The sequence below is a fragment of the Nocardia sp. NPDC127526 genome, from assembly GCF_042672265.1.
In the GTDB taxonomy this organism is placed as follows: domain Bacteria; phylum Actinomycetota; class Actinomycetes; order Mycobacteriales; family Mycobacteriaceae; genus Nocardia.
In genome coordinates, this window is sequence record NZ_JBHXVO010000006.1 from 91131 (window position 1) to 203075 (window position 111945).

Annotated in this window: 130 protein-coding genes and 2 tRNA genes (1 of these 132 cut by a window edge); 97 read left to right on the plus strand and 35 right to left on the minus strand. The window is 65.7% G+C overall.

What is annotated here, in order from left to right; genetic code table 11:
- Window positions 1-299: 299 nt before the first annotated feature.
- Both dut and ACFVIV_RS13420 read left to right on the plus strand, forming a co-directional pair.
- The gene (gene dut / locus ACFVIV_RS13415) at window positions 300-731 is read left to right on the plus strand and encodes a dUTP diphosphatase (RefSeq protein ID WP_379196358.1); all 432 of its coding nucleotides are present in this window, start codon (window positions 300-302) and stop codon (window positions 729-731) included.
- A 131-nt stretch (window positions 732-862) separates the two neighbouring features.
- Complete coding sequence (locus ACFVIV_RS13420; RefSeq protein ID WP_379195838.1) at window positions 863-2113, plus strand: MFS transporter; 1251 nt, start codon at window positions 863-865, stop codon at window positions 2111-2113.
- 28 nt (window positions 2114-2141) lie between these two features.
- On the opposite strand, the gene ACFVIV_RS13425 is transcribed toward ACFVIV_RS13420, so the two are convergent.
- Both ACFVIV_RS13425 and ACFVIV_RS13430 read right to left on the minus strand, forming a co-directional pair.
- Complete coding sequence (locus ACFVIV_RS13425; RefSeq protein WP_379195840.1) at window positions 2142-2582, minus strand: hypothetical protein; 441 nt, start codon at window positions 2580-2582, stop codon at window positions 2142-2144.
- 78 nt (window positions 2583-2660) lie between these two features.
- The gene (locus ACFVIV_RS13430; protein ID WP_379195842.1) at window positions 2661-3380 is read right to left on the minus strand and encodes a phytanoyl-CoA dioxygenase family protein; all 720 of its coding nucleotides are present in this window, start codon (window positions 3378-3380) and stop codon (window positions 2661-2663) included.
- Between the two features lie 376 nt (window positions 3381-3756).
- Between ACFVIV_RS13430 and ACFVIV_RS13435 the strand changes: the two genes are divergently transcribed.
- Window positions 3757-4731, plus strand: a complete 975-nt coding sequence (locus ACFVIV_RS13435) for a hypothetical protein (RefSeq protein ID WP_379195844.1) — start codon at window positions 3757-3759, stop codon at window positions 4729-4731.
- Window positions 4728-5303, plus strand: coding sequence for a cysteine hydrolase family protein (locus ACFVIV_RS13440; protein WP_379195846.1), 576 nt, complete (start codon window positions 4728-4730; stop codon window positions 5301-5303). The genes ACFVIV_RS13435 and ACFVIV_RS13440 overlap by 4 nt, the downstream gene beginning before the upstream one ends.
- Window positions 5304-5405: 102 nt before the next feature.
- Here the strand turns inward: ACFVIV_RS13440 and ACFVIV_RS13445 are convergent, their stop codons facing one another.
- Both ACFVIV_RS13445 and ACFVIV_RS13450 read right to left on the minus strand, forming a co-directional pair.
- Entirely contained in the window at window positions 5406-6155 is a 750-nt protein-coding gene (locus ACFVIV_RS13445; RefSeq protein ID WP_379195848.1) for an NUDIX domain-containing protein, read from the minus strand.
- Between the two features lie 11 nt (window positions 6156-6166).
- A complete protein-coding gene (locus ACFVIV_RS13450; RefSeq protein ID WP_379195850.1) occupies window positions 6167-6373 on the minus strand; it encodes a hypothetical protein in 207 nt (68 codons plus the stop codon).
- Window positions 6374-6821: 448 nt separating this feature from the next.
- Between ACFVIV_RS13450 and ACFVIV_RS13455 the strand changes: the two genes are divergently transcribed.
- Window positions 6822-7724: a helix-turn-helix domain-containing protein gene (locus ACFVIV_RS13455; RefSeq protein ID WP_379195852.1), complete on the plus strand. Its 903-nt coding sequence runs from the start codon at window positions 6822-6824 to the stop codon at window positions 7722-7724.
- Window positions 7714-7920, plus strand: coding sequence for a DUF397 domain-containing protein (locus ACFVIV_RS13460; RefSeq protein WP_379196360.1), 207 nt, complete (start codon window positions 7714-7716; stop codon window positions 7918-7920). The genes ACFVIV_RS13455 and ACFVIV_RS13460 overlap by 11 nt, the downstream gene beginning before the upstream one ends.
- A gap of 148 nt (window positions 7921-8068) precedes the next feature.
- Here the strand turns inward: ACFVIV_RS13460 and ACFVIV_RS13465 are convergent, their stop codons facing one another.
- A complete protein-coding gene (locus tag ACFVIV_RS13465) occupies window positions 8069-8608 on the minus strand; it encodes an XRE family transcriptional regulator (RefSeq protein WP_379195854.1) in 540 nt (179 codons plus the stop codon).
- A 968-nt stretch (window positions 8609-9576) separates the two neighbouring features.
- Window positions 9577-10041 carry a hypothetical protein gene (locus ACFVIV_RS13470; protein ID WP_379195856.1) on the minus strand — a complete coding sequence of 155 codons (465 nt, stop codon included), beginning with the start codon at window positions 10039-10041 and terminating at the stop codon, window positions 9577-9579.
- Here ACFVIV_RS13470 and ACFVIV_RS13475 point away from each other — a divergent pair.
- The 46 genes from ACFVIV_RS13475 (at window position 10002) to ACFVIV_RS13700 (ending at window position 47918) form a co-directional block, all read left to right on the plus strand.
- Window positions 10002-10478: an HNH endonuclease gene (locus ACFVIV_RS13475; protein WP_379195857.1), complete on the plus strand. Its 477-nt coding sequence runs from the start codon at window positions 10002-10004 to the stop codon at window positions 10476-10478. The two genes, ACFVIV_RS13470 and ACFVIV_RS13475, sit on opposite strands and share 40 nt — an antisense overlap.
- A gap of 44 nt (window positions 10479-10522) precedes the next feature.
- A tRNA-Trp gene (locus ACFVIV_RS13480) sits at window positions 10523-10596 on the plus strand.
- Window positions 10597-10760: 164 nt separating this feature from the next.
- A complete protein-coding gene (locus ACFVIV_RS13485) occupies window positions 10761-11231 on the plus strand; it encodes a hypothetical protein (RefSeq protein WP_379195859.1) in 471 nt (156 codons plus the stop codon).
- 6 nt (window positions 11232-11237) lie between these two features.
- Window positions 11238-12941 (plus strand): hypothetical protein, encoded by a 1704-nt coding sequence (locus ACFVIV_RS13490; RefSeq protein WP_379195861.1) that lies wholly within the window; start codon window positions 11238-11240, stop codon window positions 12939-12941.
- A 19-nt stretch (window positions 12942-12960) separates the two neighbouring features.
- Entirely contained in the window at window positions 12961-14484 is a 1524-nt protein-coding gene (locus ACFVIV_RS13495; RefSeq protein WP_379195863.1) for a hypothetical protein, read from the plus strand.
- Window positions 14484-15533, plus strand: coding sequence for a hypothetical protein (locus ACFVIV_RS13500; protein WP_379195865.1), 1050 nt, complete (start codon window positions 14484-14486; stop codon window positions 15531-15533). The genes ACFVIV_RS13495 and ACFVIV_RS13500 overlap by 1 nt, the downstream gene beginning before the upstream one ends.
- Window positions 15534-15634: 101 nt before the next feature.
- Entirely contained in the window at window positions 15635-16330 is a 696-nt protein-coding gene (locus ACFVIV_RS13505; protein ID WP_379195867.1) for a hypothetical protein, read from the plus strand.
- Between the two features lie 18 nt (window positions 16331-16348).
- Window positions 16349-16744, plus strand: coding sequence for a head decoration protein (locus ACFVIV_RS13510; protein WP_379195869.1), 396 nt, complete (start codon window positions 16349-16351; stop codon window positions 16742-16744).
- A 49-nt stretch (window positions 16745-16793) separates the two neighbouring features.
- Window positions 16794-17831 (plus strand): major capsid protein, encoded by a 1038-nt coding sequence (locus tag ACFVIV_RS13515; RefSeq protein WP_379195871.1) that lies wholly within the window; start codon window positions 16794-16796, stop codon window positions 17829-17831.
- 15 nt (window positions 17832-17846) lie between these two features.
- Entirely contained in the window at window positions 17847-18092 is a 246-nt protein-coding gene (locus ACFVIV_RS13520; RefSeq protein ID WP_379195873.1) for a hypothetical protein, read from the plus strand.
- A 5-nt stretch (window positions 18093-18097) separates the two neighbouring features.
- On the plus strand, window positions 18098-18481 hold the full coding sequence (locus ACFVIV_RS13525; RefSeq protein WP_379195874.1) for a Gp19/Gp15/Gp42 family protein: 384 nt from the start codon (window positions 18098-18100) through the stop codon (window positions 18479-18481).
- Window positions 18478-18828, plus strand: coding sequence for a hypothetical protein (locus tag ACFVIV_RS13530; protein ID WP_379195876.1), 351 nt, complete (start codon window positions 18478-18480; stop codon window positions 18826-18828). The genes ACFVIV_RS13525 and ACFVIV_RS13530 overlap by 4 nt, the downstream gene beginning before the upstream one ends.
- An 11-nt stretch (window positions 18829-18839) precedes the next feature.
- The gene (locus tag ACFVIV_RS13535; RefSeq protein ID WP_379195878.1) at window positions 18840-19292 is read left to right on the plus strand and encodes a hypothetical protein; all 453 of its coding nucleotides are present in this window, start codon (window positions 18840-18842) and stop codon (window positions 19290-19292) included.
- On the plus strand, window positions 19289-19678 hold the full coding sequence (locus ACFVIV_RS13540; protein ID WP_379195880.1) for a hypothetical protein: 390 nt from the start codon (window positions 19289-19291) through the stop codon (window positions 19676-19678). The genes ACFVIV_RS13535 and ACFVIV_RS13540 overlap by 4 nt, the downstream gene beginning before the upstream one ends.
- 3 nt (window positions 19679-19681) lie before the next feature.
- Window positions 19682-20053, plus strand: a complete 372-nt coding sequence (locus ACFVIV_RS13545) for an endonuclease VII domain-containing protein (protein ID WP_379195882.1) — start codon at window positions 19682-19684, stop codon at window positions 20051-20053.
- A gap of 47 nt (window positions 20054-20100) precedes the next feature.
- Entirely contained in the window at window positions 20101-20763 is a 663-nt protein-coding gene (locus ACFVIV_RS13550; protein ID WP_379195884.1) for a hypothetical protein, read from the plus strand.
- A 114-nt stretch (window positions 20764-20877) separates the two neighbouring features.
- The gene (locus ACFVIV_RS13555; RefSeq protein ID WP_379195886.1) at window positions 20878-21084 is read left to right on the plus strand and encodes a hypothetical protein; all 207 of its coding nucleotides are present in this window, start codon (window positions 20878-20880) and stop codon (window positions 21082-21084) included.
- A 56-nt stretch (window positions 21085-21140) separates the two neighbouring features.
- Window positions 21141-21533 carry a hypothetical protein gene (locus ACFVIV_RS13560; RefSeq protein WP_379195888.1) on the plus strand — a complete coding sequence of 131 codons (393 nt, stop codon included), beginning with the start codon at window positions 21141-21143 and terminating at the stop codon, window positions 21531-21533.
- A gap of 56 nt (window positions 21534-21589) precedes the next feature.
- Complete coding sequence (locus ACFVIV_RS13565) at window positions 21590-22006, plus strand: hypothetical protein (RefSeq protein ID WP_379195890.1); 417 nt, start codon at window positions 21590-21592, stop codon at window positions 22004-22006.
- Between the two features lie 33 nt (window positions 22007-22039).
- Entirely contained in the window at window positions 22040-30511 is an 8472-nt protein-coding gene (locus tag ACFVIV_RS13570) for a transglycosylase SLT domain-containing protein (RefSeq protein WP_379195892.1), read from the plus strand.
- A 51-nt stretch (window positions 30512-30562) separates the two neighbouring features.
- Window positions 30563-31453 carry a phage tail protein gene (locus ACFVIV_RS13575; RefSeq protein ID WP_379195894.1) on the plus strand — a complete coding sequence of 297 codons (891 nt, stop codon included), beginning with the start codon at window positions 30563-30565 and terminating at the stop codon, window positions 31451-31453.
- Window positions 31450-33093, plus strand: coding sequence for a phage tail protein (locus ACFVIV_RS13580; RefSeq protein WP_379195896.1), 1644 nt, complete (start codon window positions 31450-31452; stop codon window positions 33091-33093). The genes ACFVIV_RS13575 and ACFVIV_RS13580 overlap by 4 nt, the downstream gene beginning before the upstream one ends.
- 29 nt (window positions 33094-33122) lie before the next feature.
- A complete protein-coding gene (locus ACFVIV_RS13585) occupies window positions 33123-33563 on the plus strand; it encodes a DUF2744 domain-containing protein (protein ID WP_379195898.1) in 441 nt (146 codons plus the stop codon).
- 57 nt (window positions 33564-33620) lie between these two features.
- Complete coding sequence (locus tag ACFVIV_RS13590; protein WP_379195900.1) at window positions 33621-35036, plus strand: peptidoglycan DD-metalloendopeptidase family protein; 1416 nt, start codon at window positions 33621-33623, stop codon at window positions 35034-35036.
- A gap of 41 nt (window positions 35037-35077) precedes the next feature.
- A complete protein-coding gene (locus ACFVIV_RS13595; RefSeq protein WP_379195902.1) occupies window positions 35078-35287 on the plus strand; it encodes a holin in 210 nt (69 codons plus the stop codon).
- A gap of 4 nt (window positions 35288-35291) precedes the next feature.
- Window positions 35292-35702 carry a hypothetical protein gene (locus tag ACFVIV_RS13600; RefSeq protein WP_379195904.1) on the plus strand — a complete coding sequence of 137 codons (411 nt, stop codon included), beginning with the start codon at window positions 35292-35294 and terminating at the stop codon, window positions 35700-35702.
- Entirely contained in the window at window positions 35699-36541 is an 843-nt protein-coding gene (locus ACFVIV_RS13605; RefSeq protein ID WP_379195906.1) for a hypothetical protein, read from the plus strand. The genes ACFVIV_RS13600 and ACFVIV_RS13605 overlap by 4 nt, the downstream gene beginning before the upstream one ends.
- A 3-nt stretch (window positions 36542-36544) precedes the next feature.
- The gene (locus ACFVIV_RS13610; RefSeq protein ID WP_379195908.1) at window positions 36545-36925 is read left to right on the plus strand and encodes a hypothetical protein; all 381 of its coding nucleotides are present in this window, start codon (window positions 36545-36547) and stop codon (window positions 36923-36925) included.
- A complete protein-coding gene (locus ACFVIV_RS13615; protein WP_379195909.1) occupies window positions 36922-37239 on the plus strand; it encodes a hypothetical protein in 318 nt (105 codons plus the stop codon). The genes ACFVIV_RS13610 and ACFVIV_RS13615 overlap by 4 nt, the downstream gene beginning before the upstream one ends.
- A gap of 7 nt (window positions 37240-37246) precedes the next feature.
- Window positions 37247-39025 carry a hypothetical protein gene (locus ACFVIV_RS13620; RefSeq protein ID WP_379195911.1) on the plus strand — a complete coding sequence of 593 codons (1779 nt, stop codon included), beginning with the start codon at window positions 37247-37249 and terminating at the stop codon, window positions 39023-39025.
- 9 nt (window positions 39026-39034) lie between these two features.
- Window positions 39035-39547, plus strand: a complete 513-nt coding sequence (locus ACFVIV_RS13625) for a hypothetical protein (RefSeq protein WP_379195913.1) — start codon at window positions 39035-39037, stop codon at window positions 39545-39547.
- Between the two features lie 30 nt (window positions 39548-39577).
- Window positions 39578-40099 carry a hypothetical protein gene (locus ACFVIV_RS13630; RefSeq protein ID WP_379195915.1) on the plus strand — a complete coding sequence of 174 codons (522 nt, stop codon included), beginning with the start codon at window positions 39578-39580 and terminating at the stop codon, window positions 40097-40099.
- Between the two features lie 137 nt (window positions 40100-40236).
- Window positions 40237-40959, plus strand: coding sequence for an FAD-dependent thymidylate synthase (gene thyX / locus ACFVIV_RS13635; protein WP_379195917.1), 723 nt, complete (start codon window positions 40237-40239; stop codon window positions 40957-40959).
- 23 nt (window positions 40960-40982) lie between these two features.
- Entirely contained in the window at window positions 40983-41483 is a 501-nt protein-coding gene (locus tag ACFVIV_RS13640; protein WP_379195919.1) for a hypothetical protein, read from the plus strand.
- Complete coding sequence (locus ACFVIV_RS13645) at window positions 41483-41728, plus strand: hypothetical protein (RefSeq protein WP_379195920.1); 246 nt, start codon at window positions 41483-41485, stop codon at window positions 41726-41728. Before ACFVIV_RS13640 ends, ACFVIV_RS13645 begins: the two co-directional genes overlap by 1 nt.
- Window positions 41729-41763: 35 nt before the next feature.
- A complete protein-coding gene (locus ACFVIV_RS13650; RefSeq protein ID WP_379195922.1) occupies window positions 41764-42180 on the plus strand; it encodes a hypothetical protein in 417 nt (138 codons plus the stop codon).
- A 70-nt stretch (window positions 42181-42250) separates the two neighbouring features.
- Window positions 42251-43150: an SPFH domain-containing protein gene (locus tag ACFVIV_RS13655; protein WP_379195924.1), complete on the plus strand. Its 900-nt coding sequence runs from the start codon at window positions 42251-42253 to the stop codon at window positions 43148-43150.
- The gene (locus ACFVIV_RS13660) at window positions 43147-43302 is read left to right on the plus strand and encodes a hypothetical protein (protein WP_379195926.1); all 156 of its coding nucleotides are present in this window, start codon (window positions 43147-43149) and stop codon (window positions 43300-43302) included. The genes ACFVIV_RS13655 and ACFVIV_RS13660 overlap by 4 nt, the downstream gene beginning before the upstream one ends.
- Window positions 43302-43715, plus strand: coding sequence for a DUF6915 family protein (locus ACFVIV_RS13665; protein WP_379195928.1), 414 nt, complete (start codon window positions 43302-43304; stop codon window positions 43713-43715). Before ACFVIV_RS13660 ends, ACFVIV_RS13665 begins: the two co-directional genes overlap by 1 nt.
- Window positions 43712-44233 carry a hypothetical protein gene (locus tag ACFVIV_RS13670; RefSeq protein WP_379195930.1) on the plus strand — a complete coding sequence of 174 codons (522 nt, stop codon included), beginning with the start codon at window positions 43712-43714 and terminating at the stop codon, window positions 44231-44233. Before ACFVIV_RS13665 ends, ACFVIV_RS13670 begins: the two co-directional genes overlap by 4 nt.
- 11 nt (window positions 44234-44244) lie before the next feature.
- The gene (locus ACFVIV_RS13675) at window positions 44245-44784 is read left to right on the plus strand and encodes a hypothetical protein (RefSeq protein WP_379195932.1); all 540 of its coding nucleotides are present in this window, start codon (window positions 44245-44247) and stop codon (window positions 44782-44784) included.
- A gap of 3 nt (window positions 44785-44787) precedes the next feature.
- Window positions 44788-45468, plus strand: a complete 681-nt coding sequence (locus ACFVIV_RS13680) for a hypothetical protein (RefSeq protein WP_379195934.1) — start codon at window positions 44788-44790, stop codon at window positions 45466-45468.
- Window positions 45465-46157, plus strand: a complete 693-nt coding sequence (locus ACFVIV_RS13685) for a hypothetical protein (RefSeq protein ID WP_379195936.1) — start codon at window positions 45465-45467, stop codon at window positions 46155-46157. The genes ACFVIV_RS13680 and ACFVIV_RS13685 overlap by 4 nt, the downstream gene beginning before the upstream one ends.
- Window positions 46133-46822, plus strand: a complete 690-nt coding sequence (locus ACFVIV_RS13690) for a DNA polymerase beta superfamily protein (RefSeq protein ID WP_379195938.1) — start codon at window positions 46133-46135, stop codon at window positions 46820-46822. The genes ACFVIV_RS13685 and ACFVIV_RS13690 overlap by 25 nt, the downstream gene beginning before the upstream one ends.
- Window positions 46819-47394: a hypothetical protein gene (locus ACFVIV_RS13695; protein ID WP_379195940.1), complete on the plus strand. Its 576-nt coding sequence runs from the start codon at window positions 46819-46821 to the stop codon at window positions 47392-47394. Before ACFVIV_RS13690 ends, ACFVIV_RS13695 begins: the two co-directional genes overlap by 4 nt.
- Before the next feature lie 212 nt (window positions 47395-47606).
- Window positions 47607-47918: a hypothetical protein gene (locus ACFVIV_RS13700; RefSeq protein WP_379195942.1), complete on the plus strand. Its 312-nt coding sequence runs from the start codon at window positions 47607-47609 to the stop codon at window positions 47916-47918.
- A gap of 5 nt (window positions 47919-47923) precedes the next feature.
- Here ACFVIV_RS13700 and ACFVIV_RS13705 read toward each other — a convergent pair whose 3' ends face one another.
- The 4 genes from ACFVIV_RS13705 to xerC all read right to left on the minus strand — a co-directional run bounded on the left by ACFVIV_RS13705 (window position 47924) and on the right by xerC (window position 51136).
- Window positions 47924-48265, minus strand: a complete 342-nt coding sequence (locus ACFVIV_RS13705; protein ID WP_379195944.1) for an XRE family transcriptional regulator — start codon at window positions 48263-48265, stop codon at window positions 47924-47926.
- Window positions 48262-48762 (minus strand): hypothetical protein, encoded by a 501-nt coding sequence (locus ACFVIV_RS13710; RefSeq protein WP_379195946.1) that lies wholly within the window; start codon window positions 48760-48762, stop codon window positions 48262-48264. Before ACFVIV_RS13710 ends, ACFVIV_RS13705 begins: the two co-directional genes overlap by 4 nt.
- A gap of 313 nt (window positions 48763-49075) precedes the next feature.
- Window positions 49076-49615, minus strand: coding sequence for a DUF2637 domain-containing protein (locus ACFVIV_RS13715; protein WP_379195948.1), 540 nt, complete (start codon window positions 49613-49615; stop codon window positions 49076-49078).
- Between the two features lie 195 nt (window positions 49616-49810).
- Window positions 49811-51136, minus strand: a complete 1326-nt coding sequence (gene xerC, locus ACFVIV_RS13720; RefSeq protein ID WP_379195950.1) for a tyrosine recombinase XerC — start codon at window positions 51134-51136, stop codon at window positions 49811-49813.
- A gap of 645 nt (window positions 51137-51781) precedes the next feature.
- On the opposite strand from xerC, the gene ACFVIV_RS13725 reads away from it, so the two are divergent.
- Entirely contained in the window at window positions 51782-52138 is a 357-nt protein-coding gene (locus ACFVIV_RS13725; RefSeq protein ID WP_379195952.1) for a hypothetical protein, read from the plus strand.
- Between the two features lie 92 nt (window positions 52139-52230).
- Here ACFVIV_RS13725 and ACFVIV_RS13730 read toward each other — a convergent pair whose 3' ends face one another.
- Both ACFVIV_RS13730 and ACFVIV_RS13735 read right to left on the minus strand, forming a co-directional pair.
- Window positions 52231-52800 (minus strand): hypothetical protein, encoded by a 570-nt coding sequence (locus ACFVIV_RS13730; protein WP_379195954.1) that lies wholly within the window; start codon window positions 52798-52800, stop codon window positions 52231-52233.
- A 94-nt stretch (window positions 52801-52894) separates the two neighbouring features.
- Entirely contained in the window at window positions 52895-53350 is a 456-nt protein-coding gene (locus tag ACFVIV_RS13735) for a nitroreductase/quinone reductase family protein (RefSeq protein ID WP_379195956.1), read from the minus strand.
- A 250-nt stretch (window positions 53351-53600) separates the two neighbouring features.
- On the opposite strand from ACFVIV_RS13735, the gene ACFVIV_RS13740 reads away from it, so the two are divergent.
- Window positions 53601-54146, plus strand: a complete 546-nt coding sequence (locus ACFVIV_RS13740; RefSeq protein ID WP_379195958.1) for a hypothetical protein — start codon at window positions 53601-53603, stop codon at window positions 54144-54146.
- Window positions 54147-54157: 11 nt separating this feature from the next.
- Complete coding sequence (locus ACFVIV_RS13745) at window positions 54158-55213, plus strand: asparagine synthase-related protein (RefSeq protein ID WP_379195960.1); 1056 nt, start codon at window positions 54158-54160, stop codon at window positions 55211-55213.
- 12 nt (window positions 55214-55225) lie between these two features.
- Here the strand turns inward: ACFVIV_RS13745 and ACFVIV_RS13750 are convergent, their stop codons facing one another.
- Both ACFVIV_RS13750 and ACFVIV_RS13755 read right to left on the minus strand, forming a co-directional pair.
- Complete coding sequence (locus ACFVIV_RS13750; protein ID WP_379195962.1) at window positions 55226-55921, minus strand: nitroreductase family protein; 696 nt, start codon at window positions 55919-55921, stop codon at window positions 55226-55228.
- Between the two features lie 76 nt (window positions 55922-55997).
- The gene (locus ACFVIV_RS13755; RefSeq protein ID WP_379195964.1) at window positions 55998-56264 is read right to left on the minus strand and encodes a GlsB/YeaQ/YmgE family stress response membrane protein; all 267 of its coding nucleotides are present in this window, start codon (window positions 56262-56264) and stop codon (window positions 55998-56000) included.
- Between the two features lie 159 nt (window positions 56265-56423).
- Here ACFVIV_RS13755 and ACFVIV_RS13760 point away from each other — a divergent pair, with 159 nt between their 5' ends.
- A complete protein-coding gene (locus ACFVIV_RS13760) occupies window positions 56424-57377 on the plus strand; it encodes a cytochrome c oxidase assembly protein (RefSeq protein WP_379195966.1) in 954 nt (317 codons plus the stop codon).
- A 3-nt stretch (window positions 57378-57380) separates the two neighbouring features.
- Here the strand turns inward: ACFVIV_RS13760 and ACFVIV_RS13765 are convergent, their stop codons facing one another.
- On the minus strand, window positions 57381-58136 hold the full coding sequence (locus tag ACFVIV_RS13765; RefSeq protein WP_379195968.1) for a class I SAM-dependent methyltransferase: 756 nt from the start codon (window positions 58134-58136) through the stop codon (window positions 57381-57383).
- A gap of 399 nt (window positions 58137-58535) precedes the next feature.
- On the opposite strand from ACFVIV_RS13765, the gene ACFVIV_RS13770 reads away from it, so the two are divergent.
- The 7 genes from ACFVIV_RS13770 to ACFVIV_RS13800 all read left to right on the plus strand — a co-directional run bounded on the left by ACFVIV_RS13770 (window position 58536) and on the right by ACFVIV_RS13800 (window position 68712).
- Window positions 58536-60956, plus strand: a complete 2421-nt coding sequence (locus ACFVIV_RS13770; RefSeq protein WP_379195970.1) for an FAD-dependent oxidoreductase — start codon at window positions 58536-58538, stop codon at window positions 60954-60956.
- 44 nt (window positions 60957-61000) lie between these two features.
- A complete protein-coding gene (solA, locus tag ACFVIV_RS13775; RefSeq protein ID WP_379196362.1) occupies window positions 61001-62098 on the plus strand; it encodes an N-methyl-L-tryptophan oxidase in 1098 nt (365 codons plus the stop codon).
- On the plus strand, window positions 62089-63225 hold the full coding sequence (locus ACFVIV_RS13780; protein ID WP_379196364.1) for an aromatic ring-hydroxylating dioxygenase subunit alpha: 1137 nt from the start codon (window positions 62089-62091) through the stop codon (window positions 63223-63225). Before solA ends, ACFVIV_RS13780 begins: the two co-directional genes overlap by 10 nt.
- A complete protein-coding gene (locus ACFVIV_RS13785) occupies window positions 63219-64715 on the plus strand; it encodes an aldehyde dehydrogenase family protein (RefSeq protein ID WP_379195972.1) in 1497 nt (498 codons plus the stop codon). The genes ACFVIV_RS13780 and ACFVIV_RS13785 overlap by 7 nt, the downstream gene beginning before the upstream one ends.
- 76 nt (window positions 64716-64791) lie before the next feature.
- Window positions 64792-66339: an APC family permease gene (locus ACFVIV_RS13790; protein WP_379195974.1), complete on the plus strand. Its 1548-nt coding sequence runs from the start codon at window positions 64792-64794 to the stop codon at window positions 66337-66339.
- Window positions 66336-67892 (plus strand): GMC family oxidoreductase, encoded by a 1557-nt coding sequence (locus ACFVIV_RS13795; RefSeq protein ID WP_379195976.1) that lies wholly within the window; start codon window positions 66336-66338, stop codon window positions 67890-67892. Before ACFVIV_RS13790 ends, ACFVIV_RS13795 begins: the two co-directional genes overlap by 4 nt.
- A gap of 22 nt (window positions 67893-67914) precedes the next feature.
- Window positions 67915-68712, plus strand: a complete 798-nt coding sequence (locus ACFVIV_RS13800; RefSeq protein WP_379195978.1) for an IclR family transcriptional regulator — start codon at window positions 67915-67917, stop codon at window positions 68710-68712.
- 1 nt (window position 68713) lies between these two features.
- On the opposite strand, the gene ACFVIV_RS13805 is transcribed toward ACFVIV_RS13800, so the two are convergent.
- The 12 genes from ACFVIV_RS13805 to ACFVIV_RS13860 all read right to left on the minus strand — a co-directional run bounded on the left by ACFVIV_RS13805 (window position 68714) and on the right by ACFVIV_RS13860 (window position 77437).
- Entirely contained in the window at window positions 68714-68851 is a 138-nt protein-coding gene (locus ACFVIV_RS13805; protein ID WP_379195980.1) for a hypothetical protein, read from the minus strand.
- A gap of 149 nt (window positions 68852-69000) precedes the next feature.
- Window positions 69001-70227 (minus strand): cytochrome P450, encoded by a 1227-nt coding sequence (locus ACFVIV_RS13810; protein WP_379195981.1) that lies wholly within the window; start codon window positions 70225-70227, stop codon window positions 69001-69003.
- Window positions 70224-71483 carry a cytochrome P450 gene (locus ACFVIV_RS13815; RefSeq protein WP_379195983.1) on the minus strand — a complete coding sequence of 420 codons (1260 nt, stop codon included), beginning with the start codon at window positions 71481-71483 and terminating at the stop codon, window positions 70224-70226. The genes ACFVIV_RS13810 and ACFVIV_RS13815 overlap by 4 nt, the downstream gene beginning before the upstream one ends.
- Window positions 71480-72082: an ATP/GTP-binding protein gene (locus tag ACFVIV_RS13820; RefSeq protein WP_379195985.1), complete on the minus strand. Its 603-nt coding sequence runs from the start codon at window positions 72080-72082 to the stop codon at window positions 71480-71482. The genes ACFVIV_RS13815 and ACFVIV_RS13820 overlap by 4 nt, the downstream gene beginning before the upstream one ends.
- On the minus strand, window positions 72063-72416 hold the full coding sequence (locus ACFVIV_RS13825) for a DUF742 domain-containing protein (protein WP_379195987.1): 354 nt from the start codon (window positions 72414-72416) through the stop codon (window positions 72063-72065). The genes ACFVIV_RS13820 and ACFVIV_RS13825 overlap by 20 nt, the downstream gene beginning before the upstream one ends.
- Window positions 72413-72826 (minus strand): roadblock/LC7 domain-containing protein, encoded by a 414-nt coding sequence (locus ACFVIV_RS13830; RefSeq protein WP_379195989.1) that lies wholly within the window; start codon window positions 72824-72826, stop codon window positions 72413-72415. Before ACFVIV_RS13830 ends, ACFVIV_RS13825 begins: the two co-directional genes overlap by 4 nt.
- On the minus strand, window positions 72823-74709 hold the full coding sequence (locus ACFVIV_RS13835) for an ATP-binding protein (RefSeq protein WP_379195991.1): 1887 nt from the start codon (window positions 74707-74709) through the stop codon (window positions 72823-72825). Before ACFVIV_RS13835 ends, ACFVIV_RS13830 begins: the two co-directional genes overlap by 4 nt.
- Before the next feature lie 336 nt (window positions 74710-75045).
- Window positions 75046-75753 carry a hypothetical protein gene (locus ACFVIV_RS13840; RefSeq protein WP_379195993.1) on the minus strand — a complete coding sequence of 236 codons (708 nt, stop codon included), beginning with the start codon at window positions 75751-75753 and terminating at the stop codon, window positions 75046-75048.
- Window positions 75754-75802: 49 nt separating this feature from the next.
- Window positions 75803-76486 (minus strand): hypothetical protein, encoded by a 684-nt coding sequence (locus ACFVIV_RS13845; RefSeq protein WP_379195994.1) that lies wholly within the window; start codon window positions 76484-76486, stop codon window positions 75803-75805.
- Window positions 76483-76839 carry a hypothetical protein gene (locus ACFVIV_RS13850; RefSeq protein WP_379195996.1) on the minus strand — a complete coding sequence of 119 codons (357 nt, stop codon included), beginning with the start codon at window positions 76837-76839 and terminating at the stop codon, window positions 76483-76485. Before ACFVIV_RS13850 ends, ACFVIV_RS13845 begins: the two co-directional genes overlap by 4 nt.
- Window positions 76840-76940: 101 nt before the next feature.
- A complete protein-coding gene (locus ACFVIV_RS13855) occupies window positions 76941-77201 on the minus strand; it encodes a hypothetical protein (protein WP_379195998.1) in 261 nt (86 codons plus the stop codon).
- A 14-nt stretch (window positions 77202-77215) separates the two neighbouring features.
- Window positions 77216-77437 carry a hypothetical protein gene (locus tag ACFVIV_RS13860; protein WP_379196000.1) on the minus strand — a complete coding sequence of 74 codons (222 nt, stop codon included), beginning with the start codon at window positions 77435-77437 and terminating at the stop codon, window positions 77216-77218.
- Window positions 77438-77754: 317 nt separating this feature from the next.
- On the opposite strand from ACFVIV_RS13860, the gene ACFVIV_RS13865 reads away from it, so the two are divergent.
- The 9 genes from ACFVIV_RS13865 to ACFVIV_RS13905 all read left to right on the plus strand — a co-directional run bounded on the left by ACFVIV_RS13865 (window position 77755) and on the right by ACFVIV_RS13905 (window position 88488).
- A complete protein-coding gene (locus ACFVIV_RS13865; protein WP_379196002.1) occupies window positions 77755-78744 on the plus strand; it encodes a zinc-binding dehydrogenase in 990 nt (329 codons plus the stop codon).
- Between the two features lie 219 nt (window positions 78745-78963).
- On the plus strand, window positions 78964-79707 hold the full coding sequence (locus tag ACFVIV_RS13870; protein WP_379196004.1) for a hypothetical protein: 744 nt from the start codon (window positions 78964-78966) through the stop codon (window positions 79705-79707).
- Window positions 79708-79862: 155 nt separating this feature from the next.
- Complete coding sequence (locus ACFVIV_RS13875) at window positions 79863-81239, plus strand: MFS transporter (protein WP_379196006.1); 1377 nt, start codon at window positions 79863-79865, stop codon at window positions 81237-81239.
- On the plus strand, window positions 81229-81648 hold the full coding sequence (locus tag ACFVIV_RS13880) for a MarR family winged helix-turn-helix transcriptional regulator (protein ID WP_379196008.1): 420 nt from the start codon (window positions 81229-81231) through the stop codon (window positions 81646-81648). The genes ACFVIV_RS13875 and ACFVIV_RS13880 overlap by 11 nt, the downstream gene beginning before the upstream one ends.
- Before the next feature lie 49 nt (window positions 81649-81697).
- A complete protein-coding gene (locus tag ACFVIV_RS13885) occupies window positions 81698-82474 on the plus strand; it encodes an N-acetylmuramoyl-L-alanine amidase (protein WP_379196010.1) in 777 nt (258 codons plus the stop codon).
- Between the two features lie 229 nt (window positions 82475-82703).
- Window positions 82704-84566, plus strand: a complete 1863-nt coding sequence (locus ACFVIV_RS13890; RefSeq protein ID WP_379196366.1) for an amino acid transporter — start codon at window positions 82704-82706, stop codon at window positions 84564-84566.
- Window positions 84567-84688: 122 nt separating this feature from the next.
- Window positions 84689-85594, plus strand: coding sequence for a metal-dependent hydrolase (locus ACFVIV_RS13895; RefSeq protein WP_379196012.1), 906 nt, complete (start codon window positions 84689-84691; stop codon window positions 85592-85594).
- Complete coding sequence (locus ACFVIV_RS13900; protein WP_379196014.1) at window positions 85591-86700, plus strand: PDR/VanB family oxidoreductase; 1110 nt, start codon at window positions 85591-85593, stop codon at window positions 86698-86700. The genes ACFVIV_RS13895 and ACFVIV_RS13900 overlap by 4 nt, the downstream gene beginning before the upstream one ends.
- 18 nt (window positions 86701-86718) lie before the next feature.
- Window positions 86719-88488 carry an SDR family oxidoreductase gene (locus ACFVIV_RS13905; protein ID WP_379196368.1) on the plus strand — a complete coding sequence of 590 codons (1770 nt, stop codon included), beginning with the start codon at window positions 86719-86721 and terminating at the stop codon, window positions 88486-88488.
- A gap of 536 nt (window positions 88489-89024) precedes the next feature.
- Here the strand turns inward: ACFVIV_RS13905 and ACFVIV_RS13910 are convergent.
- From ACFVIV_RS13910 to ACFVIV_RS13920, 3 genes are all read right to left on the minus strand, one after another.
- Window positions 89025-89480: a hypothetical protein gene (locus ACFVIV_RS13910; RefSeq protein ID WP_379196016.1), complete on the minus strand. Its 456-nt coding sequence runs from the start codon at window positions 89478-89480 to the stop codon at window positions 89025-89027.
- A 90-nt stretch (window positions 89481-89570) separates the two neighbouring features.
- The gene (locus ACFVIV_RS13915; protein ID WP_379196018.1) at window positions 89571-90587 is read right to left on the minus strand and encodes a TerC/Alx family metal homeostasis membrane protein; all 1017 of its coding nucleotides are present in this window, start codon (window positions 90585-90587) and stop codon (window positions 89571-89573) included.
- A 180-nt stretch (window positions 90588-90767) separates the two neighbouring features.
- Window positions 90768-91196, minus strand: coding sequence for a nitroreductase/quinone reductase family protein (locus tag ACFVIV_RS13920; protein ID WP_379196370.1), 429 nt, complete (start codon window positions 91194-91196; stop codon window positions 90768-90770).
- 116 nt (window positions 91197-91312) lie between these two features.
- Between ACFVIV_RS13920 and ACFVIV_RS13925 the strand changes: the two genes are divergently transcribed.
- The 5 genes from ACFVIV_RS13925 to ACFVIV_RS13945 all read left to right on the plus strand — a co-directional run bounded on the left by ACFVIV_RS13925 (window position 91313) and on the right by ACFVIV_RS13945 (window position 93955).
- Window positions 91313-91386 (plus strand) — tRNA-Ile (locus ACFVIV_RS13925).
- Between the two features lie 98 nt (window positions 91387-91484).
- The gene (locus ACFVIV_RS13930; RefSeq protein ID WP_379196020.1) at window positions 91485-92420 is read left to right on the plus strand and encodes a tyrosine-type recombinase/integrase; all 936 of its coding nucleotides are present in this window, start codon (window positions 91485-91487) and stop codon (window positions 92418-92420) included.
- Window positions 92421-92437: 17 nt separating this feature from the next.
- The gene (locus ACFVIV_RS13935; RefSeq protein ID WP_379196372.1) at window positions 92438-93028 is read left to right on the plus strand and encodes an AAA family ATPase; all 591 of its coding nucleotides are present in this window, start codon (window positions 92438-92440) and stop codon (window positions 93026-93028) included.
- A 118-nt stretch (window positions 93029-93146) separates the two neighbouring features.
- Window positions 93147-93674 carry a hypothetical protein gene (locus ACFVIV_RS13940; protein WP_379196021.1) on the plus strand — a complete coding sequence of 176 codons (528 nt, stop codon included), beginning with the start codon at window positions 93147-93149 and terminating at the stop codon, window positions 93672-93674.
- Window positions 93675-93748: 74 nt separating this feature from the next.
- Window positions 93749-93955 (plus strand): hypothetical protein, encoded by a 207-nt coding sequence (locus tag ACFVIV_RS13945; protein WP_379196023.1) that lies wholly within the window; start codon window positions 93749-93751, stop codon window positions 93953-93955.
- An 87-nt stretch (window positions 93956-94042) separates the two neighbouring features.
- On the opposite strand, the gene ACFVIV_RS13950 is transcribed toward ACFVIV_RS13945, so the two are convergent.
- From ACFVIV_RS13950 to ACFVIV_RS13960, 3 genes are all read right to left on the minus strand, one after another.
- Entirely contained in the window at window positions 94043-94771 is a 729-nt protein-coding gene (locus ACFVIV_RS13950; RefSeq protein ID WP_379196025.1) for a DUF2971 domain-containing protein, read from the minus strand.
- Between the two features lie 531 nt (window positions 94772-95302).
- Window positions 95303-95971: a YdcF family protein gene (locus tag ACFVIV_RS13955; protein ID WP_379196027.1), complete on the minus strand. Its 669-nt coding sequence runs from the start codon at window positions 95969-95971 to the stop codon at window positions 95303-95305.
- A gap of 10 nt (window positions 95972-95981) precedes the next feature.
- On the minus strand, window positions 95982-96728 hold the full coding sequence (locus ACFVIV_RS13960; protein ID WP_379196029.1) for a GntR family transcriptional regulator: 747 nt from the start codon (window positions 96726-96728) through the stop codon (window positions 95982-95984).
- 248 nt (window positions 96729-96976) lie between these two features.
- On the opposite strand from ACFVIV_RS13960, the gene ACFVIV_RS13965 reads away from it, so the two are divergent.
- From ACFVIV_RS13965 to ACFVIV_RS14055, 19 genes are all read left to right on the plus strand, one after another.
- Window positions 96977-97207, plus strand: coding sequence for a helix-turn-helix domain-containing protein (locus tag ACFVIV_RS13965; protein WP_379196031.1), 231 nt, complete (start codon window positions 96977-96979; stop codon window positions 97205-97207).
- Between the two features lie 271 nt (window positions 97208-97478).
- Entirely contained in the window at window positions 97479-98132 is a 654-nt protein-coding gene (locus tag ACFVIV_RS13970; RefSeq protein WP_379196033.1) for a hypothetical protein, read from the plus strand.
- A 3-nt stretch (window positions 98133-98135) separates the two neighbouring features.
- Window positions 98136-98993 (plus strand): hypothetical protein, encoded by an 858-nt coding sequence (locus ACFVIV_RS13975; protein ID WP_379196035.1) that lies wholly within the window; start codon window positions 98136-98138, stop codon window positions 98991-98993.
- 26 nt (window positions 98994-99019) lie between these two features.
- On the plus strand, window positions 99020-99160 hold the full coding sequence (locus ACFVIV_RS13980) for a hypothetical protein (RefSeq protein WP_379196037.1): 141 nt from the start codon (window positions 99020-99022) through the stop codon (window positions 99158-99160).
- Window positions 99157-99396 (plus strand): hypothetical protein, encoded by a 240-nt coding sequence (locus tag ACFVIV_RS13985; protein ID WP_379196038.1) that lies wholly within the window; start codon window positions 99157-99159, stop codon window positions 99394-99396. Before ACFVIV_RS13980 ends, ACFVIV_RS13985 begins: the two co-directional genes overlap by 4 nt.
- A complete protein-coding gene (locus tag ACFVIV_RS13990; protein ID WP_379196040.1) occupies window positions 99393-100148 on the plus strand; it encodes a hypothetical protein in 756 nt (251 codons plus the stop codon). The genes ACFVIV_RS13985 and ACFVIV_RS13990 overlap by 4 nt, the downstream gene beginning before the upstream one ends.
- Window position 100149: 1 nt before the next feature.
- Window positions 100150-100389, plus strand: coding sequence for a hypothetical protein (locus ACFVIV_RS13995; protein ID WP_379196042.1), 240 nt, complete (start codon window positions 100150-100152; stop codon window positions 100387-100389).
- 17 nt (window positions 100390-100406) lie between these two features.
- The gene (locus ACFVIV_RS14000) at window positions 100407-102464 is read left to right on the plus strand and encodes a hypothetical protein (RefSeq protein WP_379196044.1); all 2058 of its coding nucleotides are present in this window, start codon (window positions 100407-100409) and stop codon (window positions 102462-102464) included.
- Between the two features lie 164 nt (window positions 102465-102628).
- Window positions 102629-103468, plus strand: a complete 840-nt coding sequence (locus ACFVIV_RS14005) for a hypothetical protein (protein ID WP_379196046.1) — start codon at window positions 102629-102631, stop codon at window positions 103466-103468.
- Window positions 103465-103911 carry a hypothetical protein gene (locus ACFVIV_RS14010; protein WP_379196048.1) on the plus strand — a complete coding sequence of 149 codons (447 nt, stop codon included), beginning with the start codon at window positions 103465-103467 and terminating at the stop codon, window positions 103909-103911. Before ACFVIV_RS14005 ends, ACFVIV_RS14010 begins: the two co-directional genes overlap by 4 nt.
- A gap of 16 nt (window positions 103912-103927) precedes the next feature.
- A complete protein-coding gene (locus ACFVIV_RS14015; protein WP_379196049.1) occupies window positions 103928-104776 on the plus strand; it encodes a hypothetical protein in 849 nt (282 codons plus the stop codon).
- A gap of 174 nt (window positions 104777-104950) precedes the next feature.
- Window positions 104951-105427 (plus strand): single-stranded DNA-binding protein, encoded by a 477-nt coding sequence (locus ACFVIV_RS14020; RefSeq protein WP_379196051.1) that lies wholly within the window; start codon window positions 104951-104953, stop codon window positions 105425-105427.
- A 3-nt stretch (window positions 105428-105430) separates the two neighbouring features.
- Window positions 105431-105670, plus strand: a complete 240-nt coding sequence (locus ACFVIV_RS14025) for a hypothetical protein (protein WP_379196053.1) — start codon at window positions 105431-105433, stop codon at window positions 105668-105670.
- A 2-nt stretch (window positions 105671-105672) separates the two neighbouring features.
- On the plus strand, window positions 105673-106230 hold the full coding sequence (locus tag ACFVIV_RS14030; RefSeq protein WP_379196056.1) for a hypothetical protein: 558 nt from the start codon (window positions 105673-105675) through the stop codon (window positions 106228-106230).
- Window positions 106227-106622, plus strand: a complete 396-nt coding sequence (locus ACFVIV_RS14035) for a hypothetical protein (RefSeq protein WP_379196058.1) — start codon at window positions 106227-106229, stop codon at window positions 106620-106622. The genes ACFVIV_RS14030 and ACFVIV_RS14035 overlap by 4 nt, the downstream gene beginning before the upstream one ends.
- The gene (locus tag ACFVIV_RS14040; RefSeq protein ID WP_379196060.1) at window positions 106622-106828 is read left to right on the plus strand and encodes a hypothetical protein; all 207 of its coding nucleotides are present in this window, start codon (window positions 106622-106624) and stop codon (window positions 106826-106828) included. Before ACFVIV_RS14035 ends, ACFVIV_RS14040 begins: the two co-directional genes overlap by 1 nt.
- A complete protein-coding gene (locus ACFVIV_RS14045) occupies window positions 106801-107019 on the plus strand; it encodes a hypothetical protein (RefSeq protein ID WP_379196062.1) in 219 nt (72 codons plus the stop codon). The genes ACFVIV_RS14040 and ACFVIV_RS14045 overlap by 28 nt, the downstream gene beginning before the upstream one ends.
- A complete protein-coding gene (locus tag ACFVIV_RS14050) occupies window positions 107016-107273 on the plus strand; it encodes a hypothetical protein (RefSeq protein WP_379196064.1) in 258 nt (85 codons plus the stop codon). The genes ACFVIV_RS14045 and ACFVIV_RS14050 overlap by 4 nt, the downstream gene beginning before the upstream one ends.
- Window positions 107260-107466, plus strand: coding sequence for a hypothetical protein (locus ACFVIV_RS14055; protein WP_379196066.1), 207 nt, complete (start codon window positions 107260-107262; stop codon window positions 107464-107466). Before ACFVIV_RS14050 ends, ACFVIV_RS14055 begins: the two co-directional genes overlap by 14 nt.
- A 194-nt stretch (window positions 107467-107660) precedes the next feature.
- Here the strand turns inward: ACFVIV_RS14055 and ACFVIV_RS14060 are convergent, their stop codons facing one another.
- Window positions 107661-109049 (minus strand): ATP-dependent endonuclease, encoded by a 1389-nt coding sequence (locus tag ACFVIV_RS14060; protein WP_379196068.1) that lies wholly within the window; start codon window positions 109047-109049, stop codon window positions 107661-107663.
- Between the two features lie 1814 nt (window positions 109050-110863).
- Between ACFVIV_RS14060 and ACFVIV_RS14065 the strand changes: the two genes are divergently transcribed.
- Entirely contained in the window at window positions 110864-111496 is a 633-nt protein-coding gene (locus tag ACFVIV_RS14065) for a hypothetical protein (protein ID WP_379196070.1), read from the plus strand.
- A 270-nt stretch (window positions 111497-111766) separates the two neighbouring features.
- Here ACFVIV_RS14065 and ACFVIV_RS14070 read toward each other — a convergent pair whose 3' ends face one another.
- Window positions 111767-111945, minus strand: partial view of a hypothetical protein gene (locus ACFVIV_RS14070; RefSeq protein ID WP_379196072.1) — the 3' end only. It continues 1180 nt past the right edge of the window; 179 of the gene's 1359 nt are visible here — the last part of the coding sequence; the start codon falls outside the window, past its right edge; it ends in the stop codon at window positions 111767-111769.

Here is a 111945-nt window from a genome sequence, read left to right on the forward strand (position 1 = left end):
CCGGGGACGGACGCCGGGGACGGACGCCGGGGACGGACGCCGGGGACGGACGCCGGGGACGGACGCCGGGGACGGACGCCGGGGACGGACGCCGGGGACGGACGCCGGGTGATCGCCTCAAGGCCCATCGTTGACACGTCCCCAGCCCCGGACCCCCCTCCCCCCGCATATGAATAGGACAGCGCACCTCTCGGGTGTTCGCCGTCTGTACGGGTTCCAAGGGGTGTAATTGCAGCCAACTGCACTGCCGGCGCTCGGTAATCTCGGTGCGCGTGACTGATCTCGGACCTATCCCATTCATGAACCTTGAGCCGAACTGGGCTTATCCGGCGCGGGCGCACGAGGGTGACGCCGGTGTGGACCTGTGCGCGACCAGCGACGAGGTCATCGAGCCGGGGGAGCGGGTCGTTGTTGGTACCGGCATTGCGGTGGCCCTACCCGTTGGAACCGTCGGCCTCATTCATCCGCGGTCTGGCTTGGCCGCCAAGGTGGGTCTGTCGATCGTGAACGCGCCCGGCACGATCGACGCCGGTTACCGAGGTGAGGTCAAGGTGTGCCTGATCAACCTCGATCCGCGGACTCCGATCGAGATTCGCCGCGGCGACCGTATCGCGCAGCTGATCGTTCAGCGCGTCGAGCTGGTTGACTTCGAATGTGTCGAGCAGCTGGAGGACACCGAGCGCGGAGCGGGCGGATTCGGCTCTAGCGGCGGACATGCGATCTTGTCCTGACCTGGACTGAAAACGTCACTGTGACGCCAGGGGAATGTGGGGGACTCGGTGCCACGTCGGGCAAGGCCGGGCTGCAACATGCCATCCCGACACGCTGAAGATCGGCTGGCCTTCGCCTATTGTCGTGCGCTGTGCCGTTGCTGCCGTCGACCTTGCTGCGCCGCCCTCGTGTCCTAGCTATCTGGATGGCACAGCTGCTATCGGTGACCGGTGACAGATTCTTCGCAATGGCGGTGATGTGGCTAGCGCTGGAACGGTCCGGGCCGGTGACCATGGGATTGGTCGCCATCGCCGAGTCGGTTCCGTACATCGCGGTCGGCGCGTTCGGGCATCGCCTCTTGAGTCGGTGCGTCTCATTCCGAGCGCTGGCCGGCGTCGATGCGGCCCGCGCGGTGCTGACCGCGGCGTTGCCGCTGGCTTGGTCAGCGGGTGGCACCCCGGCCATGTTGACCGTGGTCGCGGTGTTGGGGGTGCTCGGTGCGGTGTTCGATCCGTCGTTGGGTGCACTGGTGCCCGAACTGGTTTCGGAATCCGATCGGCCGGCGCTGATGGGTTTGATGGACCTCACGGGCCGGATCGCGCGGATAGCCGGGCCAGCATTGGCTGGCGTGGTGGTCGCGTTCGCCCCTTTCGGTGTGCTCTTCGCTGCCGATGCGGCTACCTTCGCGATCTCCACGGCCGCCTTGTTGCTGTTGGCGCGCGCTACGCGCCTGACCAGCTCGGTCTCGCGGGCCTGCGGATCGGAACCACGGCTCGCGCGGCGGCTGTTGCGCCAGGAGCCCGACTTGAGGACAGCATTCAGCGTCCAGGGAGTAGGTGTCTTCCTGAATGCGCTGCCCGGCATAGGGCTTCCGGTACTACTCGTTCACAGCTTCGGGGCAGGGCCAACTCTGTACGGGTCCGTGATGACCGCAAGTGGGATTGCCGCGCTGGTGGGGAATCGGACGATGGCGCGGGCGAGGCCGGGCCGTTTCCCTACCCGATTCTGTTTGGCGTGGGCGGCTTCGGGAATCCTGCTGATCGCGATTGGGGCTGCGGGCTCGCTGGCATGGGTGGTGGTCGTCGCGACGGCGATCGGCTTCGTCAACCCAATCATCAGCATCAGCCTGTCCGTTCACATCGCGGCATTCGAGCCCGCGGAACGTCTGCGCCTGTTGGCAGTGAACTACCTGGTCATGCGCAGCGCGGGAACGGCGGGTCTGGCTGTGATCCCGGCGGCTATCGCGTCGGCACCGACGCGCGGATTCATCTGTGGGGGCATAGTTCTCGCGCTCGCCGGCACAATAGGTGCACTGAAGGGCGCTTCGTCGAGGCGACGGCCGGTGGGGGTCCGCGTGGTGGAGTCCGTGGGCACGACTGTCTCCACCACGCGGTCCTCCTGATCTACCGGTCTTCCCGATCAGCTCGGGTTCAGGCGGCGGCCGGATCGACCAGGAAGTGTGTGACGGAGATTCCGTCGACGGGGATCCCGATCTTGCTGTAGATGTGCTGGTGCATGGCGCCGAACCATGCCTCGCGCCGGTCGTTGTAGAACGCGGCGTCGTACCAGGCGACTCCCAGGTGGATGGTGCCGCCGCCGGCCTGGTTGTCGCGATCGGCTTCCCAGTAGGTGTTCTGCCAGTCCCACAGCATCAGCTCTTCCGCGCGCTGGCGCAGCCGGTCATCGGAATCCTTCAGCGCCGCGAGGGCTTTCGCGGCGATGTCGGCGTTGGGGCAGTAGTAGGTGCATTGCGAGATCGCGACGAGGGTCTTGTCGCCCCGGCGCGGGGTTCCCGGGCCTTCGCCTTCCAGGGCGCGGACCCACACCACCGGATCGGCGGGGATGAAGTCGAGCGATACCTCGGAAGACACCGGGAGCAGAGAAAGGTTTGCAGCCGACATGATGGGCTTCCTTGCAATCGTGGTGAATATCGTTCCCCCGCAGCTGTTTCACAGCCGCGGAAGCTGAAGGGGCATCCAGCCCGGACGCGCGGTCGCAGAGCCGCGCAGGAACCCGTCTTCGCGGGCGTAACGAATGTTGAAACCGATGCGTACTCCGTCGGTCTTGTTGACTCCCGAGCGGTGCACCAGCCGCATGTCGAACAGCACCCCGCGGCCGGCCTCCATTGGCAGATCGGTGAATACGGTGTCGGCCAGCGTCTTTGGCACATCGGCAACCGTGACGGCGCGGCCAGCGCGGCGCAGCAGCGTCTCGTACTCGTGGCGAAGGTATCCGCGAGTGTGGGAGCCGGCGGCGATTTGCAGACAACCCGCGTCCGCGGGAGCGGGCGAGATTGCCAGCCAGACCGCCACCGACCGCGCCGGGTCGAGATCGAAAGTGGTGTCGGTTCCGTCCTGGTGCGGCGGGACCAAGAAGTCCACCTCGTCGGGCTCGGGGGGAAACTTGGCGATCATAAAGGTGTGCTCGACTGCGGCGTTGTCCCCGATCAGGGACCGAACATGCTGCACGATAACGGGATTGGTGGCCAGTCGTCGCGCCCACGGCTCGGTCAGGTGCGCGTTGCTGACGACCTCGGTGCGCTGCTCTCCGTAGATGGCCGCCAATCGCTGGGCGAGGTCCCGAGCGCGTGTGGGCGAGCACCACCGAACCGGAGCGCGATATCCACTGGCGCCGAAAATGCTGGTGAGGTCGGGGGTCGAGGTAGTCATCCGGTCCTCCTGAATAGCCCGATGTCTGCAACGAGAATGCGCCTCCCGCAATGCATTTGGCCCGACCAGGACTGGGGAGTTCGCCCGCGGCCCTTTCCCCGCCGTCACCAGCAGGAAGCCAGTCGGCAGCGGTGAAACTCCTCGAGATTGGGTACATGCAGTGCACCTCAGCGCCAAGGCGCAGTGAGTAAGGTGAGGTGCGAGGATCACGCATCGGGAGTGAGACCTGGTGAGGCATGAATCAGGCACGAAAGCAGCGCGGGAACGCCTTCGCCGTGCGATGCAGCGAGAAGCATTCTCCACCGCGCAAATCGCTGGGGAGTTGGCTGTTCAGTGCGGATTTCGTCCACGCCAAGCCTGGCGCCACGCCCATGGTATGACCCAGGACGAGGTTGCCGCCAGCTACAACGACTTGATCGGTGACCCGCAGGCGTCGATGAGCGGCAAGCGGATCTCCGACTTCGAGGCGTGGCCGATCGGCGGCGTCAAGCCGACCCTTCACACACTGTCCGTTCTCGCGAGGCTGTACGGCACCAAGCCGAACCTCCTGGTGGACTTCACCGATTACGAGGCGATGTCCCTCACCGAACGGGCCGCGCTGCGGGCATATGAATCCAATGCGGGACCGGAAGCTCCAGCGAATTCGCCGATGACCGTGGCCGGCATTGATGAATTCGCCGATGTCGCTAGTGGATGGTCTGCCTACCTGCGGTGCTGCCTGGCAATTGTCGAGCGCAGCACGTACTTCAGCGAGGAGGTCGACGAGCTGCTGGCGGTTTTGAACCGGGTCATCGCGACCCTCGTGTGTCGGGAAGCGGCTTGGCTGGACGTCGTCGTGCCCGTGCACTCGGTCTCGCCGGCCGCTGTCCCTCTGGTGGAGGGATTGGTCAGCGAGCTGGGATGGCTGCAAGTGTGGGCCAGCGGGGTGCGCCGAACGACACGACCGACTCTGATCCCTGTGCAGGTGAACGGCATCCCGTGGCGCGGAAGCGGCAATGCCTACCTGTCGCGGGGCATCGACTACGTTGGCTCGTTCCGCGGCCTGTACGCAGATCCCGAGTACGGATTGGCACCGGGTCTCTTGTCCAAAATCGAAGCCAGGTACCGGTATTGGCGGGATGAATGCTACTTTGGCGCCCTGCTCGCCGTGGCAATCCGAACCCCGGAACCCGGAGGGTCCGATGCCCTCGGTGTTCTCAATGTCAATTTCAGATGCGAAAACCCCATCGGCGAAAACGACACGATCGACCCCCAAAGATCAATCGCGGTAATGGACATCCTAGAACCCGCATTGCGGCTGATCGCAGTCGCAATTCAGAAGCATCACCTACCAAGGAGCGGCCAGTCATGAAAAAGAGTGCGTTGATCGTCGTCGACATGCAGGAGTTCTTCTTCGTGGAGAACCCCGATGTGGACCGCAAACAGCTGGGCGAGCGCTGCAACCAGATCGTCGACATCGCCCGCCAGGCCGACATCCCCGTAATCCACGTCGTCACCATCTACCGCGAGGACCGAGCCGACTGGCCCCGGGCCTGGAGCGAGGGTGAGAGCTGGTGCGCCAATCTCGTGCGGGATCGGGAACTGTCGCAGGTAGTGGAGCAATTGTCAATCAAGCCTGACGACTACTTCGTGGAAAAGAAGCGGTTCAGCGGCTTCTACAACACAAATCTCGATGATCTTTTGCGGCACCTCGGGCGCGACCACGTCTACATCATCGGATATTCCGCCGACGTGTGCCTGCGATTCACATCGGTCGATGCATACAACCGCGGTTACGGCGTCTCGCTGGTTTACGAAGGAATTGAATCTTTCCGCGAATCCAAAGATGCGTCCGTCACCTACCTTGGTTGGCTGATCGACGCCGAATGCGTCAAACTCGACCAATTCCGATCGCGCCTGCTCACCGAGGCGCCAGCGTCTTGACCCCTGGGGCGAAGGCTGGCCGGCCACTCCACGCCGCATATGCATGAAGGTGCCGAGCTGATCTCAGCGGCTTCGATCAGCTCGGCATCAGTTTTGCCAATGTCAGTGAGTCGCAACGGGTTGCGGCCAGTCCAGCAGCCCGAACGATTCACTGCGGAGCCACTGCCCGATCCCGACCCTGCTGTACGGCACGACATCGGCCGGCAGTTCGTCGACAGGGAACCATCCGACCTCGCTGCACTTGTGCGGCTCCGCGTTGCGCGGCTCTCCGACCCAGCGTGTCGCGAGGAAGAAGGTCCCGACCCGCGCTGGTCCATCTGGTGCGTGCTTATGAACAACGGTAGCCAGCCGCATCGCGGAGCGCTCCAACTCCAGCCCGACCTCTTCGTGCGCCTCACGCATGACCGCGGCGACGAGATCCTCGCCGTCCTCCAGCTTCCCGGAGGGCAGATTCCATTGCCCGTCCATGTACCCGGTGTTGATTCGGCGAGCTAGGAAGATGCGGTCGTCGCGTACGAGCAGCAGGTGGACGTCAACGTGGTTGAGCACCAAGGACCCCTTCAAAGTTTCGTTGGGCGAATCAGTTTCGTGGAGCGCGGCGATCTGTGATGCGGTGACGTTAGCCTGCGGGTGTGACAGTCCTTGAGGCAGTGACTTCATCGGGTCGTGGTCGATCACGAACAGCGGCTCGACGTCGATCACCTCGGTAACCAGCTCGGCCGCGATCAATCCGTCGACGTCGTCGGTCAGGCTGATCGGCTCACCGATGAATCCGTCGTTCCACACCGGCGCGACGCCAGCCGCGTCGTGATGCCATCCGATGCGACGCGTACTGACGACGATGTCGTACAAGGACTTACGGTTCATCCCATTCGTCCCGAGTCGCGTTTCAGCTTCTTGTTCCGCTCCAGCAGATCTCGGGCAGCCGCACGCGCAGGGCATTCATCGGTCAAGCAGTCCAGGTGCACCTGCATCGCGCGGTGCGCGTTCTCGATGCTCGAGCTTGCCCAGGCGGTGTTGTTGCAGTTCACCTGGTCCAGCAGGGCGAGCGACATTGCGTCCCAGCTCATTTGAAACCCACCTACCGTCGTGTTGACACACCCGGAGCCGGAGGAGACGGCACCCCGGCCCCGGGCAGATTGGGATTCCATTCACGAAGCGCCACCAAGTAGCGCTCGATTTCTTCGATCGGCACATCGCAGTGGACTCGCCGCTGCGGACCAACTAGCGCCTCTCGCTGTGGCAGTTCTCGGCTCGGCATCTGCCGACCTCCAGGAGGGTCGAACGTCAAGGTGTGCGCCGGCCCCGGTTCAGCCCACGCCGATCCGCCGGCTTGGGGGTGCGTGGGTCGGGTAGTCGCGGCCATGTGACAACGATGTGTCAGTTCCCGACGCGCCAGAGCGCCAGGCCGCAACTTCGCGAAAGTCGCGCAAAAGCCCAGCACGCGTGTTGAGTTGGCCCGTACGATCCTCCCAAAATGGCACAAACGGTTGGGCCGGAACGAAACAGGGGGCGCATGTGAAAGATGACGAGCCGGAAGACACGGGGAGCACGCTCCCGCGGCGGCAGCTCGGGCGGCTGCTGCGGGAGGCTCGCGAAGCGACCGGAATGAGTTTGGAGGAAGCCGCACGGTTGATGGAGTGGGGGAAGAGCACGCTGAGCCGACTCGAACGCGGTAAGTCGGAGCGTGTGCGGATCCGCGATGTGATCGGTCTGTGCGAGCTGTTCGGGACGGACGAGGAGAAGACGGCCGCTATCAGAGAACTAGCCGAACAAGCCCCTGTCCGATCATGGTGGCGAAGCTATGGCGACGTCATCGCCGCGCGATTCAACACGTATCTCGGCCTGGAGGCCGGCGCCAGCGAGCTGGCGATCTTCCAGCCTCTGATCGTTCCAGGCATCCTGCAAACCACCGACTATGCGAGAACCCTTGACCGGCAATACTTTTCGAGGGACACCGATGAGGAACTGGACCGACGAGTCGGAATTAGGATGCAGCGGCAACACATCATCACCCGCCAGCGCCAACCGGTCCAACTCTCCGTGGTGCTCCACGAGTCCGTGCTGCGAACAACGGTCGGGAGCCGACAGATCATGGCGGGTCAGCTGCGGCACATCGCGGACCTGAGCACACGCGACAATATCCAGGTTCGAATCCTGCCGTTCCGGGCAGGCTTCCCGGCGGGGATCGTGGTGTCGCAATTCATCATCATGTCCTTCCCCAAGGACAGCCGAGGCAAACCGGTCGAACCGACCGTAGTGTTCGCCGAGAGCTTCACCGGCGATGTCTATCTTGAAGAGACGGGCGATGTACGCCGATGTCGCGAGACATTCCGTACGCTTCAGCGGGCGACGCTGGACGATCGCCCCAGCCGTGACCTAATGAGAGAAATAGCAAGGGAGCATGACAGTGAACGTTGACCTGAGCGGCGCTCAGTGGTTCAAGTCCAGCCACAGTTCCGGGGGCAGCGAATGCGTCGAGGTCGCTTACCTGGATGGCGGGGCCGTCGGCGTGCGGGATAGCAAGAACCCGACCGGTCCGGCCTTGGTGTTCACCCCCGGCGAGTGGAGGGCGTTCGTCGCCGGCGCTCGCGATGGCGAGTTCGATCGCGCGTAGCCGCTGAGACGGGCGGTCCCGCTCCGACTTCCTTCGAGCGGGGCCGCGCTACCCCTCGCCAGGATTCGCCTTCGGAGCGGATCCCCTGAAACCTTTTCCGCCTCAACCTACTTGCGAAGGGTGAGGCCGACTCCGTGAACGCGCTTGGTCACGTCGATTGGTGCGCGCGATTGACCTCGATGTCCACGGTGAGCCCGAACTTCGGCGCATAGTCGATCAGCGAATCCAGTTTGAACCGCTCGATTCGCTGATTCTTCAGTTGGGAGATCGTAGGCCGCGGAAGCTGAGTCTCCTCTGCCAGCTCAGCCTGAGTGCGACCCGCGAGTGCAGCATCTATGCAGTCGGCGAGCGCCCCCGCCAGCGCGCGACTGAGCCTCCCGCTGTCGGAATAGTCGGCCGCCGCCGGGCGGGTGCCGGCGCGACGCTGGTACCTGGTGTCTTTGACCGCGCCCGGATCAAGCTGCCGCGCACCAACGATATGTATCTGCGGATTGAGTCCAAAGAGTCCAGAGAGGTTAACCAGCCGCTGGAGGGAGTACTCGCCGGGTTCTCGTCGCGCCAGGCGGCCAACCTCAGCGGGGTCCAGGCCGGTGGACTCTGCCCATGCCTGCTGCCGACCTCGCTCGGTCCCAACGACGTCCGCGATAGCCGAGACCAGCTTGTCGCGGAGTTCGTCAGCAGATGGCATGCGTCGAGTGTAGTCAGCGCGTCCTGATGGCCTCGTATCCGCAGGTCGAACGTTTCGCGTTCTACGTTCCATGAAACGCATGGTACGGTTGTGGGCGCGTCACTGTCCATGGCGCGCCCCTCTGCGCCCGTAGGGATCCAAACGGGTGGGACGCCTCACCAGCGTTGCGGAGCCGTTAAACGGGGACTCTGCATCTATTCGATCCAGTGGGGTCCACCCGGTAAAGGCAGACTCGAACGGGGACGGCGTGGTTGCCGTAGTTGACCTGCTGGAATGGTTCCCAGTCCTGGGGCTCCGAGTAATTCCCGGAGCCCGTTGCTTCAACCGAGACGACCGATCCGACCGACCGGGCGTGAGCGTGAGGCTCCCCGTATCCTCTGCGGTTACGGGGTTACTCTGCCCTCGCCTCCCTTCACGCTCCCTCCCGGGCGTAAGGCGGACGGGACTGGGTTTCGGGTCGGATTGGGCTGCCGACTAGCGTCCGAAGCGTTCCCCGTTCCAAAACCCAGGAATCGGAGAACGATAGGTTGGATCAATAAATCAAGGCAGCAGGGCAGCCGGTAGGAGGGGACGGTAGAACCCAGGTAGATGGGGAGGGGTGTAAAGCCCACGGGTGTGGCGGGCGGCGGACCGTAGAGTTGGTGGCGCGGCTGGAGCTTCGGCTCGGACGCTCTTCCCCGGGCGGGTTGCTGCTACGACCGGTCGGGGTGCTTCTCCTTCGGTGTTTGGGACGCAGAAAGGCCCCGGTGGTTCGGTGGATCCGTCGGGGCCTTGCTGTATCTGCGGCCGGGTTGCCTATGACGCTGATCTGCTGTTCTATAAGGGCGTGAATTGTCTTCCGCTTCAGCATCTTTCGGAGTGATTGCTGGGAAGCGGGAACGTTTCATCTGATTCGCTATGAGATGATTTATCCAGTTTCGACACGAGGGGCCTTCGCCGAGTTACGTGGGCGCCCATTTTCGTACCGGTCAGGCAGCACCCAGCCGGATGAAAGTCTGTAGCCCCGTGGCTCCGGCTTCGCTGGTGAGCTTCGAGACCGAGCAGCCCAGATTGCTCATCCCGCCCCAGTTCAAGCACCCGTAGCCGTTCATTGCGGTGTGAGATGCGATGAGCGCGTTGATCGCCTGCTCGGTGTCGGCGCGCTGCTTGTTCATGGGGAGCTGCTGGATGTCCGTGAGCATCGACCGAGCTTGGCCCGCCTGCCAGTTGTAGCACTGGACCCAGGGGTCTCCCTCCTTGCCTTTGCAGTCGGCGATGAGGAAGTCGTTGTATTTGGTCCTGAAGGTGTCCCAGGTGTACGCGACCGGCGCGCTCGTCGTCGTGGAGCTGGTGGCCGCGGTGGTTGTGCCGTCGTTGCTGCCGCAGCCGGAGGCGAGGCCGGCGATGGTTGCGCATGCGAGGACGGTGCCTGCGATGGCCGAGATGCGCTTCACGTTCTGCTTTCAGGTCGGTTCTTGATCTTGGAGATCAGATCCTAAACGGCGGAACTGCGGCAGGTCACATCATCTGGAATGCGCCTGAATTGCTGGGACAATCCCAATCAGATGATTCAGGCGGTGGTGTAGTGGCTTGGGGTTCCAGGGGCACCCGCGATGTGGGCGCGGAGTATCGGCGAAATCGGCCGGATGTATTGGAGCGAGACGAGTTTCAGTGTCAGCTCCGATTCAGCGTGTGCGTCGGACGGGCAACCGAGGTCGACCACATTCAGAACTTCGCCCGCCAAGGTTCGGACGCCATGACGAACCTCCAGGCCGTGTGCGGTCCATGTCACCGGGCCAAGACCGCCCGCGAATCCGCCGAGGCAAAGGCTGCATCGAAAGAAGCTGCACGGCATCCGGATTCGCTGCGAAAGCACCCCGGGTACCGCTGATCATCTTGCTTCCTTCCACGGCACCCATACCGTGGGTGGAGTAGTGGGGCGTAGCTCAATCCGGTAGAGCAGCGGTCTCCAAAGCCGCCCGTTGCAGGTTCAAATCCTGTCGCCCTGGCTCTTTCCCCTCATCACAGCTCGGCAGGGGTGCGTCTGCCAGCTCGCGTGTGTGAAGCGGGTGAAACCAACGCGCGAATCCGTACCGCCGAACCGCAGGTAGCGCCGCCATGGTGGCGCCTGCGGTGGGAGCGGTCTTCCCCCGACACGGGAGCACAACTCAATATGGCTGGACGCAGAAGCGGTCCACCGCCGAAAAACCCCGACGAGCGATTGCGGCGCAACGCCGACCCGTTCGTCACCGGTGACGGCTGGACCGAGATCGACCCGACCCCGCACGACGGCGATATCCCGGAGATCCCCGAGTGGATCACCGTGGGGCCGACCGGGCGTGCGATCTATGAGCACCTCGCGACGCTGCCGCAGGCGCGCCTATACGGGCCGGGTACCTGGTTCCAGCTGTGGGTGACGCTCCCGCTGATCGAACGCTATCTCTCGCGGCCCGGCAGCGAGAACTACAAGGCCGTGACATCGACTCTCGGTGCGGCACTGCGCCTTACCGAGGACGACCTCGCGCGGGCGCGGGTGCGGATCAAGCCGGTCCTGGACGAGGACGACGAGGACGCGCCGACCGCCGGGGCGCGGGTGGTCAGCTACGCCGAGGAGCGACGGGCGCGACTGCTGAAGGGCGCGTGAGCCCGGGTGCCGCACGATATCGTCACCCACCCCGACCACGACCGCGAACGTAGCCTCGGCTGGCTCGCGGTCGCCTGGCTCGAGCACTACGCCGTCCACGGCCCCGGCGACGTCGGCGGTGAATCCGTCGCGCCGATCGTCGACGAGTACGTGCGCTTCATCGTCGACACCTACGCCCTCGGTGTCGACGGCCGCCGCATCTACGACCACGTCTTCCTCAGCCGCCCGAAGGGGTGCGCGAAGTCCGAAGTCGCTGCGCTCATAGCGCTTTTCGAGGCCATTGGTCCATGCAGGTTCGATGGATGGGCGCGCGGCGGCGAAGTGTTCCGCGACGACTGGGGCGGCGATTTCGAGTACGTCTACCAGCCCGGCGAACCCATGGGCAAGCGGCTGAAGAACCCCTACATCCGTTGCGTCGCAACCGAAGAGGGGCAGGCCGGACTCGTCTACGACACCGTCCACCTGAACCTGACCGAGGGACCGCTGCGCCGCGCTCTGCCGCGCCGCGACGACGCCGGCCTGACCCGGATCCTGATTCCCGGCGGCGGGGAGATCATCCCGTCGACCAGCTCGGCCGCGTCCAAGGACGGCGGCAAGGACACGCTGACCCTCTTCGACGAAACGCACCTCTACAACAAGCCTGAGCTGCGCCAGACGTACAAAACGCTGACCCGAAACCTTCGGAAGCGCCGGCGGTCCGCACAGACCTTCGCGGTCGAGACGACCACGATGTACGCGCCCGGTGAGGACTCCATCGCCGAGCAGACCTACAAGCTGATCCAGGACACCCTCGCGGGGAAGCTGAAATCCCATCCGCGCCAGCTCTTCGATCACAGATACGGGGCGATCACGCCCGAGGAGTTGGACGACGAAGAGCTGGTGCGCAAGGCGCTGGTGGACTCCTACGGCGACTGCGCGGCCTGGAATGACGTCGACGGTCTGGTGGAAGCTATCGCCGATCCGCGCAACGACGTGATCAGCTCGTTCCGGTACTGGTTCAACAGCCCGACCTCCGCGGAGAACGCGTGGGTGGCCGCGTACGAATGGGACGCGGTCGGCCCGGAGAACATGCCGGTCGAGCCGCTCGTGCCCGGCGATGTGATCACCCTCGGATTCGACGGTTCCCGGCGCCGCCGCCGCGGTGTCACCGATGCCACCGCGCTGGTGGCCTGCCGCGTGCATGACGGGCTGGTTGTGCCGATCAAGATCTGGGAGCAGCCGCCCGGTGTGCACGTCGACGGGTGGGAGGTGCCCGAGCACGAGATCGAGGCCGCGCTGCTCGAGACGTTCAAGACCTACAAGGTCGTGGCGTTCTACGCCGACCCTGCCCGCTGGGAGGCGAATGTCGCTGCGTGGGAGGCGAAGTACGGGCCGCACCTGCTGGTGAAGTCCTCGGCCAGTCACCCCATCGAGTGGTGGATGACCGGCACTCGAGCGTTCAAAACGGTTGAGGCACTGCGGGAATTCGTGGAGGCGATCCTCGACCGCAAGCTGTGTCACGACGGCAACCTCACGCTGCGGGCGCATGTGCTCAATGCCCGTCGCGCAGAGACGCCCAAGGGCATTCAGATCCGCAAGGAAAACCCGGACTCGCCGAACAAGATCGACGGCGCGGTTGCCGCGGTGCTGGCGTGGCAGGCCCGCCTGGATGCGGTGGCCAAGGGGATCGGGAAGAAGAAGCGCCGCCGGGTCGCCGTGCGTGTGCGATGAGCGAAGGACCTAACTGAATATGGCCAAGCAGGAGCAGAAGACGCAGCCGCCGGAGTGGTGGTTCGAGTACCTCATGCAGCGGTTCGACGAGGACCTTGAATGGGAGCCGCGCGTCACCTCCAGCAACACGCCCAAGACTCGGCGCGACCGGCTTGACCTGCTGTGGAGCTACTACATCGGCGACCCGCCGCTGCCGTTCATCAACGAAAAGTACCGTGAGACCTTCCGGGAGCTGTTGCGCAAGTCGCGCCCGAACTACGCCATCATGGCCATCGACTCCATGTGCGACCGCAGCGTGCTCAAGGGCGTCTACACCGAGGCCGACAAGGACCTCGACGGCGACGATATCGCCCGCAAGGTCCAGGAGGTGTCGGGTTTCGCTGCGCTGCAACGCGATATGCAGACCTGGCTCTACACCCTGGGCGAGTCCTACGTCACCATCGTTCCGCCGGTGGCCGGCGCGCCGACGGGCAGCGTGCCGATGCTGCTGGCCGAGAGTCCGCGATTCTGTGTGGGCGAACCGGATCCGCTGAACCCGCGCAGGCTGATCGCGTTCGTGAAGGTTTACAAGGACCGAATCGCGAACTGCCAGAAGGCCCTTCTGTTCCTGCCCGGTCAGCGCATCGAGTTCATCCGCGAAGAGGGCCAGTTCGGCGACGACTTCAACATGGACCAGTGGACGGCCGGCGAGACCGCGCCGATGCCCGGCCTCGAAGAGTTCGGCGGGATTCCCGTGGTGAGGTTCGAGAACAAGATGGGGCTGGGGGAGTTCGAACCGCATCTGGACACCCTCGACCGCATCATGGACGGCATCCTGCACCGCAAGATCATCACCTGGTACCAAAGCTTCAAACAGAGGGCCATCAAGGGCGATTTGGACGGCGGCGCGGACTTCACCGACGACGAGAACTCGCTGATCCGCGACCTGGCCGACGCCAACCTCGAAGACATCTTCCAAGCCGACCCGGGCACCCTGTGGATCGTGCCCGAGGGCGTGGAGTTCTGGGAAAGCGGCGCAACCGATCTCACGCCGCTGCTGCTGGCCGAGCGCGACGACGTCAAAGAATTCGGCGTGTGCACGAGGATCCCCATGCACATGCTGGCCCCGGACGGCACCAACCAGACCGCCGAGGGTGCGTCGATGATGCGCGAGGGTCTGACCGACAAGATCCTCGACCGCCAGTCGCGCCAGACTCCGCAGTGGATGTTGCTGTGGCAGATGGTGTTTGCGCTCTCGGGGCAGGCCGCCCGCGCGGTGAACGTGCGCCTTCAGTGGGGCAGCACTGAACGCACCCCGCTGGCGTCGAAGGCCGACGCGGTGCAGAAGACCCGCGGCGTGCTGTCCCGTAAGCGGCAGGTCGTGGAGATCATGGAGCTGGATCCGCTGGTCGCCAAGCTCAACGAATCCGAGCTGATGGAGGAGTCCATGGCCATGGACACCACCTCCGGCATGGCGGCCTCCGCGAATCCGGCTGCCGCGCAATCGGCTCCGGCCGAGCCGGGCGCGAGTGCGGGTGACGACGAGCTGGCGGTGGCCGCGTAATGGTGACCGAGCTGCTGCTGCGGATTCTGCTGTCGCACTCGGCACGCCGGCGTCTGCTGCTGCTCGACGCCCAGGACCGGGTGCAGGCGCTGTGGCGGATGACCGATCCGTTCGACGGGGCCGCGGTGGAGGACTTCTCCCAGGCCGCCGCCGATGTCTCGATCGCCGCCCAGCGCAAGGCCGTGACGATGGTCGCCGCTGCCCAGCGCCGCTACCTCGCTGAAATCGACACCGACCTCGGTGATTTCGTGCCCGAGGTGCCCGACGAGGTGCGCATGTACTCGACCACGCGCCCGTACCGGTATGCGACACCGAAGACGGTGCGCACCCGGGCGGGGGTGTCGCAGCGGTTGCCGGCCGCGGAGCCGTGGAACCGTCCCGCGCGCCGGTATCGGCACGAAGTCGCTGGTGGACGCGATTCGGGTGAAGCTCTGGACGCTGCGGCGACACGTGTGAAAATGGAGCTAGCCACGAACGTCGCCCTCGCTGAGAGGGAGGCGGAGATGCAGGTCATCGGCCAAGCCGGTGTCGTGGATCTCGACGTGATCGGATATCGGCGAGTCATCCGGCCCGAGCGCTCCCGCACCGGTGTGTGCGGATTGTGCGTGGCGGCCAGTGACCGGATCTACAAGACCGACGAGCTGAAGCCCATGCACACGGGCTGCAACTGCACGGTGATGCCGGTCAAGGAAGGCGCGGATCCAGGACTGCGGCTCAACCGCGAAGACCTGAACCGACTGTATGACGATGCGGGCGGCACCGGCGCAAAGCTGTTGCACCGCACCAAGTACGGCGTCGACGAGCACGGCGAGCTTCAAGCGCTGCTGGTGCCGAAACGCCGCGGCGAGCCCGTGCCGCGTTTCCGGGATCCGGAAGTGCCGGCGGTGGTGGATCTGGATACGGACTTCACCGAAGTCGCACGCCGCCAGCTGCCACTGATGCGCAAGGAGCTGGCCAAGACCCGCGCCCTCGGTGTGCCGGACGACGATCCGCGGTTGCGCTGGCAGCAGTCGCAGGTGTGGGCGTTCGAGCAGATCCTCGCGCTCTAGACTTCCCGCCCCAACTGGGGTGGTTGAGAACCGGGCCGGGCTCCGACAAGGAGCCCCTGCCCACCACCAAATCATCTACCCGACAAGGGATCCAACTGAATATGAGCAAGCAGCGCGCCGACAACCCTGCCCCCTCCGCTCCCGACGACGTCACCCCCGACGACATCGAGACGGTCGAAACCGCCCCGGAGGTAGGCGAATCCGAAGGTGTCGGCGAGGAGCCGGCCGTGAACAAGCACGGCTACCCCGACAACACGCCGCTGGCGGAAATGACTGTGGAGCAGCAGGCCGCCTACTGGAAGGCCAAGGCCCGCATGCATGAGTCGCGGTCGCGTGCCAAGGCCGGCGGCCTGAGTGCCGAGGAAGCCGAAGAGCTACGCGCCGAGCTTGCGCAGCTGCGCGATGCCGCCTTGTCGGAAACCGAACGCGCCCAGCAGGATGCGCTCGAATCCGCCCGGGAAGCCGGCCGCAGCGAGGCCCGTGACCAGCTGATGCCGATGCTGCACGAGGCCCAGCTGCGCGGCTACGCGTCCACGGTCATCAAGGGTGCCAAGCTCGACGGCTTCGTCTCCACGGTCAACATCGCCGCGTTCAGCGCCGAGGACGGCTCGATCGACGGCGAGAAGGTCGTCGCGCACCTCAAGGCCATGTACGGCGAGGAACCGGCGGCCCCTACCACCGCTGCGAGCACCTACCCGAATTTCGGACAGGGCAGCCCGGGGGCGAGTTCCAAGAAGAGCACCCGCGCTGACGGCCTGGCCGAAGCGAAGCGGCGCGGATTCTCCCCGGCCGCCTAACCATCTCTGGAGCCATTCATGAGCAACATCGCTACACGCAAGACCGGTACGTTCCGGGGTGATTCGCGGGCGTTCGTCTACGCCGATATCTCCGCGCAGGCGGGCCGCGCCTCGGTCACTCTCGACATGAGCAAGTTCACCTCGGTGCAGATGCCGGAAGGCTATCTGCCCTCGGGCATCGTGCTGGGCAAGATCACCGCGACCGGCAAGTATGGCCCCTACGACAAGTCCGCCGCCGATGGTCGCGAGACCCCGGCCGGTTTCCTGTGGGACGCGTTCGCCCCGACCGGCCCGGATGAGGCTGCGCCGCTGTGGTTCGGCCCGGGTGCGATCAAGGAATCCAAGCTGCCTGCCGGCCACGGTCTGGACGCTCAGGCCAAGACCCTGCTGGCTGCCTGGTTCAAGTTCTTCTGAAACCTGGTCTCTCACAACTGAATACACAACTTAATACGGAGGCCATCCCATGGCTCTAGTCTTCGACGCGCCGGTCCATCCCGATTCGGCGACCGTCTTCGCGCGTGAAATTCCGCTCCCGTCCGACCACAAGCTGGCCGCGTATCTGCCCGACCAGCTGGTCCAGGAGCAGACGATCAAGCTGGTCAACACCACCCGAGTGAACCGCACTGCCCAGTTCCGCTCGTTCGACGGCAACATCCCGCAGCTCGAGCGGGACTACTTCGAGACCCGCGAAGTCGATCTGCTGCCGATCTCCGTGCAGGGCATGAAGGGCGAACTCGAGCGGCTCCAGCTCGAGCGCGCTCGGCAGAAGGGCGGCTCGCTCTCGGCGATCACCCAGGCCATCTACAACGACATCGAGCTGGCGGTCCGCGCGATCCGCAACCGCATCGAGGTCGCGCGTGGCGAGCTGCTGCACACCGGCAAGCTCGACCTGGCCGGCGAGAACGGCCTGTACCTGAAGGCGGACTTCGAGGTCCCGGGCGACCATTTCGTCACCGCGGCGAAGGTGTGGACCGATACCGCTGCGGCCCAGATCGTTTCGGATCTGGCGACCTGGACCGAGAAGTACATCGCCGACAACGGCTTCGCGCCGGGCGGCATGATCATCTCCCGCAAGACCGCGTCGCTGCTCCAGCGCAACGCCGAGTTCCGCACCTACGCGGCCTCGATCGCCGGTTCGCCGCAGATCGTGTCCCGCTCGGTGGTCAACACCGTGCTCGAGGACTTCAACCTGCCGCCGATCGCCGAGGTCTACGACACGGTGATCCGCGTCGACGGCGTCGACAAGCGCGTCATCCCCGAGAACAAGGTGATCTTCGTGCCGCCGGCCGGCCGCCTGGGCTCGGTGAAGTGGGGCGTCACCGCCACCGCGCTCGAGCTGGTCAACGCCGCGCAGTCGGACATGTCCTTCGAGGACGCGCCCGGCATCACCGGCGTCGTGGTCAAGTCCGGTCCGCCGTTCAAGGAGACCACCGTGGTCGACGCGCTGACTCTGCCGGTCCTCGAGGACCCGAAGTCGCTGTTCGTCGCGACGGTCTACTAAGGGCCGGGTGTTGTTGTGGCGAAGTTGATTTCGTGGGTGGTCGCCTACGACGAACACAGCGCAGCGCGCTGGTTCGGTCCGGCCGATGATGTGCCGGAGTGGGCGGCCCGCCAGATCACCAACCCCGCCGCCTGGGATTCCGCCCCGGCCCCCGCACCTGATGCGGGGGCCGGCGAGGCGGCCACCAGCGGCGAGACCGGACCTGAGGCCGAGCCGGTGGCGCCCAAGCGGCGCACCCGCAAGGCCGCCGAGGGGGCGTAAGCGCGATGGGTGTCTTTGCTAGCCGGACCGATCTGATCGCCTCCTACGAAGGGCAGCTGACCGAACGCCAGCTCGTCTTTGCGGAGACCAAGATCCTCGAGGCCGAAGCGATGCTGATGTCGCTGGTGCCGCGGCTGGCAAGCAACCCCGCCGCGCTGCCGGAACTGGTGCGCTACAACGCGCGCCGCGCCGTGTGCGCGGCCGTGCTGCGGGTGGTGCGCAACCCCGCCGGCGTCGCCTATCAGGCCGTCGGAGGGGCCACCACCCGCCTGCACGACAACGCGGCATCGGGCGAATTGCATTTCACCGCAGAGGAACTCAAACCGTTGCGCGCTCGAAAGAAGCGGTTCGGCGTTCTCGGTGTCGCGCCGGTGAGGTGGGCGCGATGATGCTGCCTCTTCTGCACGGCGACACCGTGATCGTGTGGCGCCGCCCGGCCCGCGACCGGTTCGGCGACACCTCCTACGTGGAGCACCACGAGATCGCCGAAACGGTGATCGAGTACGGCTCCCAGGACGAACCCAACACCAACGGCGCACCGACAGCCAGCCGCGAGCTGGCGCGCTACGACGTCACCGTCTACTGCCCGCTCGGTGCGGATGTGCTGGCCAATGACCTGCTCGAACTCCCCGACGGCGACCAATACCACGTCGTCGGCCGTCCCCAGCGCCCCAAGCATCCGGTTACGGGATGGACCCCGGGCCTGGTGGTGCGGCTACGCCGGATCGAAGGATAGGAAGACCGAAAGTGCCCCGCTACCGTGACTTCCACTGGTACGGCGAAGAGAAGAAGCCGCCCGTCAATCCCGCGGTCGAGGCGGTGATGACCGGGCCGGGCATGGCCGGTGTCTTCCTGAGGGTCGCTCGCGAAGGCCGAGCGATGTGGCGCGCTCGAACGCGTTGGCGCACAGGCCAGCTCGCGAACTCCACGACCATCTCGCTGGAGACGCGTAAGGACGCGGGCGGCAAACGGCCTCGACTAGGTGCCGAACTGACTGCGGACACCGACTATGCCGGTGCTGTCGAGTTCGGACGCTGGAACCTGGCACGCAAGTACCGGCGTCCGGCAGTGCGCGAACGCGTGAAGCCGGGCCAGTTCCCGCCGCGCTACAGCCGCTACGCCCGCCACACCATGGGCGGCGACAACCGGCGCCTGCGCTCCATCGTGGCTGACCTGGAACGCAAGTGGGGTCGCAAATGAGCGAACCTGTGGACTTCCCAGACGCCGAGCTGGTGACCATGGCTCTGCTCGACGATCTGGGCTGGACCTGCACCGCGCTCCCGGACCCTGACGAATGGGCGACGTTAGGCACCATCATCGCGGTCAACCGCGTCGGCGGTGGCTGCGAAGACGGCATCACCGACCGAGCGCTCATGTCGGTCGTCGTGGTCGCCGACACCCGCCCGAAAGCTTGGGCCGCGGCCGGCAAGGTTCGCCGCCGCGTACTGGGCGCATCCCAGTCCCTGGCAGGCGGCGTCCTGATCGACACCACCCGCGAGGACGTCGGTAACGCCCAGGAACCGGACCTGCACAGCGACAACAGATTCGTCGAGTCCAGCTACTGGATCAGCTTCCGAGCGCAGTAGGCCATGACCCCACAATTTCAAACCTGTTCCGGCTGCCTCGAAAACAAGCCGACCGGTCACTACCACCGCAATCCCAGCAAACGGGGCGGCATCGAACGCCAGTGCCGCGATTGTGCCGCCGACCGGAAACTGCGGGGCCGCTACGGCATCACCCGCGACAGGTACCTGCAATTGCTCGACGACCAGGGCGGGGTGTGCGCGATCTGCAACAGCGCTGACGCCGCACTGGTGGTCGACCACCAGCACGGCGGATCCGGACAGGTTCGGGGCCTGCTCTGCCACGGCTGCAACACCGGGCTGGGCCTGCTCAAAGACGACCCGGCGACGCTGTACCGCGCCGCCGAGTACCTCGAGTCGCGCGCCGCCGCGGCTTGAAAGTTCCACCTCCACAACTGAATACACAACTCAATAAGGAGCCCGCGATGGCGGATCTCAATGTCATGCGCGATCTGAAGCAGTCCCTGCTTCTGAAGCCGCTTTCGGGTGCGGTGTTCGTGGCCCCCATGTCCGTCGATGTCCCCGCATCGTTCACCACGGGCGCCACCGCGGACCTGCTGGACCTGAAGTCCGCGGGCTTCGTCTCGCTGGGTCACGTGAGCAAGGAAGGCGCGCCCACCTTTACGCCGGAGACCGAGACCTCCGAGGTCGAGGCGTGGGGCCTGCTTGAGTCCGCGCGCACCGACGTCACCAAGCGAACCACGAAGATTTCGTGGACCGGCCAGGAGACCCACCGGCACAACCTTCAGCTGTTCCACAACCGGGACCTGTCGAACGTGAAGTACAACCCGGTCACCGGTGAGACGGAATTCGCGGATCCGACCGCTCCGTCGATCACCTACCACCGCGGTGTGTTCATCGGCGTCGACGGTGCCGGCCCGACCACGACCTACGTGATCAAGGTCGTTCCGAAGATGACCATCACCGAAGTCACCGAGCAGTCCTGGAAGCAGGACGAGGTCATCAGCTATGGCTTCACCGCCTCGGCCAAGCTCGACGAGTCCACTGGCTACGCCATCAAGACCGTCCTGGCCGGCCCCGGCTGGAAGGCCCTCGCGGCGAAGGCCGGCTTCACCGCCGCCCCGTAAGCCCCTTCCGGCCCGCCCTGTTCGGCGCTGTCTGCACTCCGCTGCGGGCAGCGCCGGGCGGGGCGTTCGTAGATCACTACCAAATCTGTTACGCACGAAAGGCTTTCGCCTCCCATGAGCGCATTCACTCCTGTCGTCCTCGTCTCTCCCGAAGGCATCGAGGTGACCGCCTACACTCCGACCTCGGTCAATGATCTGGCGTGCGCCGGATATGTCGCCAAGATTGGTAACAGCGCAGTCGCACCGGCCCCCGATGTCGAGGCTGATTCCGGCGACCGCAAGCCCAAGCCCAACGCTGTCCGGCCCGCCGCCGGAAAGTAAACGGGCTCAACGCAATCCAACTGAATAACAACTAAATACTCAGGAGCCGCTCGAACATGGCTGCCACCAAGGCCCAGAAGAAGTCGTCCGCCCCCGCCGAGTCGAACTGGGCCAAGCTGGTCCGCGAGGCCACCAAGGACCGCACGGTCTTCGAACCGTACGTATTCGATGCCTACGACCCGCCGGTGCTGATCACCCCGCCGACCGGCCTCGAGCGCACCCTGATGCTCGCCCGACTGTCCGACGACCCTGATATCGCCTCTCCCGAGGACCTGCCCGACATGATCGCGGCCCTGGTCGGCGAGGACGCCTTCGCGAAGGTCTGGGCCGCGCTACGTGACCAGCCGCTGGAAGTCACCCTGGCGCTGATCCGCGACATCAATGCCCATTTCAACAAGGGCGCCGATGACGGCGCGGAGGAATTCCCGGGGGGCGAGTCGGCCTCGTAGCGCTACTCGAAAAGCACTACGAGGCCATCGAGTGGGACCTACACGCCTGCTGGGGCGTGGACCTGCTCAGCTTCTTTCGCGGTGAGCTGCCGTGGGCCAAACTCGCCCGGTTCCTGCGGCAGCTCCCCGACGGGAGCCGCTACCGCGCCTCCCAGGCCATGGACATGGACCTGGCCGAACACCTCGTCAAACTCGAGGAAGCCGAAGAGGCCCAACGCCTCACAGCCCCAGCCGAAGACGCCGATCCGATCATGCGGTCCTCGGCCGGCTACGACCTCAGCGCACATCTGCTGCTGACCATCTGCGACCGGTTGCAGATCCTCAACGCCACTCTCATCGCGGTCAATCTCCCGCCGGGCAAACACCCGCCACAGCCTGAGCCGATGCCACGTCCGGTGTCGGCCGCTGACGTTCTGCGTGCCCGCCATGAACGTGACCGGGCTCAGGACGCTATGTCCGCCTTCGGTTTCTGACCGCCAATCATCCACTGCCACAAAGGGTTCGCCATGTCTCTGATCGCTGGTCACGTAAAGATCGCTGTCGGCGCAGACATGACCGACTTCCTCAACGAGGTCCGTCGGAACCTACGTGGCGACAGCGCCGCCGATCGCGAGCGCGAGAACGACACCAAAAAGCGGTCCGCCAAAGAGGGCGACACCGCCGGCAAGTCTCGCGCCAAGGCCGAGAACGACCGGCTCAACGCAGAGCGTGACCGCAACTTCGCCTCGAACTTCGGTCGGCTGCAACGGATGTCGGAAGCCGAGGGCGATCTGCTCGCGCGCAGTTTCGCGCGCGCGTGGGCCAAAGGGTTCGAAGACGAGGTCCGCAAGACCACCGGCAAGGGCCTCGACATCAAGCGGCTGCTGGCCGATGACCTCAAGCTCAAAGAGGGCAAGGCTGCCAACAGCGCCAAGGTCGCCAAGAAGCGCGCCGCCGCCCGCCGCGACGTCCAGGACGACGAGTTCTTCGACAACGAAGCCCGTCGAGCACTCTCGCGTGAAGCCCGCACGCAGCACTTCAACCGCGAACGCCAGAAGCGCGACGCGGAAAAGCAGCAGAAACAGACCCAGGCGAAGGCCGACCGCGACCGCGACGCCAAGGACACCCGCGACCGCACCGCCGAGGCGAAGCGGCGCATTGTCGACTCGCTGAAACCTGCTGGGCGCCAAGCAGTTGCAGACCTTCGCGGGTATGCGGCGAAAGCGAAAGAGCAGATCGCCAGCGTCGGCAAGCTGACCGAAACCGCCGAAATCCGTGGTACCGCCTGGCAGAAGCTCGGGGCCGCGCACGAGAAGGCAGTCCGCGACACCCACAACGCCTACCGCTCGATGAAGCGGTCGGAACAGGCTGTCGATCGCGCCGCGACGGCGCTCGCTGCCGCGCAGGTGCAGGCATCCAAGCTCGGCGACGATTCCAAGGTCGCGCCCGCTGAAACGGCGCTGGAAAGCGCCAAGCAGACGCACAAAGCCAACCTGAAGCGGTATGCGCAGGCCCGCGCTCTCCAGGTGCAGAGCCGCCGGGACGCCGACACCGCACGCAAGGACTTCGTCAACGCCGTCAAACTGAGCAACCGCGACAAACAGCAGCTCGAGGACGCCAAGCGAGAGGTCCGTGACGCCGCCCGCGCCGCCATCGGCCTGACACCCATCGAGGGCGACCGCAACAAAGAACTGCTCAAGACCGAGGGCCGCGTCAAGAACCTGCGGACCAAGAACAACGGGCGCGAACGGCGACTCAGCCCCAACGACCACATCGTCATCCGCCAGACCACGCAGGCCGCGGCAGCGCTCGACGCCCTCCAGGTCGAAGCCAACGAAATCAAGGCCCGAGCAGAAGCCGCAGACGCTCGAATCGACAAAGCCTCGCAGACAATGGTCGACGTCGACGACGACGCGACCGCGTCCACAACGCGCCGCACCGCAGCCGAACGCGAACTGAAGTCCGCGATACTCGACCGCGACAAGATCGAAGTCGCCGCATCGCGCAACCGGACGCGACTTGCGGCTGCGAAGAACAACTACAACATCGCCAGCGGAGCCCTCACCCAGCGCGAGAACTCCAACCCGTTCATCCGGTTCACCGAACGCCTCGAAGGCGGCACGGGCAACTGGCTCGACAACGTCAACGACCGGCTGATCTACGCCGGCCGCTACCTGTCCTCGATCACCCAGATCGCCACCACCGCCGGCGCGGCGCTGGCGGCCATGGGCGCAGTGAACCTGCTACCCCTGATCTCGTCTGCCGCTCAGGCTGCCTCAGCGCTGGCCACGCTGCCCGCGATCATCACGGCCGCTGGTGCGGGTATTGCCGCCCTCGCAGTCGGTGGCAGCGGCATCATCGGCACGTTCAAGGCCGCCAAGGACGCCGGGGAATCGGCCGCCGACGTCGCCGAGCAGCAGGAAGACGCCGCCGAACGGGTCGCTGACGCCTACGACTCGATGAACGACGCCCGCGAGAACGCCGACCGGACCTCCGTGTCGGGCGCTCGTCAGATCGCCTCGGCCGAGAAGTCGGTGCAGTCCGCGCTCGAACGCACCAAGACCGCACAGGAGAACCTGAACAAGGCGCGCGAGAACGCCGCGGACAAGATCCGCGACCTCAACGACGCACTCAAGGACAACTCCCTCGACGAGCGCTCCGCGGCACTGGCAGCGATCAAGGCCGGCCAGAACGTCATCAAGACCGCTGCCGACCCGAACGCCAGCTGGATCGACATCGCTCAGGCGCAGATTGACGCCGAGCAGGCGCAGTTCGACCTCGAAGAAACGCAGAAGAACAACCAAAAGGAAGTCACCGCCGCCGCCAAGGCCAACGAGGCCGGCATCGAAGGCGACGAAGACGTCATCGCCGCGCGCAAGGCGCTCACCGACGCCAATGAGTCGCTGGCCGAGTCGCAGCAGCGGCTCACCGAGGTCGCCGAATCCGTCGCACAGGCCAACGCTGATGCGAACAAGCGCGCCGAACGCGCCGCCCGTGACTACCAGAACGCCCTCGAGGACCAGAAGGAACTGCTCGAAAAGCTCGGCACCTCGGGCCTGGGAGAGCAGTACGAGAAGCTCTACAAAAAGCTGTCCCCGAACGCGCAGGGCCTCGTCGACGACATTCGCGCGCTCGGCCCAGAGTGGACCAAGCTGCGCAAGACCTCGCAGGACGCGCTGACCAACGGCCTGGGCAAGGCCATCACCGACCTCGCGCGCAAGGACCTTCCGGTGCTGAGCGCCGGTCTCGCGGCGATCAACACCGAGATCAACAGCGGTATCAAGAACTCGCTGAAGGTGTTCAGCGAGCCGAAGTCGGTCAACGACTTCAACACCTTCCTGTCCAACACCGCTGGCATGTTCCGCGGCCTCGGCAACGCCGCCACCCCGCTGACCCGGATCTTCGTCGACCTCACCACCGCCGGTTCCGCGACCCTGCCCAGCCTCGGCAACGCGATCAACGACGCCGCCAACCGGTGGGCGAACAAGATCGACCTGAAACGCCAGACCGGCGAGCTGAATCTGTCGATCAACAACGGCATCGCCAAGATGCAGGAACTGGGCACGATCGTCGGCAACACCTTCGGCGGTGTCCGCGGATTCTTCCAGGCCCTGCGCGGCGAGGGCGACTCGATGACCGCGCGGATGGTCGAGTCGACGGCCCGGTTCGAGCAGTGGACCAAGTCAGCCGAAGGCGCTGACCGGATCCGCCAGGTGTTCGGCCAGATCAAGGAAACCATCGGCGACATCCAGCGCCTGGTCGGCGGCGTCGCGGGCATCTTCACCGGCCTGTTCGGCGACGCCGTGCAGACCATGGGTGGCCAGACACTGAAGGTGCTGGCCGACGTGGCGAACGCCCTGGCCACGATCGTCAACTTCTTCATGGAGATGCCCGTCCTGGGCGCAGCCCTCAACGGGCTAATGACAGTCCTGGTCGGGTTCTTCGCCCTACGCGCCCTGACCGGCATCTTCAAGAACCTCGGTCAGACCATCCGCGGTTTCGGCCAGTCCGCCGCTGACGCATCAGCGCAGGCCAAGGGACTCGCCGACACCGACACCGACAGTAAGCGCAAGGGCAAAAAGGACGGCGACGCCGACGGCGACGGCAAACGCAACTCCGCCCTCGACATCGCCACCGACCCCGACGCCCAATCGGCCGGCGACGACGACAAGAAGAAAAAGTCCGGCACCGACACCAATCTGGGCGACGGCACCCAGAACCAGAGCCAGGCCGCGCAGCGGGAGCGCCGCCGCGCCGCGCGTGAGCGCTCGGGTCCGCTGCCGGACCGGCCGGGCACCGACCTGCCGGGTGACAGCGACCCGAAGGATCAGAGCCAGGCCGCGCAGCGCGAACGACGCCGCGCAGCGCGTGAGCGCACCGACTCTCTTCCGGATCGCCCCACCGCCGACAGTGGCACTCCGGCTGCGACGAGCACGGCCCAAGCGGATATCGACGCCACTCGCAATAAGGCCAACGCTGCGACCGCTGCGCTGAACGCGCAGGCTGCCGCTGGCCAGAAGGCTGTCGGCGACCAGGCCAAGGCTGCCCGCGACGCCACCACCGCGCACGGTGAGGCCGCGGGCAAGGCGATGCGGGGACAGGTCGCAGCGACCGGCAACGCCACCCGCGAGCAGTCCGAAGCCACCAACAAGTCCGGCCGGGAACAGGCCGACGCCGCAGGCAAGAGCGCGCGCAGCATGCGCCGCACTATGGCCAGCGAAGGCGGTGCCGCCGCACGCGATACCGCCGCCGCCGCAGCGAGCGCCGCGACCAGCATCAAGACCGGCCTGGCCGGAATCCTCAGCGACTTCAAGCGCGTCTGGGGCGAAGCCAAAACCAACGCCACCACCCAGCTCGATGCCACCGACCGCGAGTTCAGCCGCTTCGAGCGGAACGTGCGCACCCGTACGGGCGCGGCCGGCGAGACCGCTGGGCGGATGTTCTCGGCGCTGCCCGAACGCGCCGACAGCGCGTTCCGGTCTGTCGGTCGCGGCCTGTCCGGAATCATGGACACCCTCGGCGGTCCCTGGACGCTCGCGTTCACCGGTGCCGCAGCGGCGTTCAGCTTCATCTCCGGCCAGATGGACGCGGTCCGCGAGCAGAACGACCAGCTCAAGGAATCGCTCAAGGAGCACGCCGACTACGCCAAGACCTACGCGACGGAGATCTCGGAAGCGCTCAATCAGAGCGACGGCCTGATCGACGACAACGTCCGCGGTGTCCAGCTCGGCCTTGTCGCCGCTGAGCGCAAGAACATCAAGGCCCGCATCGACGGCCACATGTCCGACAACGAGCGGTTCTGGGCCGATCTGACCCCGTCCTACTGGGTCGAGGACCGCGACGAGTACAACGCGCGGCAACGCGGTTATGACGAGCAGAACCGCGACGCGTACAAGAACATGGGGATCGCCGGTGTCCTCGACGACTACACCGACGTCCAGATCAACAACGCGATCCTCGGCAGCGGCGCGGAGTTCAACGAGTTCCTCAGCAACCTCAAGCACATCGGCGACTCGGACGAAGCGGTCCAGAACACCAAAGACAAACTGACCCAGCTTCGCCAGGAGTTCCTCAATAGCCAGAACGCCGCGAGCCGACTCAAGTCCGTCATCGACACGCTGCGCGACGGCAATCTCGAAGCGGCCGACGCTGTCTCGAAACTGGCTGGCGAGCTGTCCAAGCAGCAATCCAACGCCAATGTCTTCCAGAACAGCCGTGCCAGCGCGTACGAAGCGCTGCGAAACCTCCAGGGCTTCACCGAAACCGAAGGCGGCGGCCAGTCCTACGTGTCTGGTCCCGAGGTCAACGACGTCACCGCGAACGGTGCGCAGCTTCTCCAGCTGATCGACGCCCAGCAGACCGCCACCAACACGTTCCTGTCCGGCGAATTCAACAGAGCCCTCAACGCCGACCCGACCCGGAACGTCGATACGGCAATCGCGTCAACAGAGAAGGCGCTCGAGAGCTACCTGGACGGGGTCCAGGCCGCCATCGCGGCAAAGACCGGACTGACCGTCGGCTCCGACGAACTGAACGCCCTGCTAGCCCGGTACCGGCTGGACGACACCACCGTTCGCGCCCAGCTGACCGCCACAGGAAACCAGGCCAGGGGCGCGAATGTCGCACCGGCGGGCCTGCCGGCAGTGACCGATCCGACTGTCGGCGCTCCAGCCCCAGCGAACGGTCAACCTGCCGCACCCGCGAACGGTGAGCAGCAGGGGCAGGTCAACCCCGCCAACGGCCAGCAGGTGGTCCCGCCGGCGCAAGCCCAGCCCCAACCGATCGACTACTCGGGCACGACCAAGGCGTACAACGACCTGGTCGACGTGGTCAACAAGCTCAAGACCGCGTTCGCTGACACTGCGACCGAGACCGGCAAGGTCGTCAAGGGCCTCGACGACACCAAGGGCGCCACCGAGAAGGCCAAGCCGAAGGTCGACGAGCTGACTACCGCAGTCGGCGCGCTGCAAACCAAGTTCACCGAGCACCTCGGCGAGGCAGGTGCGCTCAAGGCGTGGCAGTCGCTGGTCACCGGTGTCGACGGCCACGTGAAGACCCTGACCGAGACGATCCTGCCGAGCCTGACCAAGGCCGTCGGCGACATGGAGGCCAAGTTCTCCGGCGCGCCGGGCAACATCACCACCTCGTTCAGCGGTGTGAAGCGCGCCGTGGCCGATCCGCTGAGCTGGATCATCACCACCGCGTTCGCGGCCCTGAAGACGGCCTGGAACTCGGTGCGCACCGTGCTGCCGACCCTGCCGCAGTGGGACGCCGAACTGACCGGCATCACCGGCTACTGGACCGGCGGCATCATCCCCGGCTACACCCCGGGCCGCGATAACCGCATCATCGCCGTCGGCGGTGGCGAGGCGATCATGCGCCCGGAGTTCACCCGCGCGGTGGGCTCGGACTGGGTGCACGGCATGAACGCTGCCGCGATGTCGGGCGGCATCCCCGGGGTCCAGTCGCAGCTGGCCAGCGCCGGTATGGGCGGGCAGTGGGGTGGCGCGTTCGCGACCGGCGGCATCGTCGACCAGATGTCGGCGCTGGTCAAAACCCGGTTCCCGATGATGACCATGACCTCGGGCATCCGCAACGAGCCTGGCAGCTACCACCACACCGGTCAGGCCGCGGACTTCTCCAACGGTGACGACCGCGGCACGCCAGAAATGAAGCAGCTCGCGGCATGGATCGCGGCCAACTTCCGCTCCAAGACAGCCGAGCTGATCCATAGCCCGTTCAACCACAACATCAAAGACGGGCAGTACGTCAAGCCGGGCGAGGTCTACGACACCGGCACTTTGAACCAACACAAAAACCACGTTCACTGGGCACTGTCTCAGACACTCGACGGGGACATTCTCGGCAAGGCGCTCGGCTCGTTGATCCCCGACGGAATGTGGGACAGCCTGGCTTCGGCGTCGAGCGAGATCCAGAAGCAGCTGCTCAAGCCGATGGAGGATCTGGCCAGCCAGATGCCCAACTGGGGCGGGTCGCTGATCGCGCAGATCCCCGGCAAGGCCCTGTCGACGGTGATGGACGCGGTCAAGTCCGTCGTCGGCACCGCGCAGGAAGACGTCAGCGGCCAAACCGCGTGGGACATCTCCGCAGGTGTGGCGCAGTGGCGCTCCAAGGCGATTGCCGCCCTCGAGCGCGAAGGCTTCGGCGCGACCGAACGCAACATCCAGCTGATGCTCGCGCAGATCCAGTCCGAATCCGGCGGCGACCCCAACGTCAAGCAGAAGGTCCAGGACGTCAACTCCGGCTGGAACGACGCCATGGGCCTGCTCCAGGTCACCCCTGGCACGTTCCGTCAGTTCCGCAACCCGGATCTGCCCGACCAGATCACCAACCCGGACGCGAACATGTCGGCCGCGCTGCGCTACTACCGCAGCCGCTACGGCGACGACCTCGCCGACCAGTGGGGCCAGGGCCACGGCTACGACTCCGGCGGCTGGCTGCCGCACCTGGGCTGGGGCTGGAACCTCTCAGGCAAGCCTGAACCTGTTTTCACGAACGACCAGTGGCAGACCATGATCGCCCAGCTCAACGTGCTGGCCGGTTCGGTGCCCGGCCTCGACGGCTATAGCACCCCCACCGGGCCGGCCTCCTTCGTGGAGATGCTGACCAAGGTGGTCGCCGCGGCGTCGAAGGCGCTCAAGAAGACCGCCAACCTCGCCACCAAGGACCAGGCCAAGCCCAAGCAGGACGACCCGAGCCAGTCCAAGGACACCAGCGGCGCGGTCGCTCCCAACAACGGCGGCAGCGGTGCCACCGGCAAGGCGAACGACACCGACACCGATACCGACACGAATGCAGGTACTGGTGACCCCGCCACGGTCAACACCGACCAGGGCCTGGTCACCGGCGAGCTGGAGAACGGCGAAACGCCGACCGGGGACAACAACGGCGATATCCAGCCGACCAACCCGGATCCGGACGCCGGCGCGCCCACGCTCAATGCCGACGGCACCCCGGTCGACGAGACCGGCACCACCGAGAACCCGGCCACTGAAACCCCAGCCGAGACGGCTCCGGCGAAGACCGCGGACCAGCTGGCGGCCGAGGCGTACCAGAAGGCGGCCGAGACCACCCGCGACCCGGCGCACTACCAGGCGATCTGGAGCAAGGCAGGTGCCTCGGCGACCAAGTCGGTGTGGGACCAGTTCACCTCCGATCTGGGCATCACCGGCTCCGGGTTCCTCTCGCAGGCGTACTCCGCGGCCAACGACTCCGACAACCAGCTCAACCAGGTCATCAACTACGAGCTGGGCAACCGGGTGCCCGGCTACAAGGAGTTCCGTCAGGGCCTGGCCAATCCGGGCGCGGCGATCACCAGCGCCGCGCAGCAGGCGGCCACGAACGCCCAGACCGCGGTGCAGGGCGCTCAGAAGGTGGTCGAGGAGCACATCCACTACCACGTCTCCAACATCGACGAGGCGATCCGCAAGAACGCGATCCGGCAGCAGCAGAACGCCGCCGCGTACATGAGCCGCTGAATCAACAACGGCCACAACTGAATACACACAACTGAATAGGCGGGACACCGCGTGGAAGACAATCGCACGCTGGTCGAACTGGAGGGCGTGAACGGCAGCTGGTTCACGCTCTCCGGCCCCGGCATGGGCGAGCAAGGCGTGATCCTGGGCACCGACCTCGAAGGCATCTTCGACGCCCCGGTCAAGACCATCTGGACCGAGCACGCCCATCAGATCGGCGGCACCTATGCCGGAACTCGATACCTCAAGCGCGACATCGTGTTCGGCGTCTGGATCGACGACATCGACTCCGGCTCTTGGCAATTCAACGACTCCGAATGGCGCAAGGCGTGGGCCTACGACCAGGACTGCAAGCTGTGGATCACCACCCCTGATTCCGGCCGCCGGTACCTGAAAGTCCGCCTGCTGGAGCAGCCCAGCTTCAAGCCGGAGAAGGACCCGAACCTCATCAAGTCCGCCCGGGTCATCATGACCGTCTGCGCGGGCGACCCGTGGTGGTACGACGAAGAGGGCTACACCGACACCTGGGTCCTGGAATCGGGCACCTCCGGATCCGGCACCGTCACCATCGACAACCCCACCGATCAGCCCGTCTGGGCCGAATGGGTCCTCCAAGGCGCGGCCCGCTGGACCATCCCCGACTTCTCCTTCGGCGACAACAGCTTCGGGCGCGCGGAAGCCGACAAGGAACGTCGGATCAAGATGCCCGCGCAGAAGCCGGGCCAGACGTTCCTGATCACCACCGACCCGCACGAAGACATGCTGCGCGACCCCGCCGGCACGCAGGTGTGGTCGCTGATGAACGGCGTCACCTTCAACTATCCGATTCCCCCGTACACCAAGGCAATTCAGCTGCCGGTGTCGGTGGAAGGGGCGGCGCCGGGCGTCGGTGTGCAGGTGCGGATCAAACGCAACTGGTCACGGCCTTGGGGGCTGGAATGACCACGCGCACAATCGACTTCGGCCTCGAGTACTCCACGCTGCTCGCCAATCGCGAGGACGAAAAGCGCCGCCGTCTGACCCCGCCGCTGGTGCGTCTGTGGGACGGTGACTACAACCTGCGCGGCCGGGTCACGCGGATCATCTCCGCCGACATCACCGAGGTCAACAACGACACCGGCATGGCCCACCTGGAACTACCCCTCGATTACTGGATCAGCGAATGGGTAGTGAACGTCGACGGCCGCGACACCTCCAACATCCACCTCACCGTGGACAAGGACGGAGTCCGCTGGTCAGGCCGCATGGAGTCGTTCACGGTCCGCAAGAACGACGACGGCACCGGCGTGCTCGCGATGGCGTTCCGCCACGACTACGAAGAACTCAAGCACATCGTCTGCTACCCAAACCCTTGGCTCCCACCGGAATTCCAGTTCCCCAGGGTGTTTTTCCTGTTCGGCCCGTCGCGCTGGGCGCTGAAGCTGATGTTGCTGCTCAACCTGATTCGCCTTCAGGGACGCCTGTGGACGTTCCTTCCGGACGATCCGCTCGACCCCCTCACGTGGGGCACGCTGGACCATTCGAAGTGGACGATCGTCGTCAAGCCCGACCCCATCGGCATCGACACTTCCATGCCGGCACTGGTGATTTCGCGCATGAAGACCGTGCACGACGCCAGCAAGAAGATCGTCGCCGACGGTCAGCTCACCTGGACGTTCCGTCGCTTCCTCAACGGTGACCCGCCGCCCTGGCCGGGAGCCAACCTCCGCCATGGGGCGCTTGTCGTGGACCTGGTCGACAAGAGCGCCGCGTACCGGTCCACCTCGTTCTTCGGTGACCTGTTCGGCGGGCTGATCCACGGCATGCTCGGCATCGACGAAAAGGGTTTGGACAAGGGCATCGACATCGTCGCTGACCCGAATATCCCTGCGGAGTACCACGATCCGGAATGGCGAGGCACTCTCGCCCAGGCCCCGTGGGTGATCTACCGCGACGGCCCGCGCACCGGAATCCAAACCTCGGAGTTCACGCTGCGGCCGGCCACCGACGTCGGCATCATCGCTGGCGGCCACAGCGCCCCGGGCGTGAACGAAATTATCGGCGCGGCGATCCAGACCGTGGGTGACCTGATTGCTGCTGCGGTCGTAATCCCGCCCGTTGGCGGTGCCGTTGACCGGCTGCTAGCCCCCCTTTACACCGATGTGGTGCTTGCCTTCGGCAAGTGGCGATTCCAAAGTCGCGCAAGGAAATTGGGCTACCACTTCTACCATGAAAAGTTTCAGGAAGGAGCGGACCGCGCCTACAGTCTGGGCTGGTTGCTGGCAATGCGCGCAGGCCAGTGGGGCACCCGCGAAACCACCTCTCACGAAGTCGTCGTCGCCGACGGCGCACCGTTCCACGTTGGCGCGCAAGGCTTTGGCCACTTCTATTTGGGCGACCGCATCGGCTCGACGGTGCGCGGCATGCCCGTCGGTAGAGTGTTCGTCGACCGGGTCACCCAGATCAACCTGGCCTGGGACCGGGAACGCGCGCCGGGCTGGAAGATCACCGTCGGTCAGCGCGAGATCAAGGACCCCGCCGTCAAGGCGTGGGAGCAGCTGCGCGAAATCATCTCCCTCATCCAGGATCTCGGCGTCCTGTAGGCGAAAACTGAATAAAGGAACCAACTTTCGTGATCCCCACATTCGAGACCACCAACTACGACGATCCCGAACAGCACTTCGCCGCGGCACTGGTCAACGTCCCCGGCCTCGGCCCCGGCGGCGTCGGCATCCCCCCAGCCTGGGCGAAGATCATCTCCAGACACCTGGTCGAGATCGGCTACGCCTGGGGGCCATGGCTGGCGCACAAGGCCGACGCGAACGGCAAGATCGACGTCAACGACTTGCCCAAGCAGACCAAGAAGCTGCTGCGCCCGGTCCGCGGCCCCATCAGTGTCTGGAACGGCGCAACGCAATGGGTGCCGATGGACACTCCCGAACCGCCCGCGATCGTGCTGCCCGACCCTGAGGCCATGACCATCGAGGAGCGCGCGGCCCTGCTCGCCGCATTCGATGCGGGCGGCTACCTGCCCGCACCGGAGCCCGAAGGTAACTTCGCCGAGGAGCTGTAGGGCAGCAGCAAACATCTACCGCCCCCCAACAGGGCGGGCGACAATCAGGACTGCCGGGTGGGGGACCGGCTTCCTGATTCGTCCTGCGCTGCCGTCGTGCGCGCGAGGTTCGCCGCCCGCTGGGAGTTCTCGTTGTCTCGTTTCATGCCCCTCAAGCAGGGCACCTATCAGATCGCGTCCGGATTTGGACCCAGGTGGGGCACAAACCATCTGGGCCTGGATTTCGCCGCTGATGACGGCACCCCGATCTACGCCGCCCAGGCCGGCACCATCGCCCATATCGGTGCCGCGCAGGGCTTCGGGCAGTGGATAGTCATCGACCACCCCAGCGAGGCCGGCGGCGGCACCACCGTCTACGGCCACATGTGGGACGCGAGCGCGACGGGCCTTCGCCGCGGTGACAGCGTGCAGGCCGGGCAGCTGATCGCCTACGTCGGCAGCAACGGTCAATCCACTGGCCCTCACCTGCATTTCGAGGTGCACCCCACCGTGTGGGCGGCCGGATCCCAGATCGACCCGCAGCCCTGGCTCGCTGGTGCTCGCGACCCGGGCGCGACCAGTCCGACACCACCCCCGGGAGATCCCGTGCAGACCCATTTCGGTATCGACATCGCCTCGTATCAGGCCGGCATCGACATGTCCCGCGTCGCCGCCGAGGGATTCGCCTACGTGATCGCCAAGGCCACCGAGGGCAGCGACTACATCAACCCGCACTACCGGGCGCAGCGTGACGGCGCACGCGCCAACGGCCTGTTGTTCGGCGCGTATCACTATGTCCGCGAAGGTGTCTCGGCGGCTGCGCAGGTCGACAACTACGCCGCAGCCGAGCCCGACAAGAGCATTCCGGTGATGCTCGATGTCGAGATCGGCTCCGGCGGAATCGGATTGACCCGCGCGCTGGTCGCCGAGTTCACCGGACGTGGCTACCGGGTGAACCTGGTGTATCTGCCGAAGTGGTTCTGGCACGGGCACATCGGCCGCGCGGATCTGTCCGGTCTGCCTCCGCTGATGTCCTCGCACTACGTCAACGGCTCCGACTACGCCTCGGCGCTCTACCCCGGCGACAACCATCCGGGCTGGGAAGGCTACGGCGGCGACCACGTCGCGGTCTACCAGTTCTCCGACCAGGGCCGCGTCGCTGGCCTTGCGCTCGATGTCAATGCCTTCCGCGGCACCCGCGCGGAACTCGAAGCCCTTTTCAGTACCCAGGAGGATGACTTGCCTTATTCCCCAGAAGCTCTCAAGGCTCTGATCTTCGAATGCCTCGAAACCTATGTCGGCCCGATCGGGTCCGACGTCAAGGACGTGCGCGAGCAGCTGTGCGGTGCCGGTGCGCGTGATGCGGGCCAGTATCTCGGGTGGCCGCAGCTGGGCGGCAAGACCGTCGTCGACAAGCTCGCCGAACTGTCAGCCCCTGCGTGCGCGAAGACGTGCGCGGTCGCCGAATGCCCGAACAGGGTGCCCGCCAGCTGAAACCTGCTGGCTGGCAACACAACTGAATAAGGAAACTGAATATGGCTGATGTATTTACCCAGGACGGTCTGATCGACGCCGGCAAGCGTGCGGTGAAGACCTTCGCCCAGTCCCTGGCGGGCAGCCTGGTGGTCTTCACCGGCGTCCTGGATGCCGACTGGACCGCCAGTGTCAGCGCCGCCGGTCTGGCCGCGCTGATCTCCCTGCTGACCAACGTGGCTGGTGACCAGCTGACGGGCAAGGCCGGGTAACCCGATGTCAGTAGACGGTCACCCCTGGGTGGTCTGGGCATCGGTAGCCGTCGCGGTCATCACGATCGCGGCGGCGGCCGTGCCGAAAGTGCGCGAAATCCTGTACCCGGTCTTCGAATTCGTGACCGGGCGGCGGGTGCGGCGAATCGAACGCCAGGCCCGCATGGAGGCCGCCGCCGCCATCCTCAACGATCAACGCGTCGAGCTGCTCTCAATCCAGCTCGCCGGTGTCGCCGCACAACTCGACAGCGTGCTGGCCCAGGCCCGCGAAGACGCCGCCCGCTATCAGCTTCAGATCGCTGAGCTGCGCACCGAGTTGGCCGACACCAAAGCCGAACTCACCGCCAGCCGCGTCGAAATCGCCGAGCTGCGAGCGGCATTGGCCGAGTACGCCGAGAAGCGGGTGCAGCCGTGACATTTCCCGTAGGCAATGTCCCCGGCACCGCGCTGCGGTTCGGCACCGACTACAACGTCAACTTGAACGAGGACGCCGCCACCGCGTTCATGACCGGCGGCGTGAAGAAGTCCTGGGCTGATGCCCGCGGCATGATGAAGGACAAGGTCGAAGACCCGCTCTCGGATAAGCCATCGCTGCAACAGGTCCCCATGGGATCACCGCTGTGGCAGTCGATGGGCAAGGGCGAGGACACCACCTTCCCACGCTCGCTGCTGACCTTCGGCGCTGCGGGGGCGACGTCCAGCGCCGGCAGCGGCGACAAGTCGCACAGCCATCCGTTGCGCACGGTGCCCGATTACCAGCCCGCCGGGCATGGATCGAGCTTCCTCGAGATGGGTTTCATTCAGGCACAGCGTGACCGGACCTACACCGAGGTCGGGTTCATCACCGGCGACAGTATCACCGCGTTCGGCATCAACGCCTTCTACATCGGTGTGTTCGGTGTCGACCCCGCCAACGGCAACGTCAGCCTGCTCAACCCGATCTCCGCGGCCATCGACATGCGCGGCAGCTTCGGTGCCACCAACACCGAGTACCGCTTCAATATCGGCACTTCGATCAAGGCCAAGCAGGGCGATGTGTTCGGCGTCGGGCTGATCCAGGTGACCTCGGTGGGGCAGACGTGCAGCTCGTTCCTGTGCATCACCCAGAACAACATCAAACCCGCAGCCGGACAGCCCTATCCGCGTTCGGGCTACTGCTGGTCGGGCGGCTACACCTCGATGCCGACCTTCATCGAGGAGAAGTACCTCGCCTGGCAGGACTCGAACAAGGTTCCCTTCTACGTATTGCGATAGGTCATGAGCGACAAACTCAAGCACGCCAAGGATTTCTTCTTCGCTGTCGCGCTCGATGGATTCGGCAGCCGCAAGTTCATCGGTTTCCACGACTTGGAACCGGCGCGCAAGTACATCCACGACTACGCCGTCCCTGGGCTGTTCGCTGCGATCAAGCAGGACGACCCCGACTACGACCCCGTCGGGCCGCCAACCGAGGCCACGACCAACGAGGCCGTCATCGCCTATGCCCGCCACATCGAGCGGGACATGGAAGCCCTCGCACGCATCGACAAGACCGGCGACCTGTACCTGATGATGTGCACCCCCGGTCACGCTGGCTGCTTCCTGGGCGACCTCAAAGACGCGCTCACCGCTGATGACCCCGACTGGGAGACACGATGAGCGAAAAGTGGGAAATCGGGCTCGGCGCACCGAAGCTCGTCGTCCACATCAAGAAGCACTCCGGCCTGGTGTGGCAATTCCGTTGGGCCGCAGGCAACTACCCGCCCGGCAGCGAGCTGTACCTGCTCGTCGGCGCCGGGCCTGCCCCCACGCGATGGCCGTTCACGATCCAAGAGGATCTGGCGACCCTGACTGTGAAACAGCCTGTCGCAGTGGCTATCCCGGACCGGACTCCGGTCTATCTGATGTTCAAGGCCAACCCCGCCGCCGAGCCCGACTGCCTGGCGGCCGGCGCGGTCAAGGCGTGGAAGTGAAACCCTCATGACTGATGTGATCATCGGCGTACCCCCGAACACCCCGACCCTGGGGCCGGCCGCGAGCCTGCCCAGTGGCGGAGTGCTCGTGCCGGTGGCAGGCCGCGACGGTCATGGCATCGACCTGACCGGAGTCAAGAACTCCTACGCCGAGCTGCCCGCAGGGCTGGGGCCTGACGACAACGGCGTCTGCTACCTGCTGCTCGAAGACAACCTCGTCTACTTCTGGAACGGTGCCGCGTGGCCAGCCAAGGGCAAAGGCGCACCGATCAAAGGCGACATAGGCGACCCGGGCCGCGGCATCGAGGGAATCGTCACCACCCCAACAGGTCTGCGTTTCGCCATGACCGTCGGACCGTCCCCGGTCGACGTCGACGTGCCCGCACTGACCAGCGCCACGGCCGCCGCCGCAACCGCCACCACCAAAGCCGATGAAGCCCTGCTCAACGCGGCCACAGCCGCCAACGCTGCCGGCGCGGCCGACACCGCGGCCGGTGCTGCCGCCAACTCCGCCACCTCGGCCAGCGGAGCATCCGCTGCCGCTATCACTGCCCGCGACCAGGCTGTCGCCGCCAAAAACGACGCCGCCGCTGCCGCCGGGCGCGCTGGCGACTCCGCCACTGCCGCAGCAGGATCGGCCACCGCCGCCGACAGCTCTCGAACGGCCGCGCGAACCTCTGCCGAGGACGCCACCGCCTCGGCAAACTCGGCCACCATCGCGCGCGCCGACGCCCAGTCCGCGCGCAACACCGCCACCGCAGCCGCGACGGCCGCCGACACTGCACGCACCAAGGCCGCCGAGCACGAAGCCACCGCGAAGTACTGGGCCGAACACGCCTCCGAAACCGTCGGATCCGGAATCCCCAACGCCGACAAGACAATCAAGGGTGGCATCATGCTGCCCGGCGCCAACCCGGGCGAGTTGGGCGGCACGTTCGAACACCCCGTGGTGGCGGGCTGGAGCACCAAGGCCGACGTCGCCGCTCTCGAGGCCAAGTACTCCAAGCCCGGCTCCGGCATCCCGAAAGCCGACCTCGACACCGCGGTGCAAACCAACCTCGACCGGGCCGCCACCGCCTACCAGAAGGCCGGCGCGGGCATACCGCGTACCGATCTAGATTCGGCGGTGCAGTCGTCGCTGGCCCGCGCGGACTCCGCAGTGCAGGTCGACGGAACCGGCAAGCTCCCCGAGGCCCTCATCCCTTCCGTGGCCATGACCGACTTCCTCGGCGCGGTCGCCACCCAGGCAGCGATGCTGGCGCTGTCCGGGCAACGCGGTGACTGGTGCACCCGCACAGATAAAGGCACCGACTGGCAGCTGATCGCCGAACCAGCCAACCAGCTCTCCAGCTGGCGCGAACGCACCTACCCGGCCTCGCCGGTCTCCAGCGTCAACGGCCGCACCGGCGCGGTGACCACCAGCTCCACCGACGTCACCGACGCCACGAGCATCGGGCGCGCGGTCATGACCGCTGCCACGGCCGCCGCCGCCCGCTCCACACTCGGCGCGGGAACCTCCAGCCTTGCTCTGGGCACCACCTCGGGCACCGCTGCTGCGGGCGACGACGCACGTCTGTCCGACCAGCGTGTCCCGACCGACGGCAGCGTCACCAACACCAAGATCGCCGCCAACGCCGCCATCGCCTTGTCCAAGCTCGCCGTGGGAAACGTTGCCGGACAAGACAATGCGGGGCCGCGCTCACTCACACTGTGGGTCGGCACCGAGGCCCAGTTCAACGCCATCGCCACCAAAGACAGCAACACCATCTACCTGCGGACGGCGTAAATGGCCGGAATGAGCAGCGCCGCAATCGCATTGGTGCGCGCATCCATCGGCAACACCGCAGTCCAGAAGGTCAGCCGAGGAGCCGACATCATCTGGTCGGCCTTCACCGCCATGGGCATGAACAAGAACGGCACCTTCGCGATGGAGTCGAGCACGACCGCCCTGATTGGCGGCTGGGCCGTGCGCACGCCGGGTTCGGTCATCGCCAACCAAGCACTGGTCTGCGACGGGGCTGCGGCAGTCACAATCCAGTGGAAGATCACGCTCACATCTATGTGGCCGGGCGCAGGCGCAGTCACCTTCCGCGTCCTCAAGAATGGGAACTCGATCGGCACCGGCAGCATCCCGTTCAACTCCAGCACCGGCACCTTCAACCCGATCTCGACGACCGTAGCCCCAGGCGACACCCTCGCGATTCAATACGTCACCCCCTTCGGCTACAGCGCCACCGTCGCCGCAGGCGCTACCAGCACCTATCTGTATTTCGAGCAGGCTGGCGGCGTCACCCGCAGCAAGACCTAGCGCTCTCGTTGCCGGGGAGGGCAACACGCCATGACCATAAGCCTCAGCAGCATTGCGATCCCCAAGGCATCCTTCGGGGTTACAGAGCTTCACAAGATCAGCATCGGATCCACCCAGGTCTGGGCCTCGGACGCCTTCACCCCCGTCCGTGCCAATATCGCCACCGGGCACATCAGCACCTACGAATGGAAGCGCGTCATCGGCCTGACCGCCGACACCGCCTCTTACCCGGGCTCGACGGTCACCTCCGACCAACTAGTTGTTCCGGCTGCCGGTACAGGCGTGACCATCACGGCGTCCATTCGATGGGAGAACAGCAAGGTGGCTTCCTATCCGGTCAGCATGCGTCTGAAGGTTGACGGTGTGATCGTCAAAGGAGAAACCCAGTTCGATATCGGTGCCAAGGCATCCAAGGTCTGCATCGTCGAGGCGACCAACCAGACCGTGCGCGTCGGAAGTCTTGTCACAGTCGAATCCACAAACGACTTCGTCACTGGCCCGGTGATCGTGGCTGATGTGGCCAGCAATTTCCTACGAGTCACGAAGCTCTAACCGTTCTGCAAACGTTCCATGCAAGCACTCAGTCACACGCATCGGCTGGGTGCTTGTTTGCATTGCAGCACCTAGATACGTCTTCAGGGTGTAAAGCCATCCGTTCCAAGCGTTCCATGGGATATAGAGTTCCCGCCGTGAGTTTGTTCGTGCAGCCCCATGTAGCCCTGATCGCCACCACCAGCCTGTGGCTCCCGGACACCCCGGACTACAGCCTCGGCGAGGACTCCCTCGACGACGGCGAAGAGCTGGCCGTGTTCGCCGGGCGCAACTGCTACCAGTCCTGGGAACGTCCGAACCCCGAGACCGCCACCACCCGCGGCTACCTGAAAAACATTCTGCGGCAGAAGCATTGGAGCGTTCTCGAGCACGCCAACGCCAGCTTCTACATCACCGGCGTCTCCCGGTCGCTGACCCACGAACTGATCCGTCACCGCCACATCCCGCGCTCGGAGCTGTCGCAGCGCTACGTCGACGCCGACGAAATCAACTTCGTCATCCCGCCGCTGTACGAGAACGACCCCGAAGCGATCCACGACCTCGAACAGAGCGCCTCCGCCGCGCTGTCGAAGTACCACAAATGGGTCCAGACCTACCGGGGCCGCGGAGCCAGCCACAAGGAAGCCCGCGAAGCCGCCCGAGCGCACCTGCCCGGCAACGCCGAAACCCGCATCGTCGTCACCGGCAACTACAGGGCGTGGATGGACTTTCTTATCCAGCGCGACGCCGACGGGGTCGACAAGGAAATGCGCCGCATTGCCGCATGGATCGGCCGCGAGCTACGCGACCAGGCCCCCAACGTCTTCGGGCCATCCGCCCGCGAAATCTGGCAGCCCAGCACCCCTGCCCAGGCCGCCTGACCACTTCACCGGAAGCGAATCCAATGAGCACCCCCACCATCGCCGAACTCGAAACCGTCATCGCCTGGCTGGAAAAGCACGCCGAGAACGATCGCACCGGCGTGCTGAAAGAGCACCTCACCACCGCCAAGGCCGACCTGTCCCATGTCCGCGCGGGCGAAGAACGCGACTTCACATTCGCCAGGGCTTACTACGAGACCGTCTCCAACAGACTGCTTCCGTGGGAGACAGAAGCCCGTCGACCGTGGGAAACCCTCCCGGTGGCTGACCGTCGCTACCAGCTCTCCCGGGCCAAGCCGCTGCTGGACGCACTCGAAAAGGCCGGCTGGACCAAGCCGAAGCCGAAGGCCCGCACCTGGGACGACCTCGCCGACGTGCCGGCCGACGTGGTCGTTGTCGATCGTGAAGGCGACAAGTGGGAAAACCGCGGCGGCAAATGGGGTCTGGGCACCGGCGGAAACTGGGGCCTGTCGCACCTGGTCGATTCCTACAACTACGGCCCCTTCCGCGAATACCTCGGCTGATGCTCGACTCCCAGAAGTCCAGCGGGCCATGGGAAGTCGAAGAGGACGTCACCTTCGGTGAGATCGCCGTACGACGCCGCCGAGGTTCGGGGCCGCCGGTAACCAACGGCCCCACAGCGGGTGTTTTCGAGGCCGAGTACGCCCACATCCGCTCATTCGGAGTGACCGACACCGAGCGCCTCAGCGCCTACTTCGGGCTCAAGGTCACCACCTTCGAACAGCGCATTCACCGCGCTGCTGCATGAAATCCACACCGAACCAAACGAACTGGAGCAGAACCATGGGCACCTTCCCCTCGCCGTACACCTACGAGACCAAGTCCACCGCTCTGGAACTGCTCGAACAGGCACGCCAAGCAGGCATGAAGCAGTCCGACGCCTGCGTCATCGTCGCCGAGGAATTCGAGAACGGCCCCGCCGTATCGACCCTGCACGCCTGGGCGCGCGAGGCCGGCATCTTCAAGTCCCACCGCGGCAAGCGCAAGGGCTCGGCCACCTCGAACACCAAGGTTCGCACCGCGGCACCCGCCCCCGCCCCCGTATCGGAGCCGGTCGCTGCCGAGCCGGTCGCCGCCGACGCCGAGGTCATCGCCCTCAAGCGCGCCAACGCGCAGCTGACCAACGAGGTCGAGCGCAACCAGCACGAGATCAAGGCCCTGCGCGGCCTGGTCGTGCACTACCTGCGGCCGTCCGCCTAATTCGCCGAGTGACCATCCGGCCGACCGTCGCGGATTCACGGCGGCCGGCCAACATCCCGAAAGGGCTTCTGTGCCTTTCCTGTTCATCCTGGCCTGCATCGCCGCAGTCGTGGCGGGCATCGCCTTCCTGACCGGCATCTACTTCCGAATCTCCGATGTCGCCCTCTCACGCGGTGGCATCTTCACCGCAATGATCAGCGGAGCCGTCGCCATCCTGCTGATCGCACTGTCGTCGTTCACCATCGTCTCCACCCGAAACGTCGGCATCACCACGAGTTTCGGCAAGCCGACCGGCACCCTGTCCAACGGCATCCACCCCGTGGCGCCGTGGCAGAAGGTGACCGAGCTGTCGGGCACCATCCGCACCGACTCGCACACAGGCGGATTCGTCGACGGCAAATGCGACGGCGGCACCGCGGTCCGGCTCGCCAACAACAGCACCGCATGCGTCGACAACACGGTGCGCTGGCGGATCGTGCAGAACGCCGCCGACGAGCTGTACCGCGACTACCAGAACGACGACAACATCAAGAACAGCCTTGTCACCCGCGAGCTGAACGCAGTCATCAACGCGGTGTTCGCCAGCTACAACCCGCTGTCTCCGGAGGCCGCCGACGGTCCGAAGCTCGACCAGCTCTCTGTGGTGGTCACCGACAAGCTCAAGGCCAAGATCGGCAGCCAGATCGACGTCCAGGGCGTCATCCTGAGCCTGGTCCACTTCGACCAGGTCACCCAGGACAAGATCAACGCGTTCCAGGCCCAGATCGCCTCCACGCGGATCGCCGAGGAATCCCAGCGCACCGCCGCCGCCCAGGCCCAGGCCAATCGCGTTCTGTCCGACTCGGTTTCGCGCGACCCCAACGTGCTCGTGGCCAAGTGCCTCGAGCTGGTGTCCTCGGGCAAGGCGCTTCCCGCCGGCTTCCAGTGCTGGCCGGGCACCAGCCTGCCCAACACCGTGTCCGTGCGATGACCGCAACACCACTGGCCGAGCTGGTCGAAGCCGTGAAGAAGATCCAGGCCGGCGACGCCGACGCCGCCCTCGCGATGGCATGCGCCATCTCCGAAGGCTCGGTGACGCTCCAGGACATCGTCACCGCAGCCCGCGCCGCCCAGGGCCACTGATGGCCCAATCCTGGATCCACGCACAGGCTTCCGCGCGCCACTTCGGTGGCGCACCGGAGGACTACATCGCCATCCACGAATGGATCGACGCGTTCAAGGCCATGGTCGGCGACGTCACCCACCGCCAATACCGGCACAACTCCCACGGCCCATGGATGGCCCAGGAAGTGTTCGGCCGCACCATCACCAACTCCGCGGGCAAACAGATCCTGGTCCGCGACATCGCCGAGAACCACATCGTGGAAGACCTCGGCTGGCTCCCGTCGCCGGCCGACTGGTCGGCGTGCCTGACCTGCAAGGTCTGGATGGGCGGCAAACGCAACAAATTCATCGGCCGCGAAGAGCTGCTGGAACAGGCGCTCCCGCATCCGAACAAGGTCCACGGCACACAGCCAGAACAGGAATTGGCATGACCGCCCATCCCACCGCGCTCGGGGGCCGCCCCATCAACGGCACGATCTCCCGCCGCGGTCCCGGTGCACAGCGCCCGATCGAGGAACTCATCGCCGCCATCGACGCGGTGTTCGCGTTCCCCGAAGTGCAGAAGGTCAAGTGGCATCAGTACACCCCCGGCTGGAACGACGGTGAACCCTGCGAGTTCAGCGCCGATGAGCCCTCATTCCTGATCGAAGGCGTCATCCCGACGGTCGAGCCGGACGACTACTTCGACGAGGACGACGAGGACGACGACAGCATCCGCTTCGTCTCGGCCTGGGACATCAAGTACGGCAACGTCCTCGGTCCCGAGAAGTACGGCGAGCCGGTCAAATATCCGCACCTGAGCGCCGAGCTGGTCACCGCCATCGACGCGCTGGAAACCGCCATCACCAGCACCGGGCATCAAACGGCGTTGCAGACCCACTTCGGCGATCCCAGCGAAATCACCGCCACCCGCGACGGATTCAACGTCGCGGCCTCCGACTTCTACTGAACGGGAACACCGTGAGCGACACCAACACCCTCGCCGGCCGGCCGATCACCGGAGAAATCCACCGGTACAGCCGCACCGAACGAGTCGACCAGCGCCCGATCGAAGAACTGCTCGCCGCCTTGGACGCCATGTTCGTCTTCCCCGAGGTCGAAGCGGTCCGCTGGACCCAGTACACCCCGTACTTCAACGACGGTGACGTCTGCGAATTCGGCACCGGCGAGATCTACGTGAAGTGGGTCGGGCAAGACGACGGCGGCGACTACGAAGACGGGTTCTACGACAAGGGCGGCGACTTCCCGCCCGGCTACTGGGACACCCACTACCGCCCATGGGTTCGCGCCGAGCCCGGCCTGCTGCCCGGCAGCTTCGATGACAGGGTCTACGGCCCCGCCGGCACCCACAGGCCCGACATCAAGATCGCCCACAAGAACCTAGGAGCGCTGTTCTACAGCGGCGCATTCGAGGACCAGCTCCGCGAATCCTTCGGCGACCCAGCAGAAGTTACCGCCACCCGCGATGGCTTCCACGTCGAGTTCTACGAGCACGACTAGCCCATGAGCATCCCGGATCTGCACCTGCGCGCCGAATGCCTGTTCTCCAAATTCGGGTTCCACGACGGCGAGCAGGTGCAGGAATGGCTATGGGCCGCCGAAGACGCCGGCATCTGCATCACCCAATGGATGGGCCACGACGACCACGCCGTCCTGGCACAGCTCGCCATTGATCACCTTGCACCCCTCCTCCCGGAACCGTTCACCATCCGGCGAACCATGACCAGCCACAACCCAATTCGGATCGACACCTGGCGCGGCGAGGATTGGGACGACTACGCGGAGGCCCCCGCAGAAGTCCACGACATTTGCGTGACAGTGCCTGGCCAGACCGTCATCGACTTGCTCAACACCATGGGCAACGAGGGCGGACCGGTCCGTCATGCCCGCGATATCCCCGACCGAGTCATGCTCGACGCCGTCGCCGACGCCATGGACTGCCGCCAAGCTCGCTGGGCAGAACTGGTCGACATCGCCGACCTGCTTGAGCTACGCGGCTACCGCATCCAAACCGGTCCGGGAAACCGCGAACAGATCTACATGCCCGTGAAGCTGGTGCGTGTCAAGGCATTCCGCCTCCTCAATCGCGGTCTGCTCGAACACTGCCCCTGCGGATGCCGTGACGGTTTCGACCTCACCGAGGCCGGTTGGGAACTACTCACCGGCACCAAGGAACTCGCATGATCCCCATCCCGCCTAGCCTGCGCCTGGCCGCCGACGACCTGTTCCGCCCCGACGGCTTCGAGCGTGGCGACGCCGTGTTCAACTGGCTGTGCACGGCCCAGCAGCTCGGCTGCCACCTTCCCCCGGTGTGGCCCAACGATTCCGCGCTGCTGGTCGATCTGGTCCGGATCTTCCTCATGCCGGTGTTTCGGCCCGGAGTGACCGTGCGGCACTCGACCTTCCATCGCAATCCGGTCCAGATGGACAACTTCGTCGACACGCACCCGAAGCTGACCGCCGACCAGCGCCAGCGCTGCGTTGTCCACCTCCCGGGCGAGATCGTCCGCACCCACGTCTACGCCGCCGCGCGCCGCGAGAAACTCGTCCTGCACGCCCGCGACATCCCCGATCTCGTGTTCCTGCAAGCCATTCGGGACATCAACGAGCGCGACGGCACCTGGGCGACCGTCGACCAGGTCCGAGAGGTTCTGACGCGCGCCGGCCTTCACGGCGACCGCCAGCGCGGCAACCGCGGCCAAGAGCCACTGCCGCGAAAGCTCGTGCTCGCCAAGGCCCGCCGACTCGAACACCGCGGCTGGATCGACGGGTGCACCTGCGGCTGCTACGGCGGATTCACCCTCACAGACGCCGGCCGCGAAAGCTGGCGCGAACTCCGGTTAGGAACATGGACCTCATCCTCGAAGGCATAGTTGGATCCACCGCCTACGGCCTCAACACCCCCGCCAGCGACATCGACTACGCCGGCATCTACGTCGAACCGACCGCTAATCTCCTTGGCCTGCATCCACCCTCACGGGAACGGGCCACCAAGAAGGGCCGCGACGACGCGGACGCCACCTACCACGAGATCGGCAAGGCCATGGGCCTCATGCTGTCGTGCAACCCGACCGCCATGGAAATCCTGTGGCTCGACGAGCACCTCCTGACGACCCCGTTCGGCGAGGAACTGATCGCGCTGCGCTCGAACTTCCTGTCCGCCAAACGGGTTCGAGACGCGTTCTTCGGCTACGCCATGTCCCAGTTCTCCCGCCTGGTCAAGCGCGGCCGGTTCCAAGGCTCGCTCGACACCCGCCGCGAGAAGCACGCCCGCCACACCATGCGGCTACTCGTCCAGGGCCTCACCCTCTACACCACCGGCCATCTGCCGATCGACATGACGCACAAACGCGACTTCATCTTCGATTTCGGCAAGACCATCGCCGCAGACCCCGACGCCGAGGCCGCCGCCGAAATCCTCGCCATCTACGAGGACGCATTCAACGACGCCCGCACCGCGCTGCCGACCGAACCAAACGAAGCCCCGCTCGAGGACCTCCTCCAGCGGATCCGCCGAGCACACCTGGACGCCGCATGAGCAAGCACTGGTACACCTCCGACCTACACATCGGACACCGCCGAGTCGCTGAACTCCGCGGATTCGACAGCACCGACGCGCACGACCGCGAACTGGCGTTCAACTGGGACTGGATGATCGGCCCCACCGACATCGTGTGGGTGCTCGGCGATATATCCGTGGGTGGCAAGGCCAATGAGGACAACGCCATCGAATGGATCTCCAAACGACCGGGCACCAAGCACCTCATCGCAGGCAACCACGACAACTGCCACCCCATGCGCAGCAAGGCCCACGCCTGGCAGCGCCGCTACCTCAAGGCGTTCGACTCCGTGCAGCAGACCGCCGTCCGCAAGATCGCCGGGCAGCGAGTCACCCTCAGCCACTTCCCCTTCCACGGCGACCCTGACGGCGACCACACCCCAGAGAACCGCTTCGAGGAATGGCGCGTCCACGACCACGGCGGCTGGCACCTCCATGGCCATACCCATTCAGGAAATCCGGCTCGTGGCAGGCAAATCCACGTCGGTGTGGACGCTCACCTACTAGAGCCCGTGCCGCACAGTTGGGTCGAACGCGTCATTACTCAGTAGTCGAAGGCTGCCGGTCTTTCATCCACGCGTACGGGTTCCGGTTGCGCTCCTCGATCTTCGCCTTGCATCCCGGGCACATCTCGCCACCCTCGCCGACCGGGTTCTCCCCGCAGATACCGCACTTCTTCACATCGGACACGATCGAGCATCGTAACCATCCACAGACCACACGGTTTGGCGGCATCCAGGTGCACGAATGCGAGGATGCTGACGTGGGGATGCACTCGGGTGAACCTGGACCGGCCGAGCAGGGGCTGATAGAGGTTGAGGCGATTCTGGTAGCGGTCCTGTCGGTCATCCGGCCGAACTCCAAGCTCTCGGCCCATGACATTCTGCGTGAACTCGCCGATGAGATGGAGGAGCCGCCCACCCCCGGTCAGATCACCGAGGCTCTGGGCCTGCTGAGTGAGCCGGTACTCGGCTACAAGCCCGGCGAACCGGTACACGACGTCATCGACCGCCTGTATGGGATCGCGCAATGGTTGGACGGGCAGCGGCTGGATGACGACAACGGGCTGGGGTGAACACTTCACCTGTCGAGCTGAGCGACCCGCCACTGCCGAAGAGTCTCGGTTCTGTTCGGGTCCGGGGAGAAGGAGTACTCCAGTCGGGCACCGACCTTTTGGGCGGCGCGCAGGAGCCACTCGACGCTGTACTTGTTCAGGCGACCCATCATCAGGTGGGACAGGTTCGTGGTGCCGTTGAGGCCGAGAACCGCGGCGAGTTCCGCGCGGGTAAGGCGCAGCGCAGCCGCCTGGTCGACAATCGCCAGGGCCGCAGCCACGCGCAATCCGGCCAGGCTATCGCCTCTCTGAAGGTCGAGGTACGCGCGGATCATCGTCCGGGTGCCGTCTGCCTTGTCGAGGATCATGCCAATCCGTCCTGGTTGCCGGGTGGGTAGAGACCTTTGAGCTGTTCAATCGCTTCCGAGTCTCCCAGTTCGGCCGCTGCTCGAAGCCTTCGGACGTCGGCCTGAGATTGTAGGTCTGCCTCGGTGAGCCGGACTGGGTACTTCCGCCTGTAGCGGGCGTTCTCCTTGTTCTGCTGGGCCGTCTTCCACGCTTGAGGGTCGAAGGCCCACAGTTCCACTTGGCGTACGCATTTGGGGCACGCGTCAGGGTCGGAGTCGTCGAACTCCATGGGTAGCAGCACCTTCACGAACTTCCCGCAGGCAGCTCGCTCAGCTTCACCGCCCTCGAGGAACGTCGGACGATCGGTCTGGATCCGCGGACCCAGGGTGTACTGGTGGGTGAACTTCCACGGGATGAAGGCATGGGCTTCGCCGGGCTCTTCGGGGAGGCCGCGTTCGTAGGTGCCCTTCTCTCGGGTCCATTCCGCGAGGGCTGCATTGGTTTTGGGGTACTTCACGATTGGATGCCTCTCGTTCGATTAGCGCTGTGCCGAACGCGATTTGGGCGCGCGTGATCGACGGCGCTCGTGGGAGTCCGTTGGAGTGCGTGCCTTGGCGGATCGGCTACCGGCCGGGCGGCGGCCGTGGGTCCTGATCTCGGTGGCGCTGCGTGGAATTGGGTCGGGGGATGCTCTCGTGGCCAGCTGGCAATCGGGTCAGCTGGCCTGGGTGGTCGATGCCGGCCGGGCGCGCAGCCACGCCGCGGCGCACCGGGATGGCGCGTACGGCCATCGGTGTGCGCGAGGTGTCTGGTTGCCCGGCCGGGCGCAGTCAAGCAGCAGGGGCAGCCTCGACGGCGTCGACGTGCACGGCTTCGGTGGTGCCGTCGGGCGTGGTGCGAGTCCAGAACTCGGGCGCCGAGTCCGCGGTGGGGGTGGTGGCAGTTTCAGCGACCGGCGCTTCGGCGGTCTCCTTGGATTCGGCCCACAGCATCATGGTCAGGTGCGTGATCAGCAGCAGCACGAGGGGTGGCACCGCCGAGATCGAGACGCCGATCCAGGAGCCCGAGTTGTACCAGGCAGCAAGGCCGTTGCCCGCGATGGACAGCAGCGCGCCGAAGCTCAGCAGCGCCCACGCGTACGCCTTACGACCGCGCTTCCTGAACGCGGCAGCAGCAATCGTTGCTCCGATAACCAGACCGTCCACCACAAGAGGGATCGACCACGGATGCGCGGTGTGGAACCGCTCGGCCAGACCTGACAGGTCGGAGTAGCTGACCAGGAACGAGAACGCGCCGACCGCAACCGAGCACGTAGCGGCGGCCTGAACGGCGGTGATGCGCGAAAGGGTGTCCTGAGCGCGAGCTAGCATGAAACTGCACCAACCTTCACTTGGTGTCTTGGAACCCCGCTGAGTGGCTGCTCGGCGGGGTTCGCCTTTTCTGGGTGGGGTTTCGCCCCATGTGGGCCGACCAGATAGGATTTGGGGTCTCAGGGCGACTCCCATCTCCCTGGGGTGGTGACCCCCGCAGCCCGGTGAAGAAATTCAGCTGCGGGGGTTTTACTTTCAGGCGGCCATGTCGATGCCGAGGAAGTTGTCCAGGTTGCGCAGTGCCGCGGCGGCGACGTTCTGGCCGATGTGGGTGTAGATACGGGTGGTCGCGATGCTGGCGTGGCCGACGATCATCTGGATGGTCTCGGCGTCGACGCCCGCCTCGTGAAGTAGCGTGACCGTCGTGTGTCGGGTCTCGTGCACCACCAGGTCCTCCGGGAGGCCGGCGGCGGCAACGCACTCCTTGAACATCTGCCACGCGGTGCGGGGCGGAAGCGGGCGTGCGAACGGGTACCGCGGGTCGGTGAACACCAGGTTGTGTTCGTTGTCGACGCGGTTGCGCGTCTTCTGAGCCTGAAGCATCAAGAACGCCGCGAGCTGTGGCGTCACCGGCAGCTTGCGGATCGAAGCACCGGACTTGGGTCGGGTGAGGTGAAGACTGTCGACCAGGTGCTTGTGCTCGTAGTCCAGGGGGAAGTCGAAGAACCCCGAAGGGCAGACCGCGCCGCGCTTTCGCCCACACGGCCAGCTCTTGTCCTCGCGCTGGTTGCCGCATCCGTGGTTCTTGGTGTGCGACTGGAGCTGCCAAGTCACGTCGATGAATCCGCCTGTGCCGTCAGCGGATTCGGGCAGGTGCACCCGGTCCCAGGTCAGCCCGAGTACTTCGCCGAGCCGGACGCCGGTGAAGAGCAGCACAGCCAGGGCGCTCGTGTACGGGTGCTCGTTCTGGTACGACACCCGCAGCAGGTGCTTGGCCTGATCGGCGGTCATCGCTCGCCGGGCCTCTTTGCTCGCCGACGGCGGCTCCGCGTGCTCAGCGACGTTGCGCGCCACTTCATCTCGGCGGTAGGCGGCCCGCAGCGCGGTGTGCAGGATACGGTGAGCCAGCCGCGCCGAGCCGATGCCGTCGTAGCGCCCCTTACTGTCCTCGCGGATCCTGACAACGATCTTGTCGTACATGTCGTTGAGATCGTCGGCGGTGAGGTTGCGAAGCTTGATGTGACCGATGAGCGGCTTCACGTGGCTGTCGATGATCGACTTGTGCCCGCGGTAGGTCTTGGGCGTCAGGTTGCGCTTGGCGATGTTCTCGAGCCAGTGGTCCACCCAATCGGCGACGGTCTGGGTGCCGGTGACGGCCGGCATGCCCGCGCGGGCGCGCTCGACCATGACGCGGAGCTTCTCCAGCGCGTCGTCGTAGGTGGTGCTGTAGGCGTAGAGGCGGCGGACGCCGTCGCGGGCGCGGTTGGGGTTCGCCTGCGACGCTTCGTACACGCCCTTGTTCTCGCGCCACTTGCAACTCGGAGCGCCATTCGGAACGCGCGCAGTTTTGGTTTTCGCCACGGGAATCCTTCATCAGGTTTTGATGACAGAGATTTGTCGAGAAGCCCGTCTCGGGCTACTGCCGACAACTTTCACTGCCAACAAGTACTGCCGACATCTACTTGCGCGCAACTGCTTGCCGTTACTGGCGGATACGCGCCTGACCTCAGCATATGCTGATTGGGAATCGTCCCACGGGGGGCTTTACACCCCACTCCAACTGCCTGTTAATCGGCAGGTTTCTGGTTCGAGTCCAGATGGGGGAGCAGAAGTATGGCCCCTGACCAGGAAATATGGTCAGGGGCCATATTTGTTTAGTCCACTGATCGGACCCGCGCCAAGAAAACCCAAGAATTCGCCGCCGAACGTTTCGTCGGCTGGTCCTGTCGAAGTCCGGTCGAGTCGTCTAACGGCGTCACCATGATGGTTCTGGCTATTTCGAGGAGGGCTGGGGCTGTGACCGCAGTCCCGCCGCGCGTGCACCACCGGCTCACCGAATTGGGCTTGTCCCTGGAGATTCCATTGGCGGCGCTGCGCATGCCGCGGTGCGGGCCATCCGAAGCGGCCGGCGCCTGCCCACGGAAGATCAACGGGGTCGGGGTTACTCGGCCGCGTTGAGATCAGATCAGGCGTAGAGTTGACAACCCGAGGCGACAGGAGTTGGCGATGTCCCTACGCGCGAGACCAGCGATGGTCCGGACTGCTGCGATTGCTGTGGCCGCGGGTGTCATCACGCTCTTCGGCACGGTCGGTCAAGCGTTCGCCGACGTCGAACCCGGTGCCTACACGTCCACGACGTGGTCGTCCGGCATCGTGCTCTTGCAGCGCGACGCGCGTGTCGAGGGTGGGGACCTGGTTTTGATAGGGCGTTACCCAATTCATTCGACGCCCGACGGTGGTTACGTGGACCTATTTCCCGGCCACCGAGTCGTACTGATCAGCGATGGACACGGCGGGTACGAGGGCCCGGCGTATTTCGGTGGAGTGGTGATCGGCGCCATCACGCTGACCCCCCAACGCTGAGCGAGAAGCCCGGCCACGACCGGGACCAACTGGGTAGTTTCGGCGAGCGTTCCGGCCCGCCGCAAACGATCACAATGACGTGAGACGCCGTCCTAGAGCGTGCCTTGCGGCACAATTTGCAGCCCGTTGACGAAGGTATCGAAATCGGGTTGGTACATGTCTCGATCGGTGGCCGGGGTCTGGGCGGACATCATGATCGGGTACGTCATTTCGCCTGCATCGTAAGCGGATCCAAGGAAGTCCTCGTAAAGGTCTCCGTCGGAGGCGGGGGAGATCCCGGTGGTCCTGTGGGCCTCCAAACCGCACACCGAGATGGTCTCGGATCCCAACTCTCGCCATCCGTCACCCATACTGACCCCCATCACGGTTGAGGTCCCGCGGGCGGGGAGTATGCGGACGGTGACGGTCGCAGTGCCCTTCCGGAAGCCGATACGTGACACCGCAGCGTCGCCTTCTTCAACGGACGTCTGCTGCCAGCCCGGCAGTTGCGGAACCTGGATGGTGAACGGCACATCAGGGCGCTGTTCGGTGGCGAAAACGGTCCCGGTTGGGGCGCTGGCGTTGCAGGATGGGTGAGTCGGTGAATCTGGCTCCGCTCCGCCGCAGGCGGTCACACTCGCTGCCACGATGACGGCTGGAACCAGATGCCGAAAGTCGATCACGATTCGCCACCCTATCCAGCCGAACCCTCGCGGCCACTCGCACCTGCTACACGATGCTCGCGAAAGCGGCCGTCGAGGCGTGAACGAGCCGCTGTCAGGCCGGTTCGCAGATAACCACCGGGATATCCCGCGCAGTGCTGCGCTGATATCCGTCGTACGGGTTGCCGAAGCCGCGGGTGATCTCGGGCCAGAGCGCGGCCTTTTCCTCCGTGGAAGCGGTGCGCGCGATGTACGGCTTGGTCTCACCGCGCACGGTGATCTCGACAGTGGGATGGGCGACGAGATTCAGATACCAGGCGGGGTTGTGCGAAGCGCCGCCGAGCGAGGCGATCAGGATGATCCGCTCCGGAGTGAAAATGGGCGAGCTCAATAACGTGGAGCGCCGCTGACCGGTCTTGCGACCGATGGTGTGCAGCTCCAACACCTGCATCGAGCCGAACCTGTGCGGCCAGCGACCGCCGGTCAGCTTCAACAACGTGCGGTGCCCGTTTTCCAGCACCCAGGCGCCGCTTTCGGCAACCCAGTCGGGGGTCTTCTGCTTGTCGCCCATGGTCTATCCCCTTGTAGTTGGCCGGCATCTTCTGTCGACATCTGCGCGAGCTTTCGTGACTGCATCATGTGTGGCCGCTCCGAGTCAATGACTGGAGCTGGCACGAGCCAGAACACCCTGTATTGCCAATCGGAGAAGCAGTCTTCGACGACTACACGGTCGGTCAGGGTCGGCTTCTTTTTGTTGCCAGGTGGTTGCGGCGGGGAATAATCGGATGCTTGGGGATGGGGGTCGGATTACCGTGGAGTTTGTGGATGTGACCTTCAAACGGACCGGGGTGCGGCGGTATTCGACGGTGGTTGCGGATGCTGTGTATGGGGTGCGGGAACTGGATCCGGCGCCGGGGTATCACGATTTTGTGCCGCATGATCTGGCTCATTATGTCGTTGAGTGTGAGCTTGGGCTGGATGATGCGGTGTTCGGGCGGGCGGCGCGGGGTGGGGGGATGTTTCGGGCGGTGGGGGAGGGGAAGAAGGATCCGCGGGAGGCGCGGCGGGAGGGGCGGAGGCAGCGGAAGCGGGAGGAGCGGATGCGTGAGGCCGGTCATGCCAAGGGGGATCAGATGAGTGTGTCGGAGCGGCTGGCGGGGTTGTCGCTTGTCGCTTGGGTGCGCAGGCATGATCCGTCGGCGCGGCCGCCGGAATGGGCTCCGCAGGGTGCGGAGGTGGATGAGGATGTTCGAGAGGCCCTCGAGCGGATCGGAGCGCGGCTCGATGAGCTGGCGCCGCGGTGGCGGGGGCTGCGGGTGGGGGAGGAGTTGCGGTTTCGTTGGCCCAGTGCGGAACCGATCTCGTAGGGTTCCGGGGCATGAGGATCGGGCAGATGACAGGGCAGGGTGACGGGGGCATGGTCTGGGCCGAGCAGACCGGTGACGCAATGCAATTCGTCGCTGATATCCGGGATATCGGCACTCCTCATCCGCAGCGGCGCACGCTGACCGATCCGGGTGCTGCCGCGATTGTGTTCGAGCGTGAGATGCTCTCGCGGGTGGAGGCTGTGCTGCGGGCGCATTCCGGTACGCCGGTTGTGCTGTTGTCCGGAGGGGTCGATTCGATCCTGGTTGCCGCGGCTGCCGTGCGGCTGGGTGTTCGTCCGCATGCTCTGACGGTTGTCGCCAGGGGTGGGACCGACGGGGAGAATGCGGCGGCCGCGGCGGACGCGTTGGGGCTTACCCACGAGCTCGTCGAGCTCGATGATCGAGCGGTGGCCGGGTTGGCCGGGGAAGCGGTGCGGTTGCTCGGTATCGCGGAATTGTGGGAGATCTCGTACGCGATTCCATTGCTGGCCGCGCTTCCCGCGCTGGATCGCCTCGAGGTCGGACCGATTCTGACCGGTAGCGGCGCCGATGCGATTGCCGGTGGCGGCAAGGCGATTCGGCATCCGGCGGGGTCACCGCAGGCCACGGAGGAGTTGGACCGGATCATTCGCGACGAGTCGGACCGCAACTTCCGCTATCGCCGGCTCGTGCCGGACTTCTACGCTCGCGTCATGGGCAGGTATGCGGACCGATTCGTTCTTGTCTTCCAGACTCTCCGCTTCTGGGATGCCGCCGAAACCATGGCTGCCCCAGTGTTTTTCGGGGAGCGGTTGGGAGAACAGGTCGACAAGCTCTGCATCCGGATGGCGTGCGAGGCCCTCCTGCCGGAAAACGCGAAACATCTTGCCTGGGCCAAGAAGTCGGCCATTCAGCGATCGGCCGGGATCATGGGCGCGCTGGCCGGCGCCGCACGCGACCATGCCGCCTCGCTTCCCGGCGCCCGGACGTATTCGGACCCGGGAACCGAGCCGTTCGATGCGGTCGCGACTCGGTTGTACCTGGCCCTTCTGGATGCCCAGCAGCAACAGGCACCGCAATCTCCGTAGCCAATCCGGGATTCAGGCGCGTGGGAAGAACTCGAGGGCGTCAGGCTTACGGCTGAGGGCCGGGACTTCGCAGTCGGGGGCGGGGTAGCCGATGGGGAAGAGGATGTAGGGGCGTTCGGTGGTGGGGCGGTGCAGGATTTCGCTCAGGAACGCCATGGGGTTGGGGGTATGGGTGAGGGTGGCCAGGCCCATGGTGTGGAGAGCGGCGATGAACAGGCCACAGGCTATGCCGACACTTTCGTTGACGTAGTAGTTCTTGCGGAGGGTGCCGTCGGGGAGGGGAGTGCTCTTTTCGGCGAAGACCACCACGATCCACGGGACCACGTCGAGGTAGGACTTGTCGGAGTTGGTTTCCAAGGGGGCCAGGGCGGTTCGCCACGCTTCGGGAAGGCGGCCGCCTTCGTAGTTGATGCGTTCTTCGTGTTCGGCGGCCTCGCGGATGCGGTGTTTGATTGCCGGGTCGCTGATGGCGATGAATTTCCACGGCTGATGGTGGGCACCGGAGGGAGCGGTGTTGGCGGCGGCCACGGCTAGTTCGATCATGTGGCGCGGGACCGGGTCCGAGGCGAAAAAGCGGACGCTGCGGCGGGATTCGAGGAAGGAGTGGAATTCTGTGCCGCGTGTGATGCCCTCGGCCTGGTCGAGGCGGGGCGGGTGGTAGGGCACGAAGGGGTGGGTGTGCTCCCGGGCCGCGGTGTGGTTGGTCATGGGGGTCAGGGTATGTCGCGGGCAGCGTTGGGGTCGGCCGATCGCGCGGAGGATCGGCCGACCAGGGTGCGAGGGGTCAGACGCGGGCGCGGACGAACTTGTAGATCAATAGGATCAGGATCGAGCCGATGATGGCGCCGATGAAGGTGTGCTCCACCGGTGGGCGGATGGTGAATTCGTGGGGGGCGAAGACGAGGCTGCCCAGGGTGCCGCCGACCCAGGCGCCGACAATGCCCAGGACGATGGTGAGGATCCAGCCGAAGTCTTCTTTGCCGGGGACTATGAGGCGGGCGATGGCACCGGCTATGAGGCCGATGATGATCATGGTGATGATGCCCCACATGGCGTGCTCCTTAGTTTTGGAGGTTCCGCGTAATCGACGGTAACAGGGTGGGGATACCCGGTGAGCGTGTCGCAATACATCAGCGTGCCATGCGGTCTGAACACCGCTAATCCCATGATCTACTATCTTGCTACGTAGATTTTTGCGACTCTGGGAGCGATGCGGGACATGGTGATTGCGGGCGCGGTTCATCTGCCGGAGGTGGCGCCGACGCTGCCCGCATTGCTGGCGTGGAATCCGCAGCCCGTCCCGGTCCTGCCGGTGATCGGCATCGTCGCGGCCGTCCTGTACGGCTGGGGCGTGTGGCGGGTGCGCGCGGCGGGCCGGGACTGGCCGTGGTGGCGGACCGCCTGCTTCATGACCGGATGCGCTGTGCTGGTGGCGGTCACGGGACTGGCCATCGAGGGCTACGGCTACAAGCTCTTCAGCATCTGGATGTTCCAGCATCTGACGCTGTCCATCGCGATTCCGCCGCTGTGGGTGCTGGGGTCGCCCGGCTTGCTGCTGCTGCGCGCGACCGCCCATCACGGCGCGGGCCGGGTGGTGCTCGTGGCGGCCCTGGCCGGCTTGCGCAGCCGCATCGCCCGCATCCTCCTGCATCCCGGAGTGACGATTCCGCTGTTCCTGTTCAGCTATTACGGCCTGTATCTGACGCCGCTGCTGGACACCGTGGGATCCCGCTGGCCCGGCCATATCGCACTCGAAGTGCTGTTCCTGGTGTCCGGCCTGCTGTTCATCATCCCGGTGCTCGCGACGGGACCCCTGCCCATGCGGCAGAGCAATCTGGGCCGCTTCTTCGACATCTTCGTCGAGATGCCCCTGCACGTCTTCATCGGCGTCGTCCTGATGATGGCCTCCACCCCGATGATCGCCCTGTTCGCCGACCCGCCCGCCGCGTGGGCCGTGGACGTCCTCGCCGATCAGAAACTCGCCGGCTCACTGGCCTGGTCGTACGGCGAGCCCGCCGCGTTGATCATCGTGACCATCTTCGCCATCCGCTGGCACCGCGACGAACAGCGCGAGAATGCCAGGGCCGAACGCTTTTCCGCCGCGGCCGCCGATGACGAGCTGCGCGACTACAACGCCTATCTGCGCACCCTGCACGGCCGGTGACCGCTAGCGCGCCCTACCGGTGGTGGTGTACAGGCACGGCGACCACAGCATCAGTTCGGGCTGGGTGAGCGCGGCGGCGTCGTCGCGCAGTGATGCCGTTGCGGCGGGCGAGGTTTGGAACAGCCGGCTGTAGAGGGCGAGCAGGCGGCAGCCGGAGCTGTTTCCGGTCCAGGTGGTGCTCGCGATATGGGTGGTCACGGTGGACAGTCCGGCGGCGAGGAAGGCCGCGGGCGTGCGCCGGGCCCAGTCGAAATCGATGCCGGCCGCATCCGCCGCCTCGCGCAGCGCGCTGGTGACGCGTTCGGCCGCCGCACCGCTGGTCGCATCGGGGGCATTGATGACCGGGTCGGCCTCGGGGCGACCCCAATCGGAGATCACCAGCACGCCGCCGGGCTTCAAGGCGGGGACCAGTCGGGCGATCACCCGCTCGGGCTCGGGCAGCCGCATGAACAGCAGCCGCGCGTGAATGAGATCGAACCGTCCGGGCAGCGGATCGGTGCGCACGTCGTGGACGGACACCTCGACGGTGTCGGGCACCCGGATGCGGCCGGTGTGCAGGTCCGTGGCGAGGACCGAGGCCCCGGTCGCGGACATCCAGTTGGCGATATGGCCTGCGCCGGAACCGATATCCCAGCAGCGCCATTCGGGCCGGATGCCCAGCGTCCGCAGCACCGCGATGCTGGGCCCGTTCAGGATCTCGCCGAGCAGTCGCAATCGCTCGGCGGTCAGCGCGCCGCCATCCTCGAACGGGTCGGCCATCACCCACCTCACTGTGCGTAGTTGCGGGACAGATGCTGATCTTGGCAGAGGTTGGCCGGATCGCGGCGCGCCCGACCCGGCGAGTCTGCGCGCGGGATCGGGCGGTCCGTGGGGTGCGCGGCGGCTGTGTCCCTCGACCGGATGGCCGTGCCCCTCGCACGGGTGGCCGCGACTCCCGAGCCGGCGCGAGCCGTAGGCGATGGGCAGCGTGTGGCCGCTCGCCGCGCAGCGCGAGACGCCGTCCCGGGCCCTCGTATCATCCCTGGTCGAGCCCCGAAACGTGCAGGAAACAAAGGGAATACGTATTTCGTCGTTTCGGTTGACAGGGTATCCGACCGAGCGGAGCATAGTTGCGTATTACGGCACTTGGTGCGCAATACGCAACAACTTGGAGGCGCGGTGATACAGCCGCGAGTCGTCATCATCGGTGCGGGAATCGTGGGCACGGGCCTGGCGGAGGAGATCACCCGGCTGGGCTGGACCGATGTCACCGTCCTCGATCGGGGCCCGCTGTTCCGGACGGGCGGATCCACCTCGCACGCACCGGGATTGGTGTTCCAGACCAATGGATCCAAGACCATGGCGGAACTGGCCCGGTACACGGTGGAGAAATTCACCGCTATGGAGGCCTTCGACGCGGTCGGCGGGCTGGAGGTGGCCACCACGCCGGAGCGGTGGCGCGATCTGCACCGCAGGCGCGGGTGGGCGGCCGCGTGGGGAATCGAGGGCCGGCTGCTCGACCCCGCGGAGTGCGCGAGGTTGTTCCCGCTGCTCGATCGGGAGCGGATCCTCGGCGGATTCCACACGCCCACAGATGGTTTGGCACTGGCGGTACGCGCAGCGGAGGAGCAGGCCCGCCGAGCCGTCGCCCGCGGCGCGCGCTTCGCCGGTGACTGCGAGGTGGTCGAGGTACTGCACCGGGACGGGCGCGTGCGGGGCGTCCGCACGGCCGACGGCACCGAGTACACCGCCGATATCGTCATCAGCGCCGCCGGCTTCTGGGGCGCCGAGCTCGGACGCACGGTCGATCTCACCGTGCCGCTGGTGCCCATGGCACACCAATTCGCCAAGACCGCACCGGTTCCCGCGCTCGGCGGCGAACGGCTGCCCATCCTGCGGCACCAGGACGCCGACCTGTACTACCGCACCTACGGCGACCGCATCGGAATCGGCTACTACGGGCACGAACCGCGCCCGGTCGACATGGCGGATCTGCTCCGCGACACCGCGAACGAGCCGATGCCGTCCATGCTCCCGTTCACCGAATCCGAATTCGAACCCGCCTGGGCGGCGAGCCGCACGCTGCTGCCCGCACTCGGCGACACCAAGGTCGACGAGGGATTCGACGGCATCTTCTCCTTCACCCCGGACGGCTTCCCCATCCTGGGCGAGCACCGCGACCTGGCCGGATTCTGGGTGGCCGAAGCGGTGTGGGTGACGCATTCGGCGGGCGTGGCCCGCGCGATGGCGCAGTGGATCGTGAACGGCACGCCCGGCATCGATCTGCACGAGGGCGATCTGTATCGCTTCGAGGACGCCGCGCGCAGCCCGGATTTCATCCGGCGCACCAGTGTGCAGGCCTTCGTCGAGGTCTACGACATCATTCACCCGCACCAATACCGCACCGCACCAAGGGATCTGCGCACCAGCCCGTTCCATGCCCGGCACCGGGAGCTGGGCGCGTTCTGCTTCGAAGGCGGTCTCTGGGAACGCCCGGCCTGGTTCGAGGCCAATGCCGGTCTGGTGGACGAACTCGCCGCGCAAGGCGTCGACTTCCCGCCTCGCGACGACTGGTCGAACCAGTTCTACTCGCCCATCTCGATCGCCGAAGCCGCGTGGACCCGAAACCATGTCGCCATGTACGACATGACCCCGCTGACCCGCTACGAGGTGAGCGGCCGGGGAGCGACGGACTTCCTGCAAGAGCTGACGACCAATGACGTCGGCAAGAAGCCCGGCGCGGTCACCTACACCCTGCTGCTGGACGAGAACGGCGGCGTCCGCAGCGATCTCACCGTGGCCCGGCTCGGTGAGCAGCTCTACCAGGTCGGTGCGAACGGTCCCTCGGATTTCGACTGGTTCACCCGGCATCTGCCCGGTGACGGCAGCGTCACCCTGCGCGACATCACCGGCGGCACCTGCTGTGTCGGCGTCTGGGGCCCGCAGGCCAGGGCGATGGTGCAACCGCTGTGCGCGGACGACCTGTCGCACAAGGCCTTCGGATACTTCAAGGCCATGCGGACCTATCTGGGCAGCATTCCGGTCACCATGCTGCGCGTGTCCTACGTCGGCGACCTCGGCTGGGAGATCTACGCCAGCGCCGAACACGGTGCGGCCCTGTGGGATCTGCTGTGGGAGGCCGGCGCCCGGCACCGGGTCATCGCCGCGGGGCGGATCGCCTTCAACAGCCTGCGCCTGGAGAAGGGCTACCGCTCCTGGGGCACGGATATGACCACCGAACACACCCCGGAGGCCGCCGGAGTGGGGTTCGCCGTGCGCATGGGCAAACCGTCGTTCATCGGCAAACAGGCCCTGGCAGCCGCCGCGCCGCCCGAGAAGATCCTGCGGTCGGTCGTTCTCGACGACCCGCACGCCGTCGTGCTCGGCAAGGAACCGGTCACCGTCCACGGCTCGGTCGCCGGATACGTCACCAGCGCAGGCTATTCCGCCACCATTGCCCGCACCATCGCCTACGCCTGGCTGCCCAGCGCGGTCCAGCCCGGCGATCCAGTCGAAATCGACTATCTGACAAAGACATTCACCGGCCGGGTACACGCCGAACCCGTGGTCGATCCCGAGATGTCGCTGATCCGGAGGTAACCGTGCCCGACACCTACGACGTCATCGTCATCGGCCTGGGTGGAATGGGCAGCGCCGCCGCCTGCCACCTCGCCCGCGCCGGCCACCGCGTCCTGGGCTTGGAGAAGTTCACGCCCGCCCACAGCAGGGGTTCCAGCCACGGCGGCTCCCGCATCATCCGCCAGTCCTATTTCGAGGACCCCGCCTACGTGCCGCTGCTGCTGCGCGCCTACGAGCTGTGGGAGCAGTTGGCCCGGGACTCCGGCGACGAGGTGTACCGGCTCACCGGCGGCCTCTACGTGGGTCCACCGGACTGCGAGACCGTGGCGGGCAGCATCCGCGCCGCCGAGGAATGGTCACTGCCGCACGACATCTTGAGCGCCGGTGACATTCGCTCCCGCTTCCCCAACTTCACGCCCGGCGCGGATCTCATCGGACTGTACGAGGAACAGGCGGGCTTCGCGCGCCCCGAACTCACCGTGGGCGCACACCTGAAGCTGGCCGCCGCGGCGGGCGCGACCCTGCGTTTCGGCGAACAGGTCCAGGATTGGGCGGACAGCAGGAGCGGCATCACCGTCACCACCGGCGCCGGTACCTACACAGCCGGTCAACTGGTGATCTGCCCCGGAGCCTGGGCTCCCGGCCTGCTGGCCGATCTGGGCGTCGGCATCGAGATCGAACGCCAGGTCATGTACTGGCTCGACCCGGTCAACGGCGGCAAGAACTTCGAGCACGACCCCATCTACATCGCCGAAAACGCCGCGGGTGCACAGATTTACGGCTTCCCGGCCATCGACGGCCCGGACGGCGGCGTGAAGACCGCCTTCTTCCGCAAGGGCACGCGCTGCACTCCGGAGACCATCGACCGCACGGTGCATCCCGACGAGATCACCGAAATGCGCACGCGCGTCACCGAATTGCTGCCCGCCCTCGCCGGCCGCGCCATCCACACCGCCACCTGCATGTACTCCAATACCGCCGACCAGCACTTCGTCATCGCCCGCCACCCGGCGCACACCGCGGTCACCGTCGCCTGCGGATTCTCCGGTCACGGCTTCAAATTCGTCCCCGTCGTGGGGGAGATCCTCGCGGAGCTCGCCATGACGGGAACGACCGGCCACCCCATCGATCTGTTCGCCCCGCAAAGGCTGGTATCCCTGTGACCTCGGATCTGATCCCCACCCTCGGTGGTGAGTACTACTGCGACCCTGCGGTTTTCCGCGCCGAACAGGAACACATCTTCGAAACCATGTGGTTCTGCGCGGCCCGCTCCTCGGACATCGACGAGCCCGGCGCCTTCCGCCGCATCCAGGTCGGCCGGGAGAGCGTGCTGCTGGTGCGCGGCCAGGACGGCGAACTGCGCGCCTTCCTGAATATCTGCCGCCACCGCGGCGCCATGATCTGCACGGAATCCGAAGGGCAGGTGCGCCGTACCCTGCGCTGCCCCTATCACGCCTGGACCTACGCGCTCGACGGGAAACTGGTCGCCGCACCCAATATCAAGTCCCTGCACGATGATTCGGGCGCACCCATCGATCGCGTCGCCTACGGCCTGGTCCCGGTCGCACTGCGGGAATGGCTGGGCTACGCCTGGGTCTGCCTGGCTGACGACCCGCCGTCCTTCGAAACCGATGTCATGGGTGCGGCCACCGCCCGGCTGGGCGATCCGGCCGCCATCGACCGCTACGGCATGGAACGCCTCACGGTCGGCAAACGCGTGGTCTACGACGTGGCCGCCAATTGGAAGCTCATAGTCGAGAACTTCATGGAGTGCTACCACTGCGCCACCATTCATCCCGAACTGGTGGAGGTGCTGCCGGAGTTCGCGGGCGGGTACGCCGCGCAGTACTACGTCGGTCACGGCGCGGAATTCGGCGAGCGCATAGCCGGATTCACCGTCGACGGCCGCGCCGGTTTCGATCCGCTCCCGGATCTGGCGCCGGAGCAGGACCGCAGGTATTTCGCCATCACCATCCGGCCGACGGTGTTCGTGAATCTGGTGCCCGATCACGTCATCCTCCACCGCATGTATCCCATGGCGCACGACCGCACGATCGTCGAATGCGATTGGCTGTACGCGCCGGATGTGGTCCGATCCGGCGGTGCGCTCGACCATTCCGTGGAACTGTTCCACAGGGTGAACGAACAGGATTTCGCGGCGTGCGAACGCACCCAGCCGGCCATGTCGTCGCGGGCGTATCGCAAGGGCGGGGTGCTGGTGCCCGCCGAGCACCATATCGCCGAATTCCACGAATGGACCCGCAAGCGGATCGGCGAAGCGCAATGTTAGACGAGCTCTGTGGTGCGCCGAATCTGTATATCGACGGGAAATGGGTGCATGCGGCCGGCGGCGGCACTCGCGACATCGTGAATCCGGCCGACGGGACGGTGATCGTCACCGTCGACGAGGCCGATCGCGCCGATGCGGTGACCGCGGTGGCCGCCGCCCGCGCCGCCTTCGACACCGGTGGCTGGCCGCGGACGTCAGTGGCCGAGCGGATCGCCGTGCTGGAACGCATTGCCGAGCTGCTCGGTGCGACACGCGACGAGCTGGCGCGCATCGAAACCCTGGACACCGGAAAGACGCTGCGCGAGAGCCACATCGACATCGATGATGTGATCGCGGTCTTCCGGTACTACGCCCGGCTGGCCGCCACCGGCGCGGACCGGCTCATCGATACCGGCAATCCGGCGATCATCAGCCGCGTGGTGCGCGAACCCGCCGGGGTGTGCGCGCTCATCGCGCCGTGGAATTATCCGCTGCTGCAGATGTCGTGGAAGATCGCGCCGGCGCTGGCCGCCGGATGCACCATGGTGGCCAAGCCCAGCGAGGTCACGCCATTGAGCACCATTGCCCTGGTGCGGCTCATCGATCGCGCCGGAGTGCCCGCCGGGGTCGTCAACTTGATCCAGAGCAGCGGGGCCACAGTCGGTTCCGCGCTCACCGATACGCCCGATGTGGATCTCATCTCCTTCACGGGCGGCGTGGCCACCGGGGAGTCCATCGCCCGCAACGCGGCCGCTCACATCACCAGGGTGGCACTGGAACTGGGCGGCAAGAACCCGCACATCGTGTTTCCCGACGCCGATTTCGACAGCGCGGTGGACGCGGTGCTCACCGGTGCGTTCCTGCATTCGGGCCAAGTCTGCTCGGCGGGAACACGACTCATCGTGCACGAGTCCATTGCCGAGAGCTTCGTCGCCGAACTGGCACGGCGGGCCGAGCGTATCCGCGTCGGTCCCGGTATGGACCCGGCCAGCGAAACCGGGCCCCTCGTCTCCGAGCAGCATCGCGCAAACGTGGAAGCCTATGTAGCCCTGGGTATTTCCGAAGGCGCAAAGCTCGTGACAGGCGGAGCGCGCCCCTCTGATGCAGCGCTCGCAGCCGGAAGCTACTACCTGCCGACCATCTTCGACGAGTGCCAACGCTGGATGCGCATCGTCCAGGAAGAGACCTTCGGTCCCATCCTCACCGTCGAACGCTTCACTACCGAAGCCGAAGCCATCGCTCTGGGAAACGACACCGCCTACGGCTTGGCCGCGGGTGTCCGTACCGCCGACCCTGCCCGAGGCGAACGCCTCGTCCGCGCCCTGCGCCACGGCACGGTCTGGCTCAACGACTTCGGCTATTACACCCCGGCCGCCGAATGGGGTGGATTCGGCCGCTCCGGAATCGGCCGTGAACTCGGCCCCAGCGGCCTGGCCGAATACCAAGAGACCAAACACATATGGCACAACACCGCGCCCGCGGTGGGCGGCTGGTTCGCCGGAAACAACTGAATATTTCCAACTCTCGGGACTCTCAGGGCTTCGCCCCGAACCCCGTTTGCATCATTTTTCTGAAAGTTGGGCCGTCATGACGACTACCCGTCCCCCTGCTCCAACCACGGCGACCACCCCCGACCACGGCATGGCCGACTTCGGCTACAAGGAATCCCTCAGCCGCCGCATCGGCAAATTCTCCAGCTTCGCCGCCGGCGTCAGCTATATCTCCATCCTCACCGGCACCTTCCAGATGTTCTACTTCGGTTACGGCACCGCCGGACCCGGATATCTGTGGTCGTGGCCGCTGGTATTCGTCGGCCAGTTCGCCGTCGCGCTCTGTTTCATGGAATTGGCGGCGAAGTATCCGGTGGCGGGCTCGGTCTACAACTGGGCCAAGAAGCTGGGCAATCAGTTCGTCGGCTGGTCGGCGGGCTGGCTCATGCTCACCGCGTCCATTGTCAGCCTGGCGGCCGTGGTGCTGGCGCTGCAACTGAATCTGCCCCGGCTGTGGAGCGGATTCCAGATCATCGGCGACGGCACCGGAACCCGTGACTTCGCCACCAACGCGGTCATTCTCGGCACCGTGCTCATCGTGTTCACGACGGTGGTGAACGCCTTCGGCGTGCGCCTCATGGCCATGATCAACAGCACCGGCGTTTTCATCGAACTCATTGCCGCCGTGGCGATTGCCATCATCCTGGGCCTGCACGTCACCCGCGGTCCCGATGTCTTCTTCTCCGCCAACGGTTACGGCGCCGAGCAGAGCGGCGGCTACCTGGGCGCATTCCTGATCGCCACGCTCGCTTCCGGTTACGTCATGTACGGTTTCGACACCGCCAGCTCGCTCGGCGAGGAGACCGTGGAACCGCGCCGCACCGCGCCCAAGGCGATTCTGCGAGCCCTCTTGGCCTCCTTCGTGATCGGCGGCGCCATTCTGGTGTTCGCGGTGCTGTCCGCGCCGAATCTCGACGACGAGATGCTCGGCACGGCGGGCGGCGGTTTGCAGTACATCGTCGAGCAGGTGATGGGCGGAACGCTGGGCAAGATCATGGTGGTGTGCATCGCCATCGCGGTGACCGTGTGCGCCTTGGCCGTGCACACCGCAGCCATCCGCCTGACCTTCGCCATGGCTCGCGACAATGCGCTCCCGTTCAGCGCGCAGCTGGCCCGGGTGAGCGACAAGCACAAGACGCCGGTGGTGCCGGCGGTGGTGATCGGCCTGCTGGCGGCGCTCATTCTGGTCGTCAATATCGGTCAGCCGAAGGTGTTCACGGTGATCACCTCGATTGCCGTGATCATGATCTACCTCGCGTACCTGGGCGTCACCGCGCCCATGCTCTACCAGCGGCTGCGCGGCAACTGGCCCGCCGAAGACCTGGCCGCGGGCGGATATTTCACCATGGGGCGCTGGGGTATGGCGGTCAATGTCTTCGCCGTGCTGTGGGGCCTGGGCATGGCGATCAACCTGGCCTGGCCGCGCCCGGCCATCTACGGCAGCCCCTGGTACTACACCTGGGGCGCGTTCCTCTACATCGGCGCCATCCTGGCCGCGGGCCTGATCTGGTTCGCGCTGCGGGGAACTCGCGTCATCGGCGTGCTCGCCGGGCATGCCGCCGCACCGGCTCGGGTGGTGTCATGACCGACGCCTTCGACTATGTGATCGTCGGCGGCGGCTCGGCCGGGTGTGTGGTGGCGGCCCGGCTCAGCGAGGACCCGGAGGTGACGGTCTGCCTGCTGGAGGCCGGTCCCTCCGATGTCGGCGACGACAAGATCCTGCGGCTGGCCGACTGGATGCACCTGCTCGAATCCGGTTACGACTGGGACTATCCGGTGGAACCGCAGGACAGCGGCAACAGCTTCCTACGCCACTCGCGGGCCAAGGTGCTCGGCGGCTGCTCCTCGCACAATTCGTGCATCGCCTTCCACCCGCCCGCCGAAGGGCTCGACGAGTGGGAAGCCATGGGCGCGACCGGCTGGGGCGCGGACGGGCTGCTGCCGTATGTGGCCAAGCTCGAACGCAATACGGCCGCGGCCGCCCATCACGGCCGTAGCGGGCCGGTCGAGATCCGCGATGTGCCGCCCAAGGATCCGTGCGGCTATGCGGTGCTGGAGGCCGCCGCCAAGGTGGGATTGCCTACGGTGCAATTCAATCGGGGCGAAACCGTGCGCAATGGCGCGGGCTGGTTCCAGATCAATGCCGACGGTGACAATATCCGGCAGTCGTCTTCGCACGCCTACCTGCATCCCGTCCTGGGTAAACGGTCCAATCTCACCGTGCGCACCGGCTGCTGGACCAGCGAAATCCTGTTCGACGAAACGAATTCCGCCATCGGTGCGCGGTACAGGCGACCGGACCTCACCGGCTTCGACACCGTGCACGCCCGGCGGGAAGTGATCGTCAGCACCGGCGCCATCGACACTCCGAAGCTGCTCATGCTTTCCGGCATCGGCCCGGCGGAACACCTGCGGGACATGGGAATTCCGGTGCGGGTGGACGCGCCCGGAGTCGGCGCCAATCTCGATGATCACGTCGAGGGCCTGGTGTTCTGGGAAGCCGCCCGGCCCATGATCACCTCGTGCACCCAGTGGTGGGAGATCGGCGTCTTCGCCACCACCGTCGCCGGTCTCGACCTGCCGGACCTCATGATGCACTACGGCAGCGTGCCCTTCGATATGAACACGGTGCGCTGGGGCTATCCCACCACTGACAATGGCTTCTGCCTGACTCCCAATGTGACGCAAGGATATTCGCGCGGTACGGTGCGGCTGCGCTCGCGCGACTTCCGTGACAAGCCGCGCGTGGACCCGCGCTACTTCAGCGATCCGGACGGGCACGACGAGCGCGTCATGCTGCACGGCATCCGCCTCGCCCGCCGCATGGCCGAGCAGACCCCGCTGCGCGACTGGGCGGCCCGCGAACTTGCACCCGGCCCGGACGCCGTCACCGACGACGAATTGCTCGAATACCTGCACCGCACCCACAACACCGTCTACCACCCGGCCGCCACCGCCCGCATGGGCGCGGTCACCGACCCCATGGCGGTGCTCGATCCGCACCTGCGGGTCAAAGGCGTGCGGCGGCTGCGCGTGGTCGATGCCTCGGCCATGCCGAAACTGCCCGCCGTGAATCCCAATATCACCATCATGGCCATGGGGGAGAAGTGCGCCGAGCTGATCAAGACGAAAACCTAGCGACACCTACACTGGTCGTGTTATGGCTACGCGAGCGGGCGAGGGGTCCGGCAATCGTCGAGACGGCGCGGCAGCGGTGCAGTCGGTAGACCGCGCGCTGGCGGCCCTGGAGATCGTGGCCAAACTGGGGACGGCCGGGGTCACCGAGATCGCGGCCGAGCTCGGGGTGCACAAATCCACGGTGTCGCGGCTCATCGCGGTGCTCGAAGCCCGCGGCTATGTCGAACAGCTCTCCGAGCGCGGCAAATACCGGCTCGGGTTCACCGTGGTGCGGCTGGCCGGATCCACCAGCGCGCACCTGGATCTGCCGCGGCAGAGCCAGGACGTGTGCGACGCCCTGGCCGCCCGCGTCGGCGAGACCACCAATGTGGCGATCCTCGACAGCGATCGCATAGTGAATGTCGTGGAGGCCGTCGGATCGGCCGGTATCGCGCTGCGCACCTGGGTCGGCCAGAGCTGCCCGGCGCACGCCACCTCCAGCGGAAAGGCCCTGCTGTCGGAGTTGCCCGCGGCGGATCTGCGCGCTCGGCTGGCCCGCCGCCTGGAATCCTTCGCGCCCAACACCATTACCGACCTCGGTGTCCTGCGCACGCAGCTGGAGCAGGTGCGTGCGCAGGGCTGGGCGGCCTGCGAGGAGGAGCTCGAGATCGGCCTGAACGCCGTCGCCGCGCCCATCCGGGACGGCGAAGGCCGGATCATTGCCGCGCTCAGCGTCTCCGGGCCGTCGTATCGTCTTCCGCCGGAACGCTTTCCGGATATCGCCGCGCAGGCCGTCGAATCCTGCCGGACGATCGGCCGGCGACTCGGCTACACCGGCTGACTCAGTGCGGGACGGGCACCGAATCCGGGGCGTAGACCCCGAGCAGCACGCCCGCCGCCAGCCCGAGGAACGCGGCCGCCAGCAACGACAGCGGCACGAAGACGAACGGCAGCACCACCCGCACGGTCGATGCGTTCAAATTCCTGTGCCGCCCTGACATCGCTGACCCCTTCACCCGCTGCTGAACCCTGACCCTTTACGAAGGTAACGAGTTTAGCCGAGGTGGGCAAATGTTCAGCAACTATGAATGAGGCCCCCGTCATGCTCGGCAGACGGGGGCTCGCCATTTCAGGACAGATGGATAGGGAATGCAGCCACATCGTTCTGGGTGAGCACCGGCAGATTGGTGATCTCCTCCGGCGGCACGGCCAGCCGCAGCCCCGGGAAACGATCGAACAAGGCGGGCAAGCCGATTGCCGCCTCCAGCCGGGCCAGCGCCGCACCCGGGCAGATGTGCGGACCGTAGCCGAAGGAGATATTGCGGCTCGCCGTCGGCCGCGTGACATCGAACTCGTCGGCGTCCTCGCCGTGAATGGCGGTATCGCGACCCACGGCGCGATAGGAGATCACCACGCCCTCACCCTTCTCGATGACGGTGTCGCCGAGCGTGATGTCCTCGGTGGCGAAGCGCATGAGCAGGTGGATGACCGGCCCGTCGTAGCGCAATGTCTCCTCGATGGCCTGCTTCCACTCCACATCGCCGCCGCGCACCTTGGCCAGCTGCTCGGGCCGGGTCAGCAAGGCGCGCACGGCATTCAGGATCAGGCTGACCGTGGTCTCGTGCCCGGCGGCGACCAGCGCCTTGAGATTGCCGACCACCTCCTCCTCGGTGAGCGGCTCGCCGCCCTCGTCGGCCAGGATGAGCGCGCTGGTGAGATCGTCACCGGGCGCGGCGGTCTTGCGCCGGACCATCTCGGTGAAATAGACGTGCATATCCTCGATGATCTGCAGGCGCTCGTCCTGCGGCGTGACCATCGAGAAGAACTTCTTGTACCACTCCAGCAGCATCGCCTGATCGGACCGCTCGACGCCCATGAGCTCGCTGATCACCCGCATGGGCAGCGGATAGGCGAACACCTGCTTGAGGTCGACGACCGCGCCGTCGCGGCCGGCCTCCGCCAGATCGTCCAGGAGTTCCTTGGTGAGCCGCTCGATGGACGGCCGCAGCGCTTCCAGCCGGCGCGGCGTGAGCGCCTGGGTGGTCTTGATGCGCAGCCGCCGATGCTCGGCCCCGTCCACGGTGAACATGGAACGACCGGCATCGATCATGCCGATGAGCGGCCACTGCCGGGTCACCACGCCGGAGGTCCACAGCCCCCAGGAGTTGATGTCCTTGACCAGGCGGGTGTCGGTCAGCAGCCGGCGGGCCAACTGGTGGTCGGTGACGGTCCAGGCGGGCACCCCCAGCAGCTCGATACGGGTGAGCGCCCCGGCTTCGCGCAGTCGCGCGGTCTCCCCGGCCAGGTCGCCCACCATCGGATCGATGGCGATGGCGTGCGGGCATGCTGAACTCACTGGAAACCTCCGACTGCGCGAACTGGGCTGAAAACAACGGGTAGAGAAGTCATTCCGCGCAGGAACGGAGAGGGCCGCCGCACCAGGTTCTGCGCCGGCACGGCCAGGTCGATATCGGGCAACCGGTCCAGCAGCACCTCGATGCCGGTCCGGGCAATGATCTCGGCAATGTGCTGCGCCGGGAACGGGCAGCGGTATTCGCCGTGGCTGAACGCGAAATGCGCGCTGTTGCCGGTGTACACGGCGGCATCGGAGACCTGTTGGCGCACATGCGGATCGGCATTGGCCGCGGCCAGGCCGAGCAGCAGCATGTCACCGGCGCGAATCACCTTGTCGCCCAGGCGGGTATCGCGGGCGGCCCAGCGGCCGGCGAGGATCTGGGTGGGGGTGTCCTCCCAGAGCACCTCGTTCATGGCCTGGCCGACACTGCGCCGGCCGCCGCCCAGGGCGGCGGCGAAGCGATCGTCGGTGAGCATGAGCCGCACCGAGTTTCCGATCCAGTCCGAGGTCGGCAGCTGACCGGCGGCCACCACGGCCATCAGATCGAGCATGTACTCCTCGTCGGTGAACGGCTCGGGATAGGCCAGCATGCGCGAGACCACGTCATCACCGGGCTCCGCGCGCTTGCGGGCGACGAGCTGACCCATGGCCTGACCGAATTGCATATGCGCCGCTTGGGCATCCGCGCCGCCGTCGGCCAGAGTCTTCATGGTCCAGGCCAGGTGCGGGCCCTCCTCGTCGGGAATTCCCATGAGCCAGGCCAGGGCCAGCACCGGCAGCGGTTCGGAGAACTCCGCGACCAGGTCGGCGGTGCCGCGGCCGCAGAAGGCATCGATCAGCCGGTCGGCCAGATTCTCGGTGACACGGCGCAATTCGAAGGGATCGACCGCTTCCAGGGCGGGCTCCACCATGGCCACGTGCCGGCGGTGCTCGGCCCCGGCGGTGAAATAGATCGACGGCATGGGCTGGCCGACCATCGGCAGCAGCGGCCAGTCCTCGGGGATATTTCCCCACTGGTTCCACAGGCTCACATCGCGCGGGAACAACTCCGGGGAGTTGGTGACCTGATGCATCTCCCGATAGCCGATGACCAGCCAGGCGGGCACCCCGCCGGGCAGCTCCACCGCCACCACCGCACCGTGATCGCGGCGCATCTCGTGGTAGAGGGCATGCGGATCGGTGTGGAAGCGGGGGCCGCTGAGCGGGACGACGCCGTGCTGCACCGGGCAGCCACCGGCTTGCGCGGGCGAGGTCATTGCGGGTTCTCCGGGTTGTAGAGGTGTTCGACGAGCGTGATCAGCACGCTCTTACAGGAATCCCGGTAGCGGGCATCGCATTCGATGAGCGGCACCTGCGGGTCCAGGTCCAGCGCCTCGCGCACCTCGTCCACGCCGGCGGCGTCGCCGAAGTTGTTGCACGCCACGATGAACGGCGTGCGCTGATGCTCGAGCCGGTCGATGGCGTACCAGGAGTCGGTGATGCGCCGCGGATCCACCAGCACGATGGCGCCCAGTGCGCCGGTGAACAGCCGGTCCCACAGGAACCAGAAGCGTTCCTGCCCGGGCGCTCCGAACAGGTACAGCACGTGCTCATCGTCGATGGTGATGCGGCCGAAGTCGAAAGCCACCGTGGTGGTGGACTTTCCGGGCGCGAGCGTCGGATCGTCTACGCCGTAGCCGACCTGCGTCATGGTGGCTTCGGTGTCCAGCGGGCGGATTTCGCTGACGGAGCGGACCATGGTGGTCTTGCCCACGCCGAAACCGCCCACGATGACGATCTTGAGACCCTGGCTGGCATTGGCGCTCAGCGGTGCGTCGGCGCGGGCGGGCCGGGGGTCAGAGATTGCGGAGTCCAACGAGCACCTTCTCCAGGGTGGTGGTGTCGGGCAGCGAATTCCACGCGCCGGTGGTGTACCGCGGATGCCGCACGGTGATCTTCCCGGCGTGCAGCAGATCCGACAGCAGAATGGTGGCGATGCCCACCGGGAGCCGCAGCTCCGCCGCGATCTCCACCACCGCGGTGGGGCGGCGGCACATATCGAGAATCGCGGCATGCTCGGACTGCATGCCCGGTGCCGGATCGCATTCGCTCACAACGAGAGTGACGAGATCGAAGGCGTCGGAATCCGGGCGGCTGCGGCCGCCGGTCAGCGTGTACAGCCGGTCCGGATTCTCGTCTGGCCTGGTCACGACACGCTCGCTCCCCGGACTCTGGGCGCGGCGGCGAGATGTTCACCGAGCTGCTCCACCAGTTCCCGCATATTGTGGCCGACCAGGCCCGCATCGGCGTCCTCGGCGGCGACCACCGCGATATGCGCGCCCACACCGGCCTCCACGATGAACAGGATGCCGCCGTAGAACTCGGTCATGGACTGCCGCACACCGCCGCGCCCGTCCCCGAATTCCACGGAGGCGCCGTGCGAGAGGCTCTGAATACCCGCGGCAATGGCGGCCAGCTGATCGGCGCTGTCATTGCCCAGTTCGGCGGTGTGGCAGATCTTGAGCCCGTCACCGGACAGCAGCAGGGCGTGCCTGGCGCGCGGGGTGCGGACGAGCAGTTGCTCCAGCAGCCAGCCCAGCTGCGTGGCGGAGGGTGTCATCGATCGGTCTCCAAGGGCGCGGACGGGGAAGGTGTTGCGGTGCCGCCATTCTCGCCGCCGTTCATCGCACGCTGGAAGGCGCCCATATTCGAGGGCGACGGCGGGCGGAACGAAGCGAGCGGTTGCGGCGAACCGGGTGCGGACAAACCGTCGGGATGCACGGCGGCCAGCGTGCTACCGCGCCGCCGCTTGGGCAGTCCGGAACCGGTGGAAGCGGGAGCCTCAGTGGATTGGCTTGGAACAGAGGCGATATCGGCCGAAGGCGCGTACGCGGAATGCGCGGGATCGAGATCGGCCAGCGGCGGCGGAGTCCCGAAAAGCGCCTGCGCACTCTCGGAGAGCCCCGTATCCGCCGAGGACAGCGCAGGACTCACCACGGCCCCCTGTGCCATGTCCGAATACCCGGCGCGGACGGGGGTCTCGCGGCTTTCGCCCGCGGCGGGGCCGGAGGGGAGCGCACGGTTCTCGTCCGCGGCGGCACCAGCGGGCAGCTCGCGGTATTCGCCTGCGGCGGCGCCGGACGGAAGCTCGCGGCTCTCGCGGGTCGCGGCACGCGACGGGAGCGCGAGATTTTCGCCGGTGTCCGTGCGCGAGGGCAGTTCGTGGTGGCTTTCCGCCGCTGTCGTGCGGGACGGGAGCACGCGGCGTTCGCCCGTGCCGGAAACGGCCGGCAGTTCCCGGCTGTCACTCGCCGACACGCGGGAGGGGAGCTCGCGGCTCTCGCTCGCGGTGGTGCGGGAGGGGAGAGCGTCGGTGCGGGTGCGCTGGGTGTCTGTCGACGGGCGGGTGGGCAATGTCGCCACGGCCGTGAGGGATCCGGTGTTGCGCTCCAGGCGGGTGGTGAGCTCGCGCGGTACCACCACGACGACCGCGGTGCCGCCGATGGCCGAGGGCCGGTAGGAGACGGTGAGTTCGTGTTTGCGGGCCAGGTGGCCGACAACGGCCAGGCCCAGGCGGGTGCCGGACAGCGAGGAGAGGTCGGAGCTCTGGTCGCCGCGGCCGGAGACGGTCGATTCGGCTCGGCGCAGGGCGGATTCGCTCATGACCAGGCCGCTGTCCTCGATGGTGATCACCACGCCCGCGGGCACCTCGGCCGCGTACACGTGCACCTCGGTGGTCGGCGGGGAGAAGTTGCAGGCATTGTCGAGCAGTTCGGCGAGCGCGTGCATGACGCCTTCGGCGGCGTGACCGGCGATGGCTATCTCGGCCACGGCGCGCAGCCGCACCCGCTGATAGCCCGCGACCCGGCCCATGGCGCCGCGCAGGATGGACTCCATGCCAATGGGTTTGGCCCAGCGCCGCCCGGTGCGCGCGCCGCTCAGCACGGCAATGCTGTCCGCGAGCCGGCCCGCCTGTGCGGTGCGGTGATCCAGTTCCAGCAGATCGCCGAGCACCTTCGGATCCGCGTGCCGATGCTCCATCTCCCGCAACTCGGCCAGCATGCTGGTGCTCATGGCCTGCATGCGCCCGGCCGCGCCCGCGAACGCGGCCATGGCGGCGGCGCGGCGGTTGTCGCTGTCCTTGGCTTCGCGCGTCTTGGCGGCGAGGGCCTGCTCCAGCGGTTCGACGCGGGCCTGTAGCTCATCGATCAGGGCGTTCGCCTCGGCCGCATAGGAATCGATGCGCGCCTGGGCCCGCGCTTCGGCCGCAGTCGCGACGTCGTGCGTCCGCGCCTCGGCGGCAGCCGTGACATCCCGCATCCGCGCCTCGGCCGCGGCGGCGCTGTCCCGGGCCCGCGCGACCTGGCCGCGGTAGTACACCGCCATGGTCACGGCCGCGCACAGCAGTACCGCCGCCGTCGCCCCGCCCGCTATCAGTGGTATCCGAAAGTCCTCCGGCGCAGCGTAAACCGCTGCCGCGACCGCCGCGGCGGTGAGCACCACACACGTCGACAGCGTCCGAACGGGCAGGCGCGCACTCCGAACGGCTTCGTTCGCACCGTCCGGAGGATTCGATGACTCCGACAAGCTTTCGCACTTCCGCACTCACGTTCACCGAGGCAGCTGCACCGGTGCGGTCGAGCCCCGCCGGTTGCCACGTCAAATAGGCGGACCGGCAAGAGGATTCGGACCTAGCGGACGAGCATAGGCTTCTGAGACGGTCCGCGCTACCCGAGGGCGAACCCGGCCACAAGCGCGATCCCGATGAGCAAGATCCGCGCAACCGAGTTGTAATCTGCTGTGTCGCGGGCGTTTCCGCAGCACCCGGCGGTGGCCGGGTCAATCCTCCAGGTCGAGGGGATACTCGTCGATCTCCGCCGCCGCGTCGTCCGCGGCTCCGGCGCGGGCGGTGCCGATGAGCGCGGCAAGGGCGTACGCCAGCACCGGGATACCGCCGATCAACCCCTTGTAGTCGCCCAGGTGAACCTCGGGCAACAGCAGCGTCACCAAGCGGACGGCACCGAAGACGAGCCCGAGCGCGCCGCCGAGCATGAAGATCGCGATGGGCGTGCGGAACCGCTCCGGCACCGTCCGATAACTGATCGCCGCCGCCAGCAGTATTGCCGCATTGACGGCGACCGCCATGACGCCGACCACCCACTTGTGCGCATCCACGAGCGTGGCATCCGGCTCGTTCGGGTCATAGGTGATCAGGATCGCCGCCTCCGCGACCACCAGCATGGTGTAGGCCGCCCGGATCAGCCCGGGCTTGCACCAGGCTTGCGCGATCGAGATGACAATGAGCGTCCCGCCCGCCACATACGCCGTGCTGGCCACCAGATCCGGCAGCAACTCCAGCCCGATCGCCGAATCGATCCGCTCCTCCGCCCACCGATTCAGCGCGGGCGTGCGCAGCAGTGCCCACAGCCCGAGCAGCGCCAGACCCAGCGTGAGCGGCCGCGATTCCGGACTCGGCCACCGCCGCGCCCGCATCGCCACCGTCACCGCCACAACCACCGCGGCAAGAATCGGAACGGCATTGGTCACCGGGACAGCTTCACCCCCATCGACCCGTTCGCCCGAGTCCGCCACGCCGTCATCGCGAGGCGGGCTCGCGGTCGGGCAGTTGCCGCATGCGTGCACTGGCGATGAGCGAACCGATCGAGAACGCGAAGATGGGAATGCTCACCACCGGCGCCCACGCCTCGATCTGCGCCCCCGCCGGCCGCACCAGTGTCGCCACCCGGATCACCGCCAGCACCAACCCCGCGACCCCACCGGCGATGAACAACCCCAGCGGCAGCCGGAACCGCTCCGGCACATCGCGATAGCTCAACAGCGCGGCCACCAGGACAGCCGCATTCCCGACGATCCCGGCAATGGCCAGGATCCACAGATGCGTATCGAGAGTCCGGTCCGTCGGATTCGTTGGGTCATAGGTCAGCAGCAGCGTCGCCTCGACCACGATCAACCCCACATAGAACGCCTTCTTCAACACCGGCCGCCCCCACGCGTCCGCCACCGCCACCCCGATCAACCCCCCGGCCGCCACCAGCGCGACATCGGCGGCCAGCCCGGGCAGACTCTCGAAATGCCCACCGGGCAGCGTCAATTCATTGGCCGACCGATTCACCGCCGGGGTTCGCAAGATCGCCCACAGCGCCAGCAATGCGATCCCCACCGTGAACGGCCGCGATTCGGGCGCACTCCACCGCGGCAGCCGAACCGCCGCCGCGGCGAGCGCGAGCATCGCCGCCAGAATCGGCACCACATTGCTCACCGGAACAACCTCGCGCCCGCCTCCCCGTGCGATGGCCTCCGCTTCCCCTCATCCCCCTCTTTGTCCCGCCGCAACAACTCGGTGAGCAGCTGCCGGGTAGTGGCCTGCCGAATAGCACTACCGGATCCGGCGCGCTGCGCCTCGGCTTCGGTAATGATCCCCGCGACCACCTGCACCTCGACCGGATTGGCCGAATACGCCCGCGCAATCTCGATCAACGTCTCCACCGGCGGCGTCGCCAACGCCAAATGCCGAGCCAGCGTGGCTTGCGGAATCCCGGTCACCACCGCTATAGCCCGAGTGCTGTCACCCCCGGTCAGCTCATCCACCCACTGTTTCAGCTGCTCATGCACCGTCCAATCATGGCACGCGGCTGTCTCACTCCCGGTTCGGGCGCGGGGCATGTTCGAGGCCCGGTGGTGCGTGCCGAACCCGCGATGGTGCCGCGCCGGGCTCACGACCCGATGCTGTTTTCCGTGGGGACGGCGACCGCGCGCCCGTGGGTCAGAACGTGGGTGATGAGGGTGAGTTCCGCGTTCGTCAGAGTGGGCAGCTCGGTGGTTACCGCGGTCGAGGTTCGAGCCGTGTCGTTCTCGTCGGCAAGTCCGCCGATGACGCTCGGCCAGACGAATCCGAAGCCCGCAATGAGCAGTGCGGACATGGCGGCGATGGCGAGGAGGACGGCGGCGATGGCGATGAGGAAGAGCTTGAGCATGACCGGGTGGGGGCTCAGCGGCTGCCGGTGCGGACGCCGTCTCGGATCTGGTACACGCGGGAGGTGGTGATGTCGCCGGCGGCCTTGGCGATGAGGAAGACGCGTTCGCCGGAGAGGGTGGCGTCCTTGATCTTCTCGCGCCAGAGGGCGTCGGCGGCCTGGGCGGCCTGCTTGGCGGCCTCGCGGGCGGCGGTGGCCTCGCGGATGTCATTGAGGTGGTGACGGGTCGTCTGCATCGGGTCTCCCAGGGGATTGCTGGTTCGTTGCTGAATTGAAGGTAGAAGGGATGATGACTCGCAGTCAAGGCTTCATGTCTTGAAAATGACTCACTATCGAGTGGGTTAAAGCCGGATTGCAAGGTCATGGGCTTGAAAAACTTGATTGTTGCGATGGACACAGGGCGCTGGTTTGTGGAGTGAATGTGACTCGGTGTGCGTCAGATGTAGTTCGGTTTGTTCACCCGGGGCGTAATCCGCGCAGCACGGCTTGACCTCAATCGCGCTCGAGGTTCGAAGGTGGGGGAGTCGGTTGACGTCGAGAGAGAGGTAGTGCGATGCGGGTTGTGCAGGCCAAGGCATTCGGGGAGCCGGAAGTGCTGAGCGTGACGGAAGGGCCGGAACCGGTGGCGGGCGAGGGGGAGGTCGTGGTCGCCGTGGCGGCGATCGACGTCATGTTCCTCGACACGCTGCTGCGCAGTGGATGGGCGAAGGATTTCTTCCCGGTCGAGCCGCCGTTCGTGCCGGGCGGAGCGGTCGCGGGAGTGGTCGAGTCGGTCGGAGCGGGCGTGGATGCCGGGTGGATCGGCAAGCGGGTCGCCACCGCCACGGCCGCGAGCGGGATCGGACGGGGGACGCCGACGGGCGGCTACGCGGAGAAGGCGCTCGCCAAGGCCGACACCTTGGTCGCCGTGCCGGAGGGGCTCGGCTTGGAGCAGGCGGTGGCGCTGGTGCACGACGGCCGGACCGCGCTGGCGGTCATGGGCCGGGCCGCGATCCAGCCGGGGGAATGGGTGCTCATCACCGCCGCGGCGGGCGGATTGGGCACGCTCTTGATCCAGATGGCCCGGGCGGCGGGCGCACAGGTGATCGCGACAGCACGCGGAACGGCGAAACTCGAACTGGCGCAACGACTCGGCGCGAATGCCGTGGTCGACTACTCGAATGACGGCTGGGTGGAGGAGGTCGAGAAGCGCACCGGCGGTGTGCAGGTCCTGCTCGACGGGGCCGGTGGCGAGACCGGGCGCGCGGCGATGCGGGCACTCGCGACCGGCGGCAGGATCCTCGGATACGGCAATGCCGCAGGAGGATTCGCCGCCTTCGATGCCGAAGCCGCTGCGGCGCAGGGCATTGCCATCGTCCCGCTGTTCGAGATCAGCGCTGGCGAGGTCGACTGGAACGCCCTGCTCGAACGAGCGCAGGCCGAGGCGGCCGATGGGCGGTTGGAGGTCGTCATCGGGCAGCGCTTCCCACTCGATCAGGCGGCCGCCGCGCACACCGCCATTGCCGCCCGGAGCGCGATCGGCCGCACCATCCTCACGGTCTGATTCGGCCGAGTCGACGGTCTGATCCGGCCGAGCCGAGGCCAGATCGGCCGGGCCTCACGAGAGGTCCGGCCGAGTCTCGCGGCCGGGTCCGCCCGGGCCCGCACGGGTTCGTTCCGCCGGACCTGGCGCCCAGGTCCGGCGTGTCGGGAACGTTTTTCCTGGTCCCCGGCTTGCAGACGGGCAAGCTGGATACGGGTCGAACTCGACGCGGAGGTGGCTGTGCGCTATCGAGCTGGGTTGATCGGGGCGGTCGCCGTGGGGGTCTGGGCCTGGCTGGCGCCGCTCGCCGCCGCGGATCCGGGCGAGGCGAATCCCGTCCTGCCGGTGCCGGGCGACGCCGAGCCGGTGCCCCCGCGAACGGCCATCTCCCTGCGCTCGGTGGTGCCGGGGGTGCGATGGGGCACGGCGAACGAGACCGAGACCCGGGCGGGTCTGTCCATCGCCAAGCTCTACCTGGCCGACTACGCGCTGCGGCACGGTGACGGCTCGGCGCAGGACAAAGAGCTGGGGGAGCGCATGATTCGCGACTCCGACGACAGCGCGGCGGCCGTGATCGCGGCGAAGTATCCGTACGCCATCGACTCCATCGCCGCCGAATACGACCTCCCCGCCACCCGCGGCAACGACGACTGGGCCATGTCCTCGACCAGCACCGCGGACGTCGCCGACTTCCTCCTGGTGAAACTGCGCAGCGATCCGGACAGCCCCGTCCTCGAATGGATGTCCGATCCGAGCGAGATCGCGATCGACGGCACCGTCCAGGACTGGGGCACCGCTCGACTCCCGCACGTCACCGGCACCAAATGGGGCTGGTCGGACCTGGGCGTCCCGGAAGTGGCCTCCGCTTCGTTCGGCCCCGGCTTCACCGTCTCCGCCCACACCTACGGCACCTCCGAAGAGCACACCGACGACATCCTCGCCGCCCTCCCCACCGTCCTCGCCGCCCTCCTCGACGAGTTCTGATGCTGGACATGCGATCACCGGGAACTGGTGGCGGCATCGGCCGAGCAGCCCCCGCCACCAGTTCCCGGTCGGTGCTGTTTCAGATTCTGTGGGGTGACGGGGGCCACTGGGCGCGCCTCTTGCCGGGCGAATAGTTTTAGTTTCACAATAATTGTGTGTCTACAACTATTGGTGAGTTGAGCAAGAATCGGAAGACGTTGATCCTGGTGACGTGCTGTCTCAGCCTGCTCATCTCATCGATGGACGCGACCATCGTGAATGTGGCGCTGCCGGCCATCCGCGAGGATCTGGGCGCTTCGGTGTCGCGGTTGCAGTGGATCGTGGACGTCTACACGCTCACGCTGGCCAGCCTGCTCATGCTCTCGGGCGCGACCGCGGATCGCTTCGGCCGCCGGCGGATGTTCCGGATCGGCCTGCTCGTCTTCGCGACCGGTTCGCTGCTGTGCAGCCTGGCGCCCACCATCGAAATCCTCATCGGCGCACGGTTCTTGCAGGCCGTCGGCGGCTCGATGCTGAATCCGGTGGCCATGTCGATCATCACCACCGTCTTCACCGGGAAGGTGGAACGCGCACGCGCCGTGGGTGTCTGGGGTGCGGTGGTGGGCATCTCGACCGCCATGGGCCCGCTGGTGGGCGGCGGGTTGATCGATAGCCTGGGCTGGCAGTCCGTGTTCTGGATCAACCTGCCGATCTGTGCGATCGCCCTCGTCCTCACGACCCTCTTCGTGCCGGAATCGAAGTCGGCCACCCGGCGCGGTGTCGATCCGATCGGTCAGCTGCTGGCCATCGCGGTGCTGTTCACGCTGGTGTTCGGCCTGATCGAAGGCGAACCGGTGATCTTCCTGGCGACCGCCGCCGCCCTGGCCGCATTCGTGTGGCACGAGGCCCGCCATCTCGCGCCGTTCATCGATCTCCGCTTCTTCCGCAGCTTCCCGTTCGCCTCGGCCACCGTGATCGCGGTCTGCGCCTTCGCGGCGCTGGGCGCCTTCCTGTTCGACATGTCGCTGTATCTGCAAGGCACCCGCGGCTTTTCGGCCGTGCACACCGGTCTTCTCTACCTGCCCATGGCGCTCGGCATGCTGATCTTCTCCCCGCTGTCCGGACGCCTGGTCGGCCGGCACGGCACCCGGCCCTCACTGCTGGCCGCGGGCACGCTCATGACGGTGGCCGCCGTCGGCCTGACCCAGCTGCGCCCGGATACGCCCATCTGGCTGCTGATCGTCGTATTCACCGTCTTCGGAATCGGTTTCGGCATGGTCAATGCCCCGATCACCACGGCCGCGGTCAGCGGTATGCCGCTGGATCGGGCGGGCGCGGCCTCGGCGGTCGCCTCCACCAGCCGGCAGGTGGGCGTCAGCATCGGCGTGGCCCTGTGCGGCGCGCTGGCCGGGGGCGGTCTGTGGTGGACCATCGCCGCGCTGACCGCGGCGGTCACCGGGCTCGGCGTGGCCGCCAATACCGCGTGGGCGTACGGTACCCGGGATCGCGTCGCACCATTGCTCGAACAGAAGGCCCCCGCCCATGCCGGATGACTCGCCCACGCCCGATGAGGTCTGGCGCATGCTCACCACTTTGGTGATGGATTCGCGCGACGTCTACCGGCGCGCTGTCATCGAGCGAACCGGCTTGCCGTTCAGCCGGATTCGCATTCTGCGCCGCCTGCGCGGTGGGCCCCTGACCGTCAAGGAACTCGCGCACGCCGCCACCATGGACGCCCCCGCGGCCACCGTGGCCATCACCGATCTCGAGGAGCGCGGGCTGGTCGTGCGCGAGATCGACGCGGCCAATCGGCGGCGCAAACTGGTGTCGCTCACCGATACCGGCCGTGAGGTGGTGGCCACCGCGCTGGCCACGCCGGACCCCGCGCCGCCGCGCGTCACCGAGCTGAGTGCGGGAGACCTGCGCACGCTGCGTGACCTGCTGCACAAGCTCGAACACTGAATTCCGGCCTGTCCGGATCATGTTTGCGCCGATCTGCCCCTACGGTGGGATGGTGCGACAGCGACGGATGAAGGCGATGGCGGCGATCTGCGGTGCACTCCTGACCGCGGCGAGTGGTGTGGCGTCGGCAGCGCCCACGAGTCCGGCGGGCCCGCTCCCGGCGTCACCCGTGCGGCCGATCTTCGGGCAGACCGTCGTGATCGATCCCGGCCACAATGGCGGCGGCGCCGCACAACCCGATGTCATCAACGCGCATGTCCCGGACGGTCGCGGCGGGACGAAACCGTGCAATACCACCGGCACCAACAGCAATAGCGGCTACGCCGAGCACGCCTTCACCTGGGATGTGGCCCAGCGCGTGCGGGATGCGCTCACGCTGCGGGGGATTCGGGTGATCATGACCCGCGACAGCGACACCGGGGTGGGGCCGTGCGTGAACGAGCGCGGGTCGCTCGGCAATTCGGTCGGCGCGGCGGCCGTGGTGTCCATTCACGCCGATGGCGCGGCGGCCGGGGCGCACGGGTTCCATGTCGCCCATTCGTCGCCACCGCTGAACGACGCGCAAGGCGAACCCTCGGTTCGGCTGGCCACCATGTTGCGCGACACCATGGTCGGCGCGGGCTTCGTGCCGTCGACCTATACCGGCTCCGAGGGGCTGAACCCGCGTCCCGATCTGGCCGGGCTGAACTTCTCCGAACGTCCGGCGGCCCTGGTGGAATGCGGCAACATGCGTGACCCGGGTGATGCCGCGCTCATCGAATCACCGGACGGGCGGGCGCGATTCGCGAACGCCATTGCCGACGCCATCGCCGCGTACGTCGGCTAGTCCCGCACCCGCCCGGCTACCACACCGGCCTGCCCGGCGTACGGCGCGGTGTGTCGATCCGTCCGGTTTGCCGTGAGTAAATTGGCCACGACATTGCTGGTTTCGGGTAACCGGACTGACGGGTTCCGGGAGGAATCACTTGACCACGACCGCCGAACGGTCCCGCTCGCGATTTGCCGCCTGGCTGCTCGAGGATGCCGGCGAGCAAGCGGCACAGCTCCCCGGGCCCATGGTCAAGCACACGCCGAAGGAGCATCGCCATCCGTGGTGGAAGGTCATGTGCCTGACCGGCGTCGACTATTTCTCCACACTCGGATATCAGCCCGGTATCGCCGCGCTGGCCGCGGGCGTGCTGTCGCCGCTGGCCACCCTCGTGCTGGTGGCCCTGACCCTGCTCGGCGCGCTGCCCGTCTATCGCCGCGTGGCCAAGGAGAGCCCGCACGGCGGCGGATCCATTGCCATGCTCGCCAACTTCCTGCCGAACTGGTGGGGCAAGCTGCTGATCCTGGTGCTGCTGGGCTTCGCGGCCACCGACTTCACCATCACCATGACGTTGTCGGCGGCCGACGGCGCCGCGCACATTGTCGAGAACCCGTACACGCCGGACTTCATGCACGGGCACAACCTGCTCATCACGCTCGTGCTGCTGGCCTTGCTGGCGGCGGTGTTCCTGAAGGGGTTCACCGAGGCCATCGGCATTGCGGTCACGCTGGTCGCGGTGTTCCTGGCGCTGAACCTGGTCGTCGCCGTGGTCGGTGTGATCGAGGTGATCCGGAACGCGCACCTGGTGACCGACTGGGGGCATCTGCTCACCGCGCAGCACGGCAGCCCGATCGCCATGATCGGCGTCGCGCTGCTGGTGTTCCCGAAACTGGCGCTGGGCCTGTCCGGGTTCGAGACCGGCGTGGCCGTCATGCCGCAGATCAAGGGCGACCCGGGCGATTCCGATGATTTCCCGCGCGGCCGCATTATCGGCGCCCGCAAGCTGCTGACCACCGCGGCGATCATCATGAGCTGCTTCCTCATCGTCTCCAGCTTCATTACGACGATCCTGATTCCGGACTCGGCCTTCCAGCCCGGCGGTGCGGCCAATGGCCGGGCCCTGGCGTATCTGGCGCACGAGCATTTGGGCAATGCCTTCGGCACCGTCTACGACGTCAGCACCATCGCCATCCTCTGGTTCGCGGGCGCCTCCGCCATGGCGGGTCTGCTGAATCTGGTTCCGCGTTACCTGCCGCGCTTCGGCATGGCGCCGGAGTGGGCGCGCCAAATCCGGCCGCTGGTACTGGTTTTCGCGACCGTCGCGTTCGGGATCACCTGGTATTTCGATGCCAGCGTGGATGCGCAGGGCGCGGCCTACGCCACCGGCGTCCTCGTGCTGATCACTTCGGCCGCGGTGGCGGTGACGCTGTCGGCCTGGCGTAAACAGCAGCGCGGCAGGGTGATCGCCTTCGGCGCGGTGTCGCTGATCTTCGTCTACACCACCATCGACAACATCATCGCCAAACCCGAAGGCGTGCACCTGGCCCTGTTGTTCGTGCTCGCGATCATCGTGGTGTCCTTCGCTTCCCGGGCTCGCCGCGCCTTCGAACTCCGCGCCGTCGAAGTGACCTTCGACGACAAGGCCGGACAGATCATCGACGACCTGGCCGCGCGCGGCGAGATCCGCATCGTCACCCACGACATCGATCAGCGGCAGCCCGAGGAATACGCGGAGAAGGAAGCCGATCAGCGCCGGGAGAGTCATATCCCCGACTCCGAGCCGATTCTCTTTCTCGAGGTGATCGTCAAGGATCCTTCGGAATTCAGCACGCACCTGCTCGTCACCGAGGTGGATGTGGCCCAGTACCACATCCTGAGCGTCGAAGCCGCCGCCGTCCCCAACTCCATCGCCGCCATTCTCCTGGCCATTCGCGACCGCACGGGCGTCATCCCGCACGTGTATTTCGAATGGACGGAAGGCAACCCGCTGATCAACCTGCTGCGCTTCATATTCTTCGGCGAAGGCGAAGTGGCGCCGGTGACCCGCGAGATCCTGCGCCGCGCGGTGCCGCGCCGGTCCCAGCGCCCCCATGTCCACGTGGACAGCTGATCGACAATCTAGATGTAACTCCTGGTTCCACACATAGGTAGAATGTTGCTACGCTCACGTAGCAATGCGGTGGCTGCGGGTGGTTTGCCCCGGTCACGGACATACGAACACCAGGAGTATCGATGAAGCTACTTCCGAAGCTGGGCCGCCGTGTGGTGACCGAACCCGGTGAGGTAGCCCTGCATGCCCGCAATGTGCAGTTCGACTGGTCCCGCACCGATCCGGTGTGGATCAAGGACGAGCCCATCGCGTCGCACGTACTCAATGCGCTGAGCATGCTGCTGCCCGAGGGCGAGCGCATGTTCCTGGTCACCTTCGGGGAGGCGCTCGAGCTGGTGCGGGACGAGAAGCTGCGCGAGGCCATGATCGGGTTCATCGGCCAGGAGTCGATGCATGCCGAGAGCCACAACGGGGCGCTCGAAGAGGTGCTGAAGACGCACGGGTACGACGTGGAACCCTATGTGCGGCAAGCGGAATACCTGTTCCGCAAGACCCTCGGCCCGCGCGAGATGGATTCGCCCGCCGCGCAACAGCAGCAGCTGGTCGAGCGGCTCGGCGTCATCGCCGCCCTCGAGCACTTCTTCGCGTGGCTCGGCGACTGGGTGCTCAATGCCGATCTGGAGCAGTTCGACGCCGACCCGCAGATGCTGGACCTGTTCCGCTGGCACGGCGCCGAGGAGGTCGAGCATCGCATGGTCGCCCACGACGTCGCCGAATACTTCGACGTCGGCTATGTCCGCCGCGGCGCGCTCATGCTGATGGTCTTCCCGATCTTCATCGCCCTGCTCGTGCGCGGCGCCAAGTTCCTGGTGCACCAGGACCCGAACCTGCCGAACCACCGCTATCCGATGCTCATCTGCCGCATCTTCGCGTCCATGTGGCGCGGCGCGGTGCCGGGCGTCCCGTCGCTGCTGGTGAGCGCGCTGTCGACGTTCAAGCCGGGTTACACCCCGGAGACGGTCGGCTCGACCGCCCAGGCGGTGGCCTACCTGGCGCAGTCTCCGGCGGCCCGGATGATGGCCTCGTGAGCGGAACTCGATCGGTTCCCAGCGAGCCGCCGCTCGACCTGTACGGCAAGGATCGCTCCGACCGCACCACCCGGGTTCTCGACTTCATCGCCGAATCCCGGCTGCGCTGGACCACTTTCGTCAATCGGAAGGAACCGCCGGCCCGGGTCGACGACCGGCGGCTGCCGCTGGTGGTCGTGGAACGCCGGGTGGAGGCCCACGACACCGATGTGATCAGCCTGCTGCTCACCGCGGCCGATGGCCGGAAGCTGCCGCAGTGGCGGCCGGGCGCGCACCTGGACCTGGAGTTGCCGTCGGGGCGGGTGCGGCAGTACTCGCTGTGCGGCGATCCGGCCGACCGAAACGCCTATCGCGTTGCGGTGCGGCGCATTCCGGATGGCGGCGGCGGGTCGCTGGAGGTGCACGACGCGCTGAAGATCGGTACGCCGGTCACGGTGCGCGGGCCGCGCAACGCCTTCCCGTTCGTGCTGCCCGGTTACGGATCTTCCGCCGCCCGAGTGCATTTCGTGGCGGGCGGCATCGGGATCACGCCGATTCTGCCGATGGTGCGCATGGCGCACCGGCTGGGCGTGGACTGGACGATGGTGTACGCCGGCCGCAGCCGCGACACCATTCCATTCCTCGGCGAGGTCGAGAGCTTCGGCGATCGCGTCACCATCCGCACCGACGACGAGCACGGGCTGCCGGATGCGCGGGCGCTGCTGCCGGGGGTCGGCACCGATACCTCGGTGTACTGCTGCGGCCCGGTGGTGATGACCCAGGTCATCGCGGACGCCGTGCGCGACATGCCGGGCGTGGAACTGTATTCCGAGCGGTTCTCACCGCCGCCGGTCGTCGACGGCACCGCGTTCCGGGTCGAGCTGGCCCGCACCGGCGAGACCATCGAGATTCCCGCCGACAAGTCCGTGCTCGAGGAAGTCCTCAAAGTCCGCCCCGACAGCCCGTATTCCTGCCGCCAGGGCTTCTGCCGCACCTGCCGGGTGCGGGTGGTCTCCGGCGCTATCGACCACCGCGACACCGTGCTCACCGCTGCCGAGCGGGACGCCGGCGACATGCTCATGTGTGTATCCCGTTGCGACGGTGACCGCCTGGTGCTGGATCTCTAGCACCCGTTTCAGGAGAAGATCGTGACCGATCAATCGACCATCATCCCCGCCGCCGAACGCATCGTGCGCAATGGGGATTTCGAGCTCGCCGTCTACGAATACGGCGAGCCGTCCGCGGAAACCATTGTGCTGGTGCACGGTTGGCCCGATGACAATCATCTGTGGGATCGGGTGGTGCCGCTGCTGGCCGACCGCTTCCACGTGGTCACCTACGACACCCGCGGGCACGGGCGCTCCACCCGGACCGACCGCACCGAGGACTACCGGCTGGAGAACTTCGCCGCCGACCTGTTCGCCGTCGCCGACGCGGTATCGCCGGATCGGCCGGTGCACGTGCTGGCGCACGACTGGGGTTCGGTCGAGGCATGGGAAGCGGTCTGCGAGCCGGAGGCGGCCGCCCGGATCGCCTCCTTCACCTCGGTGTCCGGGCCGAATCTGGATCATCTCGGGGCGTGGGTGCGCGGGAACCTCTCGCGCGGCAAGGTGTGGGGTCCGCTCACACAGCTGCTTTCCTCGACCTACACCGGGCTGTTCATGACGCCCGGCGTGCCGCGCGTGGTGCTCAAACCGCTGGGCACCGAGAAGATGTGGTCGCGGTTCGTGGGGCTGATGAACGAAACCTCACCGGAGAACATCAAACTCGGGCCGGAGTTCCGGCGCGACTTCTTCGACGGGATGCGCATCTATCGCGCGAACATCCTGCGCCGCATGGCCGAACCGCGTGAGCGCCGCACCGAGGTGCCGGTGCAGCTCATTATCGCCCGCCGCGATGTGGCGGTGCGGCCGGCCGGATACGACGACACCCAGGACTGGGCGCCGACGCTGTATCGCCGCGAAGTGGGCGGCGGGCACTGGCTGCCGTTCTCGCATCCCGAACTGCTCGCCACCGCGACCGCCGAGCTGATCGACGCGCTGCGCACCGGTGTGCGGCCGCGGTCGCTGCGCCGTGCCGAAGTCTGCCGGGAGCAGCGGATTTTCGAGGATCAGCTGCTGGTCATCACCGGCGGCGGCAGCGGTATCGGCCGGGAGACGGCGCTGGCGTTCGCTCGTGGCGGGGCCGAAGTGGCGCTGTCGGACATCAATCTCGATTCGGCCAAGGAGACCGCGGAACTCATTGCGCGCGAAGGTGGTACGGCGCACGCCTACCAGCTGGACGTGTCCGATGCATCCGCGGTGAGCGAGCATGCCGCGGCGGTCATCGCCGAGCACGGCGTGCCCGATATCCTCATCAACAATGCGGGCGTCGGCCAGGCCGGTGACTTCTTCGACACTCCCGCAGCCGAATTCGACCGGGTGCTGAATATCAATCTGCACGGCGTGATCAATGGCTGCCGTGCCTTCGGCAAGGCCATGGCCGACCGCGGGCTCGGCGGGCACATCGTCAATCTGTCCAGCATGGCGGCCTATACGCCGCAGCGCGGATTCTCGGCCTATTCGACCAGCAAGTCGGCGGTCTTCATGTTCTCCGACTGCCTGCGAGCGGAGCTGTCGGGCAAGGGAATCGGCGTGCACACCATCTGCCCGGGCATCGTGCACACCAATATCGTCGCCACCACTCGCTTCGCGGGCGTCTCCGCCGAGGAGGAGGCCGCCAAGCAGCAGAAGTACGACAAGCTGTACGAGGCGCGGCGATACGGTCCGGAGAAGGTGGCGGCGCAGATCGTCAAGGCGGTCGAACGGGATCGGGATGTGGTTCCGGTGACGCCCGAGGCGTGGATGCAGTACCGGTTCAACCGGTTCGCGCCGGCGGTGGCACGGTTCTTCGCGGCGCGGGTGAAGCTGACGTAACCGGCGGCGGGTCCCGCGTACCCACCGGGTGGTCCCTTCACACCCGGTGGGATTCCCCCGATTGCTGGGGCTGTCGAAGCGGTCGGTGCGCCAGTAGCTTTCGGCTTGCACAATGGAAAGTGCGCTCGCTCGGGGGAGCCGCAGTCAGGGGGACTCGGCCGGTAGCCGGCGGGCGGGGGAGGGGAATCCCATGATGACAGTAGGAATCGCCATCGCTGTTCTGATCGGCCTCGCCGCGTTGTTCGGCGGGTATGCGATGTGGCGCGACAGCCGGAGCGGCTACCACCATCGCAATCGCGCACGCCGGTGGGCCGGATACTCCGGGGGCAGCTCCGGTAGTTCCGGAAGCTCTGGCAACTACGGCGGCGACTACGGAAGCTACAGCGGCGGTGGAGACAGTGGCGGTGGCGGTGGTGGCGGCTGCGGCGGCGGAGGTGGCGGCTGCGGCGGAGGTGGCGGCGGCTGCTGAGGCGTAACACCCGCCAACACGTGAGAGCCGGTGCGGTTGTACCGCACCGGCTCTCGTCCGTCTCCGCTCACGCTCGATCCTGCAGCGAGCGCTCGATGAAGGCGACCCGTTCGGCCGGGATGCCCCACGGATCCTCCACCCCGACCCTGGTGTCGAGATCCCAGATCACGCACTCCTCGCCCGGCCGCGCCACCAGCGACCACGCCACGACGGTCCGGGCCAGCTGATCCACCATCGGATCCGCCGAAGTATCGCGCGACCCCTCATCGGCCGGATAGTGGTGCAGGAACTGCCCGTACGCCGCCTCGCAGAAGCGCGCGTACCGCAGCGTGCACAGGATCAACCCGTGCCAGGCCTCGTCGACCGCCTGCGACGGCATTCCGATCACCTGCTCGTCCCGCAGGGCGGCCCCGCAGCAGCGCAACCATTGGCGCAGACCGGTTTCCACGAGTTCCCGCGGCCCCCAGGGACATTTCTTGAAGATGGTGTCCGGGAGCTCGAGTGCGTCCACAACAGCGTTCATCTCGTCGATCCCCGGGCGCCGAAAACGTTGCAGCAACATGCTTCACGGTATGTCGGGGCCGGTATCGGTCGCATGGCGCCGATTCTGGGGTCAGGCAGTGGTGGAGGGCTCGATTTCCTTCTCCGGCTCCGGGCCGCGAGTGGCGCGCAGGCTGGTCAGCGTCACCGTCACCAGCACCACCACGATCACCACCAGCGAGGCCGCCGTCGGAATGGTCGGCACGCCGCTCCAGATGCCGTGCGCCCAGTGCAGCACCAGCTTCACGCCGATGAAGGCCAGAATCACCGCCAGGCCATAGGCCAGGTGCACCAGCCGCGACAGCGCCGCGTGCAGCACGAAGTACAGGGCGCGCAGACCCAGCAGCGCGAACGCGTTGGTCGCGAACACCAGGAACGGATCGCCGGTCACGCCGTACACCGCGGGCACCGAGTCCACGGCGAACACCACGTCGGTGGCCATTACCGCGGCGACGACCAGCGCCAGCGGGGTGAGGGCGCGCCGCCCGGCCTCCATCACCGTCATCCGCGTCCCGCGGTAGTCATCGGTGACCGGCATGAGCTTGCGCATCAGCCGCACCGACCGCATCGTCGAGATGTCGACTTCCTGCTCGTGCCCGCCGGCCGCATCGGCCAGCAGCTTCACCGCCGTGATCAGCAGAATCACGCCGAACAGCAGGAACGCCCAATCCAATGTCGCCAGCGCCGCCGCACCCAGCGCGATGAAGATCCCGCGCAACACCAGCGCGCCGACAATGCCGTACAACAGCACCCGCTGCGCCAGCGCCGCAGGCACCGCGAACGCCGACAGCAGCAGCATGAACACGAACAGGTTGTCCACCGACAGCGACTTCTCCAGCAAATAGCCGGTGAAGAACTCCATCCCCGCCGTGCCGCCGCTGTTGAACCACAGGAACACGCCGAACGCCACCGGCAGCGCGATATAGAAGACCGTCCACCCGATCGCTTCCCGCATGGACACCTCGTGCGGCTTCCGCGTCAACGCGAAGTCCAGCACCACCAGCGCCAGGACAACAGCAATCGTCCCACCCCACAACCAGGGCGTACCGACACTCTCGATAACAGTGGAACTAGCCAAAACAGAATTCACAGGGACCTCCTCGGGCATGGCAAACGACCCGAGGTCTCCTTCACCCATCTACCTGGGCAACCACCCGGGGGCCACGACCGCGTAACCCGTACTGACCGGAATGATTCTTGGGAAGTACTCCCCTCTGCGCGACAGGATAGCCGACCCTTAACTCACCTGTCCAATTTGTCCCTGTCCGCCCTACCTGGGACTGAGCACCACCACCGCGAGCGGCCGCGACGTCATCCGCTGATACTGCGCATACCGCCCCTGGTTGACCTTGTCCGCCAACCCGAACCGCCGCGCATAATCCGGATCATCCGGATACGTAGCCCGACCGGTCACCGCCATCCGCCTCGTCCCCACCTGAATCTCACACTCCGGCGCGGCCTTCACATTCGCCAACCACCCCGGCGGCCGCGCCGACCCGCCATTGGACGCCGTCACAATGTAGTCCCGCCCATCCCGCGCGTACGTCAGCGCCGAAGTCCGCGGCTGCCCGGTCCTCCTCCCCACGGTCCGCAACAACAAGGTGGGATTCCCGAACAACAGCCGATGCCCCACCACCCCCCGACTGTTCTCATAAACCCACTGATGCGCCCGCAACACATGCACGAACAGATTCGCCATCATTCCTCCCGATGAGCGGTCCACCTACGCCCCCGTAAGATCATGCCGCGTCCAAGTATGCATCGCCCCCTTCGAAGCGGTAGCATCGCGAGGCCCGCAGAGATCTCCAGCGGTCGGGGGCGGTAGCTCAGTCGGTTAGAGCCGTGGACTCATAATCCATTGGTCGCGGGTTCGAGCCCCGCCCGCCCCACTTTCACCCCTTGAGCAGCACGAACAGCCGCTCGAGATCGTAAGACATTCGAGTACAAAGCGCCGCCAGCCTTGTATTCCGGCGTAGGATCTGCCCGTATGGAGACGTTCAACTTGGACGATCTCCGGGAACTGAAGGACGACTTCGCCACTGAGCTACGTCGACGGAACCGCAGCAAGGTCACTATCGACGGCTACCTCGTACGCATCGACTACTTCATCGACTTCCTCGTCGAGAACGACTTGCCGACAACCGGTCCCGAGATCACCCGCGACCACCTCGGCGCCTTCATCGAGTCCCTGCTGACTCGTCCGAACAAACGAACTGGCCGTCCCCTCGCCCCGGAGTACGCCCGCAGCCACTACCGAGCCCTGCAACAGTTCTTCAAATACCTTGCCGCAGAGGACATCATCGAGGCCGACCCGTTCGACAGGATGGCTCTGCCCGACGCACCCGAACAACTCGTCGAAGTCCCGCCCGACGATGCGCTCCGCCAGCTGCTCGCCGAATGTGCTGGCGCCGACTTCAACGCCCTACGCGACACCGCCATCATCCGGCTCTTTGCCGACACTGGTTGCCGCGCAGGCGAAATAGCGGGACTCGATGTCGACCACCTGGACTTTGCAGAGAACACCGCACTTGTACTTGGGAAGGGCCGCAGACCACGCACCGCTCCGTTCGGCGACAAGACCAGAGTTTCACTCCGCAAGTACCTGCGGGCGCGCGCCAAGCACCCCAAAGCCAAGAAGGAAGAAACAGCACTCTGGCTGGGCGTCCAAGGCCGCATGACCGACCACGGCATCCGCCAGATGCTCGAACGCCGCGCTGCCGCAGCCGGTATCGGCCACATCCACCCCCACCAGTTCCGCCACTGGTTCGCCCACACCTGGCTGGCCAACGGAGGCCAGGAACAAGACCTCATGATGCTCGCGGGTTGGCGATCCCGGCAGATGCTCGATCGCTACGGCAAGTCCGTCGCCGACGAACGCGCGAAAGCAGCGCACCGGCGCGCACGGCTCGGCGACAAACTCTAGGTGAACCCATGACCGATATGCATCCCGCGTTGTCCAGTACGACCTGCGCAGCCTTGCGAGAGGCCGTTCATGGGTTCGTCCGAGGCGTCGTAGTCGTATGCGGGTTTCCCGCCGTAGGAAAGTCGAGCGCATCCCGGCTCCTGGCTACCGAGATGGGAGCCCTCGTGTTGGACAAGGATGCCTTCGCGCCTGCGCTCGAGGAATCCGTGATGGCCGAGCTGACCGGCAACCCGCATGATCGAGACAGCGCGGTCTATCGGCGAGTACTCGGACCGCATATCTACGACGCGTTGGTGAGGAACGCGCTGCGAGTCGGCGAACACCACGCCATGATCGTCGATGCACCATTCATCGACTACGTGCGGACGGCTCACCGCCAAGGACTGTCCCTGTCGGAGTACATCAGTGGAAAATCCGATCGAGTGGTGGACGTCCGCACGGTATGGCTGTGCGCTACCCCAGAAGTGATCCGCGAAAGGATGATCCGGCGCGGTGCTGAGCGAGATCGCACCAAGCTGGCTGATTGGGCGGCTTACCGCACCGACGTCTTGGACTCCGGCATTAGTTCGTTCGCCAAGGAAGTCGTCGACATCATCGTTCAGAACTAAGCGCCCGTCAGTACGCCACAGTGTCCAGCGAACGCGCTGCAATGCCGATTACGTGACGTCGGCTGGCGGGGCCGGGGTCTCGTCGTGCTGGACATCGCGATGGACAACACTGACGATTATGAAGGTGTCCGCCACCTTCTGGATTCCTTTGGCCGCATTGCTTTCGGCTGTCATCAGCGCAGGCAGCGTAATGCTTACACAACGCTTCACGCAGAAGAGCGCAGATCGCCGAGCAGACATCGAACGTCAGAGCCGTGATGATCGAGACCGAGAACTGTGGACTCGCGAGGATGCTCACAGATCATACGAATATCGACGCGACACGTACGGCGCCTTCCTCGCGCTGTTCTACCAGCACCTACACGAGATCGAGCACTGGTACGTACGCGAAGATCGGGAACCCCCAGCGCCCGACGCGTTGGCCGATCTCTACGAGAGGGGAACACTCATCCGGATCTGTGGGCCGCGAGCGATCAGCGACGCCGCCGGAGAGATGTGGGACTGGATGTCAGTCGAATACTGGAAGGACAGAACTGCCGCCAGCCACCAAGAGCAACCCGACCGACTGATCCGCCGCTACCTATCCCTCGTACGACAAGACCTCGCTGTGCTGGACGCGGCACCAAGCCCGCCCGCTAGAGGGTGACCCCACTCGAACGTCCTCTCTGCCGCGTATGGCGTGGTTCGAACGACCACGCGGCACGCATGTGAGGCCGGGACGTGGCGCTCGACCTCAGCAGCGCACTGCGCGCGGTCATCGACGGCGGACCCTACGACCAGGACTGCGGATACGCCTCCTGGAACAACGCCGACCCCCACCACAGCGCACCGGGATGGACCATGTTGGAAGAAGTGGAATCACGCATCCCGTGGCCGGAAGCGTCAAAGAAAACCAACCAGCACATCATGGCGTTCTGGGCAGGCTGAGATCGCTCCTCGTGTCGTAATTTATTGTGCGGCAGGATGTTCTGCTAGGGTAGAGCTTCTGCCCCGGCGTCGACGAACTTCCGATACTCAGATGTAGCGCGGGCGCCCCAGCAGGGTCGAATACTGAAGTCGGTCACCGAGCCCGGCACCCTCGACGGACGCGGCGACAATCTCGCGTTCGTGCGCTGAGATTGTCGAGCCGAGGACGATCCTGTCTACAAGCGCCTCCAGATCGAACTCGACATGGATGCCGCCGTCTGGAACCTGGACACCAAACTCCTCCGCCATCCGAAGCGAGATCGCCAGGCGGAACTCCCTCTCCCATTCGAACGCCCGGTGCTTGAAGAAGAAACGGTCTAACATTCCAGCGCCATTCATTCTGACCTGGGTGAGGTCAATATATTCAACCGGCGCGGCGATCAGCTGCTCCACGCCATAGTCTGGACTGAGCCTGAATGGCCGGAACGCCGCGCGCATGCGCTCGGGGGTGGTGCAGATGGCGATACCCTTGTGCTCATTGGCATAGAGCTTCCACATCGCATCACTTTCATATGAGGCCCGATGCCAGCAACTGATCTTGGTCAGCCGCTTGAGCGCGAAGAAGGCGTTCTCGGAGATCTCCATGGCCGCGTACCGGGGATCGGTGTCGTGTTCGTCGGCCTGCACCGCGACCGCGCCTTCGAAGGGATCGGAGAACTGTGTGGCCGCCGCGAAGTAGAGTGTCGACATCTCCAGTGTCTCGATAAACCGCTCCATCCGGAAATACTTCCAGACCGGGCCGTCCCACTCAACATTACGACCGCCAAACTCAAGCACGAAGACCTCCCGATGACCGGCGCGTCGGCGCCCAGAGACCAGCCACTGTCGACGGCCGTAGCTTAGCCATAACTGGCTCCGCCACACGGTTGAAACCACGGGTCGCTCCCGGACGTGCCGGATGAATCCGCGCCGCCGTCTGTCCTGAGTCCGTCAGCAAGAACCATTCGGGCTGAATTTATCTCGGCGTCGGCAGGGTACTGAGTTCGCACCGTTGGTGAATGCGAACATGGACAGCGGATTGATCGGGGCCACCCAGGACGCATTAGCGTCGCAGCCAGGTCGCCGATTCAGCTATGCCGCGACCGAGTGTTCGCGAACGTCCGTATCTGCCGCATATCGTGCTGGCTGAACCGGCCAAGGCGGTGCGGCAGAAGAGGAAGGGACCGTGCCGGTAACTGTCAGGGGCGTGGCTATGCGTGATCGCCCGAAAGGAGCTGCTTCAGCTCGTATAGACGTTGCTCGTCTATCGGCGGTCGGGGACGTGAACGGTATGCAGGGTCGAGCGGGACGAGCTGGACCTGGTGACCATTACTCCGGAAGTAAGCGACGGTCGAACCCTGCATCGACCAGGCGTGCGAACGCTTTTCGCACTTCGTCGGGCACAACTTGGTCGACGGCCCACCCGTTTGCTGGGTAGACCCAGATCCGTTGGGTGTCACCGACAAGCATGTTAATCACGCGGTCCGCGTCGCCGATCGTTTCGATGTAGTCGTCGAGTGGGAGCGGCCTTGATGCGCAGACTACTTCGACCCCTGGCCATCTCTTCCGGCAGATGGCGTAGCTGCGGCGCTGTTGGTAAGGGCGGGAAACCAGCATCACAGAACGGACTGCGCCCGGCTCGCGGCGATGGTCAAGCAATGACCGAGTGAAATCGATGTTCTCGCCGGTGTTGGTCGCCTTGGGCTCAACAAGGATCGCATCATCTGGAACGCCGAGTTCCAAGGCACGCTCACGGAAGTGCACCGCTTCGCCGCGGGGGAACCGATCGATCGTGCCCGGCGCATTGGCTCCGGTGAACACGATCAGCGGAAACATGCCTTGGTGGTACAGCTCGGCTGTGTAGGTCGCCACACCGGGATCATGACTGCCTAGGCCGATTCCCACGTCGACAGGCCGCAGCTCGTGGTGCATTTGGCTGTACTCCCAGAGGGTTACGACATCGGAGCGGAGTTCCTCTGGCAGGGTCGGGTTCGGCATTCGTGGTCCTCTACTCGGGGAGCTTGAAGTCGTAGGTCCATGCGAATCGGGATGCAGCGTGGACTCCGCGAGCGAACTCGATGAGGAGACCATTCGAGGTGTAGGTCCGGCGTTTCAGGATCATCACCGGCTCGCCAGAAGGCAATTCGAGGGTGTCGATCTCCTCCGGTGTCGGCATGCGCGCGAACACAGTCTCAGTCATGTGATCCGGTTCGTACCCCTGCAGTGTGAGCACTGCGAATCCGCCGCCAGGGCCTGCCGGGCCAGGGGTTGGATCTACCAGAGGCGTCCCCTCCACGTGTTCAGGGATGTAGTAGCTCGCGAGGGTGTGGGTGGGCTGACCTGCATCTCGCACCAACCGAGCTCGCTCGTAGACCTGTGAACCTGGTTCCAGCCCGAAGGCTTCCGCAACTTCAGCGTCGGCCTCCACCAAGGCCACCGTTTGGGTCTGGTCGGTCCGATGCCATGGCCGGCCGGATGCTTCGCGGTCCGCGATGAAGGCGACCGTGTCGCCGTACTTCCACTTCTTCTTTGAGTAGCGCTCGGCGCCGAGACGGCGCATGGGCGGGCGTTCACGAACTACCGTTCCGCGCCGCCGGATGGGAGTCACCAGCCCTTCAGCTTCGAGTACGCCAACCGCTTGGCGAATCGTCTTGATGTTGACGTCGTATCGCTCGGCCAGCTCCTCCTGCTTGGGAAGTGTTGTCCCAGGCGGATATTCGCCCTGGCTGATGGCATCACGGAGGTTCGCTGCCACATCTCGGTATCCGCTCATGTCTTGAGTGCTCTCTGGGTCGCAGGGTCGCGGCGGGTTCGCTATTAGAACTAGCCATATTCTACCAATCAATATTTTCGGTCAAATACAGCCGGTTCTAATGAGATGATCTTCTGGTTATGCTGCAATAGAGCTGGTTCTAACAGTGGCCTCCGCAGGGGGTGCATCTATGAGGACCGTCACACGGAGATGGCAGCCATTTCCGTTCCTTTCCACTCCAAGGAGATCCGATGGCGTCTACCGACTCTCTCTACTTCGATCCCCCGAGGGCCCGGAACTTGATCAGCCTCAAGACTGCGGCAGCCCTTATCGAAGTCGATCCGAGAACGATCAAGAACTGGATCAAATCCGGTGACCTGCAAGGGTTTCGGATGAAGGGCCGTATGTGGCGGGTCGACCACGAGGAACTCTTGGCGCTCGCGCGGCCGGTCGTTCCAGAGCACTCGGACGGTGCGGCATGAGCACACCGAACGATCGGGTTCTTCAAGCTCGGATCGCTGCCCATGCCTCGTGGGCAAAGACAGCCGATCGAGCCGCGCGAACTGAGAAGGCGCGCAAGGCGATGGAGAGCAAGTTCGAAAAGCAGGTCGATCCGGACGGGGTGCTGTCTCCGGAAGAGCGTGCACGTCGCGCCGATCATGCACGCAAGGCGCACTTCACTCGACTGGCCCAGAGGTCGGCGCAGGCGCGTCGTCGGCGATGCCGAAACCCCCATAAGGGCGGTGCAGCGTCATGATCATCGAGAGGGTCGCCGCGAGAGAGCTAACCGATCAGATCAGGGCAGGCGCAGACGCGCTCTGGCAGTTGGTTGCACAGGCGTATGTGAATCGAGCGTGGCAGGCATTGGGCTACTGCTCGTGGGATGACTACTGCACCAGGGAGTTTGGTGACTGCCGGATCCGGCTCCCGCGTGAAGAACGTCAAGAGATTGTCGCGTCACTACGCGAAGTCGGGATGAGCACACGGGCAATCGCTGCCGCAACCGGTGTGGCCCGCGGGACTGTGCTCAAGGACCTCGGTGAGGTGGATCAAATTGAGCCACCTGACTCGATAGTCGGTTTTGACGGCAAGAAGTATCCGTCGAAGCAGGTTGAGCGTGAACATGCTGGAGCACTTGGCTTTCCAGTTCGGCCTGAGGTGGCCGCCACCAACGCTGAATCATCGACACGTCGGCGTCGTCCTCTCCCCGAGGCGTTCAACGCGGTGCGTTACGACCTGGTCAAGCGAGCCGAAGCACTGGCGCGGCTGGCGGCTGATGACCGTTTCGATCGCAACGCCGAGCAGCTGGCACAGCGCTACCGGTTCGACCTCATCCAAGCCCGCGATGCCATCCAGGCCGTCATCGATCGTCTGCCCACCCCCGCCGACCAGTCCCAGGAGGGATGACCCGTGTACCTCGTGAACCCCGACCACACCGGCGCCCAGCCTGGTGACCGCGTGATCAGCGAAATCATCGAGATCGATGGCCCGCTCGCGCGGCAGATGCTGGAGCTCAATCCAAACAACCGCCCGCTGCGCCAGGCGCGGGTGCAGCAGTACTACGACGACATGATCTCGGGCCGTTGGCAGTTCAACGGCGAGCCCATCAAGTTCGCCCCCGATGGCGAACTCCTGGACGGTCAGCACCGCTTAGCGGCTATCGCCCGCACCAGTGGCATGAAGTTCCCGATCCTGGTGGTGCGCGGCCTGTCCCGCGACACCCAGGTGACGATGGACCAGGGTGCCAAGCGCACGCCTGCTGATCAGCTCACCATCTCCGGCATCCACGGCCACAACACCACGTTGGTGGCCGCCGCGCTGCGGGTCTACATCCCGTGGTTGGAGGGCAATCTGTTCGGCGACCACACCAAGGTCGCGGTGTCGACGACGCGGATCGTGGAGTTCGCCACCGTCTACCCGGAGGTGGTGGCGCTGGCGGAGCGGTTCACCTCGGTGGCGTCGCGGTTGAAGTGCCGTCCCGCGGTGGCGTGCGCGGTGCTGATCCGGTTGACCGAGGTCGACGAGGACGCGGCGGCGCAGTTCCTGCGGTTGTGGGACAGCCTGGTGGGCTTGCCGGCGGGGTCGCCGATTCTGGCGTTGCGGCAGCGGCTGGATCACTTGCACACCCACAAGATCCGTACCAGTGATCGGGATCAGATCGGGTTGGTCGTGTGGGCCTGGAATCTGTGGCGGCGCGGCAAGTCGGTGTCGAAGTTGCAGCGCCCCAAGGGCGGATTCACCAAGGACAACTTCCCGGAGCCGAGGTAGCCATGTTCCGGACTTCAGTCTTGATTGTGGCATTGCTGGCCGTTGGTGCCTCCGTTCCTGAACTGGCGCTCCTGGCCCTGTTGGTGTTGCTGCTGTTCGGCGTTGTCGGTCTGCTCTGGAGCTACTCGAATCCCCTTGATCAGGGGCGGCGGGGTGGTCAGCGATGAACGACCACTACTTGGTTGTCGGACCGCGAAATCGGGCGGCGGTGCCGATGTCGCCGCAGGCATTGGCGAGCCTGGTGCTGATGGCGTTCGTGTTCGTCGTCGGCTTGTATCTCGGAGTTCTGCTATTCGGAACTCGCGCCAGCTTGCCGTCCACGGTGGTGGTGTGCCCGGCGCCGGGAACCGAGAACGTGGCGCTGTGGCCCAAGGAATGCCCCCGTGAGGCGGTGGCATCATGAGCGCACCCGAGATTCGCTGGCAGCCGCGTGACACGACGCTGTTGGAGTGGATCGCCCAGCAGTACGGTGTGCCGATCGCACTGATCGGGAAAGCAGCGGGAGTTCGTTCCAGCCAGACCTATGCGATGGTGCACCGCTGGAAACTCGGTGGCCGCGTACATGTCGAGCGTATTGACTACGGCGCGCCGAGTTCCTGGCGGCGATCGAAGCAGTTCGATGGTCCTGGGGTTGTGCCGAACGGCCCGTTGTGGGTGTACACCGATCGTGAAACTGGCTGGGGTTACCTGGGATTCGATCCAGGGGAATGGCATCCGAAGGCGTCGACCGCCGCGCATCTGACGGCTGTGTCGGAGCTGCGCCTAGCGCTGACCGGTCTGGAGACCGATCCGGAGGTATGGACGAGCGAACGTCTGCTCCGTCGGTTCGTGAAACCGGAAGGTGGACAGCCCAATCCGCATCTTCATGATGCGTGGTTCCGCGACTTCACCGACCCGGACAAGGTGTGGGCGATCGAGGTCGAGCTGACTCGTAAACGGGGTGAGGGCCGATTGATGCGGTCGATGGCAGCGGCTCTGGACGCCGCCGATCGCCATGATCTCGCAGGCGTCCTGTACTTCGTGCGCGGGGAATCCCTGCGCCGCGCCCTGGACGGCATTGCGGTGAGGCTGGCGCATCAGCGCGGTATCGAGCGCCTGCTGAATCTCGAAATCCATGACCTGGACGCGACTTTGGCGCGGAAGGGAGTGAGGTGACATGAGTAGGAACAAGCGGCCGTTGGTCATCGCGGTAGATACTGCGGGCGGTGAAGAGCCGTCGCGGATCGCGCGCCGCCTGACCGACGCCCTGGCTCGGTCCGGGGTGAACCCGGAACGCATCGCGATCTGGCCGAATACTGATCAGCTGAACTTGTGGTCGATGTCCGCCGAGGACTTGCGCGCGGTGTTGGAAGGTCTCCTCGATCCGAGCTCGGTCACGCGGGGCGGTGATCGGTGATGGGTCAATGTGTCCCCTTGATCACCCCCTACGACTGCGGCACGCCCGTGCCCGCGCCGACCAGTCCGCCGCCGGTCGCACCGTCCGCCATCCCCGATGAGCCGGCGACCGTGGTTGCGCCGCAGTCGCAGCCGACCTCCGCGCCGGAGATGTTCGAGAACCCGGCATTGCCGAATGGTTGGCAGGCCCCGGACTGGGATGTGGAGTTGCCGTCGGTGGCTCAGGTGTTCGACTTCGCGGGCACCTCGTTGGTGGGCGCTGGCTTCCTGGCCGCGCTCGGGATCGGCATGAACGCCTTTGCCGCCAAGAAGCGGTGGGAGGCGCGACAGGTCCGCAATTATGCGGCCGGATCGCTGGTGCTGCCGGTCGGTGCGGTGTGGTCCTCGGGTGTGTGGTCGACGCCGCTGAGTCTGTGGTGGCAGGGCGCGCAGGTGCTGCTGGATCACGGTCTCGGGTCGGGGGCGGTGGCGGCGATGACCGCGGGCGGTGCCCCGGTGGCGTTGTGGGGTGCGGCGTTGTGGCGGGCGCGGTTCTTGGAACGTCTCGGCACGCAGGGTATCGGGTCGCCGTCGAAAACCCGTCGCTTGCAACGGCGTCAGCACCAGGGCAAGGCCCGTGCTGCCCGCCGGGCCGCGAAGTACGGTGCGCCGATCACCTCGGGCTGGTTGAACGCCAAGGCGGTACTGGGCACGTTGTCGGAGTTCACCGACGCCACCCAGCCGACCACCGTCACCCAGTTGGGGCAACGACGAGGCTCGAAGCTGGAGATCGGCATCGACGAACTCGGGCACATGACCTTGCTGGGCATGTCGCAGAAGGCGGGCAAAACGACGCTGCTGACACGGTTCGGGACCGGCCTGTACTGCGCGTACTGGCATCGCTACGTCCGCACGGGGGAGAAGCGCCCGCTGCTGATCTTCGTCGACTGCAAGGGCGGCAAGCCTGGTTTGGCGACGGGGCGGCAGTTGGTGAAGATCGCCGCGCGGTTGAAGGTGGATCCGCGCCGGGTGGCGTTGTGGCCGGTCACGAATCGCCTGGATTTGTGGGCGATGGATGCCGAGGACATGTGCGCCACCTTGGAGGCGATGATCAACCCGGTGCAGGCGACCGATGCCGGGGCTGAGCATTTCCGGCAGAACCGCATCCGGGTCGTGCAGTTGGTGGTGCACGCGCCGGGCGGGCCGCCTCGGTCGAAAAAGGAGTTCCAGGACCATCTTTCGCTGTCGTGGCTGAGAACCGCCTACGCCGGTGATCAGTCGGTCCTGGACGAGATCGACGCCCTAGAAAAGAACAAGCCGCCCGCGGTCGGGGACGTGTCGGGCAAGTTCCGCAACATCTTCGCCGCGATCGGGGAGGGCTTCGACGGCGGCCGCCCCCTCGATTCCTTCGACATGATCTATGCGACCGTGCCCGGCACGGTGCGCGGGGAGTACGCCCGCGCGCAGGTCGCCGCGTTGACGACGTTGATCGAACAGTTCGCGTGCGGGGAGCACGACCGACAGATCATCTTGATCATCGACGAGATGTCGGCGGTGGCGGACAAGACCGGCGGCATCAATCAGGTCAATATCGCCGAACGCCTGCTGGGTATGGGTGTGGTCGCGATCTTTGCCGCCCAGAACCAGTACGGGCTCGGGCAAACCCCCGACGAGCGCCGCCGCCTGCTCGAATCCTGCCCTTCGGGTGCGCTGCTCATGAAGTTGGAAGGGGCGGGCAAGGTTTCGGAGGTGTTCGGGTCGCGGCCGGTCGCCGAGAACACCCGCCACACCAAGGACGGCAAGCTCGGCGACGAAGGCTCGCTGGGGCAGCGGGAGACCTTCTTCATCGACCCCAACACGCTCAGCGAGTTCGAACGCGGCGATGTCGTGTGGGTGCACGCCCGCCAGGCGCACTGGGGGCATGTCGTGCCGATCGAGCTGGACGAGCTGGCCCCGCTGCCCGCCGATCCGGACCCACGCCGGTGGGCGGCCAGCACCAGCCCGCGTGTCCCGCTGATGCGGGTGCGCGATCTGGATTCCGGTCGTGCCCGCCGCGCCGATTTCGGCGACGACGGCGAGGGCGGTGAAGCCGCATGACTGACCCTGGCGAACATTCCGGAGCCGAGATGACCGGCCACCCACGTGGTCATGATCGCGCTCGGATGACCACCCCGGACAGGGGCCTGTCCACCGGGGACAGTCAGCGCGGACAGCGGGCGGACACTGTGGCCACCCATGCACCGTCGGCACACGGACGAGTGGTGGCATGGTCGGGCTTCGTATTCGGGTCGGTGACCTCCATCGCGGCCAACGTCCTGCACGCCTGGCTTCCGGCTGCGGACATGCCGCCGGGGTGGACACCCGGCATCGCCCCGCAGATCGGGGCCGCGATCTGGCCGATCGGGTTGCTGCTCAGCGTCGAAGTTCTTTCCCGCGCTCACTGGCGGCGCGGCCGGATGTGGCGGTTGGCCCGCTACGGCGGCGCGGGCACAGTTGCGCTCGGGTCGGCGATCATCTCCTACGGCCACGTGCGAGATGTACTGCTGGCTTGGGGATATGGGCCGCTGGGTGCGTCGGTCGGGCCGCTCACCTTGGACGGGCTGATGGTGATCTCCGGCTTCGCCCTGCTGTCGATGACCACCGACCCTGCCACCAGCCACAACGTAACCGAGCTCGAACGATGCAGCGGCTTGGTATCGACACCAAACCCGAACGCGGCCATTGCAATTCCTCCGATTGGTCAGGACGAACACCGTATGGCCGTCACCGAGCAGGCGACCACCCCCGTGACCGCCCTGTCCGGACAGGCCACGGCCACGATGCCGAAGCCGGAGGACAGCGAAGACATCGGGGCGGACATTCGCCGCACCACCGCCCGTGAATTGCACGCCCAGGGGTGGTCACAAGGTCGCATCGCCGCCGAACTCGAGGTCAGCAAGCGCACTGTCCGCCGCTACCTGTCCGCTCTACCGGACAGCGAACACAGCGCCGCCGCAACGGTGTCCGAACCCAGCACCCCCGACCACCCCGACGCCGCGTCGGCAGTGCCGGAGGAAATCAACACCAATCACCACCGACCTTTGGAAGGAGTCCCCACATGAGCGGCAATCATAATCCCGGAATCGATTGGGACGGCGAGCTGCAAGCGTTGATGGAGGCCAGCGGCATCGACCCGGGCTACGCCGAGCGCCCGTCCTGGACCACCCGATGCCGCCGCCGCATCCGATCTGCCCGCCCGACCCTGCTGGCGATGGGCGCCGCCGCAGCCGGCATGTGGTGGGCAGCCCACTCCGGTGCCCCCTCTGCCGCGACCGGACCGCTGCTGGTGTGGCTGGCGGGCTGGATCGGCTACTGGCTCTGGATCGGCCTGGGCCGCCCCGACTGGGCCGCGATCGCCCACACGACCAAGGACCTCAGCGTCCGTGGCTTCCGAGCGGGAACGAGGTTCGGATTCCGGCATTCCCGCCCGGTCCGTGCCCGTTGGCGCGCCTGGCAGGCCGCCCGCGCCCGAGACCGCGCCGTCATTACGTCCCCGGCCGCTTGAAAGGAAGTGAATCGTTATGTCTCGCACCGAGGTTGATGAAGCCAGCCGCAGCTATCAGCAGCTGATGAAAGTGGTCATGCGTCTGGCCTACCAGTACTCGCGGACCCTGCCCCGTGGGCAGCGGCTCACCCGCGAGCAGTACATGCAGTTCCAGCGCGAGATCGAAGAACGGGTGCGTCTGGATCAGTACGAGCGTGCGGTCACCCTGGACTGGTACAAGGCACGTGTCGCCGACTACCAGCGTGAAGCCGCCGATCTCGCGGCCCGCCACCGCGCGGGCGCGATCAGCGACGAGGAACGGCTGCGGGAGACCGCGTATTTGCAGGGGATGCGGGCGGGGATCGAGAACACCGTCCACTCCGCCGCCAAGCTCACCCCCGAGGAACGCGGGCAGGTGGTGCAGGCCCTGGACGCGATCGACGCCGACCCGAAGACCCGGATGGAGCACGGGGTGTTTGGGCCGATGACCAAGCGGGAGAAGGCCGTCGCCCGCCAAGTCGCCGCCCGCTCCGAAGCCGCCGCGCTGAAACGCACTGAGGACATCGAGGCCCGCAAGCAGGCGGCCGCCGAAGCGCCGCTGGATGCTTCGGCAACTTTCAGCGAGCTCAAACAGGCCAATGCCCGGCTGACCAAGCAGGTCCACAAACTCACCGCCGACAACACCGCCCTCCAAGCACAGGTCACCGCCCTCGAAGCCCAGCTCGGAGCCAAAGCGACCGCTGGGGCGGACGCGTCGACCAACGGCCACGGCACCCAGCGCGCCGACCAGCAAGCCCAGCACGCCGAGCAGCAGGGTGCTCAAGCCGATATCGACCCCGACCACGGCGACGGCGGTGCGGCCGCGCAGATGGAGGCCGAGGCATGACGCGGATCTGCAGTGCCCCACAGGTTTTCAACAACAACATCAGAAAGGAGATACCGCTACGACAGCTGAACATTCGTGATGCTTTCCGCATCACTTCGAGGTTGCGGACAGCCTCACCATCGAGACTTTGGTCTCGAAAACCTCTCTAACACAACGCTTTAAGGAGCAATTGACATGTCCGGAGAGACCACTCTCACCATTATCGGCAACCTGACCACCGATCCGGAAATGCGGTACACCCAGAACGGGCACCAGGTGGTGAACTTCACCATCGCCGCCACGCCCCGGGTGTTCGACCGCAAGAAGAACGAATGGGTCGATGGGGCCGCGTTGTTCATGCGGTGCCAGCTGTGGCGTGAGGCCGCCGAGAACGTCGCCGAATCCCTCACCAAAGGGGCTCGGGTGATCGTGACCGGCAAACTCCAGCAGCGCAGCTACGACGACCGCGAAGGCAACAAGCGCACCATCGTGGAACTGGTCGCCGACGAGGTGGGGGTGTCACTCAAATACGCCGTCGCCAAGCCGATCAAGCGGTCCAACCGCAACAGCGGCGGCACCCAGCGCCCCACCAAGGGTGGCACGGACACCGCGCGCGGAGTCGGCGACGACCCGTACGCGGAGTACAAGCCCGAGTCGGATGAGGTGGCGTGAACGATGTCGAATCCGTTTGCACACAACAGCAATGGCCACGCCGAGGGGCATCCGTCATCGGGATCTCAACTGGGCAGGTTCTTCACCTCCTACGACGAGATTCTCGATCGGATCGAGTTCGGCATCAGTTTCGAATGCGGCTGCGAGGTGATGACCGTGCTGTCGCTGGATCAGGCTCGGATGGTGCACGACCTGTTTGACAACGCCATCCTCGCCGCCCTCCATCACAAGAAGGGAATCTGATCATGGCGTACCTACACAGCAAGGTCGAAACCTACGGCCATGACACCGAAGGTGTGGGCTGGCTTGAGCTCAGCTGGTTCAACGTCAAGGTGAATGTGGAAACGCTGGAGGCCGACGACTCCCGCGGCGACATCGCGATCCGATGGAACCGTGCGATCAACAACGGCGTCAGCGCCTGTTTGAGGCTGGACGAGGCGCAGGTCTTGCATCGGCAACTGGCCAATGCCATCGCCACATTCACCGGCATCGACAACGACGTCGACACCCCGGTCACCGTCAACGTCGACGGCATCGCGGTTACACCAAACCGGGCACTGTCGTTCTGCGAGGAGTGCAACGGCCGAATCGGGTTGATGCACAACGGAACAGAACGGTGGTGGACCCATGAACCGTACTCGATTAACGATCACGAACCCGTGCTGGCCACCGCTGCACTGTGCGCGATCTGCGGTGAATGGATCGATCTGCTGACCCGTGATGGCGAGCAGTGGTGGTCGCATGAGCTGTACTCTAGTGATCACGATGCCATCCCCGAGATTCCTGCGGAGGTGGCGTCATGACCAGCAATCAGATGGTCTCGCGCGCCGATCGTTTCGGGCGATTGCTGCTCGCCATGGAACCCGGTGAGCTATTCGGGTTCACGTTCCTCTATCGCCTCGGCGGTGAGTACCGGTCGTTGTCAGCCGAACTGCCCCGCCCGGTGATCGGGGATCTGCTGGCGGCGATCACCGACGCCCTGCACGAGGGGACTCCGGTCGAAGACAGCACGCCAGCTGTCGCCGACACGAAGGCCCACGGGGTATGGGTGGCCGAGCTGATCAAGGAACGCGACGACCTGAAGGACTACTGCAAGGAACTGCTCGATCAGGTGCAGTGCCTGCAATGGGACCTCGGGGCACTGCAAGCCCAGCACGACCGGTGTCCGCAACCGCCGGCCATCGGGAGGCAGTGATGGACCCAAACACGGCCCTGGCCGAAATCCGGGACCTGATCAGCCAGTACAACGAGATCTGCCTATGGGAGGTCCACGACTTCCAGGAGGTCACCGGAATCCTGATCGGACTCACCGATCACGTTGCCGGGCTGGATCAGTGGCTGTCCCACGGCGGTTTCCTGCCCAAGGAATGGGAATGGGCACGCAGCGCGGGGAGGGCGTGATGGTCATGCTGGCCGAGGTTCACGTCATCGACCGATCACAGCTGTATGCGGTGATCGGGACCGCGCTCGCGGACCTGCGCGAAGTCGGGGTGATCGTGGGTGACATCGACGTCGCCGACGAGCAGATCGTAACCGCGATCCACACCCGATGGGCGGCGGTGTTCACCGACATCGACGAGGTGTCGGCATGAACAGCGAATACCAGTTCTGCGGGTGCGGAGGCTGTTTTGACATCGCGGTCGGAACGGTCGGGACACGGTCGCTGTGCGGACTCTGCGACGCGGCAGGGTGCGTGATCGGCGACAGCGGCTGCCAGCGCGACGACGCTGACAGCGAGTGTGAGCACTGGACCGAACGCGCGGACGAATACACCGAGGTATGCGTCCTGTGCGGTCTACGCGCCTCCCACGACCCTGATCAGGAAACCGATCATGGTCCGCGCTAGGAAACCATTTAGCCGCCGCAAGCAACTGACGCTGGGCAAGCAGATCCAACAGCAGTACGACCAGGGCCGCAGCTGGGCCGTGATCGCCGTCGACTTCGAGCTGTCGAAGACCACGGCGCAACGGCTGGCGAAGACCTACCGCGAGGACTGTGACCGGAAAGCCCACCAGCATCAGCTGACCTTGTTCGGCTGAACCACTCCGGACACAACCGAATACCAACTGAACACCGACAAGTGGAGCCCGTGCCATCTCGTACATGGCACGGGCTCCGCCCCTGTTTCTACCAGGTGACTCCGTGGCATTGGTACCAGAGGGGATGCTTGAGCTACGCCAGCAGTTCAGGTGAGCCACGACTCTGATGAACGCGGTACGGGTCGTCGTAGCGATCAGCTTGCCGAGCTAGAAGCGGTCAGGACCAGCCTCTTTCTCAGCGCCTCCATGGCGATCGGCCTGACGGTCTCATCATCGCGAGCGCGAGCCACTAGTGCAGACATGAGATGGGAAGGTGATTTCAGTGCACCGATCTGGGCAGTAAGTTTCGCCAAAACAGGTTTTGGATCGACGAGTTGGCGCCATTGTGTAGGCCAGCGTAGCAAAAGGTCCGCTCTAAGCTCGTCCACCACTTTGTCTACAAGATGAGCCCATTGTTGATTTACGAGCGCATACTGCTCATAAATGTATTTCATTTTCTCGTAGCGTCCTCCTGAACTGGACGGTTTTGGAGGACTCACGCGACGTCGAAGTTCATCTTCGACGAGGTGCTCGAGGACATCCTCTAGTAAAGGCTCCGCTGCGGTTTGCAGCCATCCGTCGATTGTTTCGCGGCTCGCATTCACGCCGACAGATTTGCAGACAGCTTCGATGAGATCTGGTTCGAGAAGCATTGATTCAATCGCGCGCCGCGGCCAGATATGGAGGTGAGGGTATTGTTCCATTTGGTTAGCAACTTCAGCGTCTGTCATGAGGTCGCGGTCGCGAACGCAAAGCCATGGAAGTCCAGCTGGCGTCCCGGCTAAGACACGATGAGTATGTAGCACCTGATCGCTGCTACCGGCCACCACGACATGCGCGCGCCCGAGTTCGACAGGGAACAGAGATCGAAGCCAACTCGCATCGGTGTCACCCTCAACAACTAAGAGCATGTCATTTTGGAACAAATCTGCCGGTGTAATTCCAAGCTCCGCAACAAGTTCTACCTTTCTTGGGTGATCGACCATTTTGGCTGCCTGATTGACAGTTTGGTCTTCGGGAGCGGCGATCTGAATAAGGCTAGTGAGTGGGGCGGATGCAACAAGATTGACTGAATGGCTAACGACCAGGACCTGTGCGCGGTCAGCTAGGCTGGCCATGGCTTGAAACAGTGCTGCCTGCAGCGTTGGATGTAGGTGCTGTTCCGGTTCATCGATACACAGGATCCCACCCGAAGCTGACAACCGACGTACGAAGTACATCATAGCCAGCATTTCTTGTTCCCCGCTGCTCAGATCACGTAGTCCATGTCGGTGGCCGCTCGGCAGTACGATATCGATAGTGCTGCCTCGGGCGGGATTGTACTCAGGCTTCATCAACTGTTTTCCTGCCGCAGCGTAGAATGCCGTTGCCAGCAGTCCGTAATCGTCGATCAGTTCAAGCCCCTGTCTCTCTGAGAGAAGTGCCTGATAATCGAGCGTAACTAGATAGTTGGACACATTTGGCAAAGATACTGGATTTCGCTGGCCTATGAATGAATCCAACATTTGATGACGTTCCTGCTCGACTCGCTCGATGGCCAACATTGCCAGCTCGACTGACGGGTTCGGATTTGTGGGCACCAACCGATTCGCTGGCAGGAAATCTATCACACTGAAGGCATGCTCTCTTTGGAAAATTCTGTCCCGGAGAATCTGAACAGCCGTTGAGCTTGGCGATTCTGAGTTGGACCCATGTCTTACGGAACTTAACCGCAGCGTTAGAGGGTCTCGCGGCGCTGGAATTCCGTACCTCCGCTGATGCTCCGCATCGACGCAAACCCATTCACTCTCGGACAAGTGGATCGAAATCTCCACAACTAGTTCATCCGACCATGGTCCTATTCGATCGCCCATTCCGTAGCGGCCAGACCAAGCACCGACCAATGCCTCAAGCAGTAGAGATTTGCCAGTACCGTTACGTCCACTGATTGTAATAACTGGTTCCGAATGAAGGCCCGAGAGCGCGGCGTGCGCGACTCCTTTGTAATTCTGAACCAGAAACGACTCAAACCGCATCTGCTCTCCTCAGGACATGCTGGTCTAGGAGTCCAGCCGATCAATGTATTGAGTACTATCGGTGATTCGCTGACCAGCGTCACATCACGCAGTCAGGCGCTCGTCGCCCGAACCGGCCGGCGAACGCGCCGTCATGCTGCGTGGTGCAAGTTCGGCGTACGGCAGTGTCGAGTGGGGGCGCGGAAACGAGGCGGGCAGGCACCGCCTGTCCGCTTATCGGCCTGCCGTGGGTGCCGCAGTACCTCCCGATTCCAGGGGACGCGCCGACCGAATTCCCTCACCGAACCGGTGCTTGACCACGCTGTCTTGCCAGGGAATTCGGTCGAGTGGGCGCGCGGACCCTGGAATCGCTGGAGGGGCGGCACCCGTACAATTCCGCGCCCCCATCCACCCTCACCACGTTCATGGGCATTCGATCAGCCAACCGATCGCCGGACTCGCCTTCGGAGCCGAGACTGCTGAACCGAGGTTGATGCGTGCCAGAACAAGCCCGGACCGTCCCCGGAAGCAGCCTGACAGTCACCGAAAATAGCCCGGACTCGGTTAGAAACCGGCGAATAGACCCCGGACCAGACCGGAAGCCGCTTTCAGTGTTCTCCGGCTCGGACTTCCGTCCCTCCCGCCCCTGATCAGGCACATTCGAGAGAATGGCGCTCCACTTGTGGAGGACACCAAAGGCCCCCTTCGGTGGTCTTTGGTGTCCTCCACAAGTGGAGCAGTGAGAGCAGATCAGGGGCGGGAGGGACGGAAATAACTGGGAGAAGCAAACTTTGGGTGAAGTGAGAGAAGTAGGTTGGGTTGGGTAAAGAACGTTGCAGTTGAGTGCATGGTGACGCTGGGCGACGAGGGGTGCGTCCGTGGCGGTAAGAGACATGGTGGCGTCTGGAGCGCTGACGCGGGGGTGACGCTCGGTGGTTACACGGCGGTGCATGTGGTCCGGTCGGGTGCGTGAGGCTGCGTATCCGCTCCGGTGCATCGCAAGTCCGGCGGTGTTCTGCGACGGAGCTCCTGGGCGTGCGCCGCATTGTGCGGGGCCGCCCCTCCCGATTCCAGGGTCCGCACCCGGCCCAACCGAATTCCCGCACCCACGACCGGAGATCAAGCTGGCGGTAGGTGACGGGAATTCGGTTGTGCACGCCTTGGCGCGTCCCCTGGAATCGGGAGCCTCTGCGGCCCCTAGGCAGGCGGTGAGGGCAGGCCGCGCGGCCTGCCCCGGCGAGCGCGGCGCGCGCCCAGGGAATCCCACGCTCTGCCGGGACTCCACCGATTGACACGTACGTGTCAAACCGTTGGGCGGCCGGTTGACACGTACGTGTCAAAGTCCTCGGAAGGACCCGGAGATCATGACCGACTCCGACACCATCACCGGACTACTCGTCACCGCCCTGGAAAACACCTGGACCGCCATCCGATCCCACCACCCCGACGTTCCCGAAGTGGTACTCACCGTCGGAGCCGGCTCCACAGGCGGTAGCGACCTGACTCTCGGGCACTTCGCGCCACTTCGATGGGTACGCGGCGAATACGAACTGCACGAGCTGTTCGTCGGCGGAGAAGGGCTCCAGCGCGGCGCGGCCGATGTGCTCGGCACGCTGTTGCACGAGGCCGCCCACGGCGTCGCGGCAGTGCGCGGGATCAAGGACACCAGTCGCCAGGGCCGCTGGCACAACGAGCGATACCGCGCTCTCGGCGAAGAACTCGGGCTCACCCTGGAACATCACGACAAGATCGGCTGGTCGATCACCCGCGTGCCGGACCAGACTCGCGCGATCTACCGGAGCGAACTGGAAGAACTGTCCTTCGCCCTGGTGGCCTACCGCCGACGTGAACCGAACTGGCGCGGTGGCCGCAAGTCCAACAACAACGGATTGACCGCCGAGTGCGACTGCGGCCGCAAGATCCGGGTCGCAGTCGGCACCTATGCGGTCGGACCCATCATCTGCGGGCTATGCCAGACCGCATTCGAGACTTCGTAGACACCCAGAGAGCCGGGTGTGCGCTACCTGGCGCACCCACTAGGGTTGTTCTCCGCACTGCTGTGCGCGCTGATCGTCGTAGTCCTGCCGCACTTGCTTCCGGATGCTCCATCCTCGTCCAGCTTGCTCAACAGCTCGTCAATCCCCGCTTCGTTGACCGTAATCTGATTCTGCGCCGTTCCAGTGGTCAACACCTCCCACGACTTGAGGCAGCCGTTAATGGCCTTCGTGGTGGACGCGACTGCTGCTATAGCGGAGAGATGGCTAAATCTACCAGCCAATTTTGAAGCCCGTTACAGTGTGAAGGATGTTATTCAATGCAGCTAGTTCCCCCGGGTCTTCAAGTGCGGTCCATGGTAGATGCTGATTCGACAACGGTCCGATATTGTGGAGAATGTCATCAAGCGCGGAGGAAACCGCAGATCCAATGAACAATGATGTGGCTTGGT

Coding starts and splice junctions, on each gene's coding strand:
- ACFVIV_RS13640 (WP_379195919.1), top strand. CDS start 40,983: ATGAGCACCCCCACCATCGCCGAACTCGAAACCGTCATCGCCTGGCTG.
- ACFVIV_RS13650 (WP_379195922.1), top strand. CDS start 41,764: ATGGGCACCTTCCCCTCGCCGTACACCTACGAGACCAAGTCCACCGCT.
- ACFVIV_RS13610 (WP_379195908.1), top strand. CDS start 36,545: ATGAGCGACAAACTCAAGCACGCCAAGGATTTCTTCTTCGCTGTCGCG.
- ACFVIV_RS13725 (WP_379195952.1), top strand. CDS start 51,782: ATGTCCCTACGCGCGAGACCAGCGATGGTCCGGACTGCTGCGATTGCT.
- ACFVIV_RS13800 (WP_379195978.1), top strand. CDS start 67,915: ATGGCTACGCGAGCGGGCGAGGGGTCCGGCAATCGTCGAGACGGCGCG.
- ACFVIV_RS13645 (WP_379195920.1), top strand. CDS start 41,483: ATGCTCGACTCCCAGAAGTCCAGCGGGCCATGGGAAGTCGAAGAGGAC.
- ACFVIV_RS13465 (WP_379195854.1), bottom strand. CDS start 8,608: ATGCCATCTGCTGACGAACTCCGCGACAAGCTGGTCTCGGCTATCGCG.
- dut (WP_379196358.1), top strand. CDS start 300: ATGAACCTTGAGCCGAACTGGGCTTATCCGGCGCGGGCGCACGAGGGT.
- ACFVIV_RS13865 (WP_379196002.1), top strand. CDS start 77,755: ATGCGGGTTGTGCAGGCCAAGGCATTCGGGGAGCCGGAAGTGCTGAGC.
- ACFVIV_RS13680 (WP_379195934.1), top strand. CDS start 44,788: ATGAGCATCCCGGATCTGCACCTGCGCGCCGAATGCCTGTTCTCCAAA.
- ACFVIV_RS13545 (WP_379195882.1), top strand. CDS start 19,682: ATGACCCCACAATTTCAAACCTGTTCCGGCTGCCTCGAAAACAAGCCG.
- ACFVIV_RS13750 (WP_379195962.1), bottom strand. CDS start 55,921: ATGACCAACCACACCGCGGCCCGGGAGCACACCCACCCCTTCGTGCCC.
- ACFVIV_RS13705 (WP_379195944.1), bottom strand. CDS start 48,265: ATGATCCTCGACAAGGCAGACGGCACCCGGACGATGATCCGCGCGTAC.
- ACFVIV_RS13525 (WP_379195874.1), top strand. CDS start 18,098: ATGGGTGTCTTTGCTAGCCGGACCGATCTGATCGCCTCCTACGAAGGG.
- ACFVIV_RS13695 (WP_379195940.1), top strand. CDS start 46,819: ATGAGCAAGCACTGGTACACCTCCGACCTACACATCGGACACCGCCGA.
- ACFVIV_RS13855 (WP_379195998.1), bottom strand. CDS start 77,201: ATGCTCAAGCTCTTCCTCATCGCCATCGCCGCCGTCCTCCTCGCCATC.
- ACFVIV_RS13475 (WP_379195857.1), top strand. CDS start 10,002: ATGCGAGGACGGTGCCTGCGATGGCCGAGATGCGCTTCACGTTCTGCT.
- ACFVIV_RS13560 (WP_379195888.1), top strand. CDS start 21,141: ATGGCTGCCACCAAGGCCCAGAAGAAGTCGTCCGCCCCCGCCGAGTCG.
- ACFVIV_RS13540 (WP_379195880.1), top strand. CDS start 19,289: ATGAGCGAACCTGTGGACTTCCCAGACGCCGAGCTGGTGACCATGGCT.
- ACFVIV_RS13755 (WP_379195964.1), bottom strand. CDS start 56,264: ATGTGGGGCATCATCACCATGATCATCATCGGCCTCATAGCCGGTGCC.
- ACFVIV_RS13435 (WP_379195844.1), top strand. CDS start 3,757: ATGACCCAGGACGAGGTTGCCGCCAGCTACAACGACTTGATCGGTGAC.
- ACFVIV_RS13830 (WP_379195989.1), bottom strand. CDS start 72,826: ATGACACCCTCCGCCACGCAGCTGGGCTGGCTGCTGGAGCAACTGCTC.
- solA (WP_379196362.1), top strand. CDS start 61,001: ATGGGCAGCGCCGCCGCCTGCCACCTCGCCCGCGCCGGCCACCGCGTC.
- ACFVIV_RS13890 (WP_379196366.1), top strand. CDS start 82,704: ATGGTCAAGCACACGCCGAAGGAGCATCGCCATCCGTGGTGGAAGGTC.
- ACFVIV_RS13570 (WP_379195892.1), top strand. CDS start 22,040: ATGTCTCTGATCGCTGGTCACGTAAAGATCGCTGTCGGCGCAGACATG.
- ACFVIV_RS14050 (WP_379196064.1), top strand. CDS start 107,016: ATGAACAGCGAATACCAGTTCTGCGGGTGCGGAGGCTGTTTTGACATC.
- ACFVIV_RS13880 (WP_379196008.1), top strand. CDS start 81,229: ATGCCGGATGACTCGCCCACGCCCGATGAGGTCTGGCGCATGCTCACC.
- ACFVIV_RS13940 (WP_379196021.1), top strand. CDS start 93,147: ATGAAGGTGTCCGCCACCTTCTGGATTCCTTTGGCCGCATTGCTTTCG.
- ACFVIV_RS13580 (WP_379195896.1), top strand. CDS start 31,450: ATGACCACGCGCACAATCGACTTCGGCCTCGAGTACTCCACGCTGCTC.
- ACFVIV_RS14065 (WP_379196070.1), top strand. CDS start 110,864: ATGACCGACTCCGACACCATCACCGGACTACTCGTCACCGCCCTGGAA.
- ACFVIV_RS13625 (WP_379195913.1), top strand. CDS start 39,035: ATGAGCAGCGCCGCAATCGCATTGGTGCGCGCATCCATCGGCAACACC.
- ACFVIV_RS13530 (WP_379195876.1), top strand. CDS start 18,478: ATGATGCTGCCTCTTCTGCACGGCGACACCGTGATCGTGTGGCGCCGC.
- ACFVIV_RS13665 (WP_379195928.1), top strand. CDS start 43,302: ATGGCCCAATCCTGGATCCACGCACAGGCTTCCGCGCGCCACTTCGGT.
- ACFVIV_RS14040 (WP_379196060.1), top strand. CDS start 106,622: ATGGACCCAAACACGGCCCTGGCCGAAATCCGGGACCTGATCAGCCAG.
- ACFVIV_RS13735 (WP_379195956.1), bottom strand. CDS start 53,350: ATGGGCGACAAGCAGAAGACCCCCGACTGGGTTGCCGAAAGCGGCGCC.
- ACFVIV_RS14030 (WP_379196056.1), top strand. CDS start 105,673: ATGGCGTACCTACACAGCAAGGTCGAAACCTACGGCCATGACACCGAA.
- ACFVIV_RS13970 (WP_379196033.1), top strand. CDS start 97,479: ATGATCATCGAGAGGGTCGCCGCGAGAGAGCTAACCGATCAGATCAGG.
- ACFVIV_RS13595 (WP_379195902.1), top strand. CDS start 35,078: ATGGCTGATGTATTTACCCAGGACGGTCTGATCGACGCCGGCAAGCGT.
- ACFVIV_RS13745 (WP_379195960.1), top strand. CDS start 54,158: ATGAGGATCGGGCAGATGACAGGGCAGGGTGACGGGGGCATGGTCTGG.
- ACFVIV_RS13430 (WP_379195842.1), bottom strand. CDS start 3,380: ATGACTACCTCGACCCCCGACCTCACCAGCATTTTCGGCGCCAGTGGA.
- ACFVIV_RS13895 (WP_379196012.1), top strand. CDS start 84,689: ATGAAGCTACTTCCGAAGCTGGGCCGCCGTGTGGTGACCGAACCCGGT.
- ACFVIV_RS13660 (WP_379195926.1), top strand. CDS start 43,147: ATGACCGCAACACCACTGGCCGAGCTGGTCGAAGCCGTGAAGAAGATC.
- ACFVIV_RS13505 (WP_379195867.1), top strand. CDS start 15,635: ATGAGCAAGCAGCGCGCCGACAACCCTGCCCCCTCCGCTCCCGACGAC.
- ACFVIV_RS13550 (WP_379195884.1), top strand. CDS start 20,101: ATGGCGGATCTCAATGTCATGCGCGATCTGAAGCAGTCCCTGCTTCTG.
- ACFVIV_RS13965 (WP_379196031.1), top strand. CDS start 96,977: ATGGCGTCTACCGACTCTCTCTACTTCGATCCCCCGAGGGCCCGGAAC.
- ACFVIV_RS13670 (WP_379195930.1), top strand. CDS start 43,712: ATGACCGCCCATCCCACCGCGCTCGGGGGCCGCCCCATCAACGGCACG.
- ACFVIV_RS13630 (WP_379195915.1), top strand. CDS start 39,578: ATGACCATAAGCCTCAGCAGCATTGCGATCCCCAAGGCATCCTTCGGG.
- ACFVIV_RS13955 (WP_379196027.1), bottom strand. CDS start 95,971: ATGCCGAACCCGACCCTGCCAGAGGAACTCCGCTCCGATGTCGTAACC.
- ACFVIV_RS14035 (WP_379196058.1), top strand. CDS start 106,227: ATGACCAGCAATCAGATGGTCTCGCGCGCCGATCGTTTCGGGCGATTG.
- ACFVIV_RS14060 (WP_379196068.1), bottom strand. CDS start 109,049: ATGTTGGCCATCGAGCGAGTCGAGCAGGAACGTCATCAAATGTTGGAT.
- ACFVIV_RS14010 (WP_379196048.1), top strand. CDS start 103,465: ATGAGCGGCAATCATAATCCCGGAATCGATTGGGACGGCGAGCTGCAA.
- ACFVIV_RS13690 (WP_379195938.1), top strand. CDS start 46,133: ATGGACCTCATCCTCGAAGGCATAGTTGGATCCACCGCCTACGGCCTC.
- ACFVIV_RS13715 (WP_379195948.1), bottom strand. CDS start 49,615: ATGCTAGCTCGCGCTCAGGACACCCTTTCGCGCATCACCGCCGTTCAG.
- ACFVIV_RS13885 (WP_379196010.1), top strand. CDS start 81,698: ATGGTGCGACAGCGACGGATGAAGGCGATGGCGGCGATCTGCGGTGCA.
- ACFVIV_RS14015 (WP_379196049.1), top strand. CDS start 103,928: ATGTCTCGCACCGAGGTTGATGAAGCCAGCCGCAGCTATCAGCAGCTG.
- ACFVIV_RS13985 (WP_379196038.1), top strand. CDS start 99,157: ATGAACGACCACTACTTGGTTGTCGGACCGCGAAATCGGGCGGCGGTG.
- ACFVIV_RS13450 (WP_379195850.1), bottom strand. CDS start 6,373: ATGAGCTGGGACGCAATGTCGCTCGCCCTGCTGGACCAGGTGAACTGC.
- ACFVIV_RS14045 (WP_379196062.1), top strand. CDS start 106,801: ATGGGCACGCAGCGCGGGGAGGGCGTGATGGTCATGCTGGCCGAGGTT.
- ACFVIV_RS13555 (WP_379195886.1), top strand. CDS start 20,878: ATGAGCGCATTCACTCCTGTCGTCCTCGTCTCTCCCGAAGGCATCGAG.
- ACFVIV_RS13935 (WP_379196372.1), top strand. CDS start 92,438: ATGCATCCCGCGTTGTCCAGTACGACCTGCGCAGCCTTGCGAGAGGCC.
- ACFVIV_RS13500 (WP_379195865.1), top strand. CDS start 14,484: ATGGTGACCGAGCTGCTGCTGCGGATTCTGCTGTCGCACTCGGCACGC.
- ACFVIV_RS13860 (WP_379196000.1), bottom strand. CDS start 77,437: ATGCAGACGACCCGTCACCACCTCAATGACATCCGCGAGGCCACCGCC.
- ACFVIV_RS13485 (WP_379195859.1), top strand. CDS start 10,761: ATGGCTGGACGCAGAAGCGGTCCACCGCCGAAAAACCCCGACGAGCGA.
- ACFVIV_RS14020 (WP_379196051.1), top strand. CDS start 104,951: ATGTCCGGAGAGACCACTCTCACCATTATCGGCAACCTGACCACCGAT.
- ACFVIV_RS13760 (WP_379195966.1), top strand. CDS start 56,424: ATGCGGGACATGGTGATTGCGGGCGCGGTTCATCTGCCGGAGGTGGCG.
- ACFVIV_RS13440 (WP_379195846.1), top strand. CDS start 4,728: ATGAAAAAGAGTGCGTTGATCGTCGTCGACATGCAGGAGTTCTTCTTC.
- ACFVIV_RS13815 (WP_379195983.1), bottom strand. CDS start 71,483: ATGACCTCGCCCGCGCAAGCCGGTGGCTGCCCGGTGCAGCACGGCGTC.
- ACFVIV_RS13920 (WP_379196370.1), bottom strand. CDS start 91,196: ATGGCGAATCTGTTCGTGCATGTGTTGCGGGCGCATCAGTGGGTTTAT.
- ACFVIV_RS13685 (WP_379195936.1), top strand. CDS start 45,465: ATGATCCCCATCCCGCCTAGCCTGCGCCTGGCCGCCGACGACCTGTTC.
- ACFVIV_RS13990 (WP_379196040.1), top strand. CDS start 99,393: ATGAGCGCACCCGAGATTCGCTGGCAGCCGCGTGACACGACGCTGTTG.
- ACFVIV_RS13910 (WP_379196016.1), bottom strand. CDS start 89,480: ATGAACGCTGTTGTGGACGCACTCGAGCTCCCGGACACCATCTTCAAG.
- ACFVIV_RS13515 (WP_379195871.1), top strand. CDS start 16,794: ATGGCTCTAGTCTTCGACGCGCCGGTCCATCCCGATTCGGCGACCGTC.
- ACFVIV_RS14025 (WP_379196053.1), top strand. CDS start 105,431: ATGTCGAATCCGTTTGCACACAACAGCAATGGCCACGCCGAGGGGCAT.
- ACFVIV_RS13930 (WP_379196020.1), top strand. CDS start 91,485: ATGGAGACGTTCAACTTGGACGATCTCCGGGAACTGAAGGACGACTTC.
- ACFVIV_RS13790 (WP_379195974.1), top strand. CDS start 64,792: ATGACGACTACCCGTCCCCCTGCTCCAACCACGGCGACCACCCCCGAC.
- ACFVIV_RS13495 (WP_379195863.1), top strand. CDS start 12,961: ATGGCCAAGCAGGAGCAGAAGACGCAGCCGCCGGAGTGGTGGTTCGAG.
- ACFVIV_RS13620 (WP_379195911.1), top strand. CDS start 37,247: ATGACTGATGTGATCATCGGCGTACCCCCGAACACCCCGACCCTGGGG.
- ACFVIV_RS14055 (WP_379196066.1), top strand. CDS start 107,260: ATGGTCCGCGCTAGGAAACCATTTAGCCGCCGCAAGCAACTGACGCTG.
- ACFVIV_RS13995 (WP_379196042.1), top strand. CDS start 100,150: ATGAGTAGGAACAAGCGGCCGTTGGTCATCGCGGTAGATACTGCGGGC.
- ACFVIV_RS13600 (WP_379195904.1), top strand. CDS start 35,292: ATGTCAGTAGACGGTCACCCCTGGGTGGTCTGGGCATCGGTAGCCGTC.
- ACFVIV_RS13510 (WP_379195869.1), top strand. CDS start 16,349: ATGAGCAACATCGCTACACGCAAGACCGGTACGTTCCGGGGTGATTCG.
- ACFVIV_RS13615 (WP_379195909.1), top strand. CDS start 36,922: ATGAGCGAAAAGTGGGAAATCGGGCTCGGCGCACCGAAGCTCGTCGTC.
- ACFVIV_RS13765 (WP_379195968.1), bottom strand. CDS start 58,136: ATGGCCGACCCGTTCGAGGATGGCGGCGCGCTGACCGCCGAGCGATTG.
- ACFVIV_RS13795 (WP_379195976.1), top strand. CDS start 66,336: ATGACCGACGCCTTCGACTATGTGATCGTCGGCGGCGGCTCGGCCGGG.
- ACFVIV_RS13785 (WP_379195972.1), top strand. CDS start 63,219: ATGTTAGACGAGCTCTGTGGTGCGCCGAATCTGTATATCGACGGGAAA.